At 42.8% G+C, this 115,343-nt stretch carries 87 protein-coding genes (1 of these 87 running past the window's edge); 31 read left to right on the plus strand and 56 right to left on the minus strand.

Going from position 1 to position 115,343, the window contains the following annotated elements; genetic code table 11:
- From D2U88_RS07035 to D2U88_RS07185, 26 genes are all read right to left on the minus strand, one after another.
- Positions 1–803: PorP/SprF family type IX secretion system membrane protein (locus D2U88_RS07035; protein WP_147378548.1), on the minus strand; the 803-nt coding region annotated here is incomplete at its 3' end.
- 29 nt (positions 804–832) lie between these two features.
- Entirely contained in the window at positions 833–8,158 is a 7,326-nt protein-coding gene (locus D2U88_RS19700; RefSeq protein ID WP_235855744.1) for a T9SS type B sorting domain-containing protein, read from the minus strand.
- Positions 8,159–9,070: 912 nt separating this feature from the next.
- Positions 9,071–10,408 carry a glycoside hydrolase family 2 TIM barrel-domain containing protein gene (locus D2U88_RS07070; protein ID WP_119639807.1) on the minus strand — a complete coding sequence of 446 codons (1,338 nt, stop codon included), beginning with the start codon at positions 10,406–10,408 and terminating at the stop codon, positions 9,071–9,073.
- A 74-nt stretch (positions 10,409–10,482) separates the two neighbouring features.
- A complete protein-coding gene (locus tag D2U88_RS07075; protein ID WP_119639673.1) occupies positions 10,483–12,168 on the minus strand; it encodes a family 16 glycosylhydrolase in 1,686 nt (561 codons plus the stop codon).
- 12 nt (positions 12,169–12,180) lie between these two features.
- Positions 12,181–14,262 carry a PKD domain-containing protein gene (locus tag D2U88_RS07080; RefSeq protein ID WP_119639675.1) on the minus strand — a complete coding sequence of 694 codons (2,082 nt, stop codon included), beginning with the start codon at positions 14,260–14,262 and terminating at the stop codon, positions 12,181–12,183.
- Positions 14,263–14,282: 20 nt separating this feature from the next.
- The gene (locus D2U88_RS07085) at positions 14,283–15,734 is read right to left on the minus strand and encodes a RagB/SusD family nutrient uptake outer membrane protein (protein WP_235855745.1); all 1,452 of its coding nucleotides are present in this window, start codon (positions 15,732–15,734) and stop codon (positions 14,283–14,285) included.
- Between the two features lie 37 nt (positions 15,735–15,771).
- A complete protein-coding gene (locus D2U88_RS07090; RefSeq protein ID WP_119639679.1) occupies positions 15,772–18,807 on the minus strand; it encodes a SusC/RagA family TonB-linked outer membrane protein in 3,036 nt (1,011 codons plus the stop codon).
- 238 nt (positions 18,808–19,045) lie between these two features.
- Positions 19,046–21,730, minus strand: coding sequence for a triple tyrosine motif-containing protein (locus D2U88_RS07095; RefSeq protein ID WP_235855746.1), 2,685 nt, complete (start codon positions 21,728–21,730; stop codon positions 19,046–19,048).
- A gap of 1,942 nt (positions 21,731–23,672) precedes the next feature.
- Entirely contained in the window at positions 23,673–24,341 is a 669-nt protein-coding gene (locus D2U88_RS07100) for a bifunctional 4-hydroxy-2-oxoglutarate aldolase/2-dehydro-3-deoxy-phosphogluconate aldolase (protein WP_119639683.1), read from the minus strand.
- Between the two features lie 9 nt (positions 24,342–24,350).
- Complete coding sequence (locus tag D2U88_RS07105) at positions 24,351–25,391, minus strand: sugar kinase (protein ID WP_119639685.1); 1,041 nt, start codon at positions 25,389–25,391, stop codon at positions 24,351–24,353.
- Positions 25,392–25,456: 65 nt separating this feature from the next.
- Complete coding sequence (locus D2U88_RS07110; protein WP_119639687.1) at positions 25,457–26,851, minus strand: glycoside hydrolase family 76 protein; 1,395 nt, start codon at positions 26,849–26,851, stop codon at positions 25,457–25,459.
- A 20-nt stretch (positions 26,852–26,871) separates the two neighbouring features.
- Complete coding sequence (locus tag D2U88_RS07115) at positions 26,872–29,568, minus strand: glycoside hydrolase family 38 N-terminal domain-containing protein (RefSeq protein WP_119639689.1); 2,697 nt, start codon at positions 29,566–29,568, stop codon at positions 26,872–26,874.
- Between the two features lie 149 nt (positions 29,569–29,717).
- Positions 29,718–30,782: a mannonate dehydratase gene (locus D2U88_RS07120; protein ID WP_119639691.1), complete on the minus strand. Its 1,065-nt coding sequence runs from the start codon at positions 30,780–30,782 to the stop codon at positions 29,718–29,720.
- Positions 30,779–31,945 carry a CaiB/BaiF CoA transferase family protein gene (locus tag D2U88_RS07125; protein ID WP_182859119.1) on the minus strand — a complete coding sequence of 389 codons (1,167 nt, stop codon included), beginning with the start codon at positions 31,943–31,945 and terminating at the stop codon, positions 30,779–30,781. The genes D2U88_RS07120 and D2U88_RS07125 overlap by 4 nt, the downstream gene beginning before the upstream one ends.
- A 58-nt stretch (positions 31,946–32,003) precedes the next feature.
- Positions 32,004–33,053 (minus strand): lactonase family protein, encoded by a 1,050-nt coding sequence (locus D2U88_RS07130; RefSeq protein WP_119639695.1) that lies wholly within the window; start codon positions 33,051–33,053, stop codon positions 32,004–32,006.
- A gap of 3 nt (positions 33,054–33,056) precedes the next feature.
- A complete protein-coding gene (locus D2U88_RS07135) occupies positions 33,057–33,842 on the minus strand; it encodes an enoyl-CoA hydratase/isomerase family protein (protein WP_119639697.1) in 786 nt (261 codons plus the stop codon).
- A complete protein-coding gene (locus D2U88_RS07140) occupies positions 33,826–34,977 on the minus strand; it encodes an extracellular solute-binding protein (protein ID WP_119639699.1) in 1,152 nt (383 codons plus the stop codon). Before D2U88_RS07140 ends, D2U88_RS07135 begins: the two co-directional genes overlap by 17 nt.
- A 12-nt stretch (positions 34,978–34,989) precedes the next feature.
- Positions 34,990–35,790: an SDR family NAD(P)-dependent oxidoreductase gene (locus D2U88_RS07145; protein WP_119639701.1), complete on the minus strand. Its 801-nt coding sequence runs from the start codon at positions 35,788–35,790 to the stop codon at positions 34,990–34,992.
- A 26-nt stretch (positions 35,791–35,816) separates the two neighbouring features.
- Positions 35,817–36,233 (minus strand): cupin domain-containing protein, encoded by a 417-nt coding sequence (locus tag D2U88_RS07150; protein ID WP_228237851.1) that lies wholly within the window; start codon positions 36,231–36,233, stop codon positions 35,817–35,819.
- A 22-nt stretch (positions 36,234–36,255) separates the two neighbouring features.
- Positions 36,256–37,701, minus strand: coding sequence for a sugar porter family MFS transporter (locus D2U88_RS07155; RefSeq protein ID WP_119639704.1), 1,446 nt, complete (start codon positions 37,699–37,701; stop codon positions 36,256–36,258).
- 21 nt (positions 37,702–37,722) lie between these two features.
- A complete protein-coding gene (locus D2U88_RS07160; protein WP_119639705.1) occupies positions 37,723–38,430 on the minus strand; it encodes an RraA family protein in 708 nt (235 codons plus the stop codon).
- Complete coding sequence (locus D2U88_RS07165; RefSeq protein ID WP_119639706.1) at positions 38,427–38,882, minus strand: hypothetical protein; 456 nt, start codon at positions 38,880–38,882, stop codon at positions 38,427–38,429. The genes D2U88_RS07160 and D2U88_RS07165 overlap by 4 nt, the downstream gene beginning before the upstream one ends.
- Before the next feature lie 8 nt (positions 38,883–38,890).
- A complete protein-coding gene (locus D2U88_RS07170; protein WP_119639707.1) occupies positions 38,891–41,788 on the minus strand; it encodes a glycoside hydrolase family 38 N-terminal domain-containing protein in 2,898 nt (965 codons plus the stop codon).
- Positions 41,789–41,883: 95 nt separating this feature from the next.
- Positions 41,884–43,377: a RagB/SusD family nutrient uptake outer membrane protein gene (locus D2U88_RS07175; protein ID WP_182859120.1), complete on the minus strand. Its 1,494-nt coding sequence runs from the start codon at positions 43,375–43,377 to the stop codon at positions 41,884–41,886.
- Between the two features lie 10 nt (positions 43,378–43,387).
- Positions 43,388–46,594, minus strand: a complete 3,207-nt coding sequence (locus D2U88_RS07180) for a SusC/RagA family TonB-linked outer membrane protein (protein WP_119639709.1) — start codon at positions 46,592–46,594, stop codon at positions 43,388–43,390.
- A 206-nt stretch (positions 46,595–46,800) separates the two neighbouring features.
- Positions 46,801–47,826: a LacI family DNA-binding transcriptional regulator gene (locus tag D2U88_RS07185; protein WP_119639710.1), complete on the minus strand. Its 1,026-nt coding sequence runs from the start codon at positions 47,824–47,826 to the stop codon at positions 46,801–46,803.
- Between the two features lie 530 nt (positions 47,827–48,356).
- On the opposite strand from D2U88_RS07185, the gene D2U88_RS07190 reads away from it, so the two are divergent.
- The 6 genes from D2U88_RS07190 (at position 48,357) to D2U88_RS07215 (ending at position 58,097) form a co-directional block, all read left to right on the plus strand.
- The gene (locus D2U88_RS07190) at positions 48,357–51,530 is read left to right on the plus strand and encodes a DUF1553 domain-containing protein (protein ID WP_119639711.1); all 3,174 of its coding nucleotides are present in this window, start codon (positions 48,357–48,359) and stop codon (positions 51,528–51,530) included.
- A 5-nt stretch (positions 51,531–51,535) separates the two neighbouring features.
- Entirely contained in the window at positions 51,536–52,993 is a 1,458-nt protein-coding gene (locus tag D2U88_RS07195; RefSeq protein WP_119639712.1) for a DUF1501 domain-containing protein, read from the plus strand.
- Positions 52,994–53,006: 13 nt separating this feature from the next.
- Positions 53,007–54,332, plus strand: a complete 1,326-nt coding sequence (locus D2U88_RS07200; RefSeq protein WP_119639713.1) for a c-type cytochrome domain-containing protein — start codon at positions 53,007–53,009, stop codon at positions 54,330–54,332.
- A 235-nt stretch (positions 54,333–54,567) separates the two neighbouring features.
- Positions 54,568–55,431, plus strand: a complete 864-nt coding sequence (locus D2U88_RS07205) for an NHL repeat-containing protein (RefSeq protein WP_235855747.1) — start codon at positions 54,568–54,570, stop codon at positions 55,429–55,431.
- A gap of 212 nt (positions 55,432–55,643) precedes the next feature.
- Positions 55,644–56,651, plus strand: a complete 1,008-nt coding sequence (locus D2U88_RS07210) for a sterol desaturase family protein (protein ID WP_119639715.1) — start codon at positions 55,644–55,646, stop codon at positions 56,649–56,651.
- A gap of 672 nt (positions 56,652–57,323) precedes the next feature.
- Complete coding sequence (locus D2U88_RS07215; protein ID WP_119639716.1) at positions 57,324–58,097, plus strand: LytR/AlgR family response regulator transcription factor; 774 nt, start codon at positions 57,324–57,326, stop codon at positions 58,095–58,097.
- Between the two features lie 109 nt (positions 58,098–58,206).
- Here the strand turns inward: D2U88_RS07215 and D2U88_RS07220 are convergent, their stop codons facing one another.
- From D2U88_RS07220 to D2U88_RS07275, 12 genes are all read right to left on the minus strand, one after another.
- Positions 58,207–59,853 (minus strand): RagB/SusD family nutrient uptake outer membrane protein, encoded by a 1,647-nt coding sequence (locus tag D2U88_RS07220; protein ID WP_119639717.1) that lies wholly within the window; start codon positions 59,851–59,853, stop codon positions 58,207–58,209.
- 11 nt (positions 59,854–59,864) lie between these two features.
- Positions 59,865–62,981 (minus strand): SusC/RagA family TonB-linked outer membrane protein, encoded by a 3,117-nt coding sequence (locus D2U88_RS07225; protein WP_119639718.1) that lies wholly within the window; start codon positions 62,979–62,981, stop codon positions 59,865–59,867.
- 308 nt (positions 62,982–63,289) lie between these two features.
- Entirely contained in the window at positions 63,290–64,351 is a 1,062-nt protein-coding gene (locus D2U88_RS07230; RefSeq protein WP_119639719.1) for an alpha/beta fold hydrolase, read from the minus strand.
- Between the two features lie 6 nt (positions 64,352–64,357).
- Positions 64,358–64,879 (minus strand): hypothetical protein, encoded by a 522-nt coding sequence (locus D2U88_RS07235; RefSeq protein WP_147378550.1) that lies wholly within the window; start codon positions 64,877–64,879, stop codon positions 64,358–64,360.
- Positions 64,880–65,095: 216 nt separating this feature from the next.
- Complete coding sequence (locus D2U88_RS07240) at positions 65,096–65,761, minus strand: hypothetical protein (RefSeq protein WP_147378551.1); 666 nt, start codon at positions 65,759–65,761, stop codon at positions 65,096–65,098.
- 71 nt (positions 65,762–65,832) lie between these two features.
- A complete protein-coding gene (locus D2U88_RS07245; protein WP_147378552.1) occupies positions 65,833–66,930 on the minus strand; it encodes a hypothetical protein in 1,098 nt (365 codons plus the stop codon).
- Positions 66,911–67,453, minus strand: a complete 543-nt coding sequence (locus D2U88_RS07250; RefSeq protein ID WP_119639723.1) for a hypothetical protein — start codon at positions 67,451–67,453, stop codon at positions 66,911–66,913. Before D2U88_RS07250 ends, D2U88_RS07245 begins: the two co-directional genes overlap by 20 nt.
- The gene (locus tag D2U88_RS07255) at positions 67,453–67,992 is read right to left on the minus strand and encodes an RNA polymerase sigma factor (RefSeq protein WP_119639724.1); all 540 of its coding nucleotides are present in this window, start codon (positions 67,990–67,992) and stop codon (positions 67,453–67,455) included. Before D2U88_RS07255 ends, D2U88_RS07250 begins: the two co-directional genes overlap by 1 nt.
- A 186-nt stretch (positions 67,993–68,178) precedes the next feature.
- Positions 68,179–68,925: a LytR/AlgR family response regulator transcription factor gene (locus D2U88_RS07260; RefSeq protein ID WP_119639725.1), complete on the minus strand. Its 747-nt coding sequence runs from the start codon at positions 68,923–68,925 to the stop codon at positions 68,179–68,181.
- Positions 68,922–69,677: a sensor histidine kinase gene (locus D2U88_RS07265; RefSeq protein WP_182859121.1), complete on the minus strand. Its 756-nt coding sequence runs from the start codon at positions 69,675–69,677 to the stop codon at positions 68,922–68,924. The genes D2U88_RS07260 and D2U88_RS07265 overlap by 4 nt, the downstream gene beginning before the upstream one ends.
- A 504-nt stretch (positions 69,678–70,181) precedes the next feature.
- Positions 70,182–71,633: a SusD/RagB family nutrient-binding outer membrane lipoprotein gene (locus D2U88_RS07270; protein ID WP_119639727.1), complete on the minus strand. Its 1,452-nt coding sequence runs from the start codon at positions 71,631–71,633 to the stop codon at positions 70,182–70,184.
- A 10-nt stretch (positions 71,634–71,643) separates the two neighbouring features.
- Positions 71,644–74,913 (minus strand): SusC/RagA family TonB-linked outer membrane protein, encoded by a 3,270-nt coding sequence (locus tag D2U88_RS07275; protein ID WP_220473490.1) that lies wholly within the window; start codon positions 74,911–74,913, stop codon positions 71,644–71,646.
- 226 nt (positions 74,914–75,139) lie between these two features.
- On the opposite strand from D2U88_RS07275, the gene D2U88_RS19405 reads away from it, so the two are divergent.
- From D2U88_RS19405 to D2U88_RS07310, 7 genes are all read left to right on the plus strand, one after another.
- Positions 75,140–75,331 (plus strand): hypothetical protein, encoded by a 192-nt coding sequence (locus tag D2U88_RS19405; protein WP_147378553.1) that lies wholly within the window; start codon positions 75,140–75,142, stop codon positions 75,329–75,331.
- Between the two features lie 169 nt (positions 75,332–75,500).
- Positions 75,501–76,958 carry a serine hydrolase domain-containing protein gene (locus D2U88_RS07285; protein ID WP_119639730.1) on the plus strand — a complete coding sequence of 486 codons (1,458 nt, stop codon included), beginning with the start codon at positions 75,501–75,503 and terminating at the stop codon, positions 76,956–76,958.
- A gap of 52 nt (positions 76,959–77,010) precedes the next feature.
- Entirely contained in the window at positions 77,011–77,448 is a 438-nt protein-coding gene (locus D2U88_RS07290) for a nuclear transport factor 2 family protein (RefSeq protein WP_119639731.1), read from the plus strand.
- Between the two features lie 44 nt (positions 77,449–77,492).
- On the plus strand, positions 77,493–78,662 hold the full coding sequence (locus D2U88_RS07295) for a serine hydrolase domain-containing protein (RefSeq protein WP_119639732.1): 1,170 nt from the start codon (positions 77,493–77,495) through the stop codon (positions 78,660–78,662).
- Between the two features lie 40 nt (positions 78,663–78,702).
- The gene (locus D2U88_RS07300; protein WP_119639733.1) at positions 78,703–80,166 is read left to right on the plus strand and encodes a S41 family peptidase; all 1,464 of its coding nucleotides are present in this window, start codon (positions 78,703–78,705) and stop codon (positions 80,164–80,166) included.
- Between the two features lie 274 nt (positions 80,167–80,440).
- Positions 80,441–81,118, plus strand: a complete 678-nt coding sequence (locus tag D2U88_RS07305; protein WP_119639734.1) for a 3-keto-alpha-glucoside-1,2-lyase-like domain-containing protein — start codon at positions 80,441–80,443, stop codon at positions 81,116–81,118.
- Positions 81,119–81,410: 292 nt separating this feature from the next.
- Positions 81,411–82,409: a TolB family protein gene (locus tag D2U88_RS07310; protein ID WP_119639735.1), complete on the plus strand. Its 999-nt coding sequence runs from the start codon at positions 81,411–81,413 to the stop codon at positions 82,407–82,409.
- 145 nt (positions 82,410–82,554) lie between these two features.
- Here D2U88_RS07310 and D2U88_RS07315 read toward each other — a convergent pair whose 3' ends face one another.
- Genes D2U88_RS07315 through D2U88_RS07325 form a run of 3 tightly spaced genes read right to left on the minus strand, consistent with a single transcriptional unit; the run spans position 82,555 to position 84,274 of the window.
- On the minus strand, positions 82,555–83,019 hold the full coding sequence (locus D2U88_RS07315; protein ID WP_119639736.1) for a YybH family protein: 465 nt from the start codon (positions 83,017–83,019) through the stop codon (positions 82,555–82,557).
- Between the two features lie 60 nt (positions 83,020–83,079).
- Positions 83,080–83,718, minus strand: a complete 639-nt coding sequence (locus D2U88_RS07320) for a GyrI-like domain-containing protein (RefSeq protein WP_119639737.1) — start codon at positions 83,716–83,718, stop codon at positions 83,080–83,082.
- 28 nt (positions 83,719–83,746) lie between these two features.
- Positions 83,747–84,274, minus strand: a complete 528-nt coding sequence (locus D2U88_RS07325) for a hypothetical protein (protein WP_119639738.1) — start codon at positions 84,272–84,274, stop codon at positions 83,747–83,749.
- A gap of 147 nt (positions 84,275–84,421) precedes the next feature.
- Here D2U88_RS07325 and D2U88_RS07330 point away from each other — a divergent pair, with 147 nt between their 5' ends.
- A complete protein-coding gene (locus D2U88_RS07330) occupies positions 84,422–85,432 on the plus strand; it encodes a helix-turn-helix domain-containing protein (RefSeq protein ID WP_182859122.1) in 1,011 nt (336 codons plus the stop codon).
- On the opposite strand, the gene D2U88_RS07335 is transcribed toward D2U88_RS07330, so the two are convergent.
- Together D2U88_RS07335 and D2U88_RS07340 are read right to left on the minus strand one after the other, a co-directional pair.
- A complete protein-coding gene (locus D2U88_RS07335; protein WP_147378554.1) occupies positions 85,429–87,621 on the minus strand; it encodes a DUF5916 domain-containing protein in 2,193 nt (730 codons plus the stop codon). The genes D2U88_RS07330 and D2U88_RS07335 overlap by 4 nt on opposite strands.
- 199 nt (positions 87,622–87,820) lie before the next feature.
- Positions 87,821–88,888, minus strand: a complete 1,068-nt coding sequence (locus tag D2U88_RS07340; protein ID WP_119639741.1) for a hypothetical protein — start codon at positions 88,886–88,888, stop codon at positions 87,821–87,823.
- 96 nt (positions 88,889–88,984) lie between these two features.
- On the opposite strand from D2U88_RS07340, the gene D2U88_RS07345 reads away from it, so the two are divergent.
- Positions 88,985–89,314 (plus strand): nucleotide pyrophosphohydrolase, encoded by a 330-nt coding sequence (locus D2U88_RS07345; protein WP_119639808.1) that lies wholly within the window; start codon positions 88,985–88,987, stop codon positions 89,312–89,314.
- A complete protein-coding gene (locus D2U88_RS07350; protein WP_182859123.1) occupies positions 89,311–90,021 on the plus strand; it encodes a hypothetical protein in 711 nt (236 codons plus the stop codon). The genes D2U88_RS07345 and D2U88_RS07350 overlap by 4 nt, the downstream gene beginning before the upstream one ends.
- 3 nt (positions 90,022–90,024) lie before the next feature.
- Here D2U88_RS07350 and D2U88_RS07355 read toward each other — a convergent pair whose 3' ends face one another.
- The 6 genes from D2U88_RS07355 to D2U88_RS07375 form a co-directional block, all read right to left on the minus strand.
- Entirely contained in the window at positions 90,025–91,041 is a 1,017-nt protein-coding gene (locus D2U88_RS07355) for an endonuclease/exonuclease/phosphatase family protein (RefSeq protein ID WP_119639742.1), read from the minus strand.
- A 101-nt stretch (positions 91,042–91,142) separates the two neighbouring features.
- A complete protein-coding gene (locus D2U88_RS07360) occupies positions 91,143–92,894 on the minus strand; it encodes an amidohydrolase family protein (protein ID WP_119639743.1) in 1,752 nt (583 codons plus the stop codon).
- A 106-nt stretch (positions 92,895–93,000) separates the two neighbouring features.
- Positions 93,001–93,171, minus strand: coding sequence for a hypothetical protein (locus D2U88_RS19500; protein WP_182859124.1), 171 nt, complete (start codon positions 93,169–93,171; stop codon positions 93,001–93,003).
- 101 nt (positions 93,172–93,272) lie between these two features.
- Positions 93,273–94,535 carry a type II toxin-antitoxin system HipA family toxin gene (locus tag D2U88_RS07365; RefSeq protein WP_119639744.1) on the minus strand — a complete coding sequence of 421 codons (1,263 nt, stop codon included), beginning with the start codon at positions 94,533–94,535 and terminating at the stop codon, positions 93,273–93,275.
- A complete protein-coding gene (locus D2U88_RS07370) occupies positions 94,535–94,855 on the minus strand; it encodes a helix-turn-helix domain-containing protein (RefSeq protein WP_119639745.1) in 321 nt (106 codons plus the stop codon). Before D2U88_RS07370 ends, D2U88_RS07365 begins: the two co-directional genes overlap by 1 nt.
- Before the next feature lie 271 nt (positions 94,856–95,126).
- Complete coding sequence (locus tag D2U88_RS07375; RefSeq protein ID WP_119639746.1) at positions 95,127–96,368, minus strand: site-specific integrase; 1,242 nt, start codon at positions 96,366–96,368, stop codon at positions 95,127–95,129.
- A gap of 701 nt (positions 96,369–97,069) precedes the next feature.
- On the opposite strand from D2U88_RS07375, the gene D2U88_RS19755 reads away from it, so the two are divergent.
- The 15 genes from D2U88_RS19755 (at position 97,070) to D2U88_RS07450 (ending at position 109,531) form a co-directional block, all read left to right on the plus strand.
- Entirely contained in the window at positions 97,070–97,192 is a 123-nt protein-coding gene (locus D2U88_RS19755) for a hypothetical protein (protein ID WP_262696586.1), read from the plus strand.
- A gap of 722 nt (positions 97,193–97,914) precedes the next feature.
- Complete coding sequence (locus tag D2U88_RS07385) at positions 97,915–98,520, plus strand: TetR/AcrR family transcriptional regulator (RefSeq protein WP_220114668.1); 606 nt, start codon at positions 97,915–97,917, stop codon at positions 98,518–98,520.
- Positions 98,517–99,857: a TolC family protein gene (locus D2U88_RS07390; protein ID WP_119639748.1), complete on the plus strand. Its 1,341-nt coding sequence runs from the start codon at positions 98,517–98,519 to the stop codon at positions 99,855–99,857. The genes D2U88_RS07385 and D2U88_RS07390 overlap by 4 nt, the downstream gene beginning before the upstream one ends.
- The gene (locus D2U88_RS07395) at positions 99,838–100,758 is read left to right on the plus strand and encodes an HlyD family secretion protein (protein ID WP_119639749.1); all 921 of its coding nucleotides are present in this window, start codon (positions 99,838–99,840) and stop codon (positions 100,756–100,758) included. Before D2U88_RS07390 ends, D2U88_RS07395 begins: the two co-directional genes overlap by 20 nt.
- Before the next feature lie 26 nt (positions 100,759–100,784).
- Positions 100,785–101,654, plus strand: a complete 870-nt coding sequence (locus D2U88_RS07400; RefSeq protein ID WP_119639750.1) for a hypothetical protein — start codon at positions 100,785–100,787, stop codon at positions 101,652–101,654.
- Between the two features lie 42 nt (positions 101,655–101,696).
- Positions 101,697–102,602 (plus strand): ABC transporter ATP-binding protein, encoded by a 906-nt coding sequence (locus D2U88_RS07405; RefSeq protein WP_119639751.1) that lies wholly within the window; start codon positions 101,697–101,699, stop codon positions 102,600–102,602.
- Positions 102,599–103,327: an ABC transporter ATP-binding protein gene (locus D2U88_RS07410; protein WP_119639752.1), complete on the plus strand. Its 729-nt coding sequence runs from the start codon at positions 102,599–102,601 to the stop codon at positions 103,325–103,327. The genes D2U88_RS07405 and D2U88_RS07410 overlap by 4 nt, the downstream gene beginning before the upstream one ends.
- A gap of 12 nt (positions 103,328–103,339) precedes the next feature.
- Entirely contained in the window at positions 103,340–104,446 is a 1,107-nt protein-coding gene (locus D2U88_RS07415; RefSeq protein ID WP_119639753.1) for an ABC transporter permease, read from the plus strand.
- A 1-nt stretch (position 104,447) separates the two neighbouring features.
- Complete coding sequence (locus D2U88_RS07420; protein WP_119639754.1) at positions 104,448–105,569, plus strand: ABC transporter permease; 1,122 nt, start codon at positions 104,448–104,450, stop codon at positions 105,567–105,569.
- Complete coding sequence (locus tag D2U88_RS07425; protein ID WP_119639755.1) at positions 105,569–106,336, plus strand: LOG family protein; 768 nt, start codon at positions 105,569–105,571, stop codon at positions 106,334–106,336. Before D2U88_RS07420 ends, D2U88_RS07425 begins: the two co-directional genes overlap by 1 nt.
- Positions 106,333–106,725, plus strand: a complete 393-nt coding sequence (locus D2U88_RS07430) for a hypothetical protein (RefSeq protein WP_119639756.1) — start codon at positions 106,333–106,335, stop codon at positions 106,723–106,725. Before D2U88_RS07425 ends, D2U88_RS07430 begins: the two co-directional genes overlap by 4 nt.
- A complete protein-coding gene (locus D2U88_RS07435) occupies positions 106,722–107,174 on the plus strand; it encodes a DUF2141 domain-containing protein (protein WP_235855748.1) in 453 nt (150 codons plus the stop codon). The genes D2U88_RS07430 and D2U88_RS07435 overlap by 4 nt, the downstream gene beginning before the upstream one ends.
- A 21-nt stretch (positions 107,175–107,195) precedes the next feature.
- Positions 107,196–108,068 (plus strand): hypothetical protein, encoded by an 873-nt coding sequence (locus D2U88_RS07440; protein ID WP_235855749.1) that lies wholly within the window; start codon positions 107,196–107,198, stop codon positions 108,066–108,068.
- A gap of 10 nt (positions 108,069–108,078) precedes the next feature.
- Entirely contained in the window at positions 108,079–108,921 is an 843-nt protein-coding gene (locus tag D2U88_RS07445; protein WP_119639758.1) for a restriction endonuclease, read from the plus strand.
- Between the two features lie 16 nt (positions 108,922–108,937).
- Positions 108,938–109,531 carry a Pycsar system effector family protein gene (locus D2U88_RS07450; RefSeq protein WP_108423171.1) on the plus strand — a complete coding sequence of 198 codons (594 nt, stop codon included), beginning with the start codon at positions 108,938–108,940 and terminating at the stop codon, positions 109,529–109,531.
- A gap of 44 nt (positions 109,532–109,575) precedes the next feature.
- On the opposite strand, the gene D2U88_RS07455 is transcribed toward D2U88_RS07450, so the two are convergent.
- The 7 genes from D2U88_RS07455 to D2U88_RS07485 form a co-directional block, all read right to left on the minus strand.
- On the minus strand, positions 109,576–111,459 hold the full coding sequence (locus tag D2U88_RS07455; protein WP_119639759.1) for a SulP family inorganic anion transporter: 1,884 nt from the start codon (positions 111,457–111,459) through the stop codon (positions 109,576–109,578).
- Between the two features lie 250 nt (positions 111,460–111,709).
- Positions 111,710–112,102 carry a hypothetical protein gene (locus D2U88_RS07460; protein WP_119639760.1) on the minus strand — a complete coding sequence of 131 codons (393 nt, stop codon included), beginning with the start codon at positions 112,100–112,102 and terminating at the stop codon, positions 111,710–111,712.
- Positions 112,099–112,518 carry a GreA/GreB family elongation factor gene (locus D2U88_RS07465; protein WP_108423174.1) on the minus strand — a complete coding sequence of 140 codons (420 nt, stop codon included), beginning with the start codon at positions 112,516–112,518 and terminating at the stop codon, positions 112,099–112,101. Before D2U88_RS07465 ends, D2U88_RS07460 begins: the two co-directional genes overlap by 4 nt.
- Positions 112,519–112,581: 63 nt before the next feature.
- Positions 112,582–113,874 carry a Glu/Leu/Phe/Val family dehydrogenase gene (locus D2U88_RS07470; RefSeq protein ID WP_108423175.1) on the minus strand — a complete coding sequence of 431 codons (1,293 nt, stop codon included), beginning with the start codon at positions 113,872–113,874 and terminating at the stop codon, positions 112,582–112,584.
- A 230-nt stretch (positions 113,875–114,104) separates the two neighbouring features.
- Entirely contained in the window at positions 114,105–114,725 is a 621-nt protein-coding gene (locus tag D2U88_RS07475; RefSeq protein ID WP_072880128.1) for an MCP four helix bundle domain-containing protein, read from the minus strand.
- A gap of 135 nt (positions 114,726–114,860) precedes the next feature.
- A complete protein-coding gene (locus D2U88_RS07480) occupies positions 114,861–115,223 on the minus strand; it encodes a hypothetical protein (RefSeq protein WP_108423177.1) in 363 nt (120 codons plus the stop codon).
- A gap of 29 nt (positions 115,224–115,252) precedes the next feature.
- Positions 115,253–115,343, minus strand: the 3' portion of a protein-coding gene (locus D2U88_RS07485; protein WP_072880132.1) for a GreA/GreB family elongation factor. Its footprint extends 359 nt past the window's final position; only the last 91 of its 450 coding nucleotides appear in the window; its start codon lies beyond the right edge, outside the window; its stop codon occupies positions 115,253–115,255.

Raw genomic sequence — 115,343 nt, forward strand, 5'->3', positions numbered from 1 at the left:
CCTATGTTCAGCCCGTTGCTGATATTGAACAGCACCAGGCCACTGACACTCTCATCGAAACGGTAGGAGGCACCGAATTCAAAACGCTCCCCGAAATCCAAGATCCCCGTAAGTTCCAGGGACATGGGCGAGGCATCCGCGTAACGGAACATCCCCATGGTCTTCAGATCCAGGGTCTTGCCGAGGAGAAAGGTGTACCCCCCGCTCAGATAGGCGTGCATACGGTCCACACCCAGGTAGGCATTGCCATCACGCTCCTGGAGACGGTCAGGGGTCAACAGCTTCGGTGCCGACACCGAAACAAAATACCTGTCGTGCTTCAAGAACACCCCGGCGCCCACATTGGGCGTGAAACGGCTCTCGTAGCCCACAAGTGCCCCGTCCTGCCCCACTCCGTAGGTGATCAATCCATCGGTATTGGCATCGTAGGAATTCGCGCTCCCCTTGATACCAAAGTACAATGTATGGTCCCCATCCAACTGTATGTGATAGGACACATCGATGGCCACCCAGGTCTGGTGCTCTATAAAGGTCTTGTCGTTCAGGATGGAGACCCCGAGGCCAAGGTTCCTGCCCATCGGCATCCCGAAGATCGCACTTTGGCTCTCCGGTGCCCCTTGGATGCCCGCCCATTGGCTCCTGATGCCCAACGAGAGTTCTGCCGACTCCGAACTTCCCGCAAAAGCGGGGTTATAGATGTTCATATTGTACCGGTAAAAGGTATAGTTCGGATCCTGTTGGGCAAAGACAGAGCATGTTGTGGTTAACAACAGGATTCCTATGGTGGTTAAAAAGGTTTTCATTGATTTAATTTTCTTGTTGATGTTGATTTTTAGTAATTGATAAATATCCAGCCTTGTATTGGGGTAGACCCGTCTCCAAGGTCTATCACGTACAGATAGGATCCCGCAGGGAGTTTTTCGTTCCTGCTCTTGTAGAAACCTCCCCAATCATTGTGGTAGGATTGGGTCGCATACACTTCATGTCCGTAGCGATTGAAAACTTTTACCACATTGTTGGGATAGTTTTCAATGCCTGGAACAATCCATGTATCGTTGTTGCCATCGCCATTGGGCGTAAAGGCCTGGGCCGGGATAATGTTTGGTTTGCTATCCGTTGGGAAATCATCACTGCCATCGGGAACGCCGTCATTGTCATCGTCATCATCGGCGTTGTCCCCAACACCATCTCCATCATTATCAGAATCTTCCATAGCATCTTGTGGAAAAGCATCTTCATTGTCCGGAGTACCATCATTATCATCATCGGTATCGGCATTGTTACCAATTCCGTCTCCATCGGTATCGATATCTTCGGAGGGATCCCAAGGAAACGCATCTTCCGTATCAGGGGTTCCATCATTGTCGTCATCGTCATCGGCATTGTCCCCTATACCATCTCCGTCGTTGTCCACACTCTCGTTCGGATTGTTGGGGAAAGCGTCTTCTGCATCGGGAACGCCATCATTGTCTGAATCCGTGATTTCTCCATAAGGGTAAACATCCTGATCATTGGGAATTCCATCTCCATCAATGTCATCATCCGTATTATTACCAATTCCATCCCCATCGGTATCGGTGTCCTCATTAGGATTCAATGGGAAGGCATCCTCATTGTCCGGGGTTCCGTCATTGTCGTCATCGGTATCGGCATTATCGCCTGTTCCGTCACCATCGGTATCGGTGTCTTCCGTTGGGTCTTTCGGGAAAGCATCGTTGATATCAAGTGTGCCGTCACCATCATCGTCGTCATCGACGTTGTCGCCGGTTCCGTCGCCATCGGTGTCGGTATCCTCCGTTGGGTCTTTCGGGAAGGCATCGTTGATATCCAAGGTACCGTCACCGTCATCATCGTCATCCGCATTGTCGCCTGTTCCATCACCGTCGGTATCGGTATCCTCTGTAGGATCTTTCGGGAAAGCATCGTTGATGTCCAGGGTACCGTCACCGTCATCATCGTCATCCGCATTGTCGCCTGTCCCGTCACCATCGGTATCAGTGTCCTCGTTGGGATCAAAGGGAAAGGCATCTTCTGTATCGGGAGTTCCATCATAGTCGTCATCTGGGTCTGTGCTATCCCCGATACCGTCATTATCACTGTCCAAATCATAATAAGTACCATTTACAAAGCCTAAGGGCTCTGTAGGATTACCTGCTTCATCCCGAGCGATTCCATACATATCATTGAAGAACACCAATTCTCCGGGAATCAATGGGGTAACCAGGATATTGTAGACCAAACCAGGGGTAACCTCCTGTAGTGCTCCAAAGCTGGCCATAGGTTGTCCATTGCCATCCGGAGCGATCATTACCGGGAAAGGAGCCAAGTCAAACACAGGTTCGGAGAACTGCAGTTGAATGCTAAAAGGTTCCAGATAAACGGATTCTTCAATTACCAAACTAGGCTGGGGTCCTGTGGTGTCGATGGTCACTGAACTGCCATCCGTAGTTGCTGTGGCGACCAAATTATCGGTGGATGGATTCGCTGTCAACGTGAATCCAACAGGACCTTCGGAGGTGGTTCCAGATACTTCCACCCATCCCAAATAGGTGTTTTCACCGATTAGGGCACTGTCATCAAAAACGATGTTGGTATTGAAAATGGAAAGCACCACTTCATCAACGGGCCTATTGAAACCAAATTCAACCGATACCCGGTCACCTTCCCTGGCCAATTCCGATGAAGGGTTATCCGAGGTCATTGTAATATGGGTGAACTCAAGGTCCGTTATTATGGTATGGTTGGTATTGGTGGTCTGCGCCGAAGGGTTGCCCAACGCATCCTGATACACCAAGGTGATGTCATAAGAGGCGCCATTTACCAAGGAACTACTGCTAGCCGACACTACTTCGGCAGCGGAAGCAAGGTTTTTGGCATCCACCACTATGGTAGTCAGTTCATCCTTCAATGGATTTTGTAATTGAAGCGTAATGGGGCTATTGGAATCTTCCGCTGAGTTGAAAATTACCTGCACGCTATTGGCCAGTGGTGCTTCGGGCACATAATAATGTATGGTTAGATTGTCATAGGATGTTTCATCCGAAGCGGGCAATAACAATACCGGTGCAGTGGTTTGGGTGTCCACTAAAGGATTAGGGTCCTCGCCATCCAAAAGTCCATCATTATCGTCATCGGTGTCTGCATTGTCCCCAATTCCATCCCCATCGGTATCGGTATCTTCGGTATCATCCAATGGGAAGGCATCATCCACATCTGGAGTACCATCGTCATCGTCATCCGTATCACAAACATCACCTTCACCATCACCATCGGTATCCAATTGGTCGGCATTGGAGATGCTGGCACAGTTGTCTACATCATCGCGAAAACCATCCCCATCGGAATCTGGGTATAGATAGGTAAATCCTGATAATGTTCCTGTGCCTACAGCCGTGACAACTGCAATATCTCCTGATGTTCCCTGGTCCACAACCGCACTGATTTGGGTCGGGGAATCCACAGTAAAGGACGCTGCTGATGTGCCGCCAAAGGTCACATCGGTTGCATTATCAAAATAGGTACCTGTGATCACAACGGTATCGCCAGGTTCGCCGCTGGTTGGTGTAAAACTGTCAATTACAGGAGGATTGTCATTGAAATCAATGTTCGCATCAGAACTGTAAGGACTTCCTGCGCCTGAATTCACTACAATGGATGCATTCCCTCTTCCGAAGGCTGCATCGGTAAACACGAATTGAAGGTTGTCCACATCATCCCCATCAATATGATCGGTGGCGCTACCCGTAAAGGTCAATGTTACTTCTGTAGGTGAGTTAATGGTGAACACTGCGGTTAACCCTGCAGGCAGGTTGGTGATATTGACTTGAGCGGCCGTAAGTTGGCCAGAGCCTAAATCCACAAAGGTATCTTTGGCCAGTAGGAGTTTTAATGCCTTTGAATTATCCAAACTGCCATCATTGGCTGGATTTTCTGCATAGGATGCCCCGAAAGAATATTCATAAATAGTGGAACTTGACTGACCAATTACGAACATTCTATCGTTGTTGGTATTGAATTCCACATCGTAGGGGGATACATCTTCGGCAATCATGTAGGAATCAGCAAGGGTTGCCGAGGTGATATCAAAAGCGGGATCTAGATCATACTCATAAACGGTATTGTGCTGGTCTCCCATGAGATACATTTTTCGCCCGGCCTTTCCAAAGGTCAATCCGCGAACGGAGCCATCTTCGGCAACTGTATAGGTGTTCGCTGTAACAGAGGCAGTGGACACTGAAAACGGAGTTGATAGGTTGTACTCAAAAACGGTATCGGAGAAATCACCAACCATATACATTTTACTTCCATCCAGATTAAAATCAAAACCAAATGGGTTCTGTTCTTGGGTCGTAAAGGTGAAGGAGCCAACGTATGAGGCCGTGGAAATGTCGTAGGCCGTTGCCAGGTTATATTCTTTTACATCGTTGTTCACATAACTTCCCACGTACATTTTGGAACCATCTGTGTTGAATTTTATCTCTGATGGATTAATGGAACTTACCACATAGCTCTGGGAGTATGTAGCGGTTTCTATGTTGAAAGCCTCGGTAAGTTCATATTGGTCAATTTCTTGTGTGGCATCAGCACCCAAGGTGTATAATTTGGTGCCCGAAGGGTCAAATCCAAAACCCAACGATCCTGTTTGGTTGGAGGAAAGGTCCAACGAGCGTTCCAGTGAAGCCAATGAAATTCCCGCTACATAAGATAGAACTGGCTGTTCCAAGAAGGTGAAACCTCCTAAAGTGGCAGTACCACCGGCAGTGGTCACTTCCACATCACCAGATGCAGCAGCGCTGCTCACCACAGCGGTAATTTGGTTGCTGGAATCCACTGTATATGAAGTTGCATCAACTCCACCAAAGGTAACCTGGGTTGCCCCATCAAAATTGGTACCCGAGATGACAACAGAGTCTTCTTGTCCGGCAATGGCTGGAGTAAATGAAGTAATGGTAGGCTCCGGCAAGGCAGTCACCGCTTCAATTTCTCCGCTGGACAGAGCTCGGTCGATAATCACCAAATCATCAATACATCCATTAAAGTATTCCCAAGAAGTGGGTGCTAGATTGTATCCGTTGGTATACGCAAAGCCCAACTGATTAAAACTCATATCCAAATGGGCCACTGATGCCCCAGAGGTATTGGCTTCCAAATTACCGTCCAAGTAAATGGATACCGAATTGGTTCCGGCAGTAAAGTCAACTTGGTGCCAGTTACCGTCATTCACTGCAGTGGATGATATGGCTTGTATACTGGAACTGATTGAAGTCCACAAAGTACCTTTCAATTTTCCATCCGAAGTGATCATCAAAATGGGAATCCAGTTGCTTGGACTGTTGGAAGTGCTGGCGGCAACATTTTGATATCCCAGAATACTACCAGTCCCTGTTGTTTTAAATCTTAAGGAGATGGTAAACTCAGAAAGGTTTCTGATTAGATTGTCCGGTAATTTTACAAATCCGGGGCCATCGTCAAAACAAATGGCCTGACCTTGGGCACCCGTTTGATACGCAACGGTATTGATTTCTGTACCGTCATAGTTGTTGGCGGTGGCATCATCTGCATTGTTTTCGAAGTCATATTGTGCCACTTTATAAATAAAGCCAGAAGCTACGTCATTTCCAGCAGGATTTATTACGGAAACATCTCCGGAAGCACCTGCACCTACTACCGCAGTTACCTGATTATCAGAATCCACGGTGAAACTTGTTGCGGACACTCCACCAAAAGTTATGGCTGTTGTTCCCGTAAAGTAGCTACCCGTAATGATCACGGTTTCCCCATTCCCCGCAATTTTGGGAGAGAAATCCGTTATGATCGCAGAGTCGTCCAAATTAGTGACCGAAATGGTAATGGATTGGCTTGAGCTGCCGTCGCCATCCAAGGCATTTACGGTAATCTGATAGGTATTGTCCGTATTGGCATCACTAGGATGTTCATAATCGGGTGCTGTTTGGAAGGTCAATTCACCTGAGTCTGGATCTATGGAAAATAAATCATTGTCTCCCCCCGATGCCAAACTGTAGGTAATGCCAGAATCATTGCTGCCCCCATCACCATTATTGGCGTTTACATCCAACACGGTTCCTGTACCGTTTTCAGCAAAGTTGGCTGTATTGGCACTGGTAAATGCCGGAAGATTCAATAAAGTATTGTTAGTTACCTGAACGGTTTCACTTAAATCATCCGTGGTGGCATTGCTGTCCGTTTGGTCTTGGGTATGGCTGACGGTATTGATAATATTGTTGGAACTGCCATCGTTCCCCACCACATAATCCGCAGTGGCTTCAATGACCAAAGTTTGCACTGCTCCACTGTTTAGTGTCCCAATGGTCCAATTTGGGCTAGACCAACTACCCGCCGTGGGTGTTGCGTCTACCAAGGTCAATCCAGCGGGAAGCACATCGGTAACCACCAAGTTAGTTACTGGTGCATTTCCCAAGTTTTGTACCCTAATGGTAAAATTGACCGTGTCACCATCGTCAATACTGTTGGCATCAGCCGTTGTGCGAACATATATATCCGGATCACAGTAGTATACCGATGTAGTCTGTGAATCATAGTCACAGTTACTTTTGGACACCTGTACAAAATAATCGCCTGCCTCAGTTGGGTTATAAGTGGCGGAAGTGGCTCCCGAAATCTCCTCTCCATTAAAATACCATTGAAACGACTGGTAATCCCCAGAGTTGGTCACAGTTAGGCTTGCCCCTGGAAGACAAACGTCCCCTGTTATGGCCACATTCACGTCTGAAACGTTATCAAAACCGGAAAAATAACCGGCAACACTCCTACTTCCCGCGTATCCAAAAAAACCAACGGCTATAGAAGAGGTGGAAGTCACCTCTACCTTACCGCTTAGCCCAGAAATATAGAATGTTTTCCAATCCGAGTTCCCCGATACTGCTTGGGAAGCCGGTTTGGTAACCACCCCGCTTCCATCTGTGACCACAATATCATTATCAGGGGAGGCTGTTGAGGCAATTATGGTTATACCTGAAGTAAAGCTCAAGCCGGCAATATTGGAAATATCGCTAATATTGTTCAGGGTATCAGGCAGCAGACAGCTTACCGGTGCAATAAAGTTCATGCCAATGTTGGCCCCAGAATCCGTTCCCGCATTGGTTTGATAGGCATAGGCATTCTTAGAAGTCCTCACATACATATTGGCTCCAGCCGTTGTTCCTGAATAATTGGAACCATCTACTTTGTAGTATTCTCCTGCATCAATGGTGGCAACGGCCGTACCGCTGTTCCCTACAAAAACGTCCGTACTATTTTCGGTTGCCAGAATAATGGCAAACTCGAGCGGGTCGCTTCCATTGCCACGGACAAAAATGTATTCTTTTCCCAATAAATCAACCGGAACGGGCTGGTCAATACCAGCATCCCTGATATCCGAATCTGGGAGAACGGAATAGTTTAGACCTCCATTGCTGATTACAATATCTTTATCGGAAGATACCGAAGCACCCAACCAACCTTCCAAATTATAATCGGTTTGGTCCACCACGGCTTCTACCACATAGCTTTCATTTGCGTTCAAGGTAATGGTCATGGTGTCATCAGTGATTCCGGCTGCATTGGCACCCAAACGAAAAACACTGTTGATATCATAATCTGAAATGGTCACCGTGGTATTATCCTCAGTGGCCATGATTCCCAAAGTAGTACTGTTGTTGACATTTCCCGACCTTGATTGAGGAATGCCTCCCCATCTAAATTGGGTCCCCATGGCTGCCCGTCCCTTACTGGTCAGTGACGTTGCTTGGGAACCACTGTATGCCCTATAGTTTACATAAAACTGTTCACCTCCCTGTGATTTGAACCTAAGACCACTACTGGAAAGTACCACCCCGGTATTGGCATCGGTTACCATGGAGATATTGTTGTCCCCATTGCCCAAAGAATACACTCCAGGAGACGAATTGGAAATGGAAATCGTAGTTACCGGTGTGACACTCGTCCCTACAAAAACATCTACATTAAATGCAGTGGAGTTTGGGGTTGATAGATATACCGATTGCGTTTCAACAGCAGCCGTTGACGACCTTTGTTTTAAGGGCGGTAAATAATGTAGATCACTAAGTTGTGCAAAACTCTTTCCTACAAATAAAAACAACAGTAAAAAGAAAAAAAACGATGGTTTTTGGTTGTGCATTGGTTGTTGGTTTTAATATCTATTTGGTTTTTTGATTCAGCCCTAAAAAGGACATAGCATGGTCATGCCACAAGACAAGGGTGATTGTGATTTTGCTCCAAATCACTTGAAGCATCCGAAAAAGACCTGAAAAATTAGACGGAAATTCTAGTAGTGCTATGTCATAAAAATGGGAACTGTTTTGGTTTTTCTAAACTGTGTTATTAAACCATTTTCTTACAGTGTTCATTTGGGTGTCGTATGTTTGTACGATGTTTCCTATTCTCATGAAAAAAACGGGGTGTGTTCCGGGTTATTTTATGGAATCGTCCAAGAAATTGACAAATATCAATTTTAGGTCATTTTCTTACAAAAAACAAAGTAATTCAACCAATAAATCTATATGAATCAATACCGTAAGTGTTCTTACAGAATAAAACATGGGGAAACAAACCACCTTAAATCCAACGTATTGTGACCTATATCAATGTTCAACACCATACCTATCCTGTGTATTGAGGGATTTTATGTCATGGAGGCGACGGTAGATTAAATCAAAAACAGGGTAGGTCTTCCAAGGCCGATCTGAGGATATTGAGGTCTTAATAGCGCCCCTCAAACATTATCCATGCATGATCGGAAATGGATTTTCTTTCTTCTTGACCTTTTTATAAGGAATCTAATTGTGAATGAGTTGAAACCGTTCCTGTGGTTTCGCTTTAAGTAGTATAATACGTTTGTCCAAAATCAAATCATATGAAAAGATATGAATAAGATAATGACCACACCCAGTCTTTGGCAGATGCATTGGTCTTTGAACATCTTTAGCTTTGTTCACTTTAGAGTTTTTCAGAATCTAATCCTGAATAAACCAATCAGTATCACTCAAGCGACTAAAATAACGCCCCGCTCGAAGTTTTGTAAGGACAAATATCAATTCTCCCCAACATAAAAGGGAATATTGGCAGTTGCCGAATGATTGTTCCCATCATTTGCATAAACAAACAATCTATATGCACCTTTTTGACTTGGTGCAGCAAATTTCAAGGTAGTTCCAGATTCTTGTATGAACAATCCCTCAACACTTCTTGGGCGATCCTCATGATCCCCCCCTTCACCTTGACTTTGACTTTCCGGTAATATTTCCCAATGAAAATCCAAATTATCACCATCTGGTTCTGTTAAGGAAAGTTGTGAAGCATATTCCTGACCTGCCTTTAAATGAACATTTTGTTGAGCCGTTTTTCCATCCAATACAAACGAAACAATTTTGGGGGATCGGTTTGCAGGCCATTGTCCGTTCCATATATAGTGCATCACATCTACTGCTTCCGTTTCATTTCCATTTTCCAAGAAAATGCCGTACCAAGTTGGAGTTCGTTCCTGTTTGTTCCCCCATAGAAAAACGTAGGAGCCCAAACACTTTTCTTGATCCACGGCAATACCATTTTGATACCTTTTCAAATAGTTATCGGCTTTGACCGTGGTATTTTCTTCCAAAGGAGCACCCCATTCCGTTTGGGGAACTTCCCAATGTCCGGTGGCCCCCCATTCCGTCACCATGTAAGGCCCATCCCATTGATACTCTTGCAACAAGCGAGGCAAGCTGGGTAGGTCTCCGTACATCTGAATGGATAAAATGTCAATTTGGGGGCATTTTTGCTTAACGAAATCAATCTCCCGTTGTGATACCCCTGCCAAAGTGGTCGTAGTAGGGTGATTGCCATCAATCTGATGGATCATGTTTGCAATATCATTCACGGCATCCCATACTTTGGGATTGGTGTAATTCAAATTCAATTCATTTCCAATGCACCAAATTAGAAGGGCTGGATGATCCTTTAGGGACATGACCTCCTCACGGATCCGTTGTTTTTGAGCTTCCACCAGATCAGTATCGTTATAGTCGAATCCATGGCGTTCGCTACCCATTTCCAATCCCATGGTCACCATCAACCCATTTTTCTTGGCCTCATCCAATACTTCCTTTCCAGATTGTTGTCCATTGCCAGTACGCCAAGTCCTAAAACTATTTCCTCCATGCTCGGCCAAGGACTTTATGTTTCCAAATTCCAAACCGGCCCCATGAATAAAAAAAGGTTTCCCATTAACACTCAGGGAAAAACCGCCCTGTTTTTCAGTGACCGTTACGGATGAGGGACCCTCGGTTTCCCTTTTTGAACTGCTATTTACTATCTGTTCACTATGGACCTTTTCTTTACAACCCAGAAACAGAGCCATAAGGGCCAGGACTGGCAAAAGTTGCTTCATGTTCATTATAAATCCCTTAAAAATTATGGTAACACAATAGGGGTACAATTCATTGGCCCTCATAAAGAATCCGATTATTGATACACCCTGATATAGTCAACTTCCAATGTTGATGAAACGAACGAAGGATCTATGGCCCCCCCAAAATTACCTCCCATGGCCACATTCAAAATCAAGAAAAAGTCTTTATCGAACGGACGGTTTGCATCATTGGAAAGGGTACCGTATTCCACATCGTCTACCAAGAATGTAATTTCTGTTTCAGTCCAAATAACACTGTACACATGAAAATCATCGGAAACACCGCTGATGGTAGTTGTAACACTTCTGGAATTGCCCGCAAAATTTAAAGGGTCGTGGGTGGTCCCTACGATCACATCTTGGTTGTTGCCCACATGTTCCATGATATCAATTTCACCGGCGGCCGGCCAACTATTGGTTTCAAAATCCGCACCCAGCATCCAAATGGCCGGCCAAGTACCCCCACCTGTTGGCAATTTGGCCCTTGCATCGACCCTACCATACTGAAATTCAAAATTTTGATAGGTTTGGATTCGGGACGAGGTGTAACCACTACCATTAAAACTTTCTGCTTTTGCCGTAATCTTGAGCAGACCATTTTCCTGGATGATGTTTTCAGGACGATCGGTATAGTATTGTAACTCGTTGTTGCCCCAGCCATTGTCCCCTGTGCCCAAATCATAGTTCCAAATGGAAGGGTCCGGTGCACCATCTACATTAAACTCTTCTGACCAAACCAAGGTATCAAAATTGGCTTCAGAACCGCCATCACCCTGTTCGCTTACCGGGGTGGTAGAGAATTTAAGATACCAAGCCAAATTGGGATCATTACCATCTATAGCCCTTACATACATGGAAGTAGCCGTGATATTGAGAATTTCATAGGTTGAGGTGCTGATGTAGTATCCCATAAAGCCATCATTGGTGAAATTCATAACCGTACCCCTTGCACTGAATGCCGGATCTGGAACCTGGGACCAGTCTACCGTTGTAGGAGATAAAGATACACTGCTCACTCCCGAAGTATCAAAATCAAAACAGGCATCTTCGGCACCCGGGCCGCCAACCACATCTTGGTGCCCGACATTAAAGAACGTGGCTCCTTTGTTATCCTGCACATAGGTCAACTGGTTTCCTGTTGCATTCAATGAAAATGTAAGCTCGTCATCGCAAAAACAGGAACTGGCCTCCAAATCACACTTTTCAAAAGGATTGGCAGAATAGAAGGCTGGATACCAAAATTGATCGGGCAAAAAGGCGAAAGTTGCCCCCACCCCAAGATGACCGGGCTCCACAGCGGCCAAATACCAAGTTTTGGATGATGGAGAAACAACCGTTCCTTCATCATTCAATTCCCCGCCCGTCAATAATTCCATGGCTTCATAATCAGAGAAATCACTTTCAACAGCCACTTGATATGATGCCGATGAACTTACCCCACCAGTACCATAAGCCACTACGGAATAGTTATAAGTATTCAATCCCACCAAAGTAAATCGTTTGGTAACGGTTCCATTGGGCGAAACCTGAACGTCTCCATCACTGAATTTGAAGGTATAGGATATTGCGTTGTCCGCACTGGCAGTAAACACCACTATTCCAGAACCATCGGTACTTACCTGTGTTGAAACCGATAAATTAGACGGCACCACAATGAGATCCAAGGTAGGTTCTTCCTCCTGGCATCCTATAATGATAAGAGCGATTGCCCATGTTAGTGCTAATATGGCCTTTTTCATTTCCTTAGATTTTTAATCTTTTATCAACTTATATTGCCAAAATACCCCAGCTCCTGATTCAATGATTACGTTCATGGTAGTATCATTATCGGTCAATGTTACCGTGTAAGTAATGGAATCCGGAAGGGCCACATTGGGAAGCTCCCCTGCATTTACCGCCTTTGGGAGTCCAATATAAGCTCCGGCTCCATTAATGGTCAATGTACCCGCATTGGCCTCATATGCAAAGGTTGCAGCAGCAGATCCATCATGGGGAGCAACGGGTGTTCCACAAGCGTCGGAACCACCTTGCCAGCCTTCAATCCAAGTATCGGCACCCAAAACGTTCATAAAAGAACCATCGCCACCGAACACATAGGTATCATCAAAATAACAGGCCCTTGTGGTCACCCCTGCTTCATCTATGGCAAACCAACTGATATCGCCAGGTGCAGGACCTACACCCAATGAACCTGCTTCAGGGGCCATTCTCCAAGTACCTTCCAATGGGGAAGGAGTGTCTTTAATCAGTTTATATTGCCAGAAAACGCCTGCTCCCGACTCAATGATTACGTTCATGGTGTTATTGTTGTCCGATAAAGTAACATTGTAAGTGATGGAAGTAGGCACCGCCACATTGGGAAGTTCTCCCGCATTCACTGCTTTGGGAAGCCCAATATAAGCTCCGGTACCATTAATGGTCAATGTACCAGCGCCTGCATCATAAACATAGGTTGCGGGAGCCGAACCATCATGTGGCGCGACCGGCACTCCACAGGCATCCGAACCTCCTTGCCATCCTTCGATCCACGTTTCCGAACCTAGCACGTTTGCAAACGAACCACCTTCACCAAAAACATAAGTATCATCAAAATAACAGGCCCTTGTGGTCACTCCTGCTTCATCAATGGCAAACCAACTGATATCCCCGGGGGCAGGACCTACACCCAATGAACCCGCTTCTGGGGCCATGCGCCATGTTCCTGCCAATGAAACAGGTGGAACACTTCTCAACAGTTTATACTGCCAGAACACACCGGTGCCGGATTCAATGAACACACTCAACGTATTGTTGTCCACAAGGGAAACATTATAGGTAATGGATGATGGTACTGCCACGTTTGGAAGTTCCCCTTCATTCACTGCCTTAGGAAGACCAATATAGGCTCCAGTACCGTTAATGGTCACTGTACCTGCCACACCATCAACTGTGTAGGTCGCAGGTGCGGAGCCATCATGCGGTGCAACGGGAGCCCCACAGGCATCTGAGCCTCCTTGCCATCCCTCAATCCAGGATTCAGCACCAAGGCTGTTCACAAAAGTACCATCCTGATTAAAGGTATAGGTATCATCAAAATAACAGGCCCTTGTGGTCACTCCAGCCTCATCAATGGCAAACCAACTGATATCCCCGGGAGCAGGGCCCACACCAAGTGAGCCTGCTTCTGGAGCCATTACCCAGGTTCCGATCAAATCCTCAGTGGTGATGGTCACCGGATCTTTTATGTTAATGGTCTGTGTTGTTTCTACAGTAACAGCGCTTACCCCACGTGCAACCACTCTTACTTCGTAGTCGCCCGCTGAGGCATAAACGTGATTTACGGTTTCCCCATTCATGATGGTCGTCGGTTCCTCATCCTCAACATCGCCAAAATACACATCAAAAACAGTAGCATTGGCTGCCGTTGGCGCAACCGTAACTTCATAGGAATTTGTGGCGGAAACGGTCACATCCACGTTCAAATCACTGGGTGGTGTAAACGAAATGATCACTATCCTACTCAACTCGCTGGTAAGACCTGTTGGACCCACCCCGATTATTTTCAGGGTGAATTCGCCCTCCCCATACGTATGGGTAACCATCTCCCCCGGAGCGGCTTCGGTGGCGTCCTCGTCCTCGGTATCCCCAAAATATATTTGGAATACAGAGGCTCCTTCCCCTGTTGGAGTCACAGAAACGGTCCCTGTGTCATCATTAGAAATATCGAAGATGGCACTTAGGTTTGTAGGCGCGGAGATATCCTGAAAAACATAGGATTGTTCCTTATCGTCTTCGCAAGAACCAAGCATGCCAAGCACTAGAAAAAGTACTGTTAGGTGTTTAAAATATTTCATATTTCAAAGTTTAATTTTTATTAATACCCAGGGTTTTGTTGCCAGCGGTTCCCGGCCAATTCAATTTCTATGGATGGGATGGGAAACAATTCATTTTTTCCGACCTGGAAGCCATCTATCTCAGTGGCGGCCCTACCCGTTCTTACCAAATCAAAGAAGCGATGACCTTCCCCAACCAACTCCACTCTTCTTTCTTGATATATGGCTGTTGTCAGTGCGTTTCCAGTACCAGTAGCATCGGGAAGACCAGCCCTGTTCCGTACCTCATTCAGATACAGTAATGCAGTATCATCGTCTATTCCTCCCCTGTTTAGGGCTTCGGCAGCCATGAGCAGCACATCTGCGTAGCGGATAGCGCGATAATTATTCGGGTTGGTCAAATTGGCATCTCCCGTGTTCAGGTCTCCTTTTCTGGCGATGTATTTTCTATTATAATATCCAGTATGTTCAAATCCTTCATTGTAGGAAACTCCAGTATTCGATGCTGCCCAAGCTTCTATATCCAGAATGGCCACATCCCTTCTTAGGTCCCCATCCTCAAAGGCATCATATGCTTCCTGGGTCGGTACGTTAAAGCTAAAACCAGATTCAAAAACGGGCCCTGTATAGTTTCGGATACCATTGAAACCTACTGCAACGTTTCCTTCGCTACACTGTAGACAACCAAACCCTGCTCCTTCTACATCGGTATACTGTACTTCAAAGACGGACTCTATATTATTCTCGTTATCGTTTTCGAACATGGTACTGTAATCTTCCAAAAGGTCATAGTTTTTTGAGTTGATAACCTCCTGCAGCACCGCAGCCGATTCTTCAAATTTCTCCTGGTAGAGATACACCTTACCCAAGAGAGCCTGTGCGGCACCCTTCGTGGCCCTTCCTACCTCAGATTGAACCTCTGGAAGATTGGACGCGGCATAAATGAGGTCTTGCTCAATTTGCGCGTACACTTTAGAAGCCGGAGTCCTTTCCACTACGTTCTGGTCTCCGAACAACAGCCGTTGGTCCACGGCCAAGGGCACGTCACCAAACCATTTCACCAATTCAAAATAGTAATACGCTCTCAGAAAAGTTGCCTCGGCAAGTACTACATTTTTGTTTGGAAAATCTGTTTTGTCCTTAAATTCCAACACATAATTGGCCCGATTTACCCCAGCGAACATCCAACTCCAAATATCCCTTAACTGTTGGTTCACAGGAGTGTGTGTCATATTATCCACTTCTTGGATTCCAGGGACATCCGTGGCGCTTTCACCACCGGCCAAAGTGTTATCGGAAGCAATTTCTCCCAACATGACATTCAAATAGGTAGACTGCAACATATCGTATGCGGCAATTAGGGCACTTTGGTAATCCTCCTCGGAATTGAAGAAGTTTTCGGTATCCTCATTGAACGAATCCACATCAACAAAGCTGTCTGTACAAGCCCATAAGATCAGGCTCAATAGCAGTACAACAAGACTATTTTTCATGACTAATATTTTAGATTTGCTCATCATTTTTATCCCATTAAAATTTTAGGTTCACTCCCAATAAATAGGTTCTGGGTACCGGATAAAATCCTTGGTCTATACCTGCACCTATCGGTGCCCCGGAGGAAGCACTTGGGTCGTACCCGCGATATTTGGTAAAAGTGTAAATGTTATTGACAGAAACATAAACCCGGAGCTTATCGGCACCGAAACGATCCATAAAATCATTGGAAAATGTATAGCCCAATTGTGCATTTTGTAGCCGGACAAAAGAGCCATCCTCAACATAAAAATCAGAAAACAACGTATTGGAAGTGGCCCCAGTGGTTACCCTTGGATAGGTATTGGTCGATCCTTCACCCGTCCAACGATTGAGTGCATAAACAGATTTATTCACCAAGGGTTGATTCCGTTCATAATTCCTCACAATTTCATTCCCTATGGATGCAAAGGCGTACGTGCCAAAGTCGAAGTTTTTATAGGTTATGGACAAATTCAGCCCCATTGTCGCATCAGGAATGGGATTTCCAATGTCTACACGGTCGTCGGAATCAATGACATTGTCCCCATTTTGATCCACAAAACGCAAATCGCCGGGAGCAGCATTCGCTTGGGTCGCATGGGCATCCACTTCGCCTTGGTTTTGAAAAACACCATCGGTTTCCAAACCAAAGAAATAGCCAATAGGTTTTCCTGCTTCCATCCTAGCCGGTGGGTCTTGCCCAACACCGAAGCCCCCTCCTTGCAGAAAGCCCGCTTCATTGTTTACCTCGGTCACCTCATTTTCCAAAAGGGTCACATTATAGTTGACCCCCAATGAAAAATCCTCTGATGGGCTGTACTTGTATCCAATGGCAAATTCGATTCCCTTGTTCACTACGGTTCCTCCATTGACGATTGGGGCCTGTGCCCCCGGTGCCGAAGCCCCCAAAATTCCTGATACTTGGGGCTGCAAAAGCAAGCCATCGGTTGTTTTGTTGAAATAATCCGCGGTAATATCAATGGCATCATTGAAAAGACGAAGATCAAGACCGATATCATAGGTTTTTTGTTCTTCCCATTGAATGGCGGGATTGGGCAGTACTCCCACTGCTTGACCAAATACCAATTCACCATTCAGCACATAGGCAGCCTCTCCTCCCAATACACCCCTAAAACCGTTGGAAGCAATTCTGTCGTTACCCAAAATTCCGTAGCTACCTCTCAATTTTAAAAAGTTGATGGTCTTGTTTTCCTTCAAAAAATTCTCATCTGAAGCAATCCAACCTACAGAACCAGAGGGAAAATACCCGAATCGGTTTTCTGGACCGAACTTGGTGGAACCATCCCTTCTGATAACCCCTGAAAAAAGATATTTTCCTTTGTAGTCATATTGAACCCGAGCAAAATATGAAAGGAGGCGTTCATCGAACTTGCCACTCAATCCACTGTCGACCAATCCATTTCTTTGATCAACGGTGTTGGCAATATCAGCTTCGGGAAAAGAGACTTCATTTTCGAAGAATCCTGTAGTGGTTCCCGAAAAAAGTCCTGTGGTCCTAAAAACCGAGGTTCCTAGGGTCACTTGAAAATTATGGTCCCCATTCAGGGTTTTGGTATAATTCAGGAAAGCATCAAAAGTGTAATCCCTGAAAAGATCCTTGTTCACTGCCAATGAGTTTCGACCAATATTGTTGAACACCTTCCCTGAACCGTAAAAAACCGTAGGTGAAAAATTCCTTCCCTGTACTTCTGCATAATTGAACTGTAAACTCGTTTCTACCGTAAAATCCTCCAAAAACTTATAATTGAGCGCAAACTTTCCGCTCAATCGGTCCACTTTGTTTGCATTGAAGGTGTTAGCTACCTGAGCTATCGGATTTATCACTTCATTGCCCAGACCTTCGGCCAATGTATAGTCGCCATTGGCGTCCCTCACCGAAAAAGTCGGTGCATTGTTCAAGGCATTAAATAGGACTGAACCTATAGCATTTTCGGACAGGGTTTTTCTTTCGGTCCCTGTGTACAACAAATTGGCGGTCAACTTGAGATTTTCTAATAAATCCGTATTAAAATTGACCCGCGTGGTATATCTTTTGAAATTGGCCTTGTTCCCACCTACAATACCATCTTGTGTTAAAAGTGAAGCTCCAAAGGAATAGGTGGATTTTTCACTTCCCCCATTGATGGTCAAATTATGGTTGAAGATCGGGGCATTTTGAAAGACCTCATCTTGCCAGTCGGTCCCTGTACCCAATCCAGCAAAGTTGGGATAAGGGTTGGGCTGGCCATTGGCTGCGAAAGCCTCGTTGATCAAAACGGCATATTCGGTAGCGTTCAATACGGGAATGGTCCTGGAGGTTTGTTGAAAGCCACCGTAGGCATCATAACTAAACTTAAGTTCCGAGTTTTTACGACCGGTCTTGGTTGTGATCAATACAACACCATTTGCAGCCCTTACCCCATAAATTCCCGCGGTGGCATCTTTCAATACATTTATGCTTTCTATATCTCCGGGGTTGAGCACACTGAGGTCTTCTATTACGTTGCCATCGACCAATATCAAAGGTCTATTGTCCCCGTTGGTGGAGATTCCCCTGATCCTGATATTGGAACCACTACCTGGTGACCCGGATTCTGAAGTAATGTTGACCCCCGAAATTTGGCCTTGAAGGGCTTGCTCGATCCTTGTTGGATTCAGTTCCTCAATGGTCTGTGACCCAACGACCGCAACTGCGCCTGTCACTTCCTTTTTAGTCTGGGTGCCATATCCAATGACCACAACCTCATCCAGAGCACTGACGTCTTCTTGCATGTAAACTGTGATGGCGTTAAGATTACGTATTTCAATTTCAGTGGTCTTGAAACTGATGTAGGAGAAAACCAGAACATCCCCTATGCCAACATTGGAAAGGGAAAAGTTACCATCAAAGTCGGTTGTGGTTCCGTTGGAGGTATTTTTCACCACAACATTAACTCCGGGAAGTGGTTCATTGGTAGACTGATCGTATACCATACCCGTTATGGTGGAATTTTGGCCGTATGTGAAACTTATTGCTAATAGCAAAAACAGAATAGATAGGATATGCTTCATCTGTAGAGTAATTAGAAGCTGCAACCTATCCCTAAAATTTTAAGATGCCATAAAAATCACCTCAACAAAAAATATACATTATTAAAAAAAAGCATGTAAAATTACATTATCATCAAGAAAAGCCCTATTTAATCAGCTATTTCAGAATAACAGCACTGTTGTATAATTTTAAGAATAACTTAAGATTTTGGTTCTTGTATAGGTAATGTTGTGGTAAACTGAACATTTGTATTGTTTTTTAAATGCTTAAAATATACTCAATCAGTCCCTCTTCATGCGGAAGTTTCATTTTTTTGCGCAATCTGTATCGCTTTACCTCCACACTTCTAAGGGAAATGTTCAATAATGGGGCAATTTCCTTGGAGGACAAGTTGAGTCTTAAATAAGCGCAGAGGCGAAGATCGTTTGCCGTGAGTTCCGGGTGTTGTTCCTTGATCTTTTTTAAGAAATGTTTGTCGGCATTGTTAAAAGCTTCCTCAAAAAACTTCCAGTCATCTTCATTGGAAATATTTCGGTCAATGGTTCGGATCACCGATTTGATGGCACTCTCATTATTAGCTTTCTTTAGTTGGTCTTTGATGGCATTCAAAAATTCATTCTTTTTGATCAGACTCATTGTGGAAACCGCCAATTCCCTATTCTTTGCTTCTATCTCCTGCAGAAGTCTTTCATTGTTTATCTGAACAATCCTCTTTTGGTTCTGAATTTTCTTACGCTTCAATTTGCGTTTATTCTCTTTAACAATGCGTTCCCTTTGCTTGCGATAGTATCGTTTATAAACCCTGTGGATAGAAAAGGACATCACCAAAAAGACCAGACCATACATCACCAATGCAGGTATGGATAAATACCATGGCCTACGGATGATAAAAGCATAGCTTGCTGTATTTTCGGTCAAACTACCACCTACTTTTGCCCTTACCTTAAAAATATAATCCCCAAATGGCAGATTTTCAAAGGAAATTTCTGGTTGGGACGACCAATTACTCCAACTGTCATAGAGTCCTACCAATTGGTATTGGTACCTTACCTCAGTATACTTGTCATATTCGGGTACACTATAGGCAAAACCCAAACTATTGTCCTCAAATCTGAATTCCATTATGGAATCGTGGGGAACCGATTGGGACGGTTTGTTGTGGTATTCCTTTGTAACACCCGTGAGATAAATTGGATAGTCATGGGCTACAACTTTCTCGAGGTCCAAGGTCACATATCCACCAGAAGTGCCAATCAAATAGTTGCCATTTCCCAAGGCATTGATATTTTCAAAACCTGAAACACCTAGGTTGCTCCTAAAAAAAGAGGGGATGGCAATTTTGCTCAATCTAGGGGTATTGCCAATATTGCTCGGCTCAATATAAAGCATATCATGATCTGCAAAACGCCACAGTCTATTATTGCTATCATCGGGAATCAAGATACTCATAGGTCCCTCTCCTTCAGCTTCAAAAACCTTGGTAAGAGTTGAATCTAAAACAAACTCTTGGTCTTGGTTCGCAAAGGAAAACACCCCATTATTTGTCGCGTACAACAGTTGATCATTGAACCGCACCAAACTGGTCGCATACCCTTTCCCTAATTCCGGTGTATTGGATACCACCTTGGTTTTCCCCGAGTTGAGTTCCAAATGAAAAAGCCCTTTGTATTCATGATTAACGACCACATGGTCGGGGTCCGAAAACTCAAAAAACCTACTGGAAACATTAAACCCTTCAATTTTGTATCCCAACCCCCATTGGCCTTGTTGGTATTTCAATACGCTCAAACCATTATAATTGCCTTGCAAAAGTCTGTCGGGTACGCCTTCAATTTCCTTAATGTTCCACGTTCCTGGAACATTACTGATCAGTTCTGCGCGATTCCCCTCTACAAGATAGGTGCCGTTATTATGGCCACAGAACAATTTGTTTTTCAACTTCACCAAACACCAGACTTGTCCTTCTGTTCCAGGAACCAAATCAAAATTGTTCGTCGAGGACCGACTTCTGAACAAACCTTGATTGGTACCCAGATATAAATCTCCATTATAGACGGTAGAGGTGTAAACCACCCCTAGATTACCGGCCGTATCATTGTACTCCTGAAAAGGTGAGCTTAGATTGAGTATACTCAGCCCTATATCATGGGCCAGCCAAAGATTGGAGTCCTTATCCTCAAAAATGTTCAATATAGTGTTATTGTTCAATCCATTTTGCTGATTGATATGTTGTAGCAATTGACCCTCCTTGGTCATTTGGTACATTCCATGGGATATGGTACCCAAAATCACACTTTGATCTTTGAGTTGCAAAAAACTGTAGATACTCAAGTCAGCTGACCCGGAATCAAGATTGAATTGCCATGGACGTATTTCACTTCCTCCTTTTGAAAAAAAACCTTGCCCATCCGTGGTCAAATAGACCAACCCATCGTTATTTTCAAATATCCCGACCACGGTTCGACTTTTTATGGATGGATCATCGGTTACCAGTTCTGGTCTATTCTTGGTTATTTTGTAAATCCCCTTATCCTTTATCTGGAACAAGATACCATGGTCCCTTAAATTGAAAATTTTTGCCTTTGCGGTCTCGGCCTCGATTATGCCAATACTTTTATCCAAAATATTGTATACATAAATTCGACTCAAGGATTGAAACAAAACAGAATCATCCACTACTTGAACATTCCAAAATTCCTCATCCTCCAAAACAGGCTGATCAATAATGCCTAGTAAGGAGGTATAGGAAAGCCTGCCCAAACCATCCTTGGTCCAAAAGCCAAAGTCCATATAACAACCCGTGTAAATGACGTCGCCCGCCACGGAAACAGCACGAAAAATTGACCCATTTGGGGATGGATAGGATTTCCATCTTACCCCATCAAATTCCAATAGAGTATGATTATTGGCTACATATATAAACTTATCATTGGTTTGGGCCAAACTCCAATTTTGGTTTTCGCCCAAATACCTTGAGGGAGTAAATACTTGTATCGGTGAAAGTTCCTGAGAGAAGGAAACACAACAACAGAAGCAAAGAAATAAGCTAAAAATTTTCAATGGTAGCGGCTTTGTTAGCTCCCTAAATTTATCAAAATAATCCCAATCAATTGGTCAAAATCAGTCAGGCCCTACCCAAATTAAGACCTCCAACAAAGTGCACATTTCCCTTAACCTATCAAAGGGACAATAATCACACCGCTAAAGCTTTATTGAAGAATACCAAAGAATTCCAATAAGAATGATTACAAATCAAGGCATTTTAATTGTCATACAAGTTACATTGAAGTAACACCATTACTTAAAAAGTATGTACAACGAGTGCTGTGCAAAATTTGACTGTCAAAATTTGCCTTCGTCCTAATTCAAACAAAATCATGTATCCAATCAAAATGCTCCGCAGTGATCCGATCCTTGTTTTTGTCCAAATAATTCAAAAGGCGGCCATACAACAATTCGTTGACCATAGATGCAGACGACATATCAAAAATTCATGTGGCACACTGGACTTCTCTTGCCAAGCATAAAGGCTTACCGAGCACTTTTGGCCAAGACCGTTGATCTTGCTTTTGCCAAAAAGGACTAATGTCCCAAAATGGTACTGCAGGGAAATTTGCACTTTAATTAATAGGATGAACACAACCATTTTTATTCTTCTATTAATACTCCTCTTTTGTAGGTTTAAATCATCATAAAATGGATTTCAAAGGGTTTTTATTTTTCATTTCTTTCGTTTAAGGGCAAGAAATCAGTTGAAACGAAAGCCAAATGTTGAGCAAGGTGAAGAAATAGACATTTTGTACTAAAAAAAAGTCCTTTTATTGGACTTGGTACTATTGCATGGCTGGCCTTAAAACAAAAAATGAGTGGTAGTAACATAACTACCACTCATTTATATTTTGATGAAATATTAAAGCCGGGGTGACGGAGTCGATACTCCTTTCCATATCATATTATATATCAATCGATTAGTTATTTAAAAACTTGACTGCTAACCAATTTTGCATCCTAATGAACCTGAAGTAATTTGCTTTGCTTTCTGATGGTATAAAGTTATGATTCTTTAGGAAAATGCTTTAATTGACAATAAGCAAAGTGTGGTCCTCTTATAGTTGAAAATTTATAATTAATGTCCAGAAGTAAATCTCCACAGAAAAGGATTCTGGGTGAGGAGAGTCCTTTCATTAACTTCGTCTTAGTCTTAAAATTAAATGTTATCCAACAAAAGTCAAATCACTATCTAAAGATATATATATCATCTGAGCCATAATGTATTATATAAAAGATAGCGATGGAAAATTATGAAAACACAAACTTGTTAATTACACAATTGACAAGTTTTGGATTAGGTCTGGATATCAGACATATTGAATCGAGAATATATTATGGTTAACCCTTTTGCCCCTTATATCTTTACTAATTTCTCTTACGTACTACTAAGGGTGAACAGCTATCCTATTTGTGGTCAACCGTGGAATTTTAGCTAATTGGCAATAGGTAAAGGGGTAGCATCCAAATCCCTTGTATTACAATATCTCTCATATCACCACCAAAGAAACACGGCCCCTAGGGACCGTATCTCACTAATTAACTAAACTAACCTAATTCTTCAACTTTTATATTTCAGCAATAGAGACTTTCCTATTTGCTTTTCCTCTACCACAGAATTTGCAAAGTATATTGTAAATCCAATAGTCCTTTCGTTTTAAAAAGTAGGATCTTTTAAACAAGACCTGCAGTGTAATTTGAACTACCAGCTGGAATCCAACCCAAGCTACCTTGGGCTGGTTTTCCTCTAACACAAAACTTAACACAACTTTTGATTTGTAATAATTTTACTTTTGAACAGTCATCAGTACTATACTGGATAAATTCATATTTGGACTCAGTTACGAATCATTACCATAACATCCATAACTTTTTTCACTGCTTTTTTCAAATTGCCAAAATCTTGAGTATCCAAAATCTCCTTGCTGATCAACTGGGATCCCATGCCCACACAAGTCACCCCTGCGTTGAACCATGCTTTCAGATTGGATTCCTCTGTAGTTACTCCTCCAGTAGGCATGACCTTGGTCCACGGCTGCGGGCCCTTTATGGCCTTTACAAATTCGGGACCGTACACGGACCCGGGAAAAAGCTTGATAATCTCGCACCCCAATTCCTCGGCCCTGTTGATCTCCGTTAGAGAACCACAACCAGGTGACCAAAGTACTTTTCTACGGTTACACACTATTGCGATATCTTCCCGCAAGGATGGGGTCACCACAAAATTCGCCCCCATCTGCATATATAAGGAAGCGGCGGCGGCATCCGTTATGGAGCCTACCCCCATCATCATTCCAGGGAGTTCCTTTATCGCAAATTTGTTGAGTTCCGAAAAGACCTCGAAGGCAAAATCGCCACGTGCCGTAAACTCCATCAATCGGGCCCCACCATCATAACACGCTTTCAATACTTTCTTGCCCAATTCCACATCGGGATGGTAGAACAAGGGCACCATTCCTGTTTTTTCCATGGCCATCGCCACCTCTATCCTTGAATACTTTGCCATACTATTTGCTTATCGTGCCACTCGACCGGAGGCATCCCCGTCCATCAATTTTTCCACTTCTTCAACCGTTACCAAATTGGCATCTCCCTTTATGGTGTGTTTCAAACAGGAGGCTGCCACTGCAAAGTCCAGTGCATTTTGGTCATCCTCCGGATATTTGAGCAACCCATAGATAAGTCCTCCCATAAAGGAATCCCCCCCACCTACCCGGTCCACGATGTGTGTGATCTGATATTCTCGGGATTTGAACATAGTGTTGCCATCATAGAGCACTCCGGCCCATGTGTTGTGCGAGGCACTGATTGAGCCACGCAATGTTGTGATCACCTTTTTGGCATTCGGGAACTTTTTCATCATCTGCTGACAAACAGATAGAAAGGCTTCGGCCTTTACGTGTTCTCCCTGGGTGGTGATATCCAACCCTTCGGGTTTGATCCCAAAATGTTTTTCGGCATCTTCCTCATTGCCCAAAATAATATCGCAATATGAGGTCAATTCGGTCATGATGGCCTCCGGTTCCACTCCGTACTTCCATAATTTGGCCCTGTAATTCAAATCTGTGGAAACGGTAACACCATGTTCTTTCGCTGCTTTCACCGCTTCCAAACAAACATCTGCGGCACCTTGTGAGATGGCAGGGGTGATTCCCGTCCAATGGAACCAATCCACACCTTGGAACACTTGGCCCCAATCGATCATGCCTTTTTCGATTTCGGCCATTGCGGAATGGGCCCTGTCATAAACTACCTTGCTCCCCCTGCTTACTGCACCGGTCTCCAGAAAATAAATACCCAACCGGCTGCCCCCAAATATGATCTTATCCGTACCCACTCCTCTTTTTCGCATTTCCATCAAGGCACATTCGCCTATATCGTTTTTGGGGAGACGGGTAACAAAATCCACGGGCACCCCATAATTGGCCAGCGATACTGCCACATTGGATTCACCTCCGCCGTACACGACATCGAACTGGTTTGTCTGCGAAAACCTTAAATATCCGGGAGGTGCCAATCTTAGCATGATCTCACCGAACGTCACTACTTTGCTCATTTGGCTGTTTAATCTTTATTGTTCTTAATTTTCAGTAAATACCTATGTGAACGGGTTACCCTGGACTACGACGTCATTTTTATTACCGCTCCAAGTGTATCCAACCCTATGGCCTGGCAAACACCTAGCCTGTTCTTTTCCTTCATTTTGTCAAGATTCCATTTATGGACATTGTCCGCCAGCCCCCAAAGCTCCTTGAACTGCTCAACATAGTTGCTATCATTTTCAATACTTGTAAATTCTGGAGGGAATTGATTGTTGGATTTATCACGAGTTTCCCATAAAGCCTCCATGGTTGCCAGAACAGTTTTGTCCAAATCAACACCCAACAATCCATTTTCATGGGTTGTCCCTATATATCGCAACAGGATTCCTCTGCCCGCCACATAGTCATTTCCGTGTTGTGGGCCAAAGCTGGATAAGCATGGGGCTTCCCTAATAATCCCATCCCTGTTACCAACTAATGCCAACTTAATCCCCTGTCCTATTTTCTTTATTACGGAATCGACATTGGCTTTAAAAGCTGCTTCATCAAAACCGGAATCCATGTCATTTTTTTTCACATATATGGAAATTTCATGACCCAATGCATGCATGTCCATCAAAGCTGCCAACAGCATGCCTTGATCACCTGTCCAAACCCAACCTTCCGACCAAGGTGGATGTATCTTTTCCTGATAATCGGAACCTTCAAAAAAAGCCATGGGTCTTTCTTGTACCAAAGCGGCAGAACTGGATATCTCCTTCAGATACCCGTACTGCTCCAAGTTAAACCATTGATCGAACCATACCCATTGTTTGTAGGCCATATCCAAATACTTCTCATTATCTTCCAGATTTTCCTCCAAAGTCAACCTATATATCCTTGATGACAGTAAAAACAATAGCACATTGGTCACCGTATTTTTGACTCCCTTGCTACTCCCGTTTGCATCCCCGTTTCTACAACCATGGGCAACTGGTCTGCTGTCTTCCGAATGGTCATAGGCTGTTTTTCTTTTGTACTCCCAGCATAAATCCATGGAAAGTGCCAGATATTTGTCAGCAAGCTCCCTATCTTTCATTCTTAGAAGATGCTTGCGTGCATTAAGTCCCATTAGACCCCACCAGCCAAAATCATCTGCCCATAAAGTCCCTGGATCGTAGCTGCTAAAAAAAGTGAGGTTTTCCCTTAACATCGCTTGGACCTCTGACTGTATTTCTTTCACCCGCTCTTCATTTGGCCAGCGTTCTATCATTGCATCCACAAATACCAAGCAGGCATCAAAAGTGTTTCCCCTTTTCCAAAAGTCCTTGAAATCCCATACTTCCGAAAACCGCTTGAACGCTTGTATTGATTGTTCCAACAGTTTTTTATCTTGGTCTTCACCGATAAAGGAGCCACAGCTGACCAAGCTTCCGGTAGCGGTCAGCAGCAAACCGGAGCTTCCTGTGACCTTTATAAATTTTCGTCTTTTCATAATTATGTTAGATGGTATTATTATTCAAATTTTATGGTCTCAATGGCATTGTGCCCCATTTTCAAGTACATCATCGCATCACCAACCTTCAGTTCGTTTTTGGGTTCCTCAATCAATGTAGTCTGCCAAGCCTTTTCAACTGGTTTAAAAACCGATATCCTTGCTTCTGTGCCAATACCATCGGCCTCAAAAATTCTTATGACACTTTCATTATCATTTTCGGCTTTCTTCACGGTACTGATGACTATATTATCACTCCCGGTGCTGAAAAAACTCAATCTTTCTGGCAATCCGCCATCTTTATAGGAAGAAGGACCTACCACGGTAAGGATTTTTTCATTGTGCTGGTTACCAAACTGACGCCCTTCTTGCCAGCCAGGTGTATGGGAAGTAAGACTGAATGAAAAATTATGATCCCCTGTCTGGTGGTAATCATTGCCTTCATGATGGCAACTTTTCCTCGAAGCCAATAAAATGGGCTGCAAAACAACTTTGGTGTTCAAGGAATCCGTTGGATCGCCCCAATCCGCTGAGGCTACTGTTGATGCAAGGGTGACCCCATACCCGGAGTCACTTGCCGAAATCCAATTTCCAATGGCCCTTGGATGAATTTTACTTACCTCCCCTTTATAAAATTCACCTCCTGTCCCCTTTAGCTCATCCTGTCCAACAGTGACTGCCCCAAAAGGCACTTCGTAGGTAACCTTTCCGTTATCCATTTTTAGGGGAAAAGCTATCCGAAATTCCCGGAACATGGTCCCGTTCCAATTCAAAAGGTCTACATCAAAGTCTATTTTCTTTATGTTATGGTAAAGTTTGATGCTCATTTCCACAACGGCATCCTTCATGGGTTGTCTCATGACCACACTGGTATACACTGGTCCAATTTCCTGGATTTTCCAATTGGTTTTGGAAGTACCCAATTGATCAAAATAATCTGTGTTTGCCTGTTGAACCTCGGAAAACTCGCCTGCTCCGTTCCCATCAGAGCTCAATTCAAAAATTTCACCAGCTTTAAATTTCCCAGACTCGATCAAATCCCTGTTCAATTCCTTATCATGTATTTGGGTAAGCCCCCCATTGCCGAACTCCAATCTGTAAAATTTGTTCTCCAAAGTTTCATTAAAACCGTTACCGGACAATTGGGGATTGGGCAAGGCCTTTTTCAAGTAATATGTGGAATAACCCACCGAGGGTACGTCATTGGCAATAAAATGGACCATTACAGCCTTTATGGAGCCATCGGAATAATGCTCCAAGTTGGACAGCTGTACTGGAATTGGATTGTTATCCAAATCAGACAATTCAATTCCTGTGGTTTCCCCTTCATCAAATTTTATTGAAAAATCCACCCTGTCAGTACGGTCCCAACTCAAACTATTAAAGACCACTATCGGAATTCCCTTGGTTGTTTCAAAACCAATTTTCCCGGCTATATCCTTAATGGAGGATCGCACAATTTGTTCTGCCTCTGATTTTGCGAAAAGGAATTTTTGCAAAAAAACATTATCGGTGACATCTCCCCCTTTACCTCCCCATCCGTGGTCCGGGTATATTTTTGATTCCCATGCATTCTGCAGCTTTCGCTCAGGGTATTTTTTGAACGATCCCTCGATCATGGCATTTGCCGTGGCAAACTTCTCTGCCTGGGTCATCAATATATCGCCTTCCCTACTGGCCTTTAATGCCTTTTGATGGGATGCCCCATGAATATATACCCACATATTTGGCCGTTCCCCTTTGATGGTCTTTTGTGGAACGGTTGTTTTTTCAACTTTTGCAAAAAACTCGTCGGCCGTGGAGTATACAATCTTGGGCAACTTGACCTTCAACTTCTTTCTGCCCTCAGATTCGATATATCCAATCCCGTTCCACCTACCAATGAAAGGTTCCAGGTTCTCCACGGGTTTTTGATTCCAGATGAACTCATAATTGAGCATGACCGGCATTACGGGATGGTCCTGGGATTTATTGTTGTAGACCTTATACCAATCCACGGCATCTTTGGCCATCTTTTTAATCCCTTCAGGTTCCTCCATTCCCAAAAGGTTATAAAAATCCATATAGTGGTTGCCTGGACTGTAGCATGTTACCTTAGTTCCATCAGGGGATTCCCAATTGAACAGGCCCTTAATATGGCGACTGAACACAAAATGATCGATTCCTGCTTTGCTTGCCAATTGCGGCATTTGCATGGTCCTTCCTGGTACATCAACATTATAATAGGTTTTGGCTTGATATCCGTTCAGGCTGTCTTCCATCCATTTTTTTCCGAAGTAGAACTGTCTGGAAAGGGATTCCCCAGAATACATACCTTCATAAGTCTGTACGTAGGCTCCCCCGATACCTATTCGTCCTTGATCAATAAAGTTCACGATATTTTCCCTTTCTTCCGGGTGACGATGTAGGTATTCCATCACTATGGAGGATTGCTCTATATCCATCTTGAAATCAGTTGTGGATTTCAGTTTTTCCAAATAGGGTGTCAACCATTTTTCATCCCTGTCAATCTTGCATATCTCCGGTTCATCCAACCAAGCAATGTCTTCATGTGTGGTTACGAACAACAGGATATTTCCTTTGGAAAGTTTGGATTCCGATAGGGATTTGAGCAAATCATAGGTCTCCCCATCACACTTCAACGTTTCTTGGGCATCTATTGAATTGATTCCTATAAAACAGTATACTAGCGCTAAAAGACTTATCGTTTTTTTCATAGTTTGTTTGTTAATATTCACTTAGGTTAACCTCATCATGATTTACTGATCTTTTTGAATGGAGTGCACCTCCATGTTAGATGCACTCCAGGATTCAAAAAGGCTAATTCAACCAACCGCTATAAGTAGCGTTCTTTGATTTTTTGGCATTAGTTCCCTACCAATTTTATGGCAGCCTTCATAAAACCCATGGCGTATGCCATACCGGCATGCCATGGTGCACCACAACTCATTTGCGGGGTATGATCTGGAATAAGGACCCCTTCAAAATTATTCTTCTTCAAAATCTCAAGTATTCTGAACATATCTATGTCCCCTTCATCCACAAAAACTTCTTTATAATGGGGGACTTTTCCTTTGACATTTCGAAAATGTATGTAGGAAACCTTACCCTGTTTGGTATATCTGTCCGTTGCTTCATAGACATCTCCTTCCGACATTTCTGCAATGGAACCCAGACAGAACTCCAAATTATTATTGGGACTTGGTCTCAGATCTATCAAACGTTGGTACATATCGGGTTGATAGACCAAACGAGGAGTATCTCGGACATAGGGCATAGTTGGGTCATCGGGATGAGCGGCCAATTTGACTCCTGCCTCCTCGGCCACCGGAACCAGTGCATCCAAAAAGTATTGCACCCTACTCCATAATTCGTCATGGGAAATCCTTGGAAGGGTTCCTTCAACGGCATTTTCATCATAAACCATGTTCCAGACCATTCCATTGGGAATGGGGTTCCAATCTACCTTACCCTCCATGCCAACAGATACTGCTTCTCCCCTGGCGTAGGCCCCAACAGTTCTTGAGGACACCCCCGCAAGTGAAAAATTATATCCAAAAACAGGAATTCCCGCTTTGCCGACATTTCGGATGAGCTGCTTCAAATTTTCAAGTTGTTCATCCCTCTTGGGACCTCCCAAAAGGACATCATACCAATGGGCCGGATCAAAGTTTTCAATGGCTTCCAATTCCAATCCATTGGCATTGATTTCATCTTTGATGGATCTCAACTCTTCATAGCTCCATATTTTATCCTTACGACCGGCCTTGCCCCATCCTGTGCTTCCACCAATAGGCTGGTCCGCATGCTTGTCATTGTGCCCAAAATAGTCTACCATGTGTATGACCAAATGGGTGGCCCCGCACTGTTTTGCAAACTTATAATGTTCTTGGTCTAGCATGTGCCGGTACAGTCCAAAACCTAATTTCATTTTGTCTTGATTTTTGTTTCGTTATGGTTGATTTCTCCGCAAAATGTTACGATGATTTCTTCACGGTGTTCGTTCAGTAGTGGTGCAGGTCTATAAATACTCTGTGGGGTATCACTGAACTCCACAGGAAACCCGGTTGTTCCAATATTCCCGATAGTAGGGTGTTCATAGGACATGATCATGTGGTTATGAAGCACCTGAGGGTCGCAAACCATCTCTTCCAAGGTATTCACCTGTGAACACCAAATATCCTCTTTTAATAGGTCATCGAGCCATTCCTTGGTGGTCCTTGTCACAAAAACGGTCTCAAAATCCTTTCTAATTTCATCCCTGTCACTCATGATATTGTTGGATTCATATTCCGGAGACTTATATTTATCCAACCCTACCAAATCTGCCAATTTTCGTACCGAGTTCATGCCTATCGCCAAATAACCGTCTTTGGTTGGATACAATCCGTATGGTGCTCCAAGCCATGGGTTCGGTATTCCTCTTTCACTGCGTTCGGGCCTCTCTTTTTGGTAAAGAAATGCAGTGATTTCTTGTATATGAAACCCTATGATAGAGCTCAACAAATTGGTTTCTATCTTCTGTCCCTTTCCCGATTTCTCCCTTGCGTAGATTGCTGCCAAAATGGACTGGACCAAGAACAAGCTTGTTAACAAATCTGCCTGACCAACTGCCGTAACCATGGGAATATCGTTCTTCTTGCCATTCAAGGAAGCAGTTCCACTTACCGCTTGGGCCAACAAATCCTGTCCCGGGCGTTTGGTGTATGGGCCCGATGAGCCATATCCTGAACTGGAACAATATATCAACCCAGGGTTCAGTTCCTTCATCGCCTCATAGCCAAGACCAAGCCGCTCCATCACCCCTGGCCTAAAATTCTCCACAAGGATGTCCGCTTTACGGATAATATTCCTTGCAATCTCATGGTCGGCACTATCCTTTAGATTCAAGGCGATACTCTTCTTGTTCCTGTTGAAACTTACAAAGGATATACTTTCCCCTTTGGGATATAGGTTTCCATATGAGAAATGCCTCATCCAATCTCCTTTTAAGGGCTCAATCTTGATGATTTCCGCCCCCATATCCCCTAGCATTTGGGTAGCCCACGGACCTTGGGCCAATTGCGAAAAATCGGCAACTATCAGATCTTTCAAGGCCCCTTTATTTGTTTTATCCATATAAATTTTATACTAAAACGGTTTAGTTTTTTACTCAATTTAGAAATGCCACACAAACTGGCGATAAAATTTCCTTGGTCCTGAATTTCTCGGACAACATTCCATTCCCATTGATGTTATACACCACGATATCGTGTGAGTTTTGGTGGCATGCCAACAACCAGTTGCCATCTGGGGTTATGTTAAATTCACGCAGTTCCTCACCTCCAGTGTGTTCATATCCTACCAGCTCCAATTTTTCTTTTGCGATGGAAAAAACCGTAATCGTCTCTGATCCCCTATTGGCGGCATATAAAAATTGACCATTGGGGTGGATACGAATCGCTGAAGCACTTGGCTTTCCCATATAATTCTTAGGAAGAAAGGGATAAACATCAATCTCCCTATAGGATTCTCCATACATTCCAAGGACAGAAATTTTCCCTTTCAATTCATTGATGACATAGGCACGGCCTCCCTCCGAATCGAAGACCAGATGGCGGGGCCCACTACCTTTGCTTACCGGACAGTCTCCCATGGCGTTTGGACTTAACTTTGCTCCATCATACCTATATGCCTTGATGGTGTCAATACCCAAATCGCAAACATAAATGTCCTTTCCATTTGGATGGACCTCAATCTGATGTGTATGAGGCCCTTCTTGACGATCTTTGTCCATCCCAATTCCCTGATGTTGGTATTCTGCAATGGCAACCCCCAATTTTCCATCGGCACACAACGGATATTGAATGATATTGCCAGTGGCGTAGCAGGCCACAAAAACACTTTTGGAATCTACAGCAACATGACAGGGATAACCTCCAGAAATAGGCTGCCCGTTCAAAAAATCAAGTGAAAAATCAGAATTGATCTTATAGGCCCCAATCCTGGGGAACTCGGTCTCATCCAACTCTGTGGGACAGTATAAAAACCTGTTATCATTGCTAATGGCCAAATAACTTGGGTTACGTTCCTTTTTGGAGTGTATATGTTTTAATTCACCTGTTTTGGTATTCAGAGAGACCGTATAAATCCCTTGGCCCACTCCCCCAAAACCCGGTATGGGGTATTCCGTATAGCTGCCGATAAAGAATGTCATCCACATATCCTACCTTTTATGCATAAAGTCATGAATGGCCTTTTGGGCCTCCTTACTATAAAATAGTGCCGTTACAACCTTTCCTTCCTCTTCAATCTTTTGATCAAACGGAATGGAAGTAACACTCAAATTTGCCAAACGCTTCAACTGTCCAATAGCCCTTGATGGCCTTCTGCTCAGTTTTTGTGCAAAACCAGTAACCCCTTGATCAAATTCTTCTTCCTGAAACACTTGATTGACAATTCCCCAACCCAATAATGTTTCCGCCGAATACTGTCCACCTGTAAAAAGCATTTCCTTTGTTCTGTTGATTCCTATCTTCTGAATCAAACGTTGGGTTCCTCCACCTCCGGGCACCAAGCTCAAAAACACCTCGGGCAGACCCATTTTGGCCACCTTGGAGGCCACAATCATATCACATGCCAAAGCGATTTCAAATCCCCCTCCCAATGCAAAGCCATTTACAGCGGCAATCCAAGGTTTTTGGGCTTTTTCTATACTTTCATATAATCTTACCCCTTGCTTTTGGAAGGCTTCAAACTCTTCCGGGGTCTGACCGGCATATTCCTTTATATCGGCTCCGGCCATAAAAGCCCTGCCTTCGCCCGTAATCACGGCAACTATAATTTTATCGTTCGCATTGATCTCTTCGATTCCAGAAATGATTTCATCCATCATTTCCCTGTTCATCGCATTCAGTTGATTGGGTCGATTGAAACGAAGTGTTGCCACACCTTCATGGATTTCTATTTTAATATTTTTATACCCTCCGTCCATATTATACTGTTGACTCATACAATTGATTCAAGTCCTTCATTATTTTGCTCGATTCAACATCACTTATCAGTCCCAAATGCAATAGATCTGCACCTTGTTCCTGAAATCGGTTCCAGCCGGGATGTTGAGGACGCACATACACATTCTCCATCGTCTGAAGGGTATTTTTGAAAAAATCAAGGCTTCTATTGTTGTTATCCTCATCTTGCCAAGCAATTAGGTTACCAGGCTGTCCCCCGTTTTTAGCATAAATGCCCTTTTGAACATTGCCCATTGCAGTATAGACCACATAGGAAACAGCTTCATCAGGATGTTCACATTTGTTGGAAACCGCAAGTCCTACTCCACCAAGAATAGTGGAAACGCCGTTCTTTGCTCCGGTGGGACTATTATGAAAACTCACGGTTTTTCTTGCGAACCCGGTTTGGGAGTAGTTGACATAACCAAACAAAAAAGGAGAATATAGGATTTCATCCCCCGATGCCATTGCGTCCAAAATTTGGATAGGGTTCCAGTTCAGTGAATCCGGATGAAGATGTTCTAAATGTTGTTTTATTTCATTGAGCACCGAACTCCCTGCTTTTTCATTAATCGTATAATCTTTGATAAAGTCCCTTCCCATGTCCTGCGCACAGAGGGTCAAAAAGGTACACCATAAGTCGGTAGGACATAAGGGCCATGCAATGCTTTGTCTATCGGGAACTTTCTTATAGAGCCTGAATAGGTCCGCCCTTGTCATGGGCAATCCTATTTTAAGTTCCTTGACCAGGTCATCCCTGGATGCGGCAACCAATGCCGCAGCATCGATGGGCAATGCATATAAATGGCCCATATATCGGTACGAGTTGAAACTTGGACCAATGGATTGCTGTTCCAGTATCTGTAGTATTTTTTCAGATATCTTTTTCTCCAGGGGTAAAAGCAACTTGTTAGCATGGGCCTGGCCCATATAAGGGTGATCTACAGTTATTAGATCATACGTTTCCATCAGGTCTTCAATAGGTGTATCCCCAAATTCCTTCAAGGACCGTACATCCCATTGAATGGAAATTTCTTGGTTCTGTTCTGAAAATGCCTTAGAAGTTGCTCTTAATGGCTGATAACCTCTGGGGTGGTCCCAAGCAATTCCTTTTAATATAATTTTATTTGACATGACGAACACAGCCTAGTTATTTTCTTTTTTAGGTCTTGGATCATATTGGATCGTGTGGTTCATATAGGAACCGTCAATATAAATGTCCGCACCATTGATATATGCCGCCAGATCACTTGCCAAAAAGGCAACCGTTGGAGCAACATCGGCTATTTTCCCTATCCGTCCCTGAGGAATCCATTCCTCAAACCTATGTTTCCCGAACTTGGCGATTTCCTCCCGGTTCATTTCCGTTTCGATTGCTCCGGGCGCAACGGAAACCACCCTTATATTTTTATCCGCCAATTCAAGTGAAAGACATTTGGACAACATCTTTAACCCTGCTTTTGCTGAACAATAGTGCACCAAACCCTTTCTAGGAACCACATCATGTATTGAGGTTATATTGATGATCACGCCCTTTGCCTTGATCAACATTCGATGTGCAGCTTGCTGAGAGCAAAGGAAGGGGCCTTTCAAGTTTGTATCAACAACCCTGTCCCATTCGTTTGGATCGAGATCTAGGACATGGGAAATACTCTCTGTTCCTGCATTATTGACCAAAATATCCAACGCACCTATTTCATGGTCCATTTGATCGAAAAGATCCTTGACCTCCTGGGCATTCGAAATATCAGCTTTGTATATGCCTGCCTGAACACCATATTTTTCCTGGATTTCTTTCTTCAATTCAATTGCCTCATTTTCCCTATTGAAATAATTAATGAATATATCCGCACCACATTTGGCCAACTCACGACATATTCCTGCGCCAATACCCCTACTCCCACCTGTCACCAAAGCTTTCTTTCCTGTTAAATCTATTTTTTGCATCTTTCTTGTTGGATTGTTTCGACCCTCTATATCTCGGAGTCGAAAAATTTCTTGACCAGGTTCCTCAACTCTCTTACTTGGGTTTTGTTCAATTGAAATTGTTCAAAATCCGACACATGTGTATTGGATTTTTCAGCAATCAATACTTCACTTCCTTCCTCCATGGCTATATTGTGCCATCTTCCTTGAGGAATATTATATATTACATCGGACCTCATGAGCTCCGCCTCAAAAATGGGCTCGCCATTGTGGATAGTCGCTCCGATCAATACTGCCTGTCCTTTGATGAGGACAAACACTTCATCCGTGTGCCTATGCACATCCAAATGGAAAATTTGGTCAATGTGCTGTGATTCAATATAATTAAGTTGGGCCAATTGCCATCCTTCCCTTATCAAAAAAGGGTGGTAGCCAATCCCCGACACCACATAAGTTTCTATCATTTCCATATTTTTAAAACATTCATTATCCCTGTTTTTTTGTCCAACTGTGTTGTATTTCTTCCAAGGTCTTTCCTTTGGTCTCGGGCACAAACCGCCAAATGAACCATATGGCGGGAAGGGTCAGTGCGGCATATAGAAAAAATGTCCCCGAAGGCATAATTTCCTTTATTAGCATAGGATTGGTCAGCGTTATCAAGAATCCGGTGGTCATTAAGGAAAAGCTCCCCACCGATACTGCAAGCCCTCTAATAGATGTTGGGAATATCTCACTGATCACCACCCATACAACGGGACCAAAAGAAAAGGCAAAACAGGCCACATAAACCAATAAAGGAACAATGACGTATGATGACCCAACGGCAAACAGAATACCTATGGAAGACAATGAAATGAACGTACCCACAACCCCTGCCAACAACAATTTCCTTCTTCCTAGGCTATCAATCTTAAAGATGGCCACAAAAGTGAAGGCGCTATTGACAATTCCTACCATTACAGCTCCCAAAAAGGAGTTCTCCACACTATTGACCGATTCGTTGATAATGTTGGGAGCAAAATACATGATGGCAGCTATTCCGCTCAAGTGGGAGAACATGGGTAGTAAAATACCTATCAAAAGCGGAGTTCTCAGCACGGGATTCAATAGTTCCTTTATCCCTTTTGATTCTTCCTTAACGGCACTTCGAATTTCATTCAAGCTGGTCCTGGCATACTCGGGCCCGTTGACCTTCTGCATGATTTCGTTGGCTTCTTCAAACCTGTCTTTGGATACCAGCCATCTTGGGGATTCTGGCACAAAGAACAGCAGTAGAAAGAACAAAAGGGCAATGGGAATTTCAGTACCCAGCATTCCCCTCCAAAGCTCACTTACAAAAAGCCAGTTGATAAAACTGGAAGGTTCCTGTGCAATGACTCCCGCTGCATCACCTGCAAAACCCAGCACCAACCAGTCAACAAGAAAGGCGAACAAGATACCCAGGGTTATGGACAATTGATAAAGAGATACCATTCTCCCACGGCTGTTAGGCATGGAGAGTTCCGAGATATATATTGGTGCCACCACCGAGGTAATACCAACGCCAACTCCTCCAAGCAGGCGTACCGAAATGAGTACTTTTAGGGAAAGATCTTTATTGGCCAAAATCCAGAGTGGATTTTCCAGATCTCCCAAAAACTGTGGTGGGAGCATGGATCCGACCGCAGAAAGCGTAAGACAGCCTGCGGCAATGATGAGTGTTTTTTTTCGGCCCAATCCGTCCGTTATAGCGCCAGAAGCTATACAACCAATGATGGTTCCCAAAAGTGCGGAGGAAACAACCCAACCCAACATAGCTGGTGTAAGGTCAAATTGTTGTTCCAAGAAGCCATTGCAGCCAGAGATTATAGCGGTATCATAGCCGAACAAAAAGCCCCCAATGGTTGAAACAAAACTTATCCTCAATAAATAAAATGATATCTTACTCTTCATTTCGTGTTTCTTATACCGGCATTACATGATGCCAAATTTGTCAAATGCATCCACGGTGCTCATTCCTTCTTCCAATGCTTTTTTGACCAATTGTTCACCACGGGCCTTTTCAATGGCTCCGCTGAACGCCTCGACCACCACTTCCGAAGGGACCACAAGGACCCCATCCCGATCCCCATAGATCACATCTCCTGGGTTTACCCTTACCCCATCGATCTCAATGGGCACACGATAATCAATTACCTTTCCCCTAGGACCTTGATCCTGGGCATAGCCCCCATAACTGAATGTAGGGAACCCCAACTTCAATATCTCGTTGGTATCCCTAGACCATCCATGCAATACAGCCCCGGATGCCATAAGTTTCATGGCCCTTGTGCTCATCAATCCACCCCAAAGCGCATACCTCGGAGAAGCACCTGAACATATATATACCTCGTTTGGCCGTAAACTGTCCAAAGCCTCGAACATTAGCCCAAAGGGCTTCATCATCATAGCGTTTTTGGTATTTTCCACCACTTCTTCAAAGACATCGGCCTCCAACACTGGCATGGCACGCCCGATGACCACAAAATCATTGTGCAAGGGCTTTATTGTTGGGGGCAAAAATTGGTTTCGAAACCCAATTTTATCCAAAATGTCCCCGACAAGAGCAACAAAAAGCTCCTTCTTGGCAATGGAGAACAATTCATCATCAGTTTTCCAGAGTGTTTTTTTAGGATCGATCATAATTTTACTTTTTTGGAATTGAACAATTCCCTCAAGAGATTTAACTGTGCTTCATTTAATTGAACTGTAACCGTGTCGTTCAACTGGGTATCTGGCTTTTCGAGTAAGATGAGTTCCGATCCCTCCTCCATTATAAAAGTGTACCACCTTTTTTTTGGAATATTGTAGGACACCCCTTTCTTCAGTAGTTCCATTTCAAAATGGGTAAGGTCATCCACAGTTTCCATTGCGATAACATAAACGGTCCCGGACATTAAGGCTATACCCTTGTCGGTGTCATCATGTCTGTATAATGTTCCCATATTTAAAAAACCATACTTTTCAAAATAATTCAACTTGACCATTTGCCAACTGTCCCGGACCAAGAAAGGATGACTGCCCTTGTCTTGAATACAATAGGTATCTATGGTACCTAAATTGGGAAGTTTCCCTTCTGCCTTCTTGTTTGTCATTAATAGGCTTACTTTTTTAAGATTAGTTTATACGTGTCGATGGAATTGTGTCCGATATCCACATTCAAGTTTTTGGAAATTTTTCCCAGGGACTCCTTGTCTTCCTCTATCAAGTTTGTGCGGATCAATTCTTGAAATTGAGTAGGAAGGGAAATAGTTGCATGTCTGTCCTTACCTTCCATTTCCACCAATCTGACAATGACATCCTCCCCGCTCTCACTTTTTTTAATTGTACTTATCCGCACCATGGGTTCCGACACTTTAAAAAAGCCCATCTCTTGTGGCAAGGTTCCCGAGCCATCGGAATGCTTCTTCAACACAGCGCGGAACGGATGGTTGGACCCTACTCCGAATTCGTACGAAATCCTATCGCCAGGCACATGGGACGCCACGGAAAACTTAAAATGATGGTCTCCCGTTTGATGGTACCAATTACCCTCTGCATGACAGCTCTTATGGGATGCCAACAATATCCCTTGAAGTACAGTATAATCAACAGCTTCCCGTGTCGGGTCCACCCAATCCGCCAAGGCTACGTCTGTTCCCAGCGTTACTGCCAGATCATCATTCTGAGATGATATATAGTTCATCACCTCCCTTGGTCTGATCGTCACAGGTTTTTGGTCATAGCTGCCACCCCAGGCCCATCCACCGGGAGCTTCCTTCATTTCGCTTTTGCCAACTTCCGCTATAGCCATGGGAACTTCGTATTTGATTCTCGATCCTACCATCTGTAGGGGAAGTGCAAAACGGAATTCACGATTATGGGTTCCGTCCCAATCCAACAAATCGATAAAAAAATCTATTTTCTTTTCATGGTGGTACACCCTGATCCGTTGGACAATTCCCGTATGTTTAAACTTTGTTTCGTTCTTAAACTCGGCAAATACATCGCCGTCCGAAGTTAGGGCCCAATTTGCGACATGGTCGCTCATCTTGTCATAATCCTGCATATTGGGTTCCGTTATCTGCGTAAACTCACCGGCCCCATTACCATTATATCCTAGGGTAAGAACATCCCCACCCGAAAATCTAGTCGTATTCAACACTTCTTTATCAAGGACCTTGTCATACAGGTATGCTATACCACCATCTCCAAGTTGAATTGAATAGAACTGGTTGGTCAGGGAATTGGGAAGTACGGTTTTATTGGTTGCAACGGCCTTTCTTCCTTTTTTGAGGTAATAGGTCTTATATCCGATTGCAGGTATTTTTGAAGCGTGAAAATAAAGTAATTTACCATTGGCATCTGACATTTGAGAGGGCACGACCATCCCTTTTTCATCAATCACATAAAATGGCCCGTTGTCTTCCAACTCCACCGTCACCAAGCCGTCCCTATCCCAAGATAGGTCATTGAATACCAAAATGGCATTCTTTGCTTTGGTCGCGACCTTGTTTGAAATGGATTTTAAGGATGAATCCAAAATTCTATCCGCTTCATTCGCCGCAAACTCAAGCTTTGATCTAAAGATGCTATCTGTGATATCCCCATTTTTTCCGCCCCAACCGTGATCGGGATAAATGGACTCTTCAAATGCCTTGGACAGTTCCTTTTGTGGATAGTCTTCAAAGGAATCTTTGAGCAGGGCATCAACTGTACCGAATATCTCAGCTGAGGGTAACAGCCTGCCCGCCTTTCTTGATGCGGTTACAGCTTCATAATGTCCGGGACCGTGGATATACGCCCATAAATCGGGCCTGCTACCTTCCAACTGTTCAAATTTGGCTCCCGGCCGTTTGATTTCGGAAAGAAATCCTGACACGGTTGAGTGTCTTATTTTGGGCATTGCCATTCCTGTTGTGGAAACAATGTTGTTCCATTCCTTTATCAGATTACCATAGTTGGCCGGCCCCGAGGCATCATTGCTGATGACAATGGCAAAATGGGGAGGCAGGTTATGCTCTTTGTAATAATCACTCCACATCTCCACTCGGTTTTGTATCTTATGCATTGCCTCAATGGCATCCTCTTCAAACAGCTTATAGAATATTACTGCCCAGCCATAGTTTCCAGGGGTATAGGTAAGAACTGAAGAACCATCCGGGGAGTACCATTCATAAAAACCCTCCCTCATTCTGGACACAAATAAATTCTCCACATCGGCCTTTGCCAATATCTGGGGAAATTGAAGCGTTCGCCCGGGCACATCGGTATTAAAGGCAGTTTCTTCAACGATCCCATCAAAGTTGTCCTTGATCCAACGTTTTCCGAAATACATTTCACGAACAAGCTGTTCTCCTGTTTGCATTCCCTCATAGGGTTGGTTGTATGTGGCCCCCCACGTAAACCTTCCTTCTTTCTGTCTTTGGATGACCTCTTCCTTTCTTTCAGGAAATTCTTCAATGAACTCCTTTAAGTTTAGCGCCTGTTCCATTCCAAAACGATATTCCTTATCTTTCTTCATGATGTCAAGGGCAGGAGCTATAATATCGTTAACCCTTTCATGGCGACAGTAATCTGGTGTATCCATCCATGCAATGTCCTGATGTGAAGATGAAATAATATGGAACGTTCCCTCCTTAAAGTACCCCCAATCCGAAGTTACCAGAGGTTTAAACAATTGTTCTTTGACCGCATGTTTCTTTGAGGCCACAATCTTCATTGTTTGTGGTTTCCCAAAAACCGGTAACCACACCCATGCTTTACCGTTTTCAAATTCCAAATTAGAGGTATAGCCATTTTCAAGAACAATTCCTTTGAAATCCCGTGGGCGTTCCAGGTCTAGGAAGGCCTTGGTTACGAGATTTTTTCCTTGTTGATGGTACTCATAAGGTTTTACATATTCTATGGCAACCATGGTCAAGTTTGTATCGGTCTGGCCAAAGCCATGGCAACACCACATTACAAACAAAATATGTAAGTTCCTTTTGATTTTTGATGCCATAATTGATTGTGCAATCATAGGGTTCTATTTTTCTTTCAATTAAGTTACTTGATTTTCCCTTTGGAAGAATTCAGCCTTGAAATTTTCAAGGCTGAATTTTCTATACATATGCCCTAATCTGCCAGTAAAGGATTGATCTGAACCTCGGACAATGGTATTGGAAAAGGCAAATAATCCCCAGGCACCACCGCCCCACTGGGCAATTCAAATCCGGCTAGGGGGACAAAGTCCCCTAGTTGTGTATCAAAGACCATTTGTGTCCTTACAATATCAAAATAGGTTTTGTTCTCCGCACAAAGTTCCCAATACCTTTGTTTCCATACCTCTTTTCTGAACTCTGACTGTGTTAGACCGGATACTGGGGCCAAACCGGCCCTTTCCCTGATATCGTTCACTGCCTGATAGGACGTTGCGTTGGGATTTCCATCCACCTCGTTCTGTGCCTCGGCGTAGGTGAGTAGCACATCGGCATATCTCAACAATGGGAAATTTTTACCATTATTTGGGGCTGTTTGCAAGATTCCCTTATCAAAAAACTTGTAAACGGCCCAAGGAAAGTCATAGGTCTCCCCTCCTGTTGTAAAGGAATTATAGAAAAAACCCATGTTGTTTCTTCCCCTCAAGTCTTCACTGGCGTAACTGTCCAGGAAGGATTCGTCAGGATAATATCCTCCAAATTGAAAAAATGCGGTTTCTGTGAATACAACTCCCTGGGGAAGGAAATAGATATTGAATCCATTTGGATAATCCGGTTGGTTATAGTTCAAATCCCAGATATGTTCTTCAAGATTGTCATAATCCGCATTGTTCAACTTGTCAAACCAAGTCAGGCTACCATCACTTTGGAACAAGGAAAAATCACCACTGTCCATAACCTCCAAAGATTTTGCCCTTGCCAGCTCCATGGTATTGTCCCTATTCAATGGATGCCCTGCCATGCTGAGATATACCTTGGCCAAAAGGGTTTTTGCAGCTCCAACGGAAGCCCGGCCATTTGCCACAGGAGTAGCAAATTTTAGGTTTTCTTCGGCAAAGATCAAATCAGGTACAATGGCCTCATCATAGATGTCTGCAATCGGGGTCTTGGGCAACAACCCATCGTTGATCGGCGAAACCGTTGAGGTCAACTTTAGGGGGACATCCCCAAAAATATTGACCAATAGATAATAATAGTACCCCCTTAGAAAGCGTGCTTCTGCAAGTAGGCTGTTTTTCTCACCGTTATCCAGAAAATCGACACCCTCTATATTGTCTATCACCAAATTGGCGGATTCAATACCCTTGTAACAACTTTCCCAAAATATTTTCACATAGGAACTACCCGAAGTATTGGTCAAATTGTAGTAAAACCCTGTTTCGGGATATTGGGATACATTGTTCCATTGGCCTGTGACCATTTCCAACATTGCACTTGGAAAATCATCAAAACCATAACGGGCATATGGCGCATAAAGAAATGAATACACCGAATTCACGGAAGATTCAATATCCTCCTCCGTCTGATAGAAATTCTCATTGGTCTGCATGCTCCTTGCATCCTCTTCCAAAAAATCTTCACAGGAAGCCAGGCCCAAAACCACACATATAATAATTACATACTTTTTCATTTTCAATCTTTTAAAAGTTAAGGTTAATACCAAACGTATAGGTTCTTGGACGAGGGGTGCCATAAAAGGTCTGTCCTTGCTGTGCATATCCTCCGCCAAAGGAAGAAGCTTCCGGGTCAAAATCCCTGTTATGGGCAATCAAGAAGAAATTGTCCATATTAAAGTACAATCGTACGGCCTTCATCCCAAATTTGTCCACTGTGTCAGTAGGTAGTCTATATCCTAGGTTGAAACTTCTTCCTCTGACAAAAGAACCATCTTCCAACCAATGACTGTCCGCAAAACTGCCAAAATCGGTGTTCCAGGGATCAGACCCCATACGCAATGCCGGGACCATAGTGTTTTGATTATCAGGTGTCCAAGCGTCTTTCAATACCGTTGCATAACCCGAAGCATACCAAGTACGGTCCTCGACGGTAAGTGCCGCCACATTCTGTATTTTGTTTCCCTGTCTGATCTGGATATCCATGTTCATGTCCCAGTTCTTGTAGCGAACAGAAGTGGAAACCGTCATATCATAGTCGCCAAAGGGACTTCCCAAAAATTTCATATCGGCTTCATCAAACTGACCGTCATTATTGACATCGTTCCTTTTGATGTCACCTGGTCTTTTACCGTATCTGGCCGCTTCCTCAACCTCATCGGTACCCCAAGTCCCCAATCGTTCAACGCCTATAAAAGATCCCATTGGTTTACCTACCCTCAATATTGTGGCATTGCCCAAAAAGCCGGAGGATATTACATCTGCATCGGTTGCACCAAGTTTAAGAACCTTGTTCCTGTTCTTTGAAAATACCGCTCCAATGTTCCAGTTAAAGTCGGCGTTTCTAACTATATCACCTGATAAAGCCAGTTCTATACCCCTGTTCTGAACACTTCCAATATTGGAGGTAACCGTGGAATAACCAGAAACCGTGGAAACCGGCACATTGAACAGAAGATCTGTGGTTTTCTTGTTGTACCAATCCGCTGTAAGGGACAAACGATCATTGAACATCCGGATATCTGTCCCGATGTTGAGCTGGGCCGTTCGTTCCCATTTCAAGTCAGGGTTCGGTGCCCCACCAATACCTGATCCCTTAACAATCTGGTTGTTCAGGTTTATGGTATAGTTCCCAATAGTACCCAAGGAAGAATATGGGGCAGGCGAATTACCTGTTATACCATAGCTTCCCCTTAGCTTAAGAAAGGATACCAGTTTTGAAAGGGATTCATTTTCGGCAATGAAGTTTTCCTTTGACACCACCCATCCCAAGGCACCGGAAGGGAAAAAGGAATACTTGTTATCCGCACCGAAGACAGAAGAACCGTCATATCGGGAACTGAAAGTAACCAAGTATTTCTCATCGTAAACATAGTTCAACCTTCCAAAAAAGGAGTTTAACGAAAATGCACTGTATGCCGAACTGACCGTTGGTGGTTGGGAACCTACGCCCAAATTGTAATATTTAAAAAACTCGGTCGTGTACCCTGAAGAATTGGCCCCCAGGTTATGGGTATCGGAAGAAGACCATTGGGCACCCAACATTGCATTGAAATGATGTTTCTCGTTGAAGTACTTATCGTACGTGAAGTAATTGTCCGACGTCCATATGGTAGTTCTAAATGTGCTGCCATTAGCACTTCCTAAGCCATTCCCGGAAATGTTCTTATAGGTGTTCCATGAATAGCTCAGGTTATTCAGGGTTTCATTGGTATAAACCGATTTAAACTCCAACCCCTCGTAAAGCTTGAACTGTGCAAAACCACTAAAACGTAAATTGGATTCCCTGACCGGTGACTCTCCCAAGGAATTATTGGATAGGGCCACGGGATTATTCCCCTCAAAATAATAAATATCAGGTTCGCCACTGGTATTATAGCCCCAGTCCCGGAACGTGGCAAAACTGCCATCAGGGAACTGAACTGGTAAAATAGGAGGGGTCTCAATCAAGGTACGGGACAAGTTGAGTCCGCCTATACCTAAATTACTCCTTATCTGTTGTGTTACGGACCAACCGTTAAGCTCTCCGCCTACCGTTAGCCAATCACTCAAATCGTATTCCACGTTTACCCTGTATGTGGCCTTCTTCTGGTAATCTGATTTGAACAGCCCTTGTTCGTCATTGAGTCCCAAGAAAATTCCAGTACGGGATTTTTCGGTTCCATTGGTTATGGACAAGTGATGGTGCGTTGAATATGCCGTCCTCAATGCTTCATCTTGCCAATTGGTATTATAGATCGGATCGTTGTTCTCATCAAACAAAAGGGGGTAATCATCATGAAGCCTTGGTCTTATGACCTCGTCATATGAGCCTCTCGCCGGATCGTATTCCCACATTCTTTTGAAGAGTTCCATATAGCCGTCGGCATCCAACATTTCTATTTCCCTTGCGGCAACACCAATACTTAAATTACCATCATAGGTAACATTGAAACCTCCTTCTTTTCCTTTCTTTGTAGTGAAGAGAATAACCCCATTAGTTCCCCTCGCACCATAAATGGCTGTGGCCGAAGCATCCTTGAGCACCGATACGGAAGCAAAGTCCGAAGGATGGTAACCGTTAATATTGTTTGTGATAACGCCATCTACAAGAATCAAAGGCGTATTGGACCCGTTTATCGAAGAAAACCCCCTGATGTTAAAACTCAAATCCCCTCCAGGGTTCCCATTATTGTTATAAATGTTCAATCCAGGGACCTTGGCCTGAAGGGATTGAAGTGGGTTTGTGGTCACGCGCTCCTCGAGCTCGCTCTCGGAGACTGTACTGATGGCACTGGTCAAGTCGGAACGCTTAACGGATCCATATCCAACAATGACTACCTCGTCCAAACTGGCTACATCCTCTTGAAGGGTGATTGTAACATTGGTCTGTCCATCCATGGGCAGCTCTTGGGTCACGTAACCCAAATACGAAACCACCAAAACAGCACCATCATCCACCTTAATGGAGAAATTCCCGTCGAAATCCGTCTGAACACCATTGGAAGTTCCTTTTTCCACTACACTTGCCCCTGGCAAGGGATTTCCGTCACTATCGGTCACAGTACCTCTAATAGTGATGTCCTGTTGACCCTCACGGCCCTGCTCTCTTTCTAAACTTAATGCATTATTAAAGTCCAAAGGACCTAGGAACGATTTGGGCACAGCCGCCCAAATCCCTTGCAGAAACCCTATGGAAAGGTATGCAAGGAAAATACAAGTTCCCTTTTTAAAGGATACGAATTGATTTAGCATAATTTCTAATTGTTTGTTTGTTAAAATTTAATTTGCTTGGTGACAATTCGGTCAATAGATTGATTTTGACCCAATTGTTCTTTTGGTTCTTAGTTTATTTCCATCCTCTATTGTTTAACATGTTGAACGAACGTTTCCGTCGACACGATCCATAAAATCCAAATCATTTAACTAAACCGGTTTAGTTATTGTTTAAATTTTTATAATCATGCCCCACAGGACTTCCGTATTTTAAAATTCGTGTCAAGTACTATTCTTTTATCTTTAGTTTTTATCATATGATCACCTTTCATTTCATCAACCAATATGTCCACGGCGAGATCCCCAATTTTTTGAACGGGTTGTATAACCGCTGTTATAGGAGGATTTACCAGATCAAAAGCCGACATTTCGGAAAAACTGGCTATGGCCACCTCATCCGGTATCTGTATATTCAGTTCATTGAGTGCCCTTAACCCCTCACGTGCCAAATAGTGCGTTGAGAACAAAAGGGCATCCACCCTTTTCTCCGGAGTTGTAATGGCCCTTATCATTTCTGCCATATCGGTAACATAGGTTTTTTGATCCAGTTCGGATACAAATCGACCATCTTGTTCCACCCCATGGTCATCCAAGGCCTTTATATATCCTAACAATCGTTGCTGCATGGCATCCAAATCGGATTTTATCGTAACAAAACCTATTTTTTTCCTTCCCAAATCCAATAAGTGTTTGGTTGCATGATATATTCCACCAAAATTATCGACAATGACATAATTGGTATCCAAATTTGGATAATGCCTATCGATTAGAACAAAGGGGAAATCATTTTCCTGCAACCTTAGGATATCCTTCTCATTTTTTTGAGTGGAGGATATGATCAAACCATCTACCTGTCTATTCAACATAGATTGTATCAATTTAGATTCCTTTTCCGGTTTCTCATATGAACTACTAAACACCACCGTATATCCCATCTCCATTGCCCTTGCCTCAACAAAACCTGCTATCTGCGCATAGAAAGTATCCGAAATATTAGGGATTATCAAACCTATCGTTTCACTTTTCCCCCTACTCAGACCACGTGCAAGTTGGTTTGGCACATAATTATATTTTTTGACATAAGCAATGATCCTTTCCTGGGTTTCCTTGCTTATCTTATTCTCGTCCCCTTTATTGTTCAGCACCAGCGAAACCGCCGTTTTGGAAACATTAAGGTTTTTGGCAATATCTTTTAAGTATAATTTTTTCAATACAAATTGTAATGTGGCCTACCAGCCTATATTCTTCCAAAGATAATTCAAGTCCACATCATTCGCATCCTTTGGTTTTAACTATCCCCCAGGGATACATATTTGATAATTTAGATTCTACTAAATCGGTTTAGTATTTGATCAAAAATATATAATTTTATGAAAACTCAAAAATTTTGCTAAAATTTAACATTTTCACTTTGGAGGATACTTATCCATGGAATTTGTCATTTTGTTCTTGAGCGCCCGGTCAAAGTTGTATCCGTTATTCGGCCCGAGCAGAAAAAGTACCTGCCCTCTCGAAGTTACCAATACTTATAAAACAAGATCTGATCCATACAGTGCCAATGCCATACTTAGTAAAGAATGTCAATTAAAAACATAAACCAAAACATCGATGTTTTTCGATATTCACCTATTTCAATCAAGAACTATTTTTACTAATTTTTTGCCGTTTTATGGATTTTGAACAAGATAAATTGTATTTTCGATAACTAAACCGATTTAGTTATTAATGAAATAAACGCCATATGAAAGTGATTTTACGATTATGTATCAGTTTTTGTTTGATTCTTTCGGTCTCCTGCCACAATTATAAAACAGAAGAATTGGTTTCAGTGGAGCAATCAATCCCCGATTTGATCGACTACAACTTTCATGTGCGTCCCATTCTGTCCGACAAGTGCTTCGCATGCCACGGCCCTGACAAATCCAAACAGGAGGCCGGGTTACGTTTGGATATCCGCGAGGAAGCCTTAAATGAACTCAAACAAACACCCGGAAATTATGCCATTGTACCCGGAAAACCAGGTAAAAGTGTTGTATTTGAGCGTATCATGTCCGCAGATCCCGAAATGGTAATGCCCCCGATCGAATCCCATTTGGAACTTACCTCAAGAGAAAAGGCAATTTTGGCCAAATGGATTGACCAAGGAGCCGAATATGAAGAACATTGGGCATTCCAACTTCCTAAAAAACAACCGGTACCAGACATCAAGTACCCCGGGGAAGCTTACAACGAAATTGACCATTTTGTATTGAAAAAACTGAGGGACGAAGGTCTGGAATTCAGTCTGACGGCCAATAAGGAGAATTTGTTACGGAGATTATCCTTTGATCTTACCGGTCTACCCCCAACTCTTAAAGAATTGGACCAATTCATTTCTGGACAAAAGTCATATGAAGATATGGTCGACCACTATTTGGCTTCCGATTCTTATGGTGAAAAAATGGCCACAGCTTGGTTGGATCTGGCCAGATATGCGGATACCCACGGTTACCAAGATGATGGTCCAAGAAGGATGTGGCCCTGGCGGGATTGGGTCATTAATGCTTATAATGATAACATGCCATACGACCAATTCATCAAGTGGCAGCTGGCAGGTGATAAATATCCGAACCCAACTCTGGAGCAAATGATAGCCACCGGCTTTAATAGAAATCATCTTATCAATGTGGAAGGGGGCATTATTGCGGAAGAGTATCGGGTAGAGTACGTATTGGACCGGACCAACACCTTTGGCAAGGCCTTCTTGGGCCTAAGTTTTGAATGTGCGCGATGTCATGACCATAAATATGACCCCATTTCACAAAAGGACTACTACAGTACCTCTTATTTTTTCAATAGTGTTGACGAAATGGGACAGGGACAACGAGACTTCCCCGAAGTTCAGCCCCCATCGGTACTCTTGACCACAGAAGAGAAAGATAAGGTCCTTTTGTTCCTGAAAAACCAGACCGAGGAATCGAGAAAAAGCTTGGAAAACATTGCCCTATCATCTGCCGGGGACTTTAAGGGTTGGGTGAACAAGGTAAACCTTAAGGATTTGTTCAATGCCCCTTTGGTTGAGCCTGTGGAGAGCTATCCCTTTGAGGACTCCAAAGAATTCAAATCTATTGAGGGTATAGAGGGTAGAGCCGTTTTGTTTGATGGTGGAGGCGGGTTGTCTTTTCCTGGCAAAATGGATTTTGAACGCTACGATCCCTTTTCCTATTCTTTCCATATAAAACCTCCTGAACCCAATGGAACCTTCAACTTCTTTACCAAATCCACAGGTGAGTTTGGTGGCTTTCGGGGCATCGAGATGCAACTGGTAGACAATAGGCTCGAGTTGCGGATGTCCCACAGATACCCTAACAACGCTATCAGGGTCAGAAGTTGTGATCCCCTTCTTCCCGAGCAATGGGCCCATGTCGGTGTAACCTACGATGGTTCAAGCGAGGCTAAAGGTATACGGATTTTCATCAACGGGAAACTGCAGGAATTTGAAGTCTTAAGGGACAATCTTTATAAATCCATTGTCCCCTACCTCAACAATTCAAATGGGACATATGGCATTGTTTTCGGATATCAGTTCAATGCACAAGGCTTCCCCAATGGTGCCCTTGATGAATTCAAAATTTTCGATGTGGAACTCTCACAGTTTGAAATGAACCTCTTGGCCAAAAACAACGACTATAAAGAACAATTAATGGCTCTTCCAAAGGAAAATCTTAAGCAAAATGAACAGCTCAAGGAATTCTATCTTCTAAGGAAAAGCAAAGAGATGGAGACTGAACGTGAGCAACTTGCCCTAGCTAGGAAGGCGGAAAATGATACGTTATCCGGCATACCTGAAATCATGGTGATGAAGGACATTCAAGACAGTGTCCGAACAACATATGTCCTCGAACGAGGTAATTATGATTCCCATGGCGAGCAGGTGGGACCCGGTTTACCAGATGCCCTGATGTCAACTTCCGTTGTACAGCCCAAAACAAGGATGGAGTTGGCAGAATGGGTGGTGAGCAAAGAAAACCCCCTAACCTCACGGGTCGTCGTGAACCGCCTGTGGCAAAGTCTTTTTGGCCGTGGCCTTGTGGAGACCTCCAACGATTTTGGGAGTCAGGGAAGCTTACCAACACACCCAGAACTTTTGGACTGGTTGGCCATTGATTTCATTGAATCCGGGTGGGACGTCAAACGGATGATCAAACAGATTGTCATGTCAAAGACTTATCAGCAATCCTCAAAAGCAAGTCCAGAACTCTTGGACAAAGACCCCAACAATGAACTCCTGGCCAGGGGTCCCAAGTACCGATTGCCCGCCGAAATGATCCGGGACAACATCCTCGCGGCAAGTGGCCTGTTAGTGGAAAAAATAGGGGGACCTAGTGTTAAACCCTATCAGCCGGAAGGTCTTTGGCAGGAAAAAGCCTCATTTGTAGGGGAAAATAAATATGTGCGAGGTACCGGTGATGACCTTTATAGGCGGAGTCTTTATACCTATTGGAGACGAACGATACCTCCGCCATCGATGATCACCTTCGACGTTCCCGATAGAAATATGTGTACGGTAAGACGACAATCCACCACTACTCCACTTCAACCCTTGATAATGCTCAATGGCCCGGAATACATGGAAGCCGCAAAGGTCTTGGCAAGCCGGGTGGCTGAATCGGAACATGAAAATGTGGAAAATCAGATAACAAGGGCATTTAGACTTTTAACCAGCAGGCTTCCAAAGGAAGAAGAACTAGAAACCCTGCTGGAACTTTATACCAAAGAAAAAAGTCGTTTTGAACAAGAGTCCGAGGAAATGTCACAACTTCTGGATATTGGGGATTACAAATTGGACACTAAAGAGCAAAATGCCAATATAGCGGCACTGACAGTGGTGAATAACATCATTATGAATTTTGACCCTGTTTATACTAAATATTGATCACAATGGAAAAAGAAGAGTATATTATAAAAGGTTTGGGGAGACGGGATTTCTTGGGCAAGATGGGAATGGGACTTGGTTCGGTGGCCCTTTGGTCACTTTTGAACCCAGTTGATGCCCTAGCCAAAACGGGGCTAAAAGGAGGGTCCGGTGGTGTCCTTCAAATGCCACATTTTGTTCCCAAGGCAAAAAGGGTGATATATCTATTTCAAAGTGGCGGACCGGCACAGCAAGATCTCTTTGATTATAAACCCTTGCTCAGGGAACTCAATGGACAGGAGCTACCAAGCAGTGTTAGACAAGGACAAAGACTCACCGGAATGAGTGCTTTTCAGAATTCCCTTCCTTTGGCCGGTAGTCACTTCAACTTTAAACAATATGGAAAAAATGGCATGTGGGTGAGCGATCTTTTGCCCCATACGGCCAAAATTGTGGATGAGCTTTGCTTTATCAGATCAATGTATACCGAGGCCATCAATCACGATCCGGCCATCACTTTTTTTCAAACAGGTTCCCAGCAACCTGGCCGACCATCAATTGGTTCATGGTTGAGTTACGGATTGGGCAGTGATAATGAAAATCTTCCTGCATTCTCCGTGCTACTGTCCAGGTCTCACCCTTTTGGTCAGCCACTATATTCCAGACTTTGGGGCAATGGTTTCTTGCCATCACAGCACCAAGGGGTACAGTTCAGATCCGGAAAAGACCCGGTACTTTACTTGAACAATCCCCATGGAATAACAAAACAAGCAAGAAGAAATGCCCTCGACACTCTTGAAAAGCTCCATACCTTGAACGAGGATCATCTTGGGGCCCAGGAGTTGAACAGCAAAATCAGCCAATATGAGATGGCCTATAGAATGCAGACCTCTGTACCGGAGGCCATGAGTATAACCAAGGAACCAGATTATATTCTGGACATGTACGGCCCGGAAGCCAGAATTCCGGGTACTTATGCCTACAACTGTGTTCTGGCACGCAGGCTTGTTGAAAGGGATGTCAAATTTGTTCAATTGTATCATCAAGGTTGGGACCAACATGGCAATCTCCCTACTGATATCCAAAGACAATGTAAGAGCACCGATCAGCCATCCGCTGCCCTAATATTGGATCTAAAACAGCGTGGATTGCTAGAGGATACACTGGTGATCTGGGGAGGAGAGTTTGGTAGGACCAGTTATAGCCAAGGAAGGCTTACAAAGGAGAACTATGGAAGAGACCATCACCCCAGGTGCTTTACGATGTGGATGGCAGGTGCCGGGGTAAAACCGGGTTATATCCATGGCCAAACCGATGATTTTGGTTATAATATTACCGAAAATCCGGTCCATGTACACGATTTTCAGGCTACGCTCATGTATTTGCTGGGCATAGACCATGAAAGACTGACCTATAAATTTCAAGGAAGAAGATTCAGGTTGACAGACGTCCACGGATCTATAGTGAACGACATCCTATCATAACCTATACTTGATTATGGACATAACCGGCTTCATAGGAAGATTGCACCCACTTTTGGTTCATTTACCCATCGGATTTCTCACGTTGGCCCTACTTGTTGAATGGTTTATGGGGAAAAATCAAGGAAAGTCCCAGGTAAAGGTCATCATGTTCGTCCTTGTCCTTGGCGCCCTGTCCTCCATTGTGGCGGCCCTATGCGGATGGTTTCTGGCCAATAGCGGAGGATACGAAAACAATACCTTGGCCTGGCATCGTTGGCTCGGAACATCCATATGCCTGTTGGCCATTGTGGCTCCATTTGCCAAACATTACAAGCAAAAAAAATCCTATCGCTTTATATTGGTAGCCATAGGGGCGCTGCTTTTTGCCGTTGGACATTTTGGGGGGTCCTTAACCCATGGCTCCGACTATTTATTGCAACCACTCCGAGGAGACAAAGGAGATGGGTACAGCAACGTACCAGAGGCTAAAAACCCAGATTCATTGATTGTTTTCCAGCATTTGATCCGTCCTATTTTAGAGCAAAAGTGTTATGACTGCCATAATACGGAAAAAGATATGGGAGGATTGAACATGATGACCTATGAAAAACTTATAGCGGGGGGCGAACACGGTGTAGTGATCGAAAAAGACCCATGGTCGAGTGAGTTGATCAAGCGGGTGACCTTACCATCCAAAAGCAAGTACTTTATGCCTCCGAAAGGCGCCCCTTTGGATTACAATGAAATCAGTATTTTGAAATGGTGGATAGAACAAGGGTTCGACTCCATCAAAAGTGTAATGCAAATGAAACCCGATAAAAACATAGCCCATATTTTGGCCACAGTCTATAAAGTAGATACAAGTCCAAAGACCTTCTTTGAAAGGACCAAGGTAGATCCAATGGATGAATCTGTATTGGATTCCCTGACCGGAATGGGATGGCAAATTAAGCGGATTGCACAGGACAATCATTTTGTTGAAGTTTCACATAGATTCGACACCCCTCTTTCCAAGGGTAGTCTTTCGGTTCTTGGAAAGATTAAGGACAACATTACTTGGCTGGACCTGTCCGGTATAAAATTGACCGATTCGGATATGGATGGCATTTCAAAGTTCAAAAACGTGACCAAATTGCATTTGAACGACAATGCCATAACCGGACAAGGGCTCCGGGCCCTATCTGAACTGAAAAATCTTGAGAGCTTGAACCTGAACAATAACCCGTTGTCAGTGGAAGATCAAGATTGGATAAAACCCCTGACCTCCCTTAAACGAATTTACCTTTGGAAAACGGATATTAAACCGGAATACATAGAGCAGATACATAAAACTTCTCCTGAACTTCAAATCATTCTATAACAAAAACAATATGTCCACTCAGAACCCAAAAAACAATCGGCGCAAATTTCTTAAATCTTCGACCTTACTAGCATCCGGAACTGTGATATCCCCTATTCTTGGAAGTTCCTTTGGAAATAAGACAAATGGGAATGAAAATCCATTTTCAAACCATGGTAAAATTATAGGTCATGGTGATTTTAAGTATCGTATCAACAAAGAATGGGGCATACAGGACCTAGATAAATACCCCGTTATGGATTGTCATGAGATGGTTCAGGACAAAGCCGGTCGTCTTTTGCTGCTTACCAACCATCCGAAGAACAACATGATCATATATGATAGATCCGGCAAGGTATTGGAAACATGGACCCTTGGTCTCAAAGGAGCCCACGGGCTAACCATTTCAGAAGAAGGTGGTGAAGAATTCCTCTACATTGCCACCACTACTGATCATAAGGTGTTTAAAACGGACATAAAAGGGAATATTCTTTTGGAACTTGATTATCCCAAGGAAACGGGCAAATATGATTCTCCCGACAAATACCTTCCAACAGAAACTGCCATTGGCCCAAATGGTGACATTTATGTATCAGATGGTTATGGCCTTGATTATATCATGCAGTACAACGCTAAAGGAGAGTTCATTCGGTTTTGGGGAGGAAAAGGTGATGGAAAAGACAATTTCGACTGCTCCCATGGCATAACACTGGATAATAGGGACAAAGAAAATCCTACCTTATTGATTACCTCAAGATCCAAACAAGAATTCAAGAGGTTTTCACTAGATGGACATCACATAGAGACTATTCCTCTGCCCGGTTGTTGGATATGTAGACCCGTTATTAAAGGTGAGCATCTATATTTTGCCGTTCTGGTTACAAAAACTTGGGGAGCATATGACGGCTGTGTTGCCGTCTTGGATAAGGACAACAAGGTGGTGTCCTTGCCAGGAGCGTCCGATCCAATTTATGAGAATGGATTATTGAAAGCACCTGATTATGATGATTTTTCATTCTTGAACCCTCATGATGTTTGTATTGATGATGATGAGAATATTTATGTCCCACAATGGATGTCAGGAAGGACCTATCCATATAAGCTTGAGCGGCTACACTAAGTTTTAAAATTTTAAATTGTCGTGGGTGAGATGCAAAACATTATATTTTGTAGGGAAAAGCTAGGCCCATTTTGTGCATCGGGTTCAAGAAGAGGGTACATATTTGTATGGTTGGGAAGTAGATATTTTAACCTTTGATATTCGCCAAATTGATAATTACCCACCAAAATAAAATCCCTTTGAACTATTTTTAAATTATTACGTTTTTGACAATGGAGATAATTGATACTATTTACAACGAAATCATTGGCTTTTTAGGAATTTCAAAAGCTTGGGAAATTTTACAGGAAGGAAATTATAGTGCCTTTAAAACCTTTGACGGCATAGTCTCACTTATTTATCCCATCATCCCCTTATTATTAATACTGGAATTTATTCTGGGGCTTATCTACAAAAAGCCGGATACCAAGGTCTACAAGGTCAACTTCTTGATTTATCTGTTCAACAGATTTGTTGGTAGGTTCATAGCCATTGCCATGGTAACACTATGTATTGGGCTATTTCAAAAATATGCCCCTTTTCAGACCAAAATGACCTGGTATTGGTTCATTTACGGCTATATCATTTGGGAATTTGCACATTTTCTATACCATTACTGGGGGCATAAGGTACGGCTTCTCTGGTGCCTTCATTCCACCCACCATGCCGCCGAAAACATGAACCTTTCCGTAACCTATGCCCATTTCTTTTTGGAGGCCCCCTATGCCGATACCATCAGGACCACTGTCTGCATCCTATTGGGTGTACAACCAGAGCTTTTGTTTTTGATTATGTTTGTTGACGGAACATATGGTGCCTTTATCCATGTGGGTGAAAATATGATTAAGGATGCCAGATTCGGGCCCTTGAACAACTTTATGCTTACTCCATCCCACCATCGTGTACACCATGCCAAAAACCCTTTGTACATGGATACTAACTTTTGCAATCTCCTGAATATTTGGGATCGTGTTTTTGGCACATACCAAGAAGAAAAAGAAGAGATTAAAATAGAATATGGGATTACCAGGGAAATGGATTCGGGAAACTTTCTGAACGTTTATTTTGGAGAGTTCATTGCCCTTTTCAAGGATATTATGAAAGCCCCAAGAATAAAGGACAAGCTATTGTACATTGTTATGCCCCCGGGGTGGAGCCATACGGGAAATCATAAAACATCCAAGGTAATAAGGACAGCATTTTTAAATAAAAACTACAATGTTGTAGAACAAATAAAATAGGCACATTCTCGGTCTAAATTATCAGGTAAGTAGATGACAATGTCCGAGTAGGTCTTCTAAGACTACGAATACTTAATTGTACTCTTCCAGTGAATCTTAGCAAACATGGACAAAAACAATAAAGACAGGTCACAATGTGAAATCTACGATTACCCGAAATCAAAGTCAACTAACTAATGTACTGAGCCGGGCAAATAGAGGACTTCCAATAATGGTGAATGCCATTTAACCACTCAAGAAGTTCTAGCCCTTCTTTTTAATGGTTTTATTTGATATCAGATGAATGCATAAAAAATGAAAAGCACTGAAAATCATACGATTAACAGTGCTTTATTGTTGCCTATTTCTAGGCTAGTCGGGGTGGCAGACCTAATATAGGAAATACAACACACTGCATATTAATTACTTACAACATCTTTTGAAGCTTGCACACCTATTTGCACAAAAAAAACAAAAAAGAGCTTTTGAGGATATAATTTGACCTCTATTTAATTGTTTAAAATACAAAAAAGTTGAAAAAGAATCCATAATTAGAAAATCAGGACTTCAAATTGGCTTCTTTATCTGAATTTCGAATTGAAACAAATCAATTGTAACAGGTAGCTTATTTTTAAAATAGGAGCTAAAAAGATTACATTGCACATAAGTAGCTACAATTGGAAATTTATAAGAATGAATATACATGTCCTAATTGTTGACGACGAAAAAATTGCTAGAAACCGGGTACGAAAACTTTTGAACGAGATTCCCGAAGTCACGAAGATAACCGATAGTGCCAACGGTTCCAGTGCGATTAAAAAGCTTTCTGAAAACACCCCTGACATTGTCATACTTGACATTCAACTACGGGACATGAACAGCTTTCAAGTTTTGGATAGGGTCCATCTAAAAAATCCTCCCCATATCGTGTTTGCTACAGCCTTTGATGAATTTGCCATTAAAGCCTTTGAAATAAGTGCGGTGGATTATTTACAAAAACCATTCAATGATGAACGTTTTTTTGAGGCCATGAAGAAAGCCCTTACCCTTGTTAAATCACAAAACAAAGATGTGATACAGAACAACCTCAATAAGTTGCTGGCCCATTTTCCAGATTTACAATCCCATACAATACCCCAAGATGATAGGATTCCAATTAAAACTGGGACAAAAATCACTTTCGTCTATGGGAAGGACATCAAATATATCATTGCATCTGGTTATTACTCCGAAATCCATACCACCGAAAAGAAACAGTTACTAAGAGAATCCTTGGCCAATCTGATATTAAAATTAAATAGCGCAAAATTTGTGAGGATTCACCGATCATTTATCGTCAATACCGATTTTATTACAGAAGTAACAACCACCTCTTATGGAGATTTAAATGTAAAAATGTTTGATTCCAAGATCTTTAGGGTAAGTAAAAGTTACCGAAAGGATTTTATGGATAAAATGGGCATCTAGCATACCTATTCGAAGGACTCGAATTACTATGAACTTGAAATAGTTCAATAAGCAATAAAAAGCCCTCCACTTTCTGGAGGGCTTTTTGCATTAACTAAACTTGAGAACCCTAATTTTGATCTGCTGGAGTCAAATTTGGATTCGCATCAATTTCAGACTGTGGGATTTTAAAAATCCAATCATCATTTAGGGATGGTCTTTCTACTTGAAATGCTCCTTGGTAAAGCACAGCGGAAGCACCTGAACCACCATTGGCAGCATGATCGATGCCCTCATCCCATCGGATGTGATCGGTATAACCGAAACCTTCTCCCCACAATTCCAATCGTCTTTGGAACTTAATGTGTTCCATCATGGATTCCTGTGTATTGAATATGGTTACGTCATATGCACTGTCTCTTTCTTCACCCAACGGTCTCAATGCTTCCTGGGCACCGGGGATATCGTTCATCATAGCCTTGGCCTCTGCCTCGATCAAATACATTTCAGATGTTCTCATATAGATAACATCATCCGGTGCAATATCCGCTGGTATTGCATTCTTTAGCTTAAAATGCATATAGGGATGCAAGTTATAGGTGGTATTTATACCGTACGCCGCGTTGATTTCAGCTCTCCTTGCATTGAAAGCGTCCTGATCTGTATAGTTCGGATCATTACCGAATCCTCCTTGACCATTTGCTGCTGAACTATTGGTATTAGGTGCATCTATGATGAATACTTTCTTTCTGTAATCCGAATCCGGAATGGCATCGACCAACCTTCTATCCGCAATCTTAGGATTGTTTCTAATCTGGCTCCCATTAAATGTATTGCTGGCCAAATAGAAATAGGACCTAAAAAATGTGGTTTCAGCAGGAAGCACATTGCTTCCCCAAATCACTTCAGAAAGGTTATTGGTATTAAACCCGGACAACCAATCATCCTCATTCATCAAAGGAAAATTTTGTCGTGCCATTATTGCAGCGTCTGCCGCAGTCTGCCAATCTCCTTTGGACAAAGCCGTACGGGCCAAAAGTCCATAAGCGACATCAATGCTCAATTGGGACTTTACCTCTGGTCCTCCATTGGGTCTTCCTGTACCATTTTCAAAGGCCGCAATAGCTGAATTCAAATCGGATTGGATTTGATCATAAATTTCCTGTACCGTTGACCTTGGAGCACTGGTGAAAGGTGATTCGGATGAAAATAACAAGGGAACTCCGGGATCGGATGAAGGGTTCCCAATCAAGTATCCCTTGGCATAATGCTGTACCAAGGAAAGATATGCATAGGCCCTATAGGTATATGCCTGCCCCAATATCTCATTCAGCATTGGAGAATCCACCAATGAACCATCTGTACCTTTATTGATCAAAAGGTTGGCACCTGCAATAATATTGTACCGATGATACCACAATATTTCACTTGTAAATGACGTAGGAATCGTGTGCTCGTTCCATTGCATGACATCACGCCAACCTAAATTATTGGCATTTGCGGAATGTATAAGGTCTCCACTGATATTATCCCCCATGGGTACCCAAAAATGGTTATTCGCTCTTTCACTTGCTCCTCCAGGGAATATGGTTTGGGACTGGGAGTACAAACCACGATGCAGTCCATTTAATACCAGTTGCATATTTTCTTCATTGGCCAAGGCATCGGATGCAGAAATCGCATCAGTTGGCTTGGTCTCCAAAAAATCCTCATCACAAGAAGTCATGACAATTCCGAGGATTGCCAAAACCATTATATTTATTTTTCTATACTTCATCTTTTCTTTTTTTAAAATGTTACGTTCAACCCAACCGAGATAATCTTTGCAGGATTAAAGTCATTACCACTTGGTGTTCCCGAAAGATTGAATTGTGGGTTCAATCCTTTACGATTACTTCTCAAATACAGGTTTTCGCCAGTAACGGAAACCCTAAGTTGATCTAGTCCCAGTTGTTGTGCGATTTTACGATCAAAGGTGTAGCCAAGATTAATATTCTTGATTGCCCAGAATGAGGCATCTGTCAAGAACCGTTCAGATGCAGCTCTAACAATATTGGGATTACCCGCTTCCATTCTAGGAACATCAGTAATGTCACCTGGTTGACTCCATGCCTTCAAGATATCTGGGTGAAGTGATCTTCCAAAGGTTCCACTATGCATCATGGCCGCATATCCCAAGTCCAAAAATTTACCCCCTAGACCATAATTAACCAAAACATCCAAGGAAAAGCCTTTGTAACTGATGCTATTGGAAATAGACCCCAAAAGGTCAGGAATCGAACTGTCACCTGTATAGGCACGTTCGGTTGCCTGCCAATCATTTGTTGTGGCAATCTCACCATTGGCATCCAAAACCGGCACACTATTGCCTTCTTCGTCCAATTCATATTGCAAGAACAACTGATCTCCTGTATCTGGATCAACACCAGCGGTCCTAAGAATATAAAAATCAAAGAGTGAGCGTCCCTCTTCCCATCGTTGCTGTCCTTCTATAAATGGATCTGGCAGGCTCGTAATCTCATTTTTAAAAGTGGAGGCCTGTAATGCCAAATCCCACTTGAAATCATTTTTATTGATAAGATGTGTGGTCAATGCCAACTCCCATCCCGAATTGTACATATCACCAACGTTTGTAGGCACCTCATTCAAACCATTACTAGGAGCAATAGGAAGAAGATATAATAGGTCTGAGGAATTTTTCTTATAGTATTCCACTGAACCTTCCAAGAAATTGTCGAACAAGGAAAATTCCAAGGCCAAATCAAAATTTTCAATGGTCTCCCATTGCAAATCGGAATTTCCTATATCCGTGTAGATGATAGCAGGTGCGGCAGCATTTGCCGTAATTGAGAATCTTGCTTGGGATATAAAGTAATCGCCAAGATCATCGTTCCCTACTTCCCCATAGGATGCCCTTAGCTTCAAACGGTTGATAACCGATGAATTTTCCAAGAACTTTTCTTGATCGATTCTCCAACTTGCACCAATGGAATAAAACGTTCCCCATCGGGTATCTTTATTGAAGACCGATGAACCATCACGTCTAACGGAACCGCTTATGTAGTATTTATTATCAAAATTATAATTCAACCTTGAGAAATACCCTTCGATACTTTTCCTTGTTGAGGAACCTCCCAGGTTAACAATATTGGAAAAGTTATCGAACTCATAGATACCATTGGCCGCTTGTACGGTGGCCATTCCATTATTACTGCTAAATGTCCGATCAAAGCTTTCATGTCCCGCGGTAATATCGAAATTATGGTTTCCAAAGCTTTTGACATAGGTCAAAATTTGATTGAAATTTTCTACCTGTCTTCTAGATCTTGTCTCCCTATAGCGTCCGGTAGGCTGTGCGTCACCAATAGTTGCATTTTCATACTCTTTGTTCAAACCTTCATTGATATCCCTACCATAGTTGACCCGTGCGCTCAGTCCATCAAAAATGTCCAATTCAGCAAAGAACCTAAACCCATAGGTATTGTTCCTATTGCGCTCATCATTTAGTAAAAGCTCCTGCAACGCATGACGCCCTTGGTTGACAGGTCTCGATCCGATATTATAATCTGGGAACCCTTCCCCATTATCGAAAACAGGGTTTCCAGATATATCCGTCACAATATTCCCTTGCAAATCGTTCACATATACGGGGTATATGGAACCGATATTCTTTGCAAATCCAAAGGGATTTACAATACTATTTGTACCTGCGGAACTTGGAGCAGTAGCTTCGGTAATAGCAATATTGGCACTCCCTCCAAGGGTAAGATTGTCATTGACATCAAACTCCGCATTCAATCTCGTCGTGATACGATCAAATTTTGATTTGATGACAAAACTTTCCTCGTCCAAATAGGAAGCCGAGAAAAACACCTTATGATCGTCACCACCTCCGGAAACGTTGACATTATAATTTTGTCTCACTCCGGTTCTTGACATTACATCATACCAATCAAGGCTTTGATAAATCACATTGGCATTTGAGTTTAATCTGCCATCTGTTCCCACAATTTGGTCATTGGGCACATCAAATGGATTATATCCCAAAGCGTTGTTAATATTTGCTGAAGCAAAGGCGGGATCCCCTCCTCCTGCACTGGAATTCTTCAAAGCCTCCCACATGGTCTCGTAGTATTGACCTGGTGTCACTTCCGGGTAAAATGGAATAGCCGTGGAAACCAATCCATATTGCATGGAAGCATTTACCTGAACCCCTTCCTTTCTACCACTCTTGGTGGTGATGATCACGACACCGTTTGCCGCCCTTGAACCATAAAGTGAAGTTGAAGCTGCATCCTTTAAAATAGTGAAGGATGCAATATCTTCTTGATTGATGGTATTCAGTGAGCCTTCATACTGTACACCATCGACAATAAATAAAGGGTTGGTATCCCCATTTAGTGTTCCAACCCCCCTAATCACAATGCCAGGTGAAGAACCCGGTCCACGCGATGAGATGAACTGCACCCCTGTCGCCTTACCTTCCAGTGCAGCCACGGGGGATGTTACGTTCCTAATGGCTAAATCTTCTGCACCTACGATACTTGCAGAACCGGTAAAAGCCTCCTTTGTACTTGTTCCATAAGCGGTAACAATTACCTCATCAAGAGCTTGGGCATCCTCCTCCATTTGGACATCGATGGTATTGGAGGTACCTACTGTTCTTTCCACGGTCTTTTGCCCGATGTAACTAAACCGAAGCACACCACCCTGTGCAACACCAATAGTGTAATTCCCATCAAAATCTGTTTGGGTTCCCGTGGTCGTACCCACTACTAGTACCGAAACTCCCGGCAGCGGTTGACCCGAACCATCAGTCACTTGTCCGGATACCGTTTTTTGTTGCGCATAGGACTGGAATGCACACAGCAAAAGCCCTACACAAATAATCATGTTTCTAAACATATAGAGTTAGTTTTGAGTTAATGAAGTCATAAAAATATCCGTTCACCAAACAATCTTTTCACTCTTATTAATCAATGACCTTGTTTATGATCTGAACTAACTGTTAATTGAACTGAACAACCAAGAACCGTGTCAGAAAAACCAATAAAACATTGATTTACAACAAAAAAACCCACAACATATAGTTGTGGGTTTAAACTATGAAAGGTCTTCAGCTTTCATTGTAATGGGCATCCCTACATTCCCATGATATCCAAAATAAATTAGACAGGATGGTGTAGCATGAAATGGGATATGTCATTCACATTTTAATATGATTGAACAAAATCAATGATTAGATTCTTGAAATTCGTAGGATCGCTTATGTAGGGTTCATGGCTGGAATTTGGCAAGAGTTCAAAGAATTTATCCCCAACCGGGGTACCAAAATTGTCAAAAACAGCCCTACCTTCTTCAGGTACGATCAAATCATCATATCTACCCCAGATAAGCAAGGAAGGTAAGGTTATATTGGAAACTTCACTTATGAGGTTATCCCCTTCTGCATCAGCATTCAATTTATGATTGACAATTTCAAGATTTGTAGACAAAAAAGCTGGAAACGGATTATAGGAAGAAGCAAACCCTATCCCCAAATACTGTTTAATGGAAATACTGGATTCTTCTTCCGGGATAATGATCTGACCGGGCCATCCAATAAATTCCCTTAATTGGTTCTTTTGCTCCCTTGTTGTAATTACCGGGTTGGCATCGGCCCATTCCAAAGCGCTTGTCCAGTGTTCAAGCCTATTCCCTTTCCCCAATTCTTCCAGGGCAATATTCACCATAAAGGTCCTTCGGTATTGCCAACTCAAATCATAATCAAAGTTATAGGCACCATCCACGGAAATCCACCCATCGATTTTCGACTCTAAATTATCATCCATCAAATACTTGGCCCCAATATAGCCCCCAAAACTCGCTCCCATCAAATAAATACTGGGATTGTCATACTTATCCTGTAAGACCGTTACTATGGCATCCAGATCCCGTACATATTGTGCAACGGTCAAGGTGCTCTCATCAAAATTGCCTTGTGCATTTCCGCAACCTCTTTGGTCATAATATACCATGGCAAAATTTTCCTCCAAACCATCGGACCAATGGAACAGGTCTGCCCTTGCCACGTCCAAGCTAGTCGCCCCGGGACCTCCATTTATATAGATGATGAATTTCTTGGAACTGGTATTGCCCCTGACCAGCACCGGCAATTCGGTTCCTACAATTTTAACATGGAAGAACGTATCAGCCTCCGTATCCAATTCAAACTTTTCACAAGATCCCATAAGCATGGTAAGCAGCAATAGGGTCATATATCGTTTTAAGTCCATAATAGTCTATTTTAATTTTACGTTGATTCCCAGTTCAAGCATGAAGTATCCTACCCCTTTTGGAAAGTTTGGTGTGGCATAAAGGAATTGGGGCTTGACAAAAATTCCCATTGGCCATCCTCTATGTGATTTCAATTCCCTACCAAAAGTGACAAATAAATTTTTTGCCCAATAGTTATGCCCTGCATGGGTCTTCGATACTTCGCCTGTCGCATCCACCTCATATGTATTGGGTACAATAGTCCTCAAGTATCCCAACCCTGCCCCTATTTCAAAATAATTTCCTTTTGGATTTTGTCTTTTGAACTTCAGTTCAGGAATAGCCATCACCCCTGATTGATATCTCCGATGATAGTAAAACCCCACGGTCGGTGAGAGTTCAATTGATTTTTCAATGCGTCGCTCACCACCCCTTCTTCCAGATTTGGATTTTTCCCATTCGGTCAATGGGTAATCAAATGTTAGTTTTAAACCCGGATGGGTCACCATCTCCCCTAAGTATGAAACGGATATGGATTTGGGCATCATATTTTGGGAAAAGCAACCAATCGACGTGAACATCACCATCAACATAACGAAAAACTTAGCAGTACCACATACCTTCCATTGAAATTTGACCGGAACCCAACTTTCAGTTGTCGAAACACCCTTGTCACTTATCTTAACATATACTTGGTTTCCCTCATGGTAAACTTGAATGGCATCAAGCATCGTTAACCGCTTTTTATTCTTGACTTCCATACCCTATATGCTCTTTTTATAACGATTTGAACCTAGGTTAAAAACACCTATTTTGATTCCCAACCCAATTGAAAATCCATTGATGTTACTCAAGGAAGCATTCCTTAAATCAATCGCACTGGTAAACCGATATTTGACCCCGGTTTCCAGTTGCAAATACCTTGATATATTGAATAACAGGCTGATGCCGGGTTCAACAAGGAACACTTCATCAAAATCGTCTTGATTGCGATGTCGATCAGTTCCTTGTTCGGTATAGAAATTATCAACAAATCCAAAGGTTCCACCTCCTAAGAGAATCGGAAAGGAAACATTGATATTTGAACCTCCAAAGAGGATGGGTTCCACATGAAGTCCTCCATATACCCCAATCAGATCGTTATTGTCCGATAAAGCGGTAGCATACAAGGTTTGCTCTGAAAATAGAAAGATGGCCCCCAGTCCTATTTCCAATTTTCGATTGGCCACATAGGCCAATTTCAACCCTCCCAAATAGGCATTTTCATTATTTAGTTTGCCAAAACCCCCATTGATTCCCAAATAGACCCCATGGACAATATTGTTCCTGTCGTTAAACTCCAAAAACTCTGTGGTTTGAGCCTCCTGCCCATGAACCATAAGACAAGAAACTACCATAGCCATGACAGCTATTCCTGTTCGTTTTTTCATTGATAATAGATTTAAATGATTATTTACTTCTAAGGACAAAAGTCTGATCCGAAGGTTGCATCACTGGAAAATTAGTCTTCCAAAAGCTTTACGATTCCCTTCTTGCCCTCCACTCTGATTGTACCAAGACCTTTTCCTCCGGACATCGCTATAATCCTACGCTGGCGGCGGGGTCCAGACCGACCCTCAATGGTAGACTTTACATTCCCAAATGATTTAGGTATTCTCACCACGCCCTCTTCCAGTGTGGCTTCAAACCGGTAATCAAATTCCTTGGAGTGTATTATTATTTCGGAGGATTCTTCCCATAATCGAAGAGTCGCGGTCGTATCCAGAACTTCGAATAACTCCAAATCACTTACCTGCAATGACACATCCATCCTAAAGTCTAATTGCCGAATTTCGATATCCGTGAATTTTAGGGTTCCATTCAATTCCTTTACATGGTCCAAAAACAATTCATCCTTATTGGAGACCACATGAATTTCCTTTGACTCCTTAATTTCAATAGTAGAACCTGTTGAATTTAGCTTGACCAAATCTGAATTGTTAAGTTGGATGGAACCATGCTCTATCATCAGGTCTGCAAGACCTATATACTGAGCCTTTAGTTTCCCATACTTCAGATCAATATTGGCATAATCCAAGTCCGAATTGACCCAAATACTACCGTGTTCCATTTTAACGTTCAGGTGTCCCTTCCAATCTTCCACCATCAAATCCCCAAACCTATTTTGAACAGATAAGGTCAAACCCTTGGGCAACATCACGTTCAAATCGATATTTATTTTACCCGAACCATTATTAACTGACTTTCCCAACCCAAAATACTTGCTGAAAAAGCTATCACCAAGTTCCTCAATCACCGTCGAAACATTGATTTGATTGGCATTTTGCCCATCAACATCCAAACGAATTCGATCCATAAGGAGATTGGCATCCTTTTTTGTCTTGTCTGTGACGGTAACAGCCATAGTAATGAACACCTCATCCTTCTCCCATCCCACCAACTTGATATCACCATAACTGTTTTTGAGGGTCAAAGTACCTGTGCCCTTTATTTTGTGCAAACTATTGTCGCGACGATAGGCCTTTTCTTGGCCTTTCACCAAATTGGTGGTCACAAGCAGCATGACCACACAAAGCAATCTAAAGTACATAACCTTCATCTTTCTTAAGTTTTTGATCTTGTTCCTCCATTTGATCCAACAACTTCTCCATGAGTTCAATTTTCTTTTTATAAAGCTGTATGATTGCAGCAATGACCCGTTGATTATCCAGATTGATTTGTAGCTCGGCCCGAAGCTTTTCATATTCATCATCCAATACTTCCAACGATTTTAGAAATTCATCTTTGATGGTTTTGGATAGCCCTTGATGCTCCATTATCAAATGGGTTTGGTAATCGACCAGTCCCTGATAGTACCCATCTATCTCACGCAACTCACTAGACTCAAGGTCATTTGGAACTTCCCCAAAACCATTATGGAGAACAAAAAAAACTGAACATCCCACAAGTACCAACAAACTAGCCGCTATACGCCAACCGAAGGACCATTTGGGGAACATCATCCTAACATTCTTGTCATTGTCCAATTCTTGGGAAATAGCGTTCCATAGCTTATCCCTATCGGCTCGATGGGTTTCGAACAATTCCGTGTGTTTCCTAATATGTTGTTCAAAACGGTCCATTAGATTTGCTTTATTATTTTCATCAGACTTTTTTTTGCCCTATGGTATTGGGATTTGGATGTCGAGGTCGAAATACCCAAAATCTCCGAAATCTCATCGTGGTCATATCCCTCGATCAGGTACAAGGAAAATATTTGCCTATACCCATTGGGAAGCATTGAAATCCCTTTTACCACCTTGGCAATATCCACCAAATCAACCATTTCCTCCTCCTTTTCGGCATAATGCCCAGGGATTTCGGCATAGGAAACCCACTTGATCTTTTTAGTTTTGAGTTGATTGATACATTTATTGATTACAATTCGCTTTAACCACGCACCAAAACTACTTTCGTATTTAAAGGAGGGCAGGTACCTGAAGGCATCCGTAAAACCCTCTTGTACCATATCTTCCGCTTCTTCCTTGGAATCCATCATTCGCAATGCGATATTATACATGGCATCCACATATAATTCAAACAATTCCTTTTGGGATTTTCGATCCCCATGTTTGCACCTTTCAACAAGGTGCCTGTGCGTAAATCGGATATTTTCATCCATGGTTTGCTATAAGGACATTATTTTTCCGATGCGCATAACCTTAAAGACAAGATTGTCAAGCCATGGTTGCATGCTCCTATTTTTTTTGGAAATATTCATCTTTAGCAGATGTATCAAATACGGATTGTAGGAGTTTGATTTACCCAACACATGGGATACCCATAGTGAAAAACCAGATTCCATAGGTCATCTCATGAAGTGATCACATGCTTTTTCGAAGGCCTCCTTATACCCATCCGAAACATGGAACTCATTCCCATCCTTCATGATAATTTTGGTCAGGCTGATATTATTGACCAACTCTTTGATGTTATGATAATTGAGTATGGTTGATTTATTTATTCTGATAAAATTGTCGGGCAGGACTTTTTCAAGTTTTTTCAATGAAATGCGCAAAACCTTCTTTTCCCCCTCCATGATAAAATTGGCATAGTACCCTTCTGAACAGATATACTGAATAGTATCCCGTTTTAAAAAGTATTTTTTGACCCCTTCGGGAACAATCAAAATATCGGGCTCAGTGAACCTGGATGGGTTGTAGGAGTCTAAAATTTGATGATATCTCTCCTCGTCCATTGAGGTCGCCTTGGTCAGTGCTTTATTGAAGCGTTCCGCGTTAAAGGGTTTCAACAGGTAATCCATAACTCCAACATCAAAGGCCTTGAGCGCAAAATGATCGTATGCAGTAATGAATATGATACTACCGAAAAAATGCCCCTTTATGCCTTTGATCACACCGAAGGCATCCCCATCCTTCAATTGAATATCTATCAACAGAATATCAGGTTTGATCTCATTTACGGTCTGTATGGCCCCTTTCATGCTCATAGAAGTCCCCATCAATTCCAACATGGGATGTTCATTGATCATTTTGACCACTCTTCTTAAAGAGGGCCCCTCATCATCCACAACCACCACTGCATATTTTGTCATGGTAACAAGAGTTCATTGACCACCCATCCTTCCTCTTGGTATATCCTAAAGGAACAACGCTCCGGCCTATAATGCCTAAGGCGCTTTTTTACATTGGTAAGCCCAAAATTTTCACGGATGGCACTCAGTTTGGCACCATTGTTTCGAATCAATATTTTCTTGTTGCTTGACTCCACTTCGACGGTAATGGTCAATTTTCCAGTCATCCCTTTAAACCCATGTTTAATAGCATTCTCCACAATGGGCTGAAGGATCATGACCGGCACCAAAAGATCATTGGCCCTATCATCCATTTTCAGGACAAAATCCAATTGATCCTCAAACCTAATTTTTTCGATGCCCATATATTTTTGTAGATTATCCAGTTCTTGGGGCAAGGGCACCAACTTTCCAAAGTCCGCCCTCAGTGTCATTCGCAGAAAATCACTGAGGTTGATGAGCATGTCCTGGGCCTTTCCCCGATCATCATCCATTATGGACACAACACTGTTGAGGGAATTGAACAAAAAATGGGGCTGTAATTGATATTTCAGCAACTGAAGTTTTGAGATGCCAAGTCTGGTTTCCAAGTCCCTTTTTCGAATCACCTCACGTTTCAGGTTCCTGATAAATTCATACACATAAAGAATTGCCACTTGGAACAAATAATTTTTCAGGATGTTGTTGAAACTTACCAAAGCAAAATCCTTTAAGCGGGTTCCATAATTAAGGAATGTCCGTTCCACCAATAAGGAGTCAAATAAAAAGATCAACAGTAGATAAATTGATACATATAAAATTCCATGAACAACTAAAAGAGGAATCCTTATTTGTGGACGAAACCTAATTGAATAATCAAATACCGGAATCAAAAAAGTAAAAAGCATGAGAATCCCTGTAATGAAGCTCCCCAATGGATAAAGGTACACTTGGGCACTAGTCAAAGTATCGGGATATATCATTTTGGTCAGCAGTAACTGGGACAAAGTCAGCACGCCCAAAAACAGCCATAGGATGACAATCCATTTTATTCGATTCATATATTTTTCTTTTAAGCAAGATTAAATGGTTTAAGAGTTCAACTCCTCCTGAATTATGAATTCAAAAGATGTTTAGAAAGTTGAACCCACCTTGATTTATCAACATGTTCAATAGATAAAAGGCCAATAAGGCCAACATTTCGAGAAGCTTTTAGCTATGCAATGACTTTAAAAGGGGCAGTACCAATTCATGGACTGCCCCTTTACCAACTCAATCAAAAAATGCTAACTAACTATCTAATACAAATCCCAGAACAACTTCGTGCCTAGCTGATCTCCTCCTATCGCACTGGCAGCAGCTTCCCTATTGGCATTGTTCCTATTCTGTTCATCGATGGGATAGGTCAATCGAACCGGAATATCATCCAAGGTAAGTTGTGGTGCCTCATTTAGAACAGGATAATCAAACCTTCTCCACTGCAACCAACTCTCTTGCCCCCTATTAAAGAGTGCAATCCACATTTGGGTGCCTATTTTCTGTTTAAAATCACCTTCGGCGGTGGCATAGGCCACTTCAGGCTTAGCCAAATACAAAGCTGCTTCCTCATCTGTGAGTCCCCAATAGGTAAAGGATGCCCTTATGGCCTCATTATAAAATGCATCGGGTGTACCCCCTACATTAAACCCTCGAGCAGCCGCATCTGCCATTAGGAACATAATTTCTGAATAGTCCATGATATTCCCGGGAAGATCTGGTTCAGAGAAAAGGTCTCCGAAATGCGAAGTGGTATCAAAATCACCTCCAGCACCATATTCGCCACCCACAAATTCTCCATCAATAGCGTTTGAAAAGAAGATATCCCTTCGTGGGTCTTCCAAATCATTCAACGCATCTACAATGGTATTGGCCATGAAATAATCACTTCTTCCACTCAACACCAAATCGTTCCACAGTGGGTTGTTTGCCGGTGGAGCGTCAGCGTATAAGAGCACCGCATTGTCTTCGTTACTTTGAAAAACAAAACTGGAAGCTTCTTCCGCCAAGGTCTTGGCCATGGATTCATCCACATCGGACAAGGTCATGGCCAGTTTAAACTTCAAAGAGTTACCGAACTTGATCCATTTACCGGTATCGCCACCATAAATCAAGTCAGCGCCTCCAAAACTATCATAACCGGAATCCAGTGCTGACAATGCATTATCAATCCTCGACACCAGGTCCATATAAATTGTTGAAGCATCGTCATATTTGGGCGTAAGATTTTCACCATCAAGTGCCTCACTGTAGGGCACATCCCCAAAAGCATCCACCAATTGCCCTATAGTATAGGACTCCAACAATTCAATGATCGCCCATCTGTTGTCCTTGATTTTCAATTCTGTGGGAGAAACATAAGCACCAGGAGCTTCAAGCTCCTGTTTTGCAGTTTCAAAATCTATCAACACATCCCGATACAAGGTTCTCCAATAATTACTGGGAATAGTTCGACTCTGAAAATTATACTGACTCTGTTGTGTATAAATTGGGGATGACACATATTGGGTCAAAAATCGAAATATATTGTTGTTGATACTAATGGAGGAATTTATGTCCACCAAATTGCGTTGTGCATTCGAAAAGAAGAGCTCATCCGGTACATTGGCCGTTGGGTTCTTCGGGTCATTGTTCAATTCAGATAATTTCTCATCCTTGGAGCATGAAGAACAAAGGACAAGTCCTATCAATCCTGTAATGATATATTTTTTCATTCTTGTTTTCTTAAAATTCCAATTTTACATTCAAACCATAATTCTTTGCCGTCGGATAAGCACCTATCTGTACTCCTTGGGCATTTCCCGCACTAAACCCAGCTTCTGGGTCACTGTATTTCATATTCTTATGTATGATCCAAAGATTTGAACCGGTCAAGGCTATGGAAGCTCCCTGCACTCCTAATTTGCCCGCCAATTTATTTGGCAGGTTATAGGTCAAAGCAACTTCCCTTAGCTTTACAAAAGAACCATCTTCGACATGGTAGGCCTGTGGCAAGTCACCGAACAAACCTCCCGAATAAACTGCATCGCTGACATCTGCCAACTTTGTGTTAGGGCTACCATCCGGAGCAACCCCGGGAAACACATATCCTCCCCCATCTTCCAAATGGTTACGGATCGGGTTGCCCAAGGAATTGGTTCCGACCGTTTCCGGATAGATACCACTTCCAAAGCCATAATACGTATCCAACGAATACACATCCCCACCACTTCTTACGTCTATTAAGAAATTAAAGGAGAAGTTCTTGTATCTAAAACTGTTGTAAAGCCCACCTATCCAATTCGGGTTGGTATCACCAATTTCTTCATTGGTATCGGAATGTAAATAGGCCCCCGTATCTTGATCTACCACAGGTTTTCCATCGACATATACAAAATTGGACCCCCTTAAGGTACCATAGGGACGTCCCACTGTGGCGTTAAATGTAATACCGGATTGAAAGGATTGTACTTCAAAATTATCCACTCCATCAAACAGGGAAAGCACCTTACTTTGGTTCTTTGACCAGTTGGCCCTTACGTTCCATTCAAAATTATTGGTACGAATCGGTGTACCGTGGATGGACACCTCCAATCCTTTGTTTTCTATTTCCCCTGAATTCACATATTTTCTGCTATACCCAGTTGCAGTGGAAACAGCCACATCAATGATTTGATCAATGGAATTGGTCTTGTAAGCAGCAAAGTCAAATCCCAATCTATTCTTAAAGAAGGTAGCTTCAAGCCCCGCTTCAATGCTTCGTGTCTTTTCAGGCTTTAGATTCGGGTTTCTCAAGGTCGAGCTGACCGAAGCCAAATTCGTTCCTGCAAACGAACCATCATTGTTGAGCAAAACGGGACTCACCAAACTTTGAGGGGTTCCAAAATTCCCTACCTCTGCATAGTTCAATCTCAGTTTACCAAAATTCAACCAATTTGACTCCATCACATTGGAAAAAACAAAAGAGGTGGACACGGAAGGATAGAAAAAGCTGTTATTGTCAACCGGAAGTGTGGATGCCTTATCCTGTCTAGCGGTCACGTCCAGATAAAGGAAGTTCTTATAGCCCAATGACAAAGATCCAAAAACACCATCGACCCCTATCTTGCTAAAATCCTCAGATGGCGGATTTGGGGGGTTCAAAGAATTTGAAATTGCAAAAACGCCAGGCAATATCAATCCCCCATTGGTCTCCGCATATAATATTTCCGTGCTTGTCCTTCTGATATTCATCCCCAATAAACCTGTTACGCTGAAGATGTCGTTAAAGGTCTTGTTGTAATTTAAGGTCGCATCATAGTTCAATTCACTAAACCTCCTATTAAAGCTTGAAAAACTAGGGGTCCCAACACTACCTAAAGCAATGCGCTGTTCCCTAAGTTCGCTGAAATGATCAACGGAAACCCTAAAATTTGCGGATAACCAATCATTGATTCCATATTCCAGTCCCACATTTCCAAAAATTCGATTTCTCTGATCTTCTTGAATGTTCTTGTCAATGGTCCAATAGGGATTGTCCCAGTATTCAGGTTGTTGCGCATCCGGCGTTTTCCAGTTCCAGGTAATGTTCCTGCCTGTTTGTTCATAGGCGCGACGTAAATCCTCAAAATCCACATTTACGGCATACCATTGCCTAAAACTTGTCATTAAGTTCCTAGCATTGGCACCATCATAGCCTGTTCCGTTTCTTCCCTTTCCACGGGTATTGGTATAATTGGCATTGACAGTGACCTTTATTTGGTCCGAAAGCTTATATCCCATGTTTGCACTAAGGTTGTTCCTGACCACCTCACTATTGGGCACTATTCCATGTTGAATGCTATTGGAATAAGTAGTTCTGAAATCACTTTTTTCATTGCTTCCAGCAAGGGATATGGAATTGTTGTAACTAAAGGCAGTTCTAAAGAATGTGGATGGATCGTTCTCAGCAGCCACCCAAGGTGCTTTTTGTAGATAGGTGGGCAATTCTTCCACCAAGGCATTCCAATGGAAAACATTCAGATTTGGATCGAACCTTGGTCCAAAAGAAGCATCATCATTGTATCGTGGCAAGGGGTCTATGGTCCCGTCGCCATCAAGGTCCAAGGTGGTTCGAAAACCGCCTATAAAAGAGCCTGACTCCGTAGTCAAATCCCCGAAATACCCTTGTCCATATTCCTTTTGGTACTTCATAAAAGTACTTTTGTCCATACGGCTCACGGTAATTCCTGAATTCACGGTAATACCAAGATTTTCACCCTCTTGCCCACGTTTTGTGGTAATAATGATGGCCCCATTGGCAGCTCTCGATCCATATAAAGCGGTTGCGGCCGCACCTTTTAAAATATTTACCGATTCAATGGTGGATGGGTCGATATCCGATACCGGATTGCCGTAATCATATCCTCCTCTACCTCCACCAACATCGTTGTTTCCATTCCCATAGGTCACATCCAAATTACCGGGTTGGTTGTTTATGGGCACACCATCCACCACAAATAAGGCTTGGTTATCCCCATTGATGGATGTCACCCCACGAATGATCACATTGGTGGACCCCCCAAGATTGTTGTTTCTTGTAATGTTCACACCGGCTGCCTTACCCGATAACGAGTTGATGACATTATTCTCTCCGGGCACATTGACCTGATCCCCCTCGAGTTCGGTGGTGGCATACCCCAAGGATTTCTTTTCCCTGGAAATCCCCAATGCGGTGACCACTACTTCATCCAATTGCTCATTGGACTCACTGAGGACAACATCGATGATGTTCGAGTTCCCAACTTTGAGACTCTTGGTCGCAAAGCCAATATAGCTGAACCTAAGTTCCTGGCCCGTACTGGCTTGAATTGAAAAGTTTCCATCAAAATCCGATTGGGTTCCCACAGTGGTCCCAACCAAAACGATTGAGACCCCGGGTAAAGGGGCTCCGCTTTGATCCGTAACATTACCTGATACCGTTTTCTGTTGCCCGCGGGCCATTCCAATGGCCAACATAAATAGCAACAAGGCATTTCTGAAATTTTTGAATTTCATTTAGTCTGAGTTTATTTTTCGTTAGTATTCTTTTTTCTACCCAAGTCCCAAAGGACTTTGGAATACATCATTTTACTTGGGTGAATGCCCCAAAAAACTCAATTATAAAACACCTCTTCATGCATTGATATGTATCAAGTCTTTTTTGATATGTACAGATGCATCTGTGAAGTTTAAAATTAGCAGCAGCCCATATGGCCTAGGTAGGATCAGTAAAATGATCGATATGGGATCACTGGCATCAAAAAAGAAACGGTTGGTACCAAGGAGCCACGACATCGCCTTCAAAAGCTTATCTTATGCTTTCGAAAATGAAAGTGCCAAGGCCATTCCATACCATAATGACAGTTCGTTTCCAAAGCGGAGATGCCCTATTGATGGGAAGGTATTGTTCTCCTATAATGCAGCTTTTGGATAGCCTTTAATTTCAACTTTGTGACACCAAACTACACTATGCAACGCAATTTTATTTGTAATCCAGTTTCTCATTTCCGTTCATCGGAACATCTCCAAATTCCCGATATCAGGAGATACAAGATTTTTAAAATGAACAAATTGCACATCAATTACATTTAAAAATCATTCCAATGAGATCACACCTAATTTGCGTCTTCCTTTTATCCCTTTGTACCCTATCCTGTAAAAACGCGAACAACATTGATTTCCATCAAGATATCCAAGCTATTGAAAATGGATTGCTCCCCCCTATATTGGTAAAAGGGGACAGCGTGAAAGGCTTAAATTTAATGGATAGAATGCAACACCATAATGTTCCAGGGGTAAGTATCGCCTTAGTCGAAAATGGCAAACTTAAGTGGGCAAAAGGCTACGGTATCGCAAATTCAAAAACAAACAGTACGATAGATACCAACACCCTCTTTCAAGCGGGATCCATCAGTAAACCCATTGCGGCACTTGCCGCTTTGCAACTGGTTGAAAATGCTCAAATCACGTTGGATGCGGATGTCAATGACCATTTGATTGACTGGAAAGTGCCAGAAAGTGATTTTACAAGTACTCAAAAAGTGACCCTGAGGCGTTTGCTTTCACATACGGCGGGCACCAATGTCCACGGATTTCCGGGATACGCCCAAAAAGATACATTTCCTTCGATCACCGCAGTGCTGAATGGTAAGGGAAATACCCCCAAGATCATAGTGGACACCATTCCCGGTAGTATTTGGCGGTATTCCGGTGGAGGCTACACCATTGTAGAAAAATTGATCGAGGATATAAGCGGTCAACCTTTTGAACGCTATATGCACCAACAGGTCCTACAGCCCTTGGGCATGAACAACAGCACTTACGAACAGCCACTGCCTCCCCACTACCATAAAAATGCAAGTGCTGCATATGACACGGAAGGTTCCATGTTTGAAGGACAATGGTACAATCATCCAGAACAAGCGGCCGCAGGCTTATGGACAACCCCAACCGATCTAGCAAAATACTGCATCCAAATACAGGAAATCCTATCTGGTGCACCCAACGGCATATTAAAAAAACCAAGCGTGGAAGAAATGTTGACCGATCAAGGAAACGACTGGGGCCTTGGACCTTCCTTGGATGAGAAAAACGGTGCATTGGTGTTTAGGCATGCCGGCAAGAATGTGGGGTTTACGAATGAATTTATTGCGTATGCCCATCAGGGCAATGCCGTAATCATAATGACCAATGCGGATAACGGGGGCAAATTGATCGGGGAAATATTGCGTTCGGTTTCCGCATATTACCATTGGGACCTCAACAATCCATTGACCATCGAATTGATGGAGGTAAATGATGACGAACTTTCCCGTTTCACAGGAAAATATGTATTGGACTTTCAGGTCGCGGGGATTGGCGATTATCTGATCGATGTGGATTTGAAAGACAATTCCCTTAGGGTCACAGACCCCAACAACGGGGACATCAATATCTTGCGTCCCACGAAAAAATGGGAGTTCATGGATTTGGACAAAGGGGACAAGGTAACATTTCGACTGGAAAAGGACAGTATCGACATACTATGGAACAACAGGTTTCTTTTCCATAAAGTGGAATAAACCCTTTCTAAAACAAAGAATTCCAAACCAAATAACAACAGTGCACATCTTTATGAAAATCAAAATCACCCTCATTGTAATCCTTTTATTTTCCTTGGCGATCAAAGCTCAGGACAGGAAGTTGGATAGTACTGCAATTACGTCGTCCATCCATACCTATATCGAAAACTTTTTTGAAAACAATTTTGAGGCCATGAACAGCTCCCTACACCCCAGGTTGGCAAAAAGGGGATTCAACCCAGATGGATCCCTAAGTGAAGACTTCCCTCCCGGTAAACTAAAGGAACTCATGGCCACCAAACCTAAATTTGAATTAAGGCACCAACAGAACACCATCGATATTCTGGGTGTTTTTGGAAATATGGCAAGTGCCCGATTGCGCACGGGTTACCCCAATCAAAGATGGACCGAGTACATCCATCTGCTCAAGGAAGATGGACAGTGGAAGATCATCAATGTTTTTTGGGAGTTTTCCCCAAAGAATAATTAGACCCTAAGTAATCGAATAAATCAATTCCTTTAAGCTTGATCCCTATGACCCATAAAAGCTCCCTGCTGTTCTTGATCACCATATTCTCCATGGCCCCGTTCATTGGAAGGGGATTCCAATCACCGCCTTCATTGGACCACAATTTTCAGGAAATGGTCCAATCAGCTCTTGACTCCTTATATAATGAGGATGAAGATTTTGGTGGTGCCACTCTGGGAATCGTTCTTCCCAATGGCGCCTCACATGCTTTTGCCGTCGGATATGCCGATATGGATACCAAAGCACCCATGCGACCCGACCATATGATGCTCGGAGGCAGTACCGGTAAAATATTTGTTTCAGCGGCCATTATGCAACAGATCGAACAAAAGAACATCGAACTGGATAAAGACATTCAGTACTATTTGGGCGACAAAAAATGGTTTGATAGGATCCAAAACCATAAAAGCATTACCATCAGGAATTTAATGCAACATAGTTCAGGCATTTCAAGATATGTATTTACCGAAAGATTTCTTTCCGATGTTGCAAAGGATCCGGACAGGTTCTGGACACCACAGGAGTTATTGAGTTATGTATTTGACCTCCCACCCTTGTTTGAAGCAGGAACAGACTTTTCTTATTCGGATACCAATTACATCATCTTGGCCCTTGTACTAGAAGAAGTAACCGGAAAAACCCTTTACGAGTATGTGGATTCGAACATACTTGCGCCATACCGCCTAAAAAATGTTCAACCCCAATTATCCAGGAAAATCCCAAATCTTCCCACAGGATACAATGGCACAAAAGACCCTTTTTATCCAGGTACCGTCACCAAGAATGGAGTATATCAATACAACCTCCAATTCGAATGGGCCGGAGGTGGTTATGTGGTCAATGTCCTAGATCTGGCCAAAGCGGGGAAATTGATCTATGAGAACCAAATTTTCAAGGCAGACCTAATGCCTGAATTCTTGAAGGGCATTGACGCCAAAGAACTCGGTGGCCAATGGGGACTGGGCGTACATGTTTCACAAATCGAAGGGGTGACCACCTATGGTCACAGTGGATTCTTTCCGGGCTATATCACAAATATGGTCTACTTCCCGCGGAGCAAGGTTGGCATAGCCTTTCAAGTCAACGTTTCCGATAGGGAGCGACTGGGGCTTTATAGAAAACTGACCCAACTTGTCCCTCGGATCAATAAGCTGGCCCTCGGTCATCAGGAATAATTTACGCATCAATCATAATCATCATCAAAAAACGAACTTTATGAAATACATAACACTTGGGCTACTTCTTGTGGGGTTGCTCATCTTTTCCAAACCATCAGGAAATACGCAGCAATGGATAGCCGATTTCGATAAGCTCAAAGAAGAGATGGTAAAAGGCTATGCCAACCTAAAATTTTCAACCATCAAAGAGGGGTTGGATCTCGCTGAGCTCAACAAGCGGACCACGCTTCAGTTGGAACAGGCAAAAAGCAAGGAGGATGCCCAAGAAATCATTATGAATTTTCTGAAGATTTTCAATGATGGGCATTTGCGGGCAAGAAAGTATAGGGTCCCTGACAAAAACTTGAATTCCGACAAAGCATTCCGTGAGCTCAACAGCAATGACTCGGCATTCAGCGCATTGACCAAAATGGCCTACGAAAAAAGAGCCCCTAAATTCCCCATTCAATATGATTCGGTGGCTGGTTATGAACCGCTAACCTCCAAGGAAAATCCTTTTCCTTTGGCCATTATAAAAAAGGATGAGGACAAGATAGGGGTACTTCGTATTGGCTTCTTTGGGTATTGGAGGTATTGGGATACTGCCCTTTCCCTTTGGGAAGAACATAGCCAAACCTTTGAGGGTAATTGTGACAATGAATGTCAATGGACCTTTACCAAAATGGTGGAAAAAGAGCTTACCCAGAAATTGATTCAGCAAATTGACCTCGCAAAGTCCCTTGAGGTAGATGCACTTATCGTCGATGTCTCAGGAAATGGGGGTGGCACGGAATGGTATGAAGCGGTTGCCAGATTATTTTCAGACTCAAAACTCAGGAACCCACCTTTTTATGTGGTCAAACATACCATTTGGCAAAATGTCCTAAGCCCTCAGCTTAAGCTTATTGATGCCGATTTGGCCAATCCCGATATCAATGTTCCACTTAAGAATGCCCTTCAACAACTAAAGGACCATACAAGCCAGCTCTTGGAAAGTTGTATAAATCACTGCGACCCCAATGACGTATGGTCGAACAATAATCTAGAATGTTTGGATTTACTTGAACATGCATACGCCTATGAATTGCCGGAAGCGATTACGGAAGACAAACAGTTCCGAGAACTTCATACTAAGAATCTGATTCAAACCAATCGATTCCTGCCCTTCAAAAGAGGTATTTTTGCCGATAAGGACCGGCTTTTCATTGTCCAAGATCGAGGATCGGGATCTGCAACCGAAGGTTTCACTTCCATCCTACAGTCCAACGAAGCTGCCATTATTGTGGGAGAAACCAGTTATGGTGCCGGTTGTGGTTACACCAATGGTGGACAGGAAGTGGTATTGGAACATCTAGACCTAGTGGTGAAAATGCCGGATTGTGTGAGATTGCGCAAGGACGGTACCAATGAAATATATGGCATCAAGCCCGATATCGCCATTGGCTGGGAAGAAGATAGCACTAGTTTCGAAAAAGGGGCATTGGTCATCGATGGCATCCAAAAATATATAAGAAACCATTGACCACAGATTGGCATTGCAAATTATAAGCAAAAACATATGTATTTAAAGCTAATAATCCTGTAAAAATCAGCTCCCACACTGGAAATTGAATATCATATCCCTTACTTGAAAATAGTCTTATCAAAAACCCTTGGTTTCATATCAAATCCAAAAAACCAGTTCATTGTATCGATACATTTGGATTGTTAAAAAATCCATTGAGTGTAGTTCTCATTGATTGATTTTTTGAATTAGCTACTTAAGCCTCCCAATGGGAGGCTTTTAATTTTTCTATATGTTTAGATATGTATGCATCATTTGCCTATTAGGGTTATTTCAACCTGTTTCGGCCCAGTTTGTCCCCTTGGATAAAAAAGCCCACATTGAGGCTGTAAACGTCCATTTAAGATCATTGACCACGGATGGAAAACAATGCCTTGAGGTCCTCAAAAACGAGGGAGTATACCAACCGAGCCAACCAACCTATGCCAAAATAAAGGACGTATCGTTCATCAATGGCACTATTGAACTCGAAGTATACAGTTCCATTTTGCAAGGGGCACCAGAAGCTGCAAGGGGTTTTATAGGTGTCGCCTTCCGTATCAACAATGACAATACAAGTTTTGAATGCATCTATATCAGACCTAGAAATGGGCGGGACCCAGATCAATTGCGCCGCAATCATTCCACGCAATATTTCGCCTATCCCGATCATCCCTTTTCCAAACTAAGAAAAGAATATCCAGGGACATATGAATCCTATGCCGACATGGAATTGAATACTTGGATTCCCATGCGAATTGAGATCCACGATAGAACGGCAAGACTTTATCTGAATGGAGATGAACAACCATCCTTGATCGTCAACGATTTGAAAAACGCTTTTGACACGAAGGGCTCAATAGGGCTCTTTGTGGACAACGGGACCCAAGGATATTTTCGAAATCTTAAAGTGACCGTTTTAGAGGACTGAAAAGGAGTGGTGACATACCATGACCTGTATACGAAACCATTTAAAAGCACTGAAAAAAATTATCAAATCCTATATCAATTTCGAAATTCAGGATACGACCAAAACGATAATTTTCTAAAATTGAAGAACTTGTCAAATACCATTTGACAAAAGACCAAGATGAAGAAATCGAATCCATTTGAACAACATAACAGGCTATGATCAAATCTACAGTATCGTACTTCAAGAGAAGTGGGTACATCGAAATGAGCTCATCGTATCAAATTCGAATTAATTAAATTGACATACTCCAATGAAAAAAACATTTTTATGCATCATGGCCATTGCCACTTTAGGGTGTGCGGACCAACCGCAAGGCAGCAACTATGAAAGCTGGACGGCAATGCCAGGGTATCAACTGGATTCCAACCTACGCTCCCCCATCAAATTTTTTCCTGAAATTGTTTCTACATCCATTGATAAGTTCAACACCACTTTCAGTCCCGATGGGAATACGATTTACTATTCTGCAACATCGCAAAAATTGGGCATTACGGGCATCGCATATCAGAAGTTTGATGGGAATACATTTTCCCAACCGGAGTTCGTTCCCTTTTCGTCCAGTGATACGCCTATCGCAGATGTACAGATTTCCCCTGACGGAAACCAACTCTTATTCGCTACGTTCAAACACTATGAGGGAAAACCTGAAGGGTTCAATTTCAACCTTTGGTCATCATCCCTAAAAGACGGGAAATGGCAAGACCCGGAACCCATAGGGGAACCCATTGCATCTTCAGGTAATGAATTTTATCCAATAATGACCAAGAACGGGTCTCTTTATTTCAATTCTGACAGAACCGGAAACTCCGATATTTATTTTTCAAGATTTGAAAACGGATCCTTTCAGGAACCGGTTCCGCTCCCTGAAAACATCAATTCGGAAAGTAGAGAGGCCGATGCCTTCATATCACAAGACGAATCCTTTATCATATTCGTTCGTGTGGATGAGCCTGATGGATTTGGCAACAGTGATCTGTACATTAGTTTCAACAAGGGAAGCAACGAATGGACCGACCCGATCAATATGGGCGAAAACATCAATAGTGACCAGATCGATGGAAGTCCCTACGTCACCCCGGACCACAACTATTTGATCTTTACCACAGGACGCCGAACCACGGATATCCAAAAAAGGGCCATGACGAATTATTCAGAGTTCAAATCCATTCAATCCTCCAGTGAAAATGGATCTCTAAATTTTTACATCGTCCAATTGGACTTGGCCCACTATAAGAATTTGGCATATTGAGTTCAGAAAAAGATTAATGAATAATGGGCATTTCCAAAAATTCTTGGAACGCCCATTATCTTAAAAAATACCCTACCATGATCTTTATACTATTCTTGGTTGAAGACCTTAGGTTCAAACTACACCTTTGTCCTCCAAGGATAGCTTAGTCCCAAACATACTTCCAAGTACCATCCGGTTGACGTTTCCAAATGGTCAAGTAAATACCTGGATATTCAGTCATTTTACCGGAAGCATCCGGAAAAAACCATACATACTTTCCGTAGCTGTACGCCAGGTCCCCTGAGCCCGCCAATTCAATGTGATCGGGTGTCCATTGCACCTTTGCGCTTTCATACATGGGTGAGCCATAAAATTCCTGAATGGCCTCTTTTCCCTCCACAAGTTTCCCATTTCGGTGCAATACGGCCGATGCAGCCGCATAGAACACAAAAGCGCTCTGTATCCCATCCGCTTCGGTCATTTTTTGAAAGGCAACTTCGGTTTGATAGACTTCCGAATGTGCTCCTGTAAAGCCATCTGTTGCTTTTTCGACCTGCCCCATGGACCTAAATAGACCAACATTGGAAACCAGCACGAACAATAGCATGTAATAACGATTTGTTTTCATATTTATAAAGAATAAGTGTTACCAAAATGGTTTTGATCAAAAAATAACAGCCCAACTGCCTTAACCAACATTTTCAACGGCAAACCTCAAGACCGTTTTCAGCTTTTCCGGAGCGGTCCTGTTGTAATCGGTCAAATAAATCTCCCTATGGGAATCCGATACACGTTTTAATTCATGCTCCTCAAGAAAGCTTTCCATCATGACCAAGGTCTCCCCTTCCTTTTCAAAAGGCCCCACATGCATCATCTGAACGGATTTCCCATCGTGTATGATCTTATATTTGACCTGACCAAGCAATTCGTTTTCATTGCGTTGTACCAAATCTGTAAGTAGCCCCATAAACTTTACCTCTGACACAAAATCGGGCTGCCGAATCATCAATTGATACACCAAATTATCCTTGTTCTGACATCCTGCGGAACAGGTATTGCCTTCATCACAGCGGCTCCAGATACCCTCCAAGGGATAAACCGTATAATCCACATAGTTTTTAGGCCGATCAACAGATTTTTTCAATGCCATCTTGATGGCATAGGAAATGGAATACAGTGCCTTTACCGCCAATGCAAATTTTGCATCACTTGGATTTCCTTTCCCCTCTAAGGTAAGATAAACCTGTTGGGCAACATCAATTATTTCGGGGCCATTTTTGGGCAGATAAAGCCGTTTCTCATGCTTGCGCCATTCCTTTTTGAGCATTGTACAGTTGTTAAATTCGGGAATCCGTTCAATGCTTTGGCAAGTAGGCTTCGGGAATGGGGTTTTCTTCCGTTTCTTGGGCCCAAAAAATATTGACGACCCTCCATCTCCCCCCTTGATTGATCAATTGGATACTATTGATACCTCTCATGAATGGTTCGGTGTCTGATTTACTTTTAAAGCACTGATACGTACTGAACACTTGGGCTATATGGCCAAACACAGCAACTTCACGATGTATCTCTTCTTCAAAAAATCCATTCTCCACCAACCATTTCCCTGAAGTCTCGACATATCCTTCAGGGGTCAAGAAAATCGCTCCTGCCGTTCCATCGGGATTCTTCCTTGTGGCAGCAAGTCGACCGTTGGGATGATAGATGTACCGCATAAGGTCCCAATCCCGTTCTTCCCCCTTTTCACCGGATATCACATCATATAGCGCATTAATGGTCCCATCGATGGTCGCGGTCATTTCCGCATAATCGGTTTTTTGTTGTTGGGCCATGACATTGCCCATCATTAAAAGGCAAACAACGGAAAACAGGTATCCTCTCATATCAATACTAATTAAATTTATATTTTAACAATTATTTCTGTAACGATTTACATCAATCATTACTCATTAGGAAGTCAAATCTAGGTGGATCAGCACCTCAATTTGTATTGAATTCTTAAATCAAGAGACTTTTTTACCATGGATTTAATGTTGATACTTTCATTTTTATCAGGGATTGCCATCCCCGGAGGCCTGTTACTAGGCGCCTATTTTTATTTTATAAGGAAAGAGAACCGATTAAAACTAGGGTTGTTGGCCATGCTTTTTGCTGCTTTGGCCATCCGCTGTTCCAAATCTTTTTTTTGCTTTTCCCTCAATCTCCCGGATATGGGCATGGCCATTAGCTATTTGGGCCTGGCATGTATAGGCCCAATAACCTGGTTGTATATCTCCAATGCACCGAAAGCGGAATTTAAAACATTACGGAAGCAGGAACTTCTTCACTTTCTTCCTTCCCTATTGGGATTTGTGGCGATTACCTTCTATGGAAAAGAATTTGCTGTTGAACTGTATATGTATACCACCTACCTTATGTTGGTGTATCTATTGATTTCTTGGGGCTATATGATAAAACACAGCAACAAGATAACGGGTCCCCTGTTCAAATGGAACATCATTCTTTTGACAACGGTCACCCTGTTTTGCCTGATATTCCTATTTCAGTATTACACCAATGAGTTGTTGCACTATACCATTGCATCGGGCGTATCCTCATTTTTGTTTTATGCCCTATTCTTTATTTCATTGAAAACCCCCATTTTATTTCCCAAAAAAAAGCCGGTACAAAAGGGAGATCCCGAAGTGATCCAAAAAGTCAATCAGGCTATCAAAAAGGAAAAAATATACCGGGTCCCCTCGTTGACCTTGGATAAATTTTCAAAAGAATTAGGGTTTCCCTCATACTTGGTATCCCGTACCATTAGAGCCGAATATGAAAAATCATTTTCCGAGTTCATCAATCATCTCCGTGTTCAAGAAGTAATCGAAAAATTACCGGAAAGGGAACAGGAGCATCATAAAATCGAGGGCTTGGCCTATTCGGCCGGATTCAACACCCCTTCCACTTTTTATGCAGCTTTCAAGAAAGTGACCGGAATGAGTCCCACAGAATACGAAGAGCAATTTTTTGGGGTTGACAACTTGGTATCCCAGAGTTAAACCCCAAAACGATAGGTCGCTTTAACCATGATCGCTCGATTGAGCAGTTCAAAGTTGTCGGTGACATTGTTTTGGTTATAAATGAGAAAAATATCGGAAAGTGGCGAAAAACGCCATTGCAACCTAGCATATATACTGAAGTTTTCATTGAATGAATTGTACTGTACAGCACTGTTCAGGAACAACTTGTTCGTAAAACCAATGGAACTGTTGAACCTCAGTAGATGTAGTGTCACATCTCCATAGTTGTCAGGTAAACTGACATTGTTCAGATCATAGGACAGCTTAAAATTGCCCCAATGGGCAAAACGAAGATTGGCCGAAGAAGAAAAGGTCGATCTACTCCCATTATAAAACGATCCGATATTGAGCCCCAAGTTGTAGCTAAACTGTCTTCGTATATCGGAATTATATGAAATATCCGTTCTCCAATAGGTATACTTGGCTGCAGGGAGGTTGTCGAATGCTGTCCCCAAAAAATTTGTGGGGTACAATAGACGGATATTGGTATGGTTCATTGAGATCGTGAACGAACCCGTATTCTTCAAAAAGGCATCATAGGCGAGATTGTACTGTTGTTCATTTACCTTGCCATCGATAAAATATAGGTTATGCCATGTCCTCAACCCATGACTATTGAGCACTCCCTTATCTGGAAAAAAGGTAAACTTCATCCATGGATTGACCTGGCTATAGCCTTGGCGGAACAGTTCATTGGTTTCCGCATTGTACACCAAGGTTCTTGGCACAAACCCCAAATCCGCCCTAAAGGAATCATTGAGATGGTTGAACACCCATCCTGTGCCAAAACCCTTTGTATTGTAACTGCCCTCCATACCATAAAATTGTCCTCTGGGAATCCCCGAGGATTGACTTGTATGGTACATGATGACATTACTGAATTTACCATTGTCAGAAATAAAGGAGAACTCGCCTCCCAAATTGTAGCTGTCATTTTCGGCAGCACTGTCCCCAATACTATTTCTATTGATATAGATGCCTTTGAACAAGGAGCGCTTTAAAACACGGTATTGAAATGCTCCAATAAGGTTGTTTTCAGCATTCACGTCTTCCATTGAAGCCGATTGTACATTCATCAGCCCGATCCTTAGGTCCTTGCCCAAATTACCGGTCAGTTTCCCGCCATAAACAATGGGTATCGATTGTTGGCCGGCCAATCCAATCCTTCGAGAAAAAAAAGGTCGAACATTTTCGTTTCCAAAATTGGAAAAGACATCATTGTTTTCCAAAAAGAAGTCCCTTCGCTCCGGTAAGGAAATATCGAATCTTGAGATATTGACCACCTCCTGGTCGACATCTGCATTGGAAAAATCTGGATGTATGGAAATATCGGCATAAAGGGAACGGGTTATGGGAACCTTAACATCCACCCCCACGTCCACATCCGACTCCTCGTTTTGCCCATCTCCATAAAATCCTGTCACATATGGTTTGACAAAAAAATGCTTGTTTTTGACCTTTGGTGGATGTTCCCAATGCAAGGTTCCCATATAGTTCAAATCGATGGCATTGAAATTTACGGGAAACTCGGTCCAGGTGTAATAAAAGTTCGCCGTCTTATCCGTTCGAATAAAGTTGATGCCCCAACGCTCATTTCCCTCATTATATCGCAAACTATTGAAGGGAATGGCCATTTCGACAAACCAGTGATCTTCATACTGGCCTACCGCTGAATACCATTTTTCATCCCAAGTCTCCGAATAATAGGTTTGGGATGCCTCCACTGTAAGAGTCCCATCGAGTTCGGCACCTCCTGCATTCACACCGAACAACACCCCGTGCTGCTTCGTGTTGATCGGATCCATGACAACGGTAAAGGAGTCACTGTTCCAATGTGCATTGTCCGAATCACGTTGAAGCGATTGTATCACCCTTTCCCCTCCATCATATATCCATGCTCCGATAAACAACATTTGACCGTCATGGGTCATTTTTATCTTGGTAACCTTAGGGGCAAACCCATGATCGATGGGATTATGGTTGAACAGTTCTTGAATGCTGTCCAATCCGTCCCATTCCCCATCAGCATACACTCCGTTGACCTGTATAGAGGAAGGTTTCGGACCGACCCCATAAATGAACCGTTCCCTGTTGGGGGACTGCTCCTGTCCGATTAGCATCCGACCCCAAAGGCCCAGCAAAACCAATAAAACAATTCTATTGACCACCTCGATTAATTTTCAAGCTCAATATTGCATCTTCTTTCCGGCACCAAGGTTCGGAATTAAGAATGGTGGAGATGAAAACTGATCAAAATGAATTGCCCCTATCCCAGCCTTACGAGTAGTGAATTCAGCTCAAATATAAACTTTGACTATAATTTCAAAGTCAACGGATGTAGAAATCCGTAGGAATCCAAAGCCTTTCCTATCGACTTAAGGGATCGAGCGATTTAATTTTTTCCCTGGCCCACTGTATATAGGCACGGGTTATACCAGAACCTGTATCGGAATTGAGTGTTGATTCCAGCGCATTGACATAGTCCCTGAGCAGATTGGCCTTTTTCCAATCCATGGCATCATTGACCAATTGATCGAACTGTTGTCTATCCTCTGCCAGCACCCTGGTCCGTTCTTCCTCCCTTAACTTTTCAAGTTCTTTGATGTGACGCTCCTTTTGCTGCTCCTGCCTCAACTTGCACCAATACCTGCAGGTCTTTTCGATCCAAGCCACAATCTCGGGCAAACTTTCTTCAAGAGGGATGGTCTTCTTATCCATCCACCTTTTTTGATCATAGGAAGGACCCTTCATAAATTCCAATTTCTCCGTCTTTACCCAAGTTTCCATCCCATAACCGTTGTTATCTTTTGTTCGGACCCTGTTGAATTTTTGACGCAAGTGTATTTCCACGTTTTGTCCGAACATTTGAACATGGCAACGCCCATATTCAAAAATCAATTGATGTCCCATTTTTTCGACCACCCCGATCAAAGTATTAATCAAGCGAAGGGCCCTTGGTCGCAATTTGGCCTCCGTATGGATGGGTAGGATATCTTCATCCCCATCATAGGAGCGATGTCGTGAAAAATTGTGGCTATGCTCCCATTGCTCCAAAACAACCCTTGTGCGTTTGACCAAGGGGTGTATTACACGCAACTTGACAGGCACCTTAAAATTCAATGTGTGATCATGCTTCAGCTCATAGATTCTTTTTTGGTGGTCATCTTTGAATACCGGACCTTGACTTTCCCCAGTGCCAGGAATAAAAAACTCAATGGGACCTGCATAATCATGTTGAGGAAGGTCCATTCTTTCGACAGATTTACCATACCTCAGTTTGGACCAATGACCGGGCTGGGGCAACGGAATGGTATTGGAACGGCATATCGCTCTCAGGACATGGTCCTTCACCTTGAGCAGACTGGCCACTTGGACCATCGGTTTGGACCATACCAATTCATATAGCTCCTCTCTTGAAATCTGTTTTTTATCCATACGTATTGCGATTGAAAGAACGCGATTAAAACTACGATTATGGCTCCTTTTTCAGAAATACTGCTTAAGTTTAAATGGAAGAACCAATTTATGATCATGAGCGAAATACCGGAAATCATCCAAGAGCTTATAAAATTCAGGGACGCCAGGGACTGGGAACAGTTCCACAATCCCAAAGATCTTGCCGTGGCATTGAACATTGAGGCCGGGGAACTATTGGAGGTCTTTTTATGGAAATCCCCAGAACAGGCAGACCCCGACAAGGTACGGGAAGAACTGGCCGATGTGCTGGCCTATGCCTTCTTGATCGCCGAGAAATATCAATTGGACATCAAGGAGATCATGCTGGAGAAGATCAAAAAAAACAATGAGAAATACCCTATCGACAAGGCAAAGGGAACTGCCAAAAAGTATACCGACCTATGATCGTATATCACAAGACCAAGGAAGATTTCAGCAATGACATCCTGACCAATGCAATAGGCGACATCATCACCCAACATATCAAGGACAAAACAGGTAACAAGGTCGCACCGAATGAAGTCCGATCCTTTGAAAACTCCTTGGGATATATGGAGCGAATCCTTCGGGACCCTGAAATTCCCGATGATTCCGGGATATCCATAGAGTATCATTTGCCACAGACCTCAAAGCGCGTTGATTTTATCATAACTGGAAAAGACCGGGACCAGGAAAATGTGATCATCATTGAATTGAAGCAATGGGAGCACGCGGATATAACCCAAAAGGACGGTATCGTATCCACAAGGTTCCAATACGGCACCTCGGAAACCAGCCATCCTTCCTATCAGGCTTGGTCCTATGCTGCCTTGCTCACTGCCTTTAATTCTACGGTGGATGAAGAATCCATCGCCCTCTACCCCTGTGCCTACCTCCACAACTATAGACCTGATGATAACATCACCAACTCCTTATATGCCTATTATTTGGAAAAGGCACCGGTTTTTCTTAGACCGGATGCCTCTAAACTAAGGGCCTTTATAAAGCAATATATCAAACAAGGGGATGACAGCCGAATCATGTTCCGCATCGACAACGGCAAGATCAAACCGACCAAGACCTACAGGCATCAATACCGCATCAAACCAAATCAAAGGCATTGGATTTTCTAACCATTAAGGTTCCTCCTTTTTGGATATAACGACAGACACCGGTTTATGATCACTGGTCTGTGCATATTTGGGATTATTGGCGTTGATCAAATCATGGATCTCGTGTTCCACATACCCTGACTGGCTTTCTATTATAATGGGCAAAGACCCGTCCACAAGACTCTGGGTGAACAATATATGGTCCAATAAAATTTTAGGGTCTCGGTCTTCATCGATAAAATCCTTAAAATGGACGCTCCATCTTAAATTATCCTCAAAATCGAACAAAGCGTGGTTCAAAAAACGCTCCGCCTCAAACACGTCACCTTGAAGATTGGACAACAGATCAAAAAATATGAACTGTTTTTCGAAAAATTCCTTTCCGGGGCCATCATTTAGATCGCCCATCACCATGATTGCGGGATTGGGCACTTGATTGAATTTGGTATTGATATAATCCCTGACATTGGCCACCTCGGTCGTCATTTTAATCCTTGCCTTGATGGCATTTTTAATAAAATCCTTTTTCCGATCCCCTCCTGCATTCCAATCACTTTTCCCACTCTGCACATATTTGCTCTTGGTATGAAGCCCGATCAATTCCAATCTAACATCCTGCCAATTCAATATGAGTACCTGTGGATGTCTATAGTGTTTGTGCTGTGCGGTCTCAAAATCGCTCCAATAATTGACATCCCAACTGGAACTGGAAAACTCATCATAAATCTTGGTGGGCAACAAGGAAACTTGGTCCTTCAACTCTTTTTTCACCAAAAACCAGATCCATTGCCTTCCCTGCATTTTATAATCATTGCCAACGGCCTTGACCGGAACATATTTACCACCTAGGTTACTGGAGCAGAACAATTCCATTTTGACCTCCCCCTTCAACCCTTCCTGTAGGCAATACACATCTGCATCGATGGTATTCAGTTCTTCGGCAATGGCATCGATACGCTTCTGTTTTTTGTCATTGACATTGTCCAAAAGCTTGTCCAACCATTCCACATTCCACGATGTAATCTTTAGATTTCCACTCATATCAATAGTATTAAATTATCACTCTAACAATTCCTCGCCAGCACTCGCAATCCATACGCATTAAAATCACAACTTCATATCAATATCTATAGATCAACAGATCAAGTCCTTGGAAAAGACAAAAGACCACTTTGCATAAAGCGCTGTGGGTTTAAGCAAGAAAGGATTTCCCATGTGTCACCGTGCATCAGGTTTTGCATATCTATCCAATATGCCTTTTCTGTTTTATGGTTGCTCACCACGTAGAAATCCGTACCGAACAGTACTTTCTCCCTGACCTTTTTATGGTCCATGATCACAGAAAGTACATTCAAATATTTGTTGTCATGAGCGGTATAACTAATATCTGCATAGACATTCTCAAATTCAACGATCATGGAGGTGATGATCGAAAACCAATCCGTATAGTGCCAAAAGGCATAGAGATTTCCTTCCTTGTGGAGCTCGCTCTTCAATTGCAATCCCAGATCGGGTCTATTCAGCACTTCATTGGCCAGCAGCTGTCTATCTTTTTGCAGGAATCTTTCCCAATGTTCTGCCCCCCCATAATGGGCCAGGTTTATTTTAAGCTTGCTCAAATCCCGATGCAATTCGCCGTTTGCATATCCGAACAATTGATTGAGATCAGTATCGTTATATAGGTCCAGCACCTTTTTAAGAAATTCCGGCATCAATAGACAGCAATAGTTTAAAGGGTGGGTGAAATTGGATTGAAAATCCTTGTTTTTCACTTGGGATAGCCGCAACATTTCTATGACCTGATTGCCTTCCTCTTGGTTACCTGAGATTATTTCTTGAAAAATAGGGTGTCGGTCCCATTCCTTCTTCTTGGCACCTCTATAAAATATGGGGCCAACGGAACAATGTGTAGTAACCGGTATTTGCTGTTGCGCACAGAACAACCAAAGGGGCAAGAGTTCCTTAGCAAAAGGATAATACCCCAAGGCTGGGTATATTTTGATACCGCAAGCACCATCGTCCATGTATTCCTTAAGCTTACAATTCTTGAGTTTCAAGTTCTTGGCATCTGTGGCATCGTATAAAAAGAAAGGAGATTGGTCTTTTTGAAGTGCGATGCGCCTCGGGTCAACATGAACAAAGGGATAGAGTTGCTCTGGATTGTTCTTTTTAAGGCCCATCAATTTTTCCATTTGAACAAGAAAGGGTTCCTCTACTTTACCAGCTCCCATATATTCCATATCCATGGGCAATACCACAAATTTGGATTCAGGCGGATATTGTTGTTTGAGCTTTTCAAAGACCCTTCCTTGGGTACTGTATTCGGAATATCGGACAAGATTGATATACCGTGAAAAGAATTCCAGTCGATCTGCACCTACGACCTTTACAAAAAGCGCCTTGCCAATTCTTGAAATCATCCTCCATGTCTGTGGGAACAACAGGACTAGGAGTAGTAGAAACAAAAAAAGGTTCCATCGATTTTCAAATCGAAATGCCCAAGAATCCATATTTCGACCAGTGAAACCATAGAACCGATTACCGAACCAAGTGTCCAACAACAAAGGCTCGATCCAATGTAAAAAATAATAGAGGAACACCACTTTAACGAGAAAACCAGGCAACCATACCAATAATTTCAACAACCAGTTCCGTTGCAATAACATCTTAAACTTATACTTTCTCCATCTTTCGTTCCTTTTGGTATAACTATAATAGTCCTTGGGAAGGTGGTAGAAAGGGTAAAGTACCTTAAGAACCAAACTTGTTGGAAACCATTTATAAAAAGGTGCGGGCAAAAATTTCCTTGCCAAATACCTCGGCACATGATCCTTTGTAAACAAATGGGTATGGGCATTGAAAATGTAATTCTCACCTGCTGTAGTGGTCGGCATTGTGGTTGATATTTAAGGTGGGGGAATCGCTTCTAAAATTACCATAATTAACTGAATTACAGCTATATAAAAACCTTAAAAAATTGGGGATTTTCCTTAATTGAGGTTAAATTTCTGTAAAATCATCGTACCTGCGATCAGAATAGGTGTACTCCGTCAAAAATTCAAAACAGGGAAAGGGATGCCATTCCAATCCGACCTCTGCATGGTGAACATCATAACTTATTGCATCCAACTGGTTGTAGTCATACCCTTTTTGGGACATTGGTAAATTCATAAAATTACCATTAATGACTTCCTGTCGTTCCACAAATGAATAATGTCAGTTATGATGTCAATGTTTGTGACTTTTACTTCAAGGGACAATAATTATTATAGTCAAAATCTGAAGGCACTACCCATCAATTCCATTTCATTTCTTGGTATGCGTAGAATTTCTGCTAGTTGCTCCCACTGTGAAACATTTTTTTTAATGGATTCAAGGATGCTTTTAGCCTCCTTCTCTTTTAGACGGAAATAAGGAGCCACTTCCATTACCAGATCAAAATCCAGTGCATTGTCTTTTTCTGAAATATTGAGTTTTAAACCACCGCCATTTGGGGTAGGATTGATATCGTACGCTGGTGAGAGCACCCAACCTGAATTGGACAATAAAAACCCATGGTTCCGTAAATGGTCATCCGTATTGGAAATACACACATTAAATGCAATACGTGTCCATAACTTCCTCAGGTCATTGTCCACATCAGCCCCTTGTTGCATCAAAAATTCAACAAGCTCCAGATAACTTACCCCATCTTGATGATCAGTTCCATCAGTATAGCCCAATAGTGTCATCGCTGAAGCAAAATGAATACGGGTGTCATCCTTCTTACGATCAAATCGTTGTGTCAAAAATGTATGTTGATGGTGTGAAAATCTTTGAACTTTGGATGGAGCCATAACTATACCGGATTGAATGGCCAGCCGATAGGCCAACATTTCCCAAGCCCCCGTATCTTGCCTATCATTTTGGCTTGGAAACTTCGCAATCCACAAGCTGCCATCGGTATCACGGATATTTGCCTTGGGTCTTGCCCCTCCCAAGGAAGAACCCGGTGCCATTAACATGTTGAGCCATTTTAGATATTCAGGATGGTCTGGGGCATCATCTTTCTCCAATTGTAAACTGGCATATTCAAGGTCTCTTAAAGAAGCTACCGGGGGAGCAGCTTTTGCTTGATCATCATCCAAAAATGGTCCATCCGGGGTTGTTTTAAAACGCAGCGCCCCCATTCGGTTACCATCATATACCCCAAGAAGATAATCAGATTCCAACAAGGTCTTAGAAGGCCTTGATTCCATTCTTGCACGAGCTGCTTCTTTTCGCAACATTAAGACCCTTCCCCAACGATCAGGGGAAGAATCCAAGAAAATACCAAAATTGGATTTCTCATCATTTAAGTATTGCTGTCCCTCAAATAAATGTAGATCTGGATCGATGATCTGTGCAAAATTGGATTGAAGCCAGGTCTTATCGTATTCAAATGAAAATATCTCCTTTCCCCTTGAGGGTGTGGCATACAAAAGTCCCATGGGAACCGGTCCTTTGATACCATCCCAATTTGCATACACCCATATTTCCCTTCGTTCCTGTGCCATTATTTATTTGATTGTTTCGGACCACGCTCTTTAATGGTCAGATCAGCATCTTGTATTTTTCTTCCCAAAACATCGTCTTCTGCCAAAAGTAATAGGTCCTTTTCCAGGCCCAAGACCAACATAACCTTAAGGAGAACCCCTATGGAAATCGCAGGGTTCCCTTGTTCCAAGGTTGAAAGTGTGGGTCTAGAAATACCTGCGCGCTCAGCAACCTGTTTCATCGTAAGCTTTCTACGTAAACGCGCCAACTTAATTTGCTCCCCGACCGTTTCCAAAAGTTTTCTGTTTTTAGGTAGTAACACAATACTGTTTCTTGACATAACGTAAAATACTATTTACTATTTAATACGAATATACAAAAAGTATTTTACGTTATTAATTTAATATATAAATATGAATTACATTGAATTGGTGTCAACCCATTTATTGTACCCAAGTACATCTAATGCCAAGCTTTACTATCACCTGGAAACTTCGTCAATAGAACCATCAATTTCCAATCTTTAAAGTTGAACCCACATTTTCCAAAAGCCTTATCTGTATTCGACACTTCCATTGGATAAATAACTTTACCTATCATATAAGCATAAACTAACCCCCAGCATTTCTTTCGACCTCTTTACGCTTAAAACGAACCAAAAGATTTTCGATATCCTCACTTATCTTGGACTCCACAACTCTAGCGTAAATTTGTGTCGTAGAAAGTTTGGTATGTCCCAGGAGTTTGGATACCGTTTCAATTGGGACATTATTGGAGAGCATAACCGTAGTCGCAAAAGTATGTCTGGCCACATGGAAGGTCAGGTTTTTATCAATACCACATGCATTGGCAATTTCCTTTAAATAGGCATTTGTCTTTTGGTTCGAACTAATGGGTAAAAGCTCTTCATTTGGACCATTAAGATCATATTTTTCCAAAATCGCCAGTGCCTGGGGGATTAATGGAACCTTAACAGGTTTGTCCGTCTTCTCACGTTTGGTACTTATCCATTGATTTCCATCGATTCCGTTGACAATATTATCATTGGTGAGTTCCTTTACATCTACATAGGACAGCCCCGTATAACAGGCAAATACAAAGCAATCACGTATCTTCTCCAAACGCTCATTCTTCAGCTCGGAGCATTCCAAGTGCTGCAATTCCTCTTCATCCAAAAACGCTCTATCATATTTGTTATACTTCAACTGGAACTGATTGAATGGATTCTTTTCCATCCACTCCAATTTTACGGCAAGGTTCAACATCTTCTTGAATCTTTCCAGATGCTTCATGACACCGTTGTTCCCCAAGGAAAGTTTCTTATTGGGGCCTCGGTAATTCCTTAGATAGTGCTCGAATTCTGTGACAAAGGCATAGTTCAATTGCTTGAGGAAAACATCGCCAATCTTTTTTTCTTTTGATAAAAACCTGTCTAAGTACCGTGCCGTGGTATAGTAGTTTTTCATGGTACCATGTTTTAAGACAACGGACATCTTTTCATTGTGATAAGAAATTAGCTCCCTTAAAGTCTTGTTCTTATCATCCTCACCAAGGTAATGTGACTTAATAGCCTCTGCGGTAATTACCTGATTCTCTTCCAATAGTTCTTTATGGCACACCAACAATGCTCCGTACACGCTGTCCATATAAGAATTCAATTCCCTGATTGGTTGGGAACATCCCTTGACCCGGTTTCTGGCCTTGTCCCAATTCTTTGAGGCCACGTTCCGTTTGAGACTGATTTCAGCGCGTTTCCCGTCCACGGTAATACGGACATAAATGGATAATTGATTTGTAACGCTCCTTGATTTTCTGGTAAAGAAGACTACCGTGAAAGTGTTTTTTGCTTTCATGTTAAAATGACTTTGGTTAAACAATAATTGTTCTTCGAAAGTCAAATCGCGCCCAAAAGCTCTTTAAAGATACGACATTTTAAATAAAAGGCTGTACACCTAATTGCACACCAAACATTTGGTTTTAAATGATATCAAATAAATGCACAAAACGAAAAAAGCACTGAAAATCAATTGATTAACAGTGCTTTTGTTTTTATCTATTGCTAGATTCGTCGGGGTGGCAGAACCACAAACAATTCCATACACCTCTTATTATCAATAAGTTACTTTAATTTTTCAAAATAAGGTAACCGAATAGGTAACTTTTGACCGAATCGATATGCTTACACTAACGAATTTAATAAAATTTGATACCCAAACTGAGTCATTGAACAAAAATTATCCATTTTAAAAGTTGTTTACATATGGGACCAAGATGCACCATATCCCTCTTTGTTATACTGAAAACAAGGTGTATCTTCACTCTATCTGCCTAGCAATTTTATTTAAAAATGATTAAGGTTAGTATCAATAGAAAATTGAAGATCATCTTTCCGACTTCCTAAGCACTTGCGAGTGTGCTTAAACACCTGTTCCTTTTTGTTATTTCCACGCCGCCTATTTGAATAATTTTCAAATTGGTTGGCTTACTCGCAAAAAAAGGTCTGCTCAGGGTACAGTGTTCAAAAAGAATTTTTCAATTTTTAAATTAAATAAAAATGGCAAAGAATATTGCTAAACCAAAAGCTTCAAAAGCTGACCTAAAGGCAAAGAAGCAAGAAAAAATCCAAAAAAAACTTGAGGAGAAAAAAATGAAAAAGCGGAAATCCAGAAAAGCTTAATGCATTTGTTTTCCTTTTAAAAGTATAAATACTAAATTCTTAATGTAAAAAATTGAAGGCCAATTGGATATTGATTGGCCTTCAATCATTGTAGGCTTCTCATAACAAAATAAATTCTACATAGATTTTGAATTCAAGCTTGATTTATAGTAATCATCAAGGGATAAAGCCATTTTTTCATCGCAACCTTCCATTTATTTAAATAAACCGTGGTATATCGGAATTTCAAATGACTGCATAATATAAATCAATAACTTACCCATATTGTTGATTCCACATTATCATTTTCATAGTCGCTCTTTGTTCTTCACTCAATTTATATGTCCACCTTATGGCTGAGGTAGACTCTTAAAAATTGCCGAACAACCGGTTTCTGGGAATCAAGGAAGACATCAATTTAACCTACTACATCATATATTTTGGTTGTCTGCAACTAAAAAATCATAGATATCATTAATCATCAATAAGTTAATTGAATAAGTGATTTTTGATTGAAGCAATATGCTTATTCGAAAATAAAATCCAAGGCAACCGATTCTCAGTATCTCATAAGAAAGAGTTCCCTTTATTTCAAAGTCTATAATCCCCAACCATCTCCTAACATAACAGTTCATATTTAAAGCTGTTTTATACCTCTCTCAAATACTTCAATTTTAAAAATAAGTTAATAATTATAAATGGTATTAACCATTTGGTTAAATTTGTTGGTTAATATATGGTTTATGATACATACAGATACTGAAAAAGCAATATTACAAGCCGCGAAGACCGTGTTTTATAAAAAGGGTCTTGCCGCAGCACGCATGCAGGAAATAGCTGATGAGGCCAACATCAATAAGGCTATGCTCCACTATTATTTTCGAAGCAAGGAGAAACTGTTTGGAGCAGTTTTTCTACAGGCTTTTGGAGAATTGGCTCCTTTTCTGAACTCCATTTTCAATTCGGACAAACCCGTTTTTGAAAAAATCAGGGAGTTTGTGGACGGCTATATCACCTTTGTGGTCGATAACCCATATTTACCCACTTTTATTATCCAAGAAATGAACATCAACCCGCAGTTTGGTGAAACATTTTTCAGGAATCATGTGACTCCTGACCCATCCAAATTTGAAGAACAAATAGCTCGGGAGATCGAACATGGAAATATTAGGCCCATTGATCCCAAACAATTGGTTTTGAACCTTATTTCCCTGACCGCATTTCCATTTGTAGGCAAAGGCTTGGTCATAGGTATTCTAGACCTGGATGAAATAGCCTTTAAAACCCTCATGGAGGAACGAAAAAAATTGATTCCTGAAATGATCATTAATACAATCAAAGTACAATGAAGCATCTGATCGACAGTATACAACATGTATCATGGAAGCTGGTATTGCCTCATCTAAACAAGGATTCATTCCTGTTAGTGGTCCTCCTTTCATTCCCATTTATAATCCAGGCCCAAGAAACGATATCCTTGGACAAATGTTTGAGACTGGTCCATATAAATTATCCGTTGGCCAAGCAAACATCGCTGTTGACCGAACAGTTGGGACTGGATATTGATGTGATCAAGAAGGACCGCTTGCCCAAATTGGATCTCAATGGCCAGGCCACCTACCAATCCGAAGTAACAAGTCTTGGGGGGCAATTGATGAATGTTACCATTGACCCCCCAAATAAAGATCAATACCGCACGACATTGGATGCCAACCAATTGATTTACCATGGAGGTCTGATCGATGCTTCGATCAAAGCTAAGGAGACCAAGGCCGCCATTGGGCAACAGGAAGTTGAGATTTCTTTATATGGGCTGAAAAACCGTGTTAACCATTTGTATTTCTCCTTGCTTTTGTTACAGGAAAACCAAGATTTGTTGCGTGCAAAGGAATCCCAATTGACTGCAAGGCTTGAAGAGGTCAGGGCCGGTGTAAAATATGGCACCTTGCTTTCCTCATCAGCGGATGCATTGGAGGTCGAACTCATCAAAATCCAACAGCGAAACACAGAACTTTCAATGTCCAAATTGGATTTGCTTCAGCAACTCTCCATTATGATAGGCACCGACCTGCAACCACAGGTTGTATTACAGCGTCCGGAGGTTTTTCCCGTGGTTCCCGACCAGACATCCAAAAGACCGGAACTTTTGCTTTTTGAGCTACAAAAATCCCAAGTCGATCTGTTATCGGATCTTTTGGAAAGGTCCAAACTTCCAAAGATTAGTGCTTTTGCACAGGGCGGGTATGGGAATCCAGGGCTCAACATGCTGGACAATACCTTCAACTCCTTTTTCATGACCGGTGTAAAACTCCATTGGAATGTCTTTGATTGGGACAAAAACCGAAAAGAACGACAGTCTTTACAGATTGACCGAAATATTGTCGATTCTCAAAAAGAAACCTTTGAATTGAACAATGACTTGGAACTGGTCAACCTGCAATCCGAAATAGACAAAATGGAGGAGCTCATCCGATATGATGAACAGATCATCCCTCGGTTTGAAAAAATGGTCAAGACGGCAGAATCCCAACTAAAAAACGGTGTGATAACCTCCTCGGCATATATCACCGAGTTTACAAATTTATATGAGGCCAAGAGCAACCTTGCCCTCCATAAAACCCAAAAACTACTGAACCAGATTCAATATCAAATTACGCAAGGTACTTATGAAAAGAGCAGCAACTAAGGCCCCTATGACCAAAAAAACCCTAACAATATTGTCCATTTTCACCCTGGTCGTTTCCCTTACATCCTGTAATGGTGGAGGGGATCTCGCTGATGGCTATGGAAACTTTGAGGCAACGGAGACCACCGTCTCCGCCGAAGCCAACGGTAAAATTCAATTTCTGGATGTGGTGGAAGGAAACCTCCTTGAAAAAAATGAAGTTGTCGGGGTCATCGACACCATCCAATTATCGTTGAAACGCGATCAATTGAAAGCCGCAAAACAAACCATTTACTCAAAATCAACAAACGTGCTCTCCCAGCGAGACGTGTTACAAGAGGAATTGCAGGTAGCCCAAAACGACAAGAAGCGCATTGAAAGCTTGATCAAGGAGAATGCGGCCACCCAAAAGCAATTGGACGACATCCAGGGCAAGGTACGAATCCTACAGCAACAGATCAAGAGTGTCGAAACCCAGAACGCCCCCATTATCAATGAAGTCAAGGGCATTGAGGTCCAGATCGAGCAGATTGAGGACCAAATTGCAAAAAGTATCGTGAAAAGTCCATTGGACGGTACGGTATTGGTCAAATATGCCGAACCTGGTGAAGTCGCTGTCTTCGGAAGGCCCTTGTTCAAAATGGCCAACCTTGATGAAATGGAACTCAGGGTATATATCAGTGAAGCACAACTACCCAACATCAAGATCGGTCAATCGGTCACGGTCAAGATCGATGATGTGGATTCAATGAGATCGTATGAAGGCACGGTATCCTGGATATCCGCATCTGCGGAGTTCACGCCCAAGATCATACAGACCAAGGAAGAACGGGTGAACTTGGTGTATGCTGTGAAGATAAAGGTCAAAAATGATGGAAGCCTCAAAATTGGCATGCCCGCCGAAATGTGGATTGCGAACTAATCTATTTAACCCATAAAAGACATCCTATGAAACTACAACATTTTATTGCAATGATCTTAGTATTCGTGTTGGGCGCCGTTTCCTTGATAATGGGAACTTTGGTACTTCTCGGCATCCACGAAGCAGGCCATGTTGTCCTAAAGGGACTGTTGGTCTATAATATCGTGCTAGGTGCCCTGTCATTACTGGTAGCTTACCTTATTTGGAATCGATCTAGGTCGACCTCAAGTTCTGTACTCCTGCTATTGTTGTCCCATATCTCCGTCCTGATCTTCCTCGTATTGTTTACAAACCATGTGGCCAAAGAAAGCATTAGGGCCATGGAAATCCGGGCCATCATTTGGGCACTGGTATTCTTACTCATCCAATGGGGTTCGTTCAAAAAATCAAATCTACAGACCAGGGGTTGGAGAGGCATGGCAGTGCTGTTGGGTGCAACAACCATTATCCTCCATTCCTGCAAAAATAATCCGAACAGGCAAAGCTCAGATTCCCAAAGCAATCCAGATCAAATCCAGGTCGAGGAAGCCTCCCCAAATGTACCGATCGCCCATGATGCATGGATCAATGAAATCCAACTGGACCATGGATCCAAATGGCTGGCGAATGCGGAGACCACCCTGGGGGTATCCAAGATGCTCACTACCCTGAACGGCTTCAACGGCGGTTCCGTATCAGCGTACCAAGCATTGGGGGATGACCTCAACGACCTTAAAAATACCATTGTAAAGGAATGTACCATGACCGGCCCTTCCCATGACAATTTGCATGTCTGGCTCCATCCATTGATCGAAAAAATCGAAGCCCTGCAAAATACCGACAGTGAGACATCAGGGGTTCAAAGGGTACATGATATTGAACAGCATTTAAATGGCTACTATGAATTTTTTGAATAGCTGTCCAGATTTAGGAAACCAAAACAATAGCAACCCATACCCATGTCCATTCGTATAGATCATATCAGCAAATCCTACGGAAAGGTCAATGCTTTGGATGACATTTCCATTCAGGTCGACCAAGGGGAACTGTTTGGGCTGATCGGACCTGACGGTGCTGGTAAGACCACCCTTTTTCGGATACTGACCACCTTACTCCTGCCCGACCACGGGTCGGCATCCGTTGCAGGGTACGATATCATTGCCGATTTTAAGGCCATTAGAAAACAGGTCGGATACATGCCCGGGAGATTTTCACTATACCAGGACCTCACGGTCGAGGAAAACCTTCGTTTTTTCGCCACGATTTTTGGGACGACCATCGCAGAGAATTACGATTTGATCCGAGACATCTATGTTCAGATAGAACCTTTCAAAAGTCGAAGGGCGGGCAAATTGTCCGGTGGCATGAAGCAAAAATTGGCACTTTCCTGTGCTTTGATCCATAAACCCAAGGTGCTGTTCCTGGACGAACCCACAACGGGTGTTGACCCGGTTTCAAGAAAAGAATTCTGGGAAATGCTCAAAAGATTACAGGACAAGGGAATTACCATTCTCGTGTCGACCCCCTATATGGACGAGGCCGCCCTATGTGATCGGATCGCACTCATCCAAGATGGAAGGATCCTTGAAATCGACACCCCAAAAGCCATTGTGGAGCACTATCCCAAACCCATTTTCGACGTTGGGGCCCACAACACGTACCTATTGATCGAAAAATTGAACGCCTATGCCCATAAACACAGTGTATTTCCCTTTGGAGAATACATCCACTATACGGATCAACGGGATGGGTTCGATCCTTTGGAGCTCATGGCATACTTAAAAAATGAAGGGCTGCAGAACATCCATATCGAAAGGACCAAGGCAACGATTGAGGACACATTTATGGAATTGGCAAAACAATGAAGGAAGAAACAGTAATAAAAGTAGAGGGACTCACCAAGGTTTTTGGTGATTTCACCGCGGTGAACAAGATCAGTTTCCATGTCAGGAAAGGGGAAATCTTTGGTTTTTTGGGTGCCAATGGCGCCGGGAAGACCACTGCCATGAAAATGCTGATTGGCATTTCCGCTCCCAGTTCGGGTTCGGCCAATGTGGCGGGATTCGATGTATATACCCAAACAGAGGACATCAAGAAAAGTATCGGGTATATGAGTCAAAAATTTGCTCTTTACGATGATCTGACCGTCAAGGAAAACATTCGTTTTTTTGGGGGTATCTATGGGTTGTCCAAGAATAGGATCTCCCAAAAATCGAACCTGCTCATTGAGGAGTTGGGCCTGGAGAAAGTCGCCCATAGTCTGGTGGGATCCTTACCGTTGGGATGGAAACAGAAAATCGCATTTTCGGTTTCCCTATTGCACGACCCAAAAATTGTTTTCTTGGATGAACCCACAGGAGGGGTGGATCCCATTACCCGAAGGCAATTTTGGGAAATGATCTATAAGGCTGCCAACAATGGCACGACCATTTTTGTAACGACCCACTACATGGATGAGGCAGAATACTGCGATAGGGTATCCATTATGGTGGACGGCACTATCGAGGCCCTGGACACCCCAAAAAACCTAAAGACCCATTTTGGTTCGGATTCCATGAACGATGTGTTCTTAAAATTGGCAAGAAGTTAAACAGGTTACCATATGAAACGCTTTATCGGGTTTGTACAAAAAGAATTTTACCATATTTTCAGGGACAGAAGATCCCTGTTCATCCTATTCGGGATGCCCGTCGCACAGATCATGCTTTTTGGGTTTGCCATCACCAATGAGATCAACAATGTTGACATCGCGATTCTAGATCGGTCCCAGGATGCCTCTACCAAAGAGATTATCTCAAAAATATCGTCATCGGAGTATTTCAGTATCCTCCAACACATAAAGGAGGAGGCGGAGATTGAGGAAGTCTTTAAAAAAGGGAAGATAAAGGCTGTGCTCTATTTTGAAAAGGAATTCAGTAAGAAACTGGTCAAGGAACACTCTGCCAAGGTTCAAATTGTGACGGATGCGACCGACCCCAATATGGCCAACACCATCAGTAACTATATCAATTCCATCCTTTCCCATTACCAAGAGGAACAAAACCGGTCCATAACGTTGGACTATCAGATCGTTCCCCAATCCCGGATGGCCTTCAACGCGGAACTGAAAAGTGTCTATATGTTCGTACCGGGGGTCATGACCGTCATCCTCATGTTGGTATCGGCCATGATGACCTCGATCTCGATAACCCGGGAAAAGGAATTGGGCACTATGGAGATTTTATTGGTATCCCCTTTGAACCCCTTTCAGGTAATCATTGGAAAGGTGTTCCCCTACATCTTTCTCTCCATCATCAATGCTGCCGCCATTGTCATACTGAGCATTTTCGTCTTCCATGTCCCCGTCAATGGCAGTCTGTTCCTGTTGGGCCTGGAAAGTGTGCTGTTCATTGTCACCTCCTTGGCACTGGGGATATTGATCTCCACTATTTCGGCCACCCAGCAAACGGCCATGATGATCTCCTTGATGGGGCTGATGTTACCAGTGATCCTTTTATCGGGCTTTATATTTCCGATTTCCAGCATGCCCGTTCCCCTTCAGGTCATCAGCAATATCGTACCGGCAAAATGGTTCATCATCATTGTCAAGGGAATCATGCTCAAAGGTGTGGGCATCAGCATTGTTTGGAAAGAAACCTTGGTCCTCTTGGGGATGACCCTTCTTTTCATTGGACTTAGTGTAAGAAAATATAAAATAAGATTGGAATAGCATGCGGGTAATCCTATATATCATAAACAAAGAATTCAGGCAGATCTTTCGGAACAAGGGCATGTTGCCCATCATTTTCATACTGCCGCTACTGCAATTGGTCATTCTTTCCAATGCGGCCACCTATGAGATCAACAACATTTCCTTTGGATATGTTGACAATGACTACACCCATACCTCCCGCGCCCTGATAGATAAGTTTCGTGCATCCACCTTTTTTGATGTTTCCCAGGTATTCCCCCATCCAAAAGAAAGCGACCTGGCCATGTTACAAGGGGAGGTCGATGTGGTATTGACCATCCCCGAGCACTTTGAACGGGATTTGTGGAAGGACAAAAATATCGATCTTGGGGTGACCATCAATGCCATCGACGGAGCTGCCGCAGGGGTTGAAAATGTCTATATCACCCAGATAATCAAAACATTCAACAAGAATCTGTCGGTAGACATGGTCCAGCTGTCCAATAACACGGTACGACCCGTTCTCATCGAGGGCATCCCACTATTTTGGTACAACAAAACCTTGAACTATAAAACCTTTATGGTTCCCGGGATCCTAGTGCTGTTGGTGACCATGATTACCTTGTTCCTTTCGGGCATGAACATTGTCCGGGAAAAAGAAATAGGCACCTTGGAACAAATCAATGTCACCCCAATTAAAAAGCACCACTTTATCATTGGGAAGCTTTTTCCTTTTTGGGTCATCGGCATGGGGCTTTTGACCATTGGGTTGGTATTGGCCAAACTCATTTTTGCCACACCCATGCTGGGAAGTCTGGCCCTCATGTACTTTTACACCTCCATTTACATACTGGTGATTTTGGGTATGGGTCTGTTCATCTCCAATTTTACGGATACCCAACAGCAGGCAATGTTCATCGCTTGGTTTTTTGTGGTCATTTTCATCCTGATGAGCGGTCTTTTCACCCCTATCGAAAGTATGCCCAAATGGGCCCAGTTCCTGACCGAATTCAACCCTATCAAATACTTTGTTGAAATCATGCGCATGGTCATGCTCAAAGGCTCCGGTCTTACCGATATTTTGCCCCAGCTTCTCAAAACAACCCTCTATGCCGTGATCATGAATACCATGGCCGTATGGAGCTATAAAAAAATCAGTTGATGAACACACAAAACCATCCATTGCGACGATCGGAATCCAAATTTCTTCGAGGGCCTTTGTCACGGTTCAAGGAGCTTGCCTTTACCTTTCGGGTACAACGGAGCTTTATCAAGGCATTTCGGAAGATGCACTTTATGGGACCCTGTGTGACCGTTTTCGGGTCGGCCCGCTTTCAACCCGACAATCCCTATTATACCCAAGCAGAGCAAGTGGGTGCCGCCTTGGCCGGTCTAGGGTTTACGGTCATGACCGGTGGAGGTCCTGGCATCATGGAAGCCGCTAACAAAGGAGCCTTTGAAGCAGGGGGATATTCAGTGGGCTGCAATATTATTTTACCCTTTGAACAAAAGCCCAATCCCTATCTCCACAAGTGGATCGATATCCCCTATTTCTTTGTCCGGAAATTCCTGTTGATGAAGTACTCCTATGCCTTTGTGGTCATGCCCGGGGGCATTGGAACCCTGGATGAACTTTTTGAGGCGCTCACCTTGATCCAGACCAAAATGATCCAGGATTTCCCCGTGGTCATATTTGGATCGGAGTACCATAGCGAACTCTGCAACCATATCAAGCTGATGGCAGCCAACGAGAGTATTGGATCCGAGGATATGAAACTGCTCTTTGTAACGGACTCCATTGAAGAGATGCAAGAACATATCAAGACCCACGCAATCAAAAAGTTCAACCTTACCCGTAAACCCCAAAGACCAAAATGGTGGTTTGGGGAACAAAAGGTTCAGGGAATCTTCAAAAGCGTATCATCATGAAGCAAAAGAGCATTATCAGAACCATTACCTTGGGCGGATTGGGCTTGTTTACGGCCATTACCCTGTTCCTCAGCAGTTCCATTCTATTGGATCTTTTTGGGATCCGGGAACATCAGGGCAACTATGTTCCCCTGGTCATTTGGAGCAACTTCCTATGTGGCTGGCTCTATTGCCTATCTCTCCTTGGATTGTTTTCCCATAAAAAATGGTCCGTTGTTCCCTTAATGGTGGCATTGTTCATCCTAATGGGAGCATTTATGGGCCTATTGATCCATATTTTGGATGGGGGTCTGTATGAGGACAAGACCATCACCGCCCTGTTCCTGAGAATCATCCTGACCCTTTTCTTCGCCTTGGGCACCTATACTGTAACAAAACCCCGGTTATGAAAAATATACTTATCATCAGTTTCACATCATTTGTACTGTCCACATCCATAACCTTCGATCGAGTACACTCCAATATGAACCCTTCCCTGACCGTAAACGTGGAAGGTTTACGGAGCTCAAGGGGCGTGGTTCAATATGCACTGTACGATAGGGAGGGATCACTTCCCGATCAAAAGTTCAAAAAATACCATCAAATAAGGACGTCGTCCATATCCGATGGAAAGTCCTCCACAACCTTTACCGACCTTACACTGGGTACCTATGCCATCAGTGTGCTACATGATGAGGACAAGAACGGCAAGATTGAAATGGGATTGCTATTGCCCAAGGAGGGAATCGGCTTTTCCAATTTCAAAACGATTGGCCTGTCCAATCGTCCCAATTTCAGCAAGGCAAGCTTTGACCTGGTCAAGGACAGTACTATCGTGGTGAACATGATCTATAAATAAATGCGGCTTTTTCATCCCATAATGATCATTTTTTGTTGTTGTTTCCAGGCCCTGCAAGGACAGGACAAGGATTGGCCCAGTATGGAATTGGATAAGGTCGCTCTGGTCAACCAACGGGAAAGCTACATTACATTTCCCATGGACATTGGTAATTTGGAACCCTTGATGTTCGAGGCCAATGTCAGCCCCAGTTTTATCATACGGAAACGTATGGACTCCAAATTGATGGGGGTGCTGACCCCCCAGATCATCATCCGAATGTACAATGCCGTTTCCTACCCGGTAAAGACCCCAAGCTATATCCCACAAATTGCCGCATACTATTTGATGTCCAAAGGTACCACCGGCACTCGAATGGCCCTATTTGGAAAGTTGGCCCATCATTCCAATGGTCAAAATGGGGCCTTTTACAACACGGATGGTACCGTCAACTTGGAGTCGGGAAACTTTGCCACCAATTATTTTGAACTGGGACTGGTCCATACATCCTTTGACAAGGCCGTGAATGCGACAAAATTCCTCAAGACATCCTTGGAAATCCATCCAAAGAGCTGGATGCTGGAGGAACTACAGGGTCATTATAGCGGTTTGCGCTGGCACAATGCCTTTTACGCGTACAAGCTCCCGGTGAAAATGGGACACCGAGGTTCCATCAAGGCAGATTTCTCCTTGAAATTGGAAGCCACCTGGTTCATGGACCAAGTAAACGATTGGGACCTCCTCGCTATCAAAAGATTGCATACACGGTTGACCGTATACTACCATCCCAAATTTTTGGAGGACATTGGATTTTTTATGGAATACTACCACGGCACGGATTATTACAACATGTATTTCCAGCACCGTCTCGATGTCATCCGTTTTGGCATCATGACCGAGGTACTACGATTTTAAAGCAATAAGCATGGAGCAACAAACATTTCAGGTAAAGAAATATTCCGGGGAACTGGAGGATTTTTCAATCGCCAAATTGGAACACTCCCTTCAAAAATGTGGGGCTACACCGGAAGAAATAACTGCGGTTATTGCCCACATTGAGCCTTGGATCTATGATGGGATTTCGACCGATGAGATCCACAGAAGGGTTTTTTCCTTTTTAAAAAAAGCAAACCGCATCCGTGCATCCAAATACAGCTTGAAACGGGCCATCTTTGACCTAGGGCCCACGGGCTATCCCTTTGAACGAATGGTCAGCGCCCTTTTAAGGCAAAAAGGGTACAAAACCAAGGTAGGTGTTGTTCTCAAAGGTGCCTGTGTGAATCATGAGATAGATGTATTGGCAGAAAAAAAGGGCAATGTCTACGCCATTGAATGCAAGTTCCATTCCGACACCAAATTCTCAAGTAATGTCAAGATCCCGCTATACATCAATTCCAGGTTTTTGGATGTCCAAAAAAAATGGAACGCCGATCCGGAAAAAAGCACCCATTTAAAACAAGGTTGGCTGGTCACCAATACCCAGTTCACCGCCGATGCAATCAACTATGGAAACTGCATCGGGTTAACACTGTTAAGCTGGGACTATCCCAAGGACAACGGTATCCCAAAGCATGTGGACCGATTCGGACTCTATCCCATCACCGCACTGACCACACTGTCCAAGCACGAAAAGCGTCAGCTTCTAGATCGGGACGTCATCCTGACCTTGGAAATCGAACAACGACCCGAAGTGTTGCAACCACTACATCTTTCTTCCAGAAAAACCAGGGAGGTATTGTCCGAGGTGCATCAATTGTGTCTTTTGTGAACCAAGAATGAACGTTATGAAAAATACCGAATCAATATCAGAGAAAACCTTGCCAAGGGATCAATGGATGGAAAAATTGAAAAAGTATGATTCCCGCGGGGTGCAGACCCTTTTCAGAACACTGTCCCGGAATCATTATAATCTTCTGAAAATGGTCGACAACAAGGCCAGGATCATGCTTACGGTCAATTCCATCATCTCCTCCCTCCTATTGGGAGCCCTGGTCCTTGTTCCGGCAAATGGGGAATTCACCATTACCATCGGAACCCGGATTTTGGTCATTTGTAGTCTGTTCTCCATGATATTCGCCATATTCAGCATGTTGCCCCATCGGTACATCGGAAAGGAATTCAGGGCCAGCAATTATAAGGGTACCCTCTATGCGGACAATTTTGCCAACCAATCCCTCGTTGAGTTTAAGGAAGAATTGAACCGCATAATGGAAAGTGGACAGAACACCTATGATGAAATGGTGGTCGATCTTTACTTCTTGGGCAAGGCCATAGCAAAAAAACAACGTTTACTTTTGATATCATCCGGAATCCTTTTGATAGGCATAATAGCAACGATTGCATATTCATTGATCACGGGCACCGTTATTTTGAACTGACAAGTCTATCCAAAAAATTCTAGTCGTTTGAACCACAGGCAGATCTAATTTTCCTTCGATACATCAACTGTATGATCCAAGTTGTTTTTTAAATACGCCGTACATGCTTTAAAGTCGATAAATATGCGGTTCTCCGAGATCAATGAAGGAATCAACCGAACGCGTTCCATCATGTACCTGGGCTGTTCCAACAATCCAACAAACAACACTTCGATTCCTGAATTTTTGAGATCGATCAATATATCCTCCAAGGTGTAGAGTCCCGATTGGTCCAAATATTGCATACGGTCCATGCGGATAATGACCGTTGATGCAGAGCGTGGAATCTGTTTGGCCAATTGCTGGAACTCACTGGTAAATCCAAAAAACAGAGGTCCTTTCAAATGTTTGATAAATACCTTTCTTTTTAGGCTTTCCGGAAACGCAGCTTCATCCGCCCAACCCTTCTCTTGCTCCAGGGTCTTCACATCGGAGCGTTCCGCGGTCAAGTCTCCCATTTTTTTCATGAACATCAATGATGCGAATACCAAGCCAACGCCAACTGCGTACACCAAGTTCCAAACAGTGGACAACACCATAACCACGAGCATGATGATCACTTCTGAACTAACCTTAAAGGGACCAATTTTCGTGTCCCTTGGTAGAAACGGAATGGCCTTGAGCCCCTTATAATCTATCACCCCAATTCCGACCGTTACCAAGATGCCTGCCAACACTGCCGCTGGAATTTTGGATGCCACTGGACCCAATGCCAACAACACCGTCAACAAGAATACTCCGGCTACCATTCCAGATAATTTGGTTTTACCTCCTGCATTGATGTTCACCACAGTCCGAATGGTGGCCCCTGCTCCAGGCAACCCACCAAAAAATGCCGCAATACTGTTTCCTATTCCCTGCCCGATCAATTCTCTGTTCGGCCTGTGCTGGGTCTTGGTCATATTGTCCGCGACCACCGAGGTCAACAAAGAGTCAATAGCTCCCAATAAAGCAAGTGTAAATGCCGTAAATACGTACGGTGTTATGGAATCCAGCCTAAATTGTGTGAACATATCAAAATGAATTATGGGAAAGCCTCCAGGTATCTGTTCGATGGGTCTATAGTCCAGTCCAAGACCATAAGCTACACCTGAAACGACCAATAAAGCTACAAGTGCACTGGGAAGGGACGTCGTTATTTTTTTAAACCCATAAATAATAACAATCGTGCCAAAGGCCAAGGCAAATTCGAGCCAATTGATATGTTGTAATGCCCTTGGAAGCATATTGATGGCACCCATCACACCAGAAGTATCCTTTCCTGCCAGTGCCTTTGCCTCTTTCAAAATATTTTCCTCTGAAACTTCTTCAGATCGGTCGATGGTTTCTTGGAAATCCTCGAGGACAAGCATACTTTCCCTAGATTCCTCTTTAAGGATTTTTCTCAAAATTGATTCTTGGGCCATGGGCCTATACTGATCCACAAGTGCCATGTCCTCTTTGGGATAATACCCCACCAAAGGCAAAATCTGGGTTACAAGGATAATAATCCCTATGGCGGTCATAAAACCGGAAACAACAGGATAGGGAATATATCTGATATACTTTCCGATGCCTACAAGTCCCAATCCTATTTGGACAAGTCCTGCCATCAAAAAGACCATAAGTATTGCTGGCAAAGCTTTCTCAAAATCACCATCATTGAATGCCAGAATGCTTGTTACCACGACCATGCTGACGGCTGTCATAGGGGCCGTTGGACCAGAAATCTGCGTATTGGTCCCTCCAAAAAGTGCCGCAAAAAAACTGATGAAGATGGCTCCATAGAGTCCTGCACTGGGACCCATCCCAGAACTGACACCGAACGCCAACGCCAAAGGGAGGGCTACAATTCCTGCTGTGAGCCCTCCAAATATATCTCCTCGTAAATTGGAAAAAAAATTCTTCATGTTGTTTGTATGGTTTTTTAAATCCAAATCCGGTACTTTTTACGCCCAGATAACTACAACCAGACATTATTGAATTTTTGTACTAACGTGCTACCGATCCTTGGGTAGGGGTCGCCAAGTAATGGCCAAGGTACTTTCAGAATGGACCATTGGCATTGGTGGCAATGGTCGTTCCCTCCCTGTTTCACCAACAAAGGGTGAAAACCGTATTCTTCATTAAATTTTAATTCTTACGTATTGATCATCCAAGTTACCTTTGATACCTTTCCAAAATTTTTGAAAGCAATATCGTCTTGATCTTGGTATAGGTCTTGATATGGTCCATATAACTATCCCTATTTTTCTCATGGGTGTTCAGATAATAGGCGTCACATTCCGTGGTATCACACTCAATGGCATTTATCATTGTCCTTTCATATCGATACAGGGTGCCCAAGCGAAGTTGGTTATCCCGCTGGATGGCCAAAAGGCTTTGGTTTACCGCAGGGTTTCCCAATAGGCGTTTTTCCAATGGAATCAAATATTGCAGTTCATTATTCATCAACTCCATGGTTTCGGTCCAATTGGAAATCTCCAACTTGTCCTTTTTAACTATGATCTGGCTTATGGACTCGTGAAAATAGGGTCTGTTCACCTGCTTCATAATACCATGTTTAGGTTTATGGGTTCATTCTCCTGTTCCACATTTTCAATGCTCAATTTTTGGTTTCCGGAAGGAAACTCCCAAACTAGGGAATCCCCTTTGGCATACCCCATGACCGCTGCTCCCATGGGGGTCAGGATTGAAATATGGTTGTTTTTCACATCACTCCGACTAGGAAGTACCAATTTGAATTTTTTGTGCCATCCATTTTCGGAAATTATGGTCACCACGGCATTGAACCGGATGACATCATCCGGCATTTCCGCTTCATCCAATATCCGTGCTGTTTCCATTTCACCCACGAGCTTTTTTACCGAGCTCCTAAGGGTATTGTCCTTATAGTATCCTGATAGGTTCATCAACCGCTTCAAAAGGACATATTCTTTTTTTTCAATTACCAAACTACCGTATTTCATTATTTTTCGTTTTATGTTTTAGCCTCCATCACATTCAAATGGAACCCTAAATGGATTATTGGATTATGGAAAAATACCCCTTTGGACATACGTTTCCTCAAGTCGCTCAATGGCAATGATAAAGGCGGCTGTGCGCATATCCACTTTTTTGGATTTCGCCTTATGGACTACTTTGCCAAAGGATTCTCTCATCTTTTTTTCCAATTTTTCCAATACTTCATCCAAATGCCATATTTCTCCGTTGCGATTTTGCAACCATTCAAAATAACTTCCGATTACACCTCCGGAATTACAGAGGATATCAGGAATGATATCGACTCCCCTTTTCAAAAGGATTTCCTCGGCCTTTACATCGGTTGGTCCATTGGCTCCTTCAGCGATCAAACGGGCCTTTATCTTCGGGGCATTTTCAACAGTGATCTGGTTTCCCAATGCTGCCGGGATACAGATATCACAGTCCAGACCAAAAAAATCGGCACTGTCCATAGTATTTGCACCACTAAAGCCAAGGACACTTCCCTTATTGGCCTGTACATATTCCAATAATTTTTCAGTGGAGATGCCATCCTCGTTATATATGCTTCCATAGGCATCCTGTACCGCTGTGAGTATTGCCCCCTCCTTTTCCAGAAAGTGTGCGGCCCAATAGCCCACATTGCCAAAACCCTGTACAATGAACCTTTTGTTTTTCAAATCGACCTTTTTGTTTTCTGCCCAAAATTTAATGGTCAGGAACACCCCGTAACCGGTCGCCCTGTCCCTGCCTTCGGAGCCTCCTGCCCCTATGGGTTTTCCAGTGACCACATGTAGGTTCTTTGAACGTTCATTGGGAGATTTGGTGGACATATACGTGTCCAAGATCCAAGCCATGGTCTGGGCGTTGGTATTCACGTCCGGAGCCGGAATATCCAATTCTGGGCCTATATTGTCCCCAAGGGCATAGGTGAACCGTCTGGTGATCCGTTGCAATTCGTCCTGTGAATACTTTGTCGGATCCAATTGGATACCCCCTTTGGCCCCCCCGTAGGGCAATCCTGCCAATGAGGTCTTCCAGGTCATCCACATGGCCAGTGCCCGCGCAGCATCAATGTCCACTGTAGGATGGTAACGAAGTCCTCCCTTATAGGGGCCCAGGGCATTGTTGTGCTGAACCCGATACCCCGTGAATATTTCCACTTCACCGTTATCCATGCGGACCGGGAAATGGACAATGAACTCGTTGTTCGTCACTTCAAGGATCTTACGGATGTTCTTGTTCAGTTCAATAATGTCCGCTGCATTGTTGAACTGTCTCATGACATTGTCCAACATACCTTGTTTCAGTTGTTTTTTTTCCGATGTTATCGTTGTTGTCATTGTATAAAATTTTGGTTGCACTAGGTGTGCTTAATTACTCATCATTTCATTTGTGACCATTATGGCCGGTCCGTCGCTTTCATCAAGTCGATGGACGTATTCATTACATAATTGGATATTGGTCCTATCCGTACTTAAGGAACAATAGGCCACATGCCTGCACGTTGAGCATAGGCTCCGTACTAATTCTTTCATGGATTCTTTAAATTTTATTAATTGAGATTAGGGTATTAATTCCAATGCACGGGGTTTAGCACCTTTACCGGATAGAACGCCAGTACCAAAATCGATATTCCGATGATGACCAGAAATACCACTTCTAAATTGGACAACATCCTATTGACCCCCAAGGTTTTTTCTGATAGCTGGGTCAGCATGTCACTTTGTTCCAATTGGATTTCCTCAAGGCCATCCAAGGTTTGTCTTATTTGTGCCAATTGTGGCAATACTTTTGCTTCGGCCAACGGTTTCCCTTCTTTTGATGCATTGGTTGTCCCACTGGGTTCCAAATCGGAAAATTGACGGTCCAATCGCTCCAACAGCCTGGCCTCGTCCCGTGTCAACTTGGTTCTGGAAAAATCAGCCAACAAAGCTTTGATTTTTTCAGACCTCTCATTACCCTGCACATACTCACCTTTCAAGAGTGCCACTTCCATCTCATGTGCCATATCCTGTAATTGATAGATATAATCCTGCACCACTATGCGATCATCATAAATGGATTTGACCGATGCTTGTATTGTGGAAAAATATTTCCGGTCCAACAGGTTGGAGCCCAGTACCAACAAAAAAGCGGTGGCCAGGACCAGACCGACCAATATTCGTTGTTTTATTGAAAATTTAGTTTTCATGTTTTAATCATTTAGGTATTACATCAAAGAATTATCCTCTGGATCGAAAATCCACCCGGCCACTACCTTGTTGAGCAAATAACAATTTTGGAAAACCGGGTGGACATCATCAACTAACCACCAATCATAAATCAACTATAAGGTTTGGAGCTCTCCGGACTCCATTGCCCCAAAAAAGTCGACGGCCACTATGCTATGACTGCCAAAGAACCTGTTACCATCAACTCGTTTGATCTTGATCTTTGTGGATCCATCCTTTTTTTCTTTGACGGAAGTCACCACCACTTTTTCCCCTTCCACACGTTTGTAGTTTGCGATACCCCCTCTTTTGATGATAAAGTTCGCCTTGGGGAAGTCAATATACTTGTACTTGTTCGTTTCAGGTTTCCCGATTTCGAATACATCCCCGACTTTGACTTTTGTGTTCGTTTGGGATGCATTGGCCTGTGCATGCAACAGGTTTATAGAAAACAAAAGGACAATTACATATTTAATCATAACCATAATATTTAGAATCAATAAATCACTTACTGTTCGGGTACCATCTTTTGCATGTCACCATCTGAAATGGAGAGTTTGACCTTTTGCCTACCCTGCTTTACTTTTTCGATCGTAAAA

The sequence above is a fragment of the Flagellimonas aequoris genome, assembly GCF_003584165.1.
Classification (GTDB): Bacteria; Bacteroidota; Bacteroidia; order Flavobacteriales; family Flavobacteriaceae; genus Flagellimonas; species Flagellimonas aequoris.

What these genes read in the sequence shown, in the direction of transcription:
- D2U88_RS19700 (WP_235855744.1), bottom strand. Translation starts at nt 8,158, where the DNA reads ATGCACAACCAAAAACCATCGTTTTTTTTCTTTTTACTGTTGTTTTTA.
- D2U88_RS07070 (WP_119639807.1), bottom strand. Translation starts at nt 10,408, where the DNA reads ATGAAGCAACTTTTGCCAGTCCTGGCCCTTATGGCTCTGTTTCTGGGT.
- D2U88_RS07075 (WP_119639673.1), bottom strand. Translation starts at nt 12,168, where the DNA reads ATGAAAAAGGCCATATTAGCACTAACATGGGCAATCGCTCTTATCATT.
- D2U88_RS07080 (WP_119639675.1), bottom strand. Translation starts at nt 14,262, where the DNA reads ATGAAATATTTTAAACACCTAACAGTACTTTTTCTAGTGCTTGGCATG.
- D2U88_RS07085 (WP_235855745.1), bottom strand. Translation starts at nt 15,734, where the DNA reads ATGAAAAATAGTCTTGTTGTACTGCTATTGAGCCTGATCTTATGGGCT.
- D2U88_RS07090 (WP_119639679.1), bottom strand. Translation starts at nt 18,807, where the DNA reads ATGAAGCATATCCTATCTATTCTGTTTTTGCTATTAGCAATAAGTTTC.
- D2U88_RS07100 (WP_119639683.1), bottom strand. Translation starts at nt 24,341, where the DNA reads ATGGCAAAGTATTCAAGGATAGAGGTGGCGATGGCCATGGAAAAAACA.
- D2U88_RS07105 (WP_119639685.1), bottom strand. Translation starts at nt 25,391, where the DNA reads ATGAGCAAAGTAGTGACGTTCGGTGAGATCATGCTAAGATTGGCACCT.
- D2U88_RS07110 (WP_119639687.1), bottom strand. Translation starts at nt 26,851, where the DNA reads ATGAAAAGACGAAAATTTATAAAGGTCACAGGAAGCTCCGGTTTGCTG.
- D2U88_RS07115 (WP_119639689.1), bottom strand. Translation starts at nt 29,568, where the DNA reads ATGAAAAAAACGATAAGTCTTTTAGCGCTAGTATACTGTTTTATAGGA.
- D2U88_RS07120 (WP_119639691.1), bottom strand. Translation starts at nt 30,782, where the DNA reads ATGAAATTAGGTTTTGGACTGTACCGGCACATGCTAGACCAAGAACAT.
- D2U88_RS07130 (WP_119639695.1), bottom strand. Translation starts at nt 33,053, where the DNA reads ATGTGGATGACATTCTTTATCGGCAGCTATACGGAATACCCCATACCG.
- D2U88_RS07135 (WP_119639697.1), bottom strand. Translation starts at nt 33,842, where the DNA reads ATGAGTCAACAGTATAATATGGACGGAGGGTATAAAAATATTAAAATA.
- D2U88_RS07140 (WP_119639699.1), bottom strand. Translation starts at nt 34,977, where the DNA reads ATGTCAAATAAAATTATATTAAAAGGAATTGCTTGGGACCACCCCAGA.
- D2U88_RS07145 (WP_119639701.1), bottom strand. Translation starts at nt 35,790, where the DNA reads ATGCAAAAAATAGATTTAACAGGAAAGAAAGCTTTGGTGACAGGTGGG.
- D2U88_RS07150 (WP_228237851.1), bottom strand. Translation starts at nt 36,233, where the DNA reads ATGATAGAAACTTATGTGGTGTCGGGGATTGGCTACCACCCTTTTTTG.
- D2U88_RS07155 (WP_119639704.1), bottom strand. Translation starts at nt 37,701, where the DNA reads ATGAAGAGTAAGATATCATTTTATTTATTGAGGATAAGTTTTGTTTCA.
- D2U88_RS07160 (WP_119639705.1), bottom strand. Translation starts at nt 38,430, where the DNA reads ATGATCGATCCTAAAAAAACACTCTGGAAAACTGATGATGAATTGTTC.
- D2U88_RS07165 (WP_119639706.1), bottom strand. Translation starts at nt 38,882, where the DNA reads ATGACAAACAAGAAGGCAGAAGGGAAACTTCCCAATTTAGGTACCATA.
- D2U88_RS07170 (WP_119639707.1), bottom strand. Translation starts at nt 41,788, where the DNA reads ATGATTGCACAATCAATTATGGCATCAAAAATCAAAAGGAACTTACAT.
- D2U88_RS07175 (WP_182859120.1), bottom strand. Translation starts at nt 43,377, where the DNA reads ATGAAAAAGTATGTAATTATTATATGTGTGGTTTTGGGCCTGGCTTCC.
- D2U88_RS07180 (WP_119639709.1), bottom strand. Translation starts at nt 46,594, where the DNA reads ATGCTAAATCAATTCGTATCCTTTAAAAAGGGAACTTGTATTTTCCTT.
- D2U88_RS07190 (WP_119639711.1), top strand. Translation starts at nt 48,357, where the DNA reads ATGAAAGTGATTTTACGATTATGTATCAGTTTTTGTTTGATTCTTTCG.
- D2U88_RS07195 (WP_119639712.1), top strand. Translation starts at nt 51,536, where the DNA reads ATGGAAAAAGAAGAGTATATTATAAAAGGTTTGGGGAGACGGGATTTC.
- D2U88_RS07200 (WP_119639713.1), top strand. Translation starts at nt 53,007, where the DNA reads ATGGACATAACCGGCTTCATAGGAAGATTGCACCCACTTTTGGTTCAT.
- D2U88_RS07205 (WP_235855747.1), top strand. Translation starts at nt 54,568, where the DNA reads ATGGATTGTCATGAGATGGTTCAGGACAAAGCCGGTCGTCTTTTGCTG.
- D2U88_RS07210 (WP_119639715.1), top strand. Translation starts at nt 55,644, where the DNA reads ATGGAGATAATTGATACTATTTACAACGAAATCATTGGCTTTTTAGGA.
- D2U88_RS07215 (WP_119639716.1), top strand. Translation starts at nt 57,324, where the DNA reads ATGAATATACATGTCCTAATTGTTGACGACGAAAAAATTGCTAGAAAC.
- D2U88_RS07220 (WP_119639717.1), bottom strand. Translation starts at nt 59,853, where the DNA reads ATGAAGTATAGAAAAATAAATATAATGGTTTTGGCAATCCTCGGAATT.
- D2U88_RS07225 (WP_119639718.1), bottom strand. Translation starts at nt 62,981, where the DNA reads ATGTTTAGAAACATGATTATTTGTGTAGGGCTTTTGCTGTGTGCATTC.
- D2U88_RS07230 (WP_119639719.1), bottom strand. Translation starts at nt 64,351, where the DNA reads ATGGACTTAAAACGATATATGACCCTATTGCTGCTTACCATGCTTATG.
- D2U88_RS07235 (WP_147378550.1), bottom strand. Translation starts at nt 64,879, where the DNA reads ATGATGCCCAAATCCATATCCGTTTCATACTTAGGGGAGATGGTGACC.
- D2U88_RS07240 (WP_147378551.1), bottom strand. Translation starts at nt 65,761, where the DNA reads ATGAAAAAACGAACAGGAATAGCTGTCATGGCTATGGTAGTTTCTTGT.
- D2U88_RS07245 (WP_147378552.1), bottom strand. Translation starts at nt 66,930, where the DNA reads ATGAAGGTTATGTACTTTAGATTGCTTTGTGTGGTCATGCTGCTTGTG.
- D2U88_RS07250 (WP_119639723.1), bottom strand. Translation starts at nt 67,453, where the DNA reads ATGGACCGTTTTGAACAACATATTAGGAAACACACGGAATTGTTCGAA.
- D2U88_RS07255 (WP_119639724.1), bottom strand. Translation starts at nt 67,992, where the DNA reads ATGGATGAAAATATCCGATTTACGCACAGGCACCTTGTTGAAAGGTGC.
- D2U88_RS07260 (WP_119639725.1), bottom strand. Translation starts at nt 68,925, where the DNA reads ATGACAAAATATGCAGTGGTGGTTGTGGATGATGAGGGGCCCTCTTTA.
- D2U88_RS07270 (WP_119639727.1), bottom strand. Translation starts at nt 71,633, where the DNA reads ATGAAAAAATATATCATTACAGGATTGATAGGACTTGTCCTTTGTTCT.
- D2U88_RS07275 (WP_220473490.1), bottom strand. Translation starts at nt 74,913, where the DNA reads ATGAAATTCAAAAATTTCAGAAATGCCTTGTTGCTATTTATGTTGGCC.
- D2U88_RS19405 (WP_147378553.1), top strand. Translation starts at nt 75,140, where the DNA reads ATGGGATCACTGGCATCAAAAAAGAAACGGTTGGTACCAAGGAGCCAC.
- D2U88_RS07285 (WP_119639730.1), top strand. Translation starts at nt 75,501, where the DNA reads ATGAGATCACACCTAATTTGCGTCTTCCTTTTATCCCTTTGTACCCTA.
- D2U88_RS07290 (WP_119639731.1), top strand. Translation starts at nt 77,011, where the DNA reads ATGAAAATCAAAATCACCCTCATTGTAATCCTTTTATTTTCCTTGGCG.
- D2U88_RS07295 (WP_119639732.1), top strand. Translation starts at nt 77,493, where the DNA reads ATGACCCATAAAAGCTCCCTGCTGTTCTTGATCACCATATTCTCCATG.
- D2U88_RS07300 (WP_119639733.1), top strand. Translation starts at nt 78,703, where the DNA reads ATGAAATACATAACACTTGGGCTACTTCTTGTGGGGTTGCTCATCTTT.
- D2U88_RS07305 (WP_119639734.1), top strand. Translation starts at nt 80,441, where the DNA reads ATGTTTAGATATGTATGCATCATTTGCCTATTAGGGTTATTTCAACCT.
- D2U88_RS07310 (WP_119639735.1), top strand. Translation starts at nt 81,411, where the DNA reads ATGAAAAAAACATTTTTATGCATCATGGCCATTGCCACTTTAGGGTGT.
- D2U88_RS07315 (WP_119639736.1), bottom strand. Translation starts at nt 83,019, where the DNA reads ATGAAAACAAATCGTTATTACATGCTATTGTTCGTGCTGGTTTCCAAT.
- D2U88_RS07320 (WP_119639737.1), bottom strand. Translation starts at nt 83,718, where the DNA reads ATGCTCAAAAAGGAATGGCGCAAGCATGAGAAACGGCTTTATCTGCCC.
- D2U88_RS07325 (WP_119639738.1), bottom strand. Translation starts at nt 84,274, where the DNA reads ATGAGAGGATACCTGTTTTCCGTTGTTTGCCTTTTAATGATGGGCAAT.
- D2U88_RS07330 (WP_182859122.1), top strand. Translation starts at nt 84,422, where the DNA reads ATGTTGATACTTTCATTTTTATCAGGGATTGCCATCCCCGGAGGCCTG.
- D2U88_RS07340 (WP_119639741.1), bottom strand. Translation starts at nt 88,888, where the DNA reads ATGGATAAAAAACAGATTTCAAGAGAGGAGCTATATGAATTGGTATGG.
- D2U88_RS07345 (WP_119639808.1), top strand. Translation starts at nt 88,985, where the DNA reads ATGAGCGAAATACCGGAAATCATCCAAGAGCTTATAAAATTCAGGGAC.
- D2U88_RS07350 (WP_182859123.1), top strand. Translation starts at nt 89,311, where the DNA reads ATGATCGTATATCACAAGACCAAGGAAGATTTCAGCAATGACATCCTG.
- D2U88_RS07355 (WP_119639742.1), bottom strand. Translation starts at nt 91,041, where the DNA reads ATGAGTGGAAATCTAAAGATTACATCGTGGAATGTGGAATGGTTGGAC.
- D2U88_RS07360 (WP_119639743.1), bottom strand. Translation starts at nt 92,894, where the DNA reads ATGCCGACCACTACAGCAGGTGAGAATTACATTTTCAATGCCCATACC.
- D2U88_RS19500 (WP_182859124.1), bottom strand. Translation starts at nt 93,171, where the DNA reads ATGAATTTACCAATGTCCCAAAAAGGGTATGACTACAACCAGTTGGAT.
- D2U88_RS07365 (WP_119639744.1), bottom strand. Translation starts at nt 94,535, where the DNA reads ATGGCACAGGAACGAAGGGAAATATGGGTGTATGCAAATTGGGATGGT.
- D2U88_RS07370 (WP_119639745.1), bottom strand. Translation starts at nt 94,855, where the DNA reads ATGTCAAGAAACAGTATTGTGTTACTACCTAAAAACAGAAAACTTTTG.
- D2U88_RS07375 (WP_119639746.1), bottom strand. Translation starts at nt 96,368, where the DNA reads ATGAAAGCAAAAAACACTTTCACGGTAGTCTTCTTTACCAGAAAATCA.
- D2U88_RS19755 (WP_262696586.1), top strand. Translation starts at nt 97,070, where the DNA reads ATGGCAAAGAATATTGCTAAACCAAAAGCTTCAAAAGCTGACCTAAAG.
- D2U88_RS07385 (WP_220114668.1), top strand. Translation starts at nt 97,915, where the DNA reads ATGATACATACAGATACTGAAAAAGCAATATTACAAGCCGCGAAGACC.
- D2U88_RS07390 (WP_119639748.1), top strand. Translation starts at nt 98,517, where the DNA reads ATGAAGCATCTGATCGACAGTATACAACATGTATCATGGAAGCTGGTA.
- D2U88_RS07395 (WP_119639749.1), top strand. Translation starts at nt 99,838, where the DNA reads ATGAAAAGAGCAGCAACTAAGGCCCCTATGACCAAAAAAACCCTAACA.
- D2U88_RS07400 (WP_119639750.1), top strand. Translation starts at nt 100,785, where the DNA reads ATGAAACTACAACATTTTATTGCAATGATCTTAGTATTCGTGTTGGGC.
- D2U88_RS07405 (WP_119639751.1), top strand. Translation starts at nt 101,697, where the DNA reads ATGTCCATTCGTATAGATCATATCAGCAAATCCTACGGAAAGGTCAAT.
- D2U88_RS07410 (WP_119639752.1), top strand. Translation starts at nt 102,599, where the DNA reads ATGAAGGAAGAAACAGTAATAAAAGTAGAGGGACTCACCAAGGTTTTT.
- D2U88_RS07415 (WP_119639753.1), top strand. Translation starts at nt 103,340, where the DNA reads ATGAAACGCTTTATCGGGTTTGTACAAAAAGAATTTTACCATATTTTC.
- D2U88_RS07420 (WP_119639754.1), top strand. Translation starts at nt 104,448, where the DNA reads ATGCGGGTAATCCTATATATCATAAACAAAGAATTCAGGCAGATCTTT.
- D2U88_RS07425 (WP_119639755.1), top strand. Translation starts at nt 105,569, where the DNA reads ATGAACACACAAAACCATCCATTGCGACGATCGGAATCCAAATTTCTT.
- D2U88_RS07430 (WP_119639756.1), top strand. Translation starts at nt 106,333, where the DNA reads ATGAAGCAAAAGAGCATTATCAGAACCATTACCTTGGGCGGATTGGGC.
- D2U88_RS07435 (WP_235855748.1), top strand. Translation starts at nt 106,722, where the DNA reads ATGAAAAATATACTTATCATCAGTTTCACATCATTTGTACTGTCCACA.
- D2U88_RS07440 (WP_235855749.1), top strand. Translation starts at nt 107,196, where the DNA reads ATGATCATTTTTTGTTGTTGTTTCCAGGCCCTGCAAGGACAGGACAAG.
- D2U88_RS07445 (WP_119639758.1), top strand. Translation starts at nt 108,079, where the DNA reads ATGGAGCAACAAACATTTCAGGTAAAGAAATATTCCGGGGAACTGGAG.
- D2U88_RS07450 (WP_108423171.1), top strand. Translation starts at nt 108,938, where the DNA reads ATGAAAAATACCGAATCAATATCAGAGAAAACCTTGCCAAGGGATCAA.
- D2U88_RS07455 (WP_119639759.1), bottom strand. Translation starts at nt 111,459, where the DNA reads ATGAAGAATTTTTTTTCCAATTTACGAGGAGATATATTTGGAGGGCTC.
- D2U88_RS07460 (WP_119639760.1), bottom strand. Translation starts at nt 112,102, where the DNA reads ATGAAGCAGGTGAACAGACCCTATTTTCACGAGTCCATAAGCCAGATC.
- D2U88_RS07465 (WP_108423174.1), bottom strand. Translation starts at nt 112,518, where the DNA reads ATGAAATACGGTAGTTTGGTAATTGAAAAAAAAGAATATGTCCTTTTG.
- D2U88_RS07470 (WP_108423175.1), bottom strand. Translation starts at nt 113,874, where the DNA reads ATGACAACAACGATAACATCGGAAAAAAAACAACTGAAACAAGGTATG.
- D2U88_RS07475 (WP_072880128.1), bottom strand. Translation starts at nt 114,725, where the DNA reads ATGAAAACTAAATTTTCAATAAAACAACGAATATTGGTCGGTCTGGTC.
- D2U88_RS07480 (WP_108423177.1), bottom strand. Translation starts at nt 115,223, where the DNA reads ATGATTAAATATGTAATTGTCCTTTTGTTTTCTATAAACCTGTTGCAT.